Annotated in this window: 107 protein-coding genes, 2 tRNA genes and 5 pseudogenes (1 of these 114 cut by a window edge); 35 read left to right on the top strand and 79 right to left on the bottom strand. The window is 59.4% G+C overall.

The window, feature by feature from the left end:
* The 10 genes from H3L94_RS09065 to terL all read right to left on the bottom strand — a co-directional run.
* Positions 1-101, bottom strand: partial view of a DUF1834 family protein gene (locus H3L94_RS09065; RefSeq protein WP_182121753.1) — the 5' portion only. Its footprint begins 547 nt before the window's first position; 101 of the gene's 648 nt are visible here — the first part of the coding sequence; the start codon lies at positions 99-101; its stop codon lies off the left edge, out of view.
* Positions 85-504 carry a gp436 family protein gene (locus tag H3L94_RS09060; protein ID WP_182121752.1) on the bottom strand — a complete coding sequence of 140 codons (420 nt, stop codon included), beginning with the start codon at positions 502-504 and terminating at the stop codon, positions 85-87. The genes H3L94_RS09065 and H3L94_RS09060 overlap by 17 nt, the downstream gene beginning before the upstream one ends.
* Positions 501-950: a hypothetical protein gene (locus H3L94_RS09055; protein ID WP_182121751.1), complete on the bottom strand. Its 450-nt coding sequence runs from the start codon at positions 948-950 to the stop codon at positions 501-503. The genes H3L94_RS09060 and H3L94_RS09055 overlap by 4 nt, the downstream gene beginning before the upstream one ends.
* A gap of 61 nt (positions 951-1,011) precedes the next feature.
* Positions 1,012-1,914 carry a Mu-like prophage major head subunit gpT family protein gene (locus tag H3L94_RS09050; RefSeq protein WP_182121750.1) on the bottom strand — a complete coding sequence of 301 codons (903 nt, stop codon included), beginning with the start codon at positions 1,912-1,914 and terminating at the stop codon, positions 1,012-1,014.
* Positions 1,911-3,059, bottom strand: a complete 1,149-nt coding sequence (locus tag H3L94_RS09045; RefSeq protein ID WP_182121749.1) for a phage protease — start codon at positions 3,057-3,059, stop codon at positions 1,911-1,913. Before H3L94_RS09045 ends, H3L94_RS09050 begins: the two co-directional genes overlap by 4 nt.
* Positions 3,060-3,287: 228 nt before the next feature.
* Positions 3,288-3,842, bottom strand: coding sequence for a phage virion morphogenesis protein (locus tag H3L94_RS09040; protein WP_182121748.1), 555 nt, complete (start codon positions 3,840-3,842; stop codon positions 3,288-3,290).
* A gap of 105 nt (positions 3,843-3,947) precedes the next feature.
* Positions 3,948-5,297, bottom strand: coding sequence for a phage head morphogenesis protein (locus H3L94_RS09035; protein WP_182121747.1), 1,350 nt, complete (start codon positions 5,295-5,297; stop codon positions 3,948-3,950).
* Positions 5,287-6,882, bottom strand: coding sequence for a DUF935 domain-containing protein (locus tag H3L94_RS09030; RefSeq protein ID WP_182121746.1), 1,596 nt, complete (start codon positions 6,880-6,882; stop codon positions 5,287-5,289). The genes H3L94_RS09035 and H3L94_RS09030 overlap by 11 nt, the downstream gene beginning before the upstream one ends.
* A 77-nt stretch (positions 6,883-6,959) precedes the next feature.
* Positions 6,960-7,166 (bottom strand): hypothetical protein, encoded by a 207-nt coding sequence (locus tag H3L94_RS09025; protein WP_182121745.1) that lies wholly within the window; start codon positions 7,164-7,166, stop codon positions 6,960-6,962.
* Positions 7,166-8,797 (bottom strand): phage terminase large subunit, encoded by a 1,632-nt coding sequence (gene terL / locus H3L94_RS09020; protein ID WP_182121744.1) that lies wholly within the window; start codon positions 8,795-8,797, stop codon positions 7,166-7,168. The genes H3L94_RS09025 and terL overlap by 1 nt, the downstream gene beginning before the upstream one ends.
* An 18-nt stretch (positions 8,798-8,815) precedes the next feature.
* Between terL and H3L94_RS09015 the strand changes: the two genes are divergently transcribed.
* Positions 8,816-9,163 (top strand): hypothetical protein, encoded by a 348-nt coding sequence (locus tag H3L94_RS09015; protein WP_182121743.1) that lies wholly within the window; start codon positions 8,816-8,818, stop codon positions 9,161-9,163.
* 6 nt (positions 9,164-9,169) lie between these two features.
* On the opposite strand, the gene H3L94_RS09010 is transcribed toward H3L94_RS09015, so the two are convergent.
* From H3L94_RS09010 to H3L94_RS08885, 26 genes are all read right to left on the bottom strand, one after another.
* Positions 9,170-9,670: a DUF1804 family protein gene (locus tag H3L94_RS09010; protein WP_182121742.1), complete on the bottom strand. Its 501-nt coding sequence runs from the start codon at positions 9,668-9,670 to the stop codon at positions 9,170-9,172.
* Position 9,671: 1 nt separating this feature from the next.
* Positions 9,672-9,902, bottom strand: coding sequence for a hypothetical protein (locus H3L94_RS09005; RefSeq protein WP_425325917.1), 231 nt, complete (start codon positions 9,900-9,902; stop codon positions 9,672-9,674).
* Between the two features lies 1 nt (position 9,903).
* A complete protein-coding gene (locus H3L94_RS09000) occupies positions 9,904-10,173 on the bottom strand; it encodes a hypothetical protein (RefSeq protein WP_182121741.1) in 270 nt (89 codons plus the stop codon).
* Positions 10,173-10,379 (bottom strand): TraR/DksA family transcriptional regulator, encoded by a 207-nt coding sequence (locus H3L94_RS08995; protein WP_182121740.1) that lies wholly within the window; start codon positions 10,377-10,379, stop codon positions 10,173-10,175. The genes H3L94_RS09000 and H3L94_RS08995 overlap by 1 nt, the downstream gene beginning before the upstream one ends.
* Positions 10,379-10,645 carry a hypothetical protein gene (locus H3L94_RS08990; protein WP_425325916.1) on the bottom strand — a complete coding sequence of 89 codons (267 nt, stop codon included), beginning with the start codon at positions 10,643-10,645 and terminating at the stop codon, positions 10,379-10,381. The genes H3L94_RS08995 and H3L94_RS08990 overlap by 1 nt, the downstream gene beginning before the upstream one ends.
* Positions 10,587-10,991: a hypothetical protein gene (locus tag H3L94_RS08985; protein ID WP_182121738.1), complete on the bottom strand. Its 405-nt coding sequence runs from the start codon at positions 10,989-10,991 to the stop codon at positions 10,587-10,589. The genes H3L94_RS08990 and H3L94_RS08985 overlap by 59 nt, the downstream gene beginning before the upstream one ends.
* Positions 10,978-11,229 (bottom strand): hypothetical protein, encoded by a 252-nt coding sequence (locus H3L94_RS08980; protein ID WP_182121737.1) that lies wholly within the window; start codon positions 11,227-11,229, stop codon positions 10,978-10,980. The genes H3L94_RS08985 and H3L94_RS08980 overlap by 14 nt, the downstream gene beginning before the upstream one ends.
* Positions 11,226-11,735: a TIGR02594 family protein gene (locus tag H3L94_RS08975; RefSeq protein WP_182121736.1), complete on the bottom strand. Its 510-nt coding sequence runs from the start codon at positions 11,733-11,735 to the stop codon at positions 11,226-11,228. Before H3L94_RS08975 ends, H3L94_RS08980 begins: the two co-directional genes overlap by 4 nt.
* A 79-nt stretch (positions 11,736-11,814) precedes the next feature.
* Positions 11,815-12,285 carry a Mor transcription activator family protein gene (locus H3L94_RS08970; protein ID WP_182121735.1) on the bottom strand — a complete coding sequence of 157 codons (471 nt, stop codon included), beginning with the start codon at positions 12,283-12,285 and terminating at the stop codon, positions 11,815-11,817.
* The gene (locus tag H3L94_RS08965) at positions 12,272-12,694 is read right to left on the bottom strand and encodes a gp16 family protein (protein WP_182123147.1); all 423 of its coding nucleotides are present in this window, start codon (positions 12,692-12,694) and stop codon (positions 12,272-12,274) included. The genes H3L94_RS08970 and H3L94_RS08965 overlap by 14 nt, the downstream gene beginning before the upstream one ends.
* Before the next feature lie 170 nt (positions 12,695-12,864).
* On the bottom strand, positions 12,865-13,140 hold the full coding sequence (locus H3L94_RS08960) for an HU family DNA-binding protein (RefSeq protein ID WP_182121734.1): 276 nt from the start codon (positions 13,138-13,140) through the stop codon (positions 12,865-12,867).
* A gap of 54 nt (positions 13,141-13,194) precedes the next feature.
* A complete protein-coding gene (locus tag H3L94_RS08955; protein ID WP_182121733.1) occupies positions 13,195-13,374 on the bottom strand; it encodes a hypothetical protein in 180 nt (59 codons plus the stop codon).
* A gap of 2 nt (positions 13,375-13,376) precedes the next feature.
* Positions 13,377-14,267, bottom strand: a complete 891-nt coding sequence (locus H3L94_RS08950; protein ID WP_182121732.1) for a recombination-associated protein RdgC — start codon at positions 14,265-14,267, stop codon at positions 13,377-13,379.
* The gene (locus H3L94_RS08945; RefSeq protein WP_182121731.1) at positions 14,257-14,565 is read right to left on the bottom strand and encodes a hypothetical protein; all 309 of its coding nucleotides are present in this window, start codon (positions 14,563-14,565) and stop codon (positions 14,257-14,259) included. The genes H3L94_RS08950 and H3L94_RS08945 overlap by 11 nt, the downstream gene beginning before the upstream one ends.
* A 15-nt stretch (positions 14,566-14,580) precedes the next feature.
* Positions 14,581-15,120: a host-nuclease inhibitor Gam family protein gene (locus tag H3L94_RS08940; protein WP_182121730.1), complete on the bottom strand. Its 540-nt coding sequence runs from the start codon at positions 15,118-15,120 to the stop codon at positions 14,581-14,583.
* Positions 15,121-15,122: 2 nt separating this feature from the next.
* Positions 15,123-15,515: a hypothetical protein gene (locus H3L94_RS08935; protein WP_182121729.1), complete on the bottom strand. Its 393-nt coding sequence runs from the start codon at positions 15,513-15,515 to the stop codon at positions 15,123-15,125.
* A complete protein-coding gene (locus H3L94_RS08930) occupies positions 15,499-16,008 on the bottom strand; it encodes a hypothetical protein (RefSeq protein WP_182121728.1) in 510 nt (169 codons plus the stop codon). The genes H3L94_RS08935 and H3L94_RS08930 overlap by 17 nt, the downstream gene beginning before the upstream one ends.
* The gene (locus H3L94_RS08925; RefSeq protein ID WP_182121727.1) at positions 16,005-16,187 is read right to left on the bottom strand and encodes a hypothetical protein; all 183 of its coding nucleotides are present in this window, start codon (positions 16,185-16,187) and stop codon (positions 16,005-16,007) included. Before H3L94_RS08925 ends, H3L94_RS08930 begins: the two co-directional genes overlap by 4 nt.
* A complete protein-coding gene (locus tag H3L94_RS08920; RefSeq protein ID WP_182121726.1) occupies positions 16,184-16,630 on the bottom strand; it encodes a class I SAM-dependent methyltransferase in 447 nt (148 codons plus the stop codon). Before H3L94_RS08920 ends, H3L94_RS08925 begins: the two co-directional genes overlap by 4 nt.
* 37 nt (positions 16,631-16,667) lie before the next feature.
* Positions 16,668-17,354, bottom strand: coding sequence for a DUF2786 domain-containing protein (locus tag H3L94_RS08915; protein ID WP_182121725.1), 687 nt, complete (start codon positions 17,352-17,354; stop codon positions 16,668-16,670).
* Between the two features lies 1 nt (position 17,355).
* Positions 17,356-18,075, bottom strand: a complete 720-nt coding sequence (locus H3L94_RS08910) for a hypothetical protein (RefSeq protein ID WP_182121724.1) — start codon at positions 18,073-18,075, stop codon at positions 17,356-17,358.
* Positions 18,076-18,129: 54 nt separating this feature from the next.
* Positions 18,130-18,285, bottom strand: a complete 156-nt coding sequence (locus tag H3L94_RS08905; RefSeq protein WP_182121723.1) for a hypothetical protein — start codon at positions 18,283-18,285, stop codon at positions 18,130-18,132.
* Positions 18,282-18,533: a hypothetical protein gene (locus H3L94_RS08900; protein WP_182121722.1), complete on the bottom strand. Its 252-nt coding sequence runs from the start codon at positions 18,531-18,533 to the stop codon at positions 18,282-18,284. The genes H3L94_RS08905 and H3L94_RS08900 overlap by 4 nt, the downstream gene beginning before the upstream one ends.
* 9 nt (positions 18,534-18,542) lie before the next feature.
* On the bottom strand, positions 18,543-18,863 hold the full coding sequence (locus tag H3L94_RS08895; protein ID WP_244958741.1) for an XRE family transcriptional regulator: 321 nt from the start codon (positions 18,861-18,863) through the stop codon (positions 18,543-18,545).
* On the bottom strand, positions 18,853-19,422 hold the full coding sequence (locus tag H3L94_RS08890; protein ID WP_182121721.1) for a hypothetical protein: 570 nt from the start codon (positions 19,420-19,422) through the stop codon (positions 18,853-18,855). The genes H3L94_RS08895 and H3L94_RS08890 overlap by 11 nt, the downstream gene beginning before the upstream one ends.
* Positions 19,419-20,147 carry an AAA family ATPase gene (locus tag H3L94_RS08885; protein WP_182121720.1) on the bottom strand — a complete coding sequence of 243 codons (729 nt, stop codon included), beginning with the start codon at positions 20,145-20,147 and terminating at the stop codon, positions 19,419-19,421. Before H3L94_RS08885 ends, H3L94_RS08890 begins: the two co-directional genes overlap by 4 nt.
* Positions 20,148-20,237: 90 nt before the next feature.
* Here H3L94_RS08885 and H3L94_RS08880 point away from each other — a divergent pair, with 90 nt between their 5' ends.
* Positions 20,238-20,501, top strand: a complete 264-nt coding sequence (locus H3L94_RS08880; protein ID WP_182121719.1) for a hypothetical protein — start codon at positions 20,238-20,240, stop codon at positions 20,499-20,501.
* 104 nt (positions 20,502-20,605) lie between these two features.
* Here H3L94_RS08880 and H3L94_RS08875 read toward each other — a convergent pair whose 3' ends face one another.
* Positions 20,606-22,765, bottom strand: a complete 2,160-nt coding sequence (locus tag H3L94_RS08875; protein WP_182121718.1) for a Mu transposase C-terminal domain-containing protein — start codon at positions 22,763-22,765, stop codon at positions 20,606-20,608.
* Complete coding sequence (locus H3L94_RS08870; protein ID WP_182121717.1) at positions 22,762-23,010, bottom strand: helix-turn-helix domain-containing protein; 249 nt, start codon at positions 23,008-23,010, stop codon at positions 22,762-22,764. Before H3L94_RS08870 ends, H3L94_RS08875 begins: the two co-directional genes overlap by 4 nt.
* 659 nt (positions 23,011-23,669) lie before the next feature.
* Here H3L94_RS08870 and H3L94_RS12615 point away from each other — a divergent pair.
* Together H3L94_RS12615 and H3L94_RS12610 are read left to right on the top strand one after the other, a co-directional pair.
* Positions 23,670-24,155: a S24 family peptidase gene (locus H3L94_RS12615; protein WP_244958739.1), complete on the top strand. Its 486-nt coding sequence runs from the start codon at positions 23,670-23,672 to the stop codon at positions 24,153-24,155.
* Between the two features lie 151 nt (positions 24,156-24,306).
* Positions 24,307-24,459: a lipoprotein signal peptidase gene (locus H3L94_RS12610; RefSeq protein ID WP_244958893.1), complete on the top strand. Its 153-nt coding sequence runs from the start codon at positions 24,307-24,309 to the stop codon at positions 24,457-24,459.
* Positions 24,460-24,538: 79 nt separating this feature from the next.
* Here the strand turns inward: H3L94_RS12610 and H3L94_RS08860 are convergent, their stop codons facing one another.
* Positions 24,539-25,654 carry an aminotransferase class I/II-fold pyridoxal phosphate-dependent enzyme gene (locus H3L94_RS08860; RefSeq protein WP_182121715.1) on the bottom strand — a complete coding sequence of 372 codons (1,116 nt, stop codon included), beginning with the start codon at positions 25,652-25,654 and terminating at the stop codon, positions 24,539-24,541.
* A gap of 34 nt (positions 25,655-25,688) precedes the next feature.
* Between H3L94_RS08860 and H3L94_RS12605 the strand changes: the two genes are divergently transcribed.
* On the top strand, positions 25,689-25,844 hold the full coding sequence (locus H3L94_RS12605; RefSeq protein ID WP_244958891.1) for a lipoprotein signal peptidase: 156 nt from the start codon (positions 25,689-25,691) through the stop codon (positions 25,842-25,844).
* Between the two features lie 200 nt (positions 25,845-26,044).
* On the opposite strand, the gene H3L94_RS08855 is transcribed toward H3L94_RS12605, so the two are convergent.
* Positions 26,045-26,740, bottom strand: a complete 696-nt coding sequence (locus H3L94_RS08855) for a YggS family pyridoxal phosphate-dependent enzyme (protein ID WP_182121714.1) — start codon at positions 26,738-26,740, stop codon at positions 26,045-26,047.
* A 171-nt stretch (positions 26,741-26,911) separates the two neighbouring features.
* On the opposite strand from H3L94_RS08855, the gene H3L94_RS08850 reads away from it, so the two are divergent.
* The 11 genes from H3L94_RS08850 (at position 26,912) to H3L94_RS12600 (ending at position 35,484) form a co-directional block, all read left to right on the top strand.
* Positions 26,912-27,952: a type IV pilus twitching motility protein PilT gene (locus tag H3L94_RS08850; RefSeq protein WP_156786995.1), complete on the top strand. Its 1,041-nt coding sequence runs from the start codon at positions 26,912-26,914 to the stop codon at positions 27,950-27,952.
* 351 nt (positions 27,953-28,303) lie between these two features.
* Entirely contained in the window at positions 28,304-29,644 is a 1,341-nt protein-coding gene (locus tag H3L94_RS08845) for a PilT/PilU family type 4a pilus ATPase (RefSeq protein WP_425325941.1), read from the top strand.
* A 255-nt stretch (positions 29,645-29,899) separates the two neighbouring features.
* Complete coding sequence (gene rarD, locus H3L94_RS08840; protein WP_182121712.1) at positions 29,900-30,802, top strand: EamA family transporter RarD; 903 nt, start codon at positions 29,900-29,902, stop codon at positions 30,800-30,802.
* 96 nt (positions 30,803-30,898) lie between these two features.
* Entirely contained in the window at positions 30,899-31,591 is a 693-nt protein-coding gene (gene murU, locus H3L94_RS08835) for an N-acetylmuramate alpha-1-phosphate uridylyltransferase MurU (RefSeq protein ID WP_182121711.1), read from the top strand.
* Between the two features lie 49 nt (positions 31,592-31,640).
* Positions 31,641-32,447: a pyrroline-5-carboxylate reductase gene (proC, locus tag H3L94_RS08830; protein ID WP_182121710.1), complete on the top strand. Its 807-nt coding sequence runs from the start codon at positions 31,641-31,643 to the stop codon at positions 32,445-32,447.
* A complete protein-coding gene (locus H3L94_RS08825) occupies positions 32,444-33,013 on the top strand; it encodes a YggT family protein (RefSeq protein WP_009118813.1) in 570 nt (189 codons plus the stop codon). Before proC ends, H3L94_RS08825 begins: the two co-directional genes overlap by 4 nt.
* 69 nt (positions 33,014-33,082) lie before the next feature.
* Positions 33,083-33,499 (top strand): RNA polymerase-binding protein DksA, encoded by a 417-nt coding sequence (gene dksA / locus H3L94_RS08820; RefSeq protein ID WP_182121709.1) that lies wholly within the window; start codon positions 33,083-33,085, stop codon positions 33,497-33,499.
* 312 nt (positions 33,500-33,811) lie between these two features.
* Positions 33,812-33,888 (top strand) — tRNA-Met (locus tag H3L94_RS08815).
* 7 nt (positions 33,889-33,895) lie between these two features.
* A tRNA-Ala gene (locus H3L94_RS08810) sits at positions 33,896-33,971 on the top strand.
* Between the two features lie 120 nt (positions 33,972-34,091).
* Positions 34,092-35,294 carry an acetate kinase gene (locus H3L94_RS08805; protein ID WP_182121708.1) on the top strand — a complete coding sequence of 401 codons (1,203 nt, stop codon included), beginning with the start codon at positions 34,092-34,094 and terminating at the stop codon, positions 35,292-35,294.
* A 43-nt stretch (positions 35,295-35,337) separates the two neighbouring features.
* Entirely contained in the window at positions 35,338-35,484 is a 147-nt protein-coding gene (locus H3L94_RS12600) for a lipoprotein signal peptidase (RefSeq protein WP_342355408.1), read from the top strand.
* 49 nt (positions 35,485-35,533) lie between these two features.
* On the opposite strand, the gene hemN is transcribed toward H3L94_RS12600, so the two are convergent.
* Entirely contained in the window at positions 35,534-36,922 is a 1,389-nt protein-coding gene (gene hemN, locus H3L94_RS08800; RefSeq protein ID WP_182121707.1) for an oxygen-independent coproporphyrinogen III oxidase, read from the bottom strand.
* A 230-nt stretch (positions 36,923-37,152) separates the two neighbouring features.
* Between hemN and fnr the strand changes: the two genes are divergently transcribed.
* Positions 37,153-37,887 carry a fumarate/nitrate reduction transcriptional regulator Fnr gene (gene fnr / locus H3L94_RS08795; protein WP_009118808.1) on the top strand — a complete coding sequence of 245 codons (735 nt, stop codon included), beginning with the start codon at positions 37,153-37,155 and terminating at the stop codon, positions 37,885-37,887.
* A 143-nt stretch (positions 37,888-38,030) separates the two neighbouring features.
* Here fnr and H3L94_RS13065 read toward each other — a convergent pair.
* Positions 38,031-38,970, bottom strand: a protein-coding gene (locus H3L94_RS13065; protein ID WP_182121706.1) for an IS630 family transposase whose coding sequence is annotated in 2 segments (ribosomal slippage) — positions 38,031-38,636 and positions 38,638-38,970 — 939 coding nt in all. Because the reading frame shifts where the segments join, the coding sequence is not laid out codon by codon here.
* A 386-nt stretch (positions 38,971-39,356) separates the two neighbouring features.
* Between H3L94_RS13065 and bfr (H3L94_RS08785) the strand changes: the two genes are divergently transcribed.
* From bfr (H3L94_RS08785) to H3L94_RS08770, 4 genes are all read left to right on the top strand, one after another.
* Positions 39,357-39,821 carry a bacterioferritin gene (gene bfr, locus H3L94_RS08785; RefSeq protein ID WP_182121705.1) on the top strand — a complete coding sequence of 155 codons (465 nt, stop codon included), beginning with the start codon at positions 39,357-39,359 and terminating at the stop codon, positions 39,819-39,821.
* Between the two features lie 25 nt (positions 39,822-39,846).
* Complete coding sequence (bfr, locus tag H3L94_RS08780) at positions 39,847-40,320, top strand: bacterioferritin (protein ID WP_182121704.1); 474 nt, start codon at positions 39,847-39,849, stop codon at positions 40,318-40,320.
* Positions 40,321-40,463: 143 nt separating this feature from the next.
* The gene (locus H3L94_RS08775) at positions 40,464-41,165 is read left to right on the top strand and encodes an AzlC family ABC transporter permease (RefSeq protein WP_182121703.1); all 702 of its coding nucleotides are present in this window, start codon (positions 40,464-40,466) and stop codon (positions 41,163-41,165) included.
* Positions 41,162-41,500, top strand: a complete 339-nt coding sequence (locus H3L94_RS08770; protein WP_182121702.1) for an AzlD domain-containing protein — start codon at positions 41,162-41,164, stop codon at positions 41,498-41,500. Before H3L94_RS08775 ends, H3L94_RS08770 begins: the two co-directional genes overlap by 4 nt.
* A gap of 91 nt (positions 41,501-41,591) precedes the next feature.
* On the opposite strand, the gene H3L94_RS08765 is transcribed toward H3L94_RS08770, so the two are convergent.
* A complete protein-coding gene (locus tag H3L94_RS08765) occupies positions 41,592-41,810 on the bottom strand; it encodes a hypothetical protein (protein ID WP_040660326.1) in 219 nt (72 codons plus the stop codon).
* A gap of 218 nt (positions 41,811-42,028) precedes the next feature.
* Between H3L94_RS08765 and hisH the strand changes: the two genes are divergently transcribed.
* From hisH to H3L94_RS08740, 5 genes are all read left to right on the top strand, one after another.
* Positions 42,029-42,679 (top strand): imidazole glycerol phosphate synthase subunit HisH, encoded by a 651-nt coding sequence (gene hisH / locus H3L94_RS08760; RefSeq protein WP_182123145.1) that lies wholly within the window; start codon positions 42,029-42,031, stop codon positions 42,677-42,679.
* A gap of 148 nt (positions 42,680-42,827) precedes the next feature.
* Positions 42,828-43,568, top strand: a complete 741-nt coding sequence (gene hisA / locus H3L94_RS08755) for a 1-(5-phosphoribosyl)-5-[(5-phosphoribosylamino)methylideneamino]imidazole-4-carboxamide isomerase (protein ID WP_182121701.1) — start codon at positions 42,828-42,830, stop codon at positions 43,566-43,568.
* 39 nt (positions 43,569-43,607) lie between these two features.
* Entirely contained in the window at positions 43,608-43,976 is a 369-nt protein-coding gene (locus H3L94_RS08750; RefSeq protein ID WP_182121700.1) for a diacylglyceryl transferase, read from the top strand.
* Between the two features lie 126 nt (positions 43,977-44,102).
* Positions 44,103-44,870, top strand: a complete 768-nt coding sequence (gene hisF, locus H3L94_RS08745) for an imidazole glycerol phosphate synthase subunit HisF (RefSeq protein WP_182121699.1) — start codon at positions 44,103-44,105, stop codon at positions 44,868-44,870.
* A gap of 147 nt (positions 44,871-45,017) precedes the next feature.
* The gene (locus H3L94_RS08740; protein WP_182121698.1) at positions 45,018-45,962 is read left to right on the top strand and encodes an alpha/beta hydrolase; all 945 of its coding nucleotides are present in this window, start codon (positions 45,018-45,020) and stop codon (positions 45,960-45,962) included.
* A gap of 237 nt (positions 45,963-46,199) precedes the next feature.
* Here H3L94_RS08740 and H3L94_RS12040 read toward each other — a convergent pair whose 3' ends face one another.
* From H3L94_RS12040 to rpmH, 8 genes are all read right to left on the bottom strand, one after another.
* Positions 46,200-48,512, bottom strand: a complete 2,313-nt coding sequence (locus H3L94_RS12040) for a family 20 glycosylhydrolase (RefSeq protein ID WP_220457298.1) — start codon at positions 48,510-48,512, stop codon at positions 46,200-46,202.
* 49 nt (positions 48,513-48,561) lie between these two features.
* The gene (locus H3L94_RS08730) at positions 48,562-53,412 is read right to left on the bottom strand and encodes a right-handed parallel beta-helix repeat-containing protein (RefSeq protein ID WP_182121697.1); all 4,851 of its coding nucleotides are present in this window, start codon (positions 53,410-53,412) and stop codon (positions 48,562-48,564) included.
* A gap of 446 nt (positions 53,413-53,858) precedes the next feature.
* A protein-coding gene (locus H3L94_RS13060; protein WP_182121696.1) for an IS630 family transposase occupies positions 53,859-54,798 on the bottom strand; the annotation gives its coding sequence in 2 pieces (ribosomal slippage) (positions 53,859-54,464 and positions 54,466-54,798; 939 coding nt in all).
* 315 nt (positions 54,799-55,113) lie between these two features.
* Complete coding sequence (ppk2, locus tag H3L94_RS08720) at positions 55,114-56,040, bottom strand: polyphosphate kinase 2 (protein WP_182121695.1); 927 nt, start codon at positions 56,038-56,040, stop codon at positions 55,114-55,116.
* Between the two features lie 232 nt (positions 56,041-56,272).
* Positions 56,273-57,907: a membrane protein insertase YidC gene (gene yidC / locus H3L94_RS08715; protein WP_182123143.1), complete on the bottom strand. Its 1,635-nt coding sequence runs from the start codon at positions 57,905-57,907 to the stop codon at positions 56,273-56,275.
* 174 nt (positions 57,908-58,081) lie between these two features.
* On the bottom strand, positions 58,082-58,291 hold the full coding sequence (gene yidD, locus H3L94_RS08710; protein ID WP_425325915.1) for a membrane protein insertion efficiency factor YidD: 210 nt from the start codon (positions 58,289-58,291) through the stop codon (positions 58,082-58,084).
* Positions 58,284-58,628, bottom strand: a complete 345-nt coding sequence (gene rnpA / locus H3L94_RS08705; RefSeq protein ID WP_182121694.1) for a ribonuclease P protein component — start codon at positions 58,626-58,628, stop codon at positions 58,284-58,286. Before rnpA ends, yidD begins: the two co-directional genes overlap by 8 nt.
* A 2-nt stretch (positions 58,629-58,630) precedes the next feature.
* Entirely contained in the window at positions 58,631-58,765 is a 135-nt protein-coding gene (rpmH, locus tag H3L94_RS08700; protein ID WP_002214728.1) for a 50S ribosomal protein L34, read from the bottom strand.
* A gap of 191 nt (positions 58,766-58,956) precedes the next feature.
* Here rpmH and dnaA point away from each other — a divergent pair, with 191 nt between their 5' ends.
* The 3 genes from dnaA (at position 58,957) to H3L94_RS13055 (ending at position 62,034) form a co-directional block, all read left to right on the top strand.
* Entirely contained in the window at positions 58,957-60,564 is a 1,608-nt protein-coding gene (gene dnaA / locus H3L94_RS08695; protein WP_182123141.1) for a chromosomal replication initiator protein DnaA, read from the top strand.
* A gap of 16 nt (positions 60,565-60,580) precedes the next feature.
* A complete protein-coding gene (gene dnaN, locus H3L94_RS08690; RefSeq protein ID WP_182121693.1) occupies positions 60,581-61,684 on the top strand; it encodes a DNA polymerase III subunit beta in 1,104 nt (367 codons plus the stop codon).
* 167 nt (positions 61,685-61,851) lie between these two features.
* Positions 61,852-62,034, top strand: a complete 183-nt coding sequence (locus H3L94_RS13055) for an ATP-dependent exonuclease (RefSeq protein WP_425325914.1) — start codon at positions 61,852-61,854, stop codon at positions 62,032-62,034.
* Positions 62,035-62,248: 214 nt separating this feature from the next.
* Here H3L94_RS13055 and H3L94_RS08685 read toward each other — a convergent pair whose 3' ends face one another.
* Both H3L94_RS08685 and H3L94_RS08680 read right to left on the bottom strand, forming a co-directional pair.
* The gene (locus H3L94_RS08685; protein WP_182121692.1) at positions 62,249-68,359 is read right to left on the bottom strand and encodes a right-handed parallel beta-helix repeat-containing protein; all 6,111 of its coding nucleotides are present in this window, start codon (positions 68,357-68,359) and stop codon (positions 62,249-62,251) included.
* 372 nt (positions 68,360-68,731) lie between these two features.
* The gene (locus H3L94_RS08680; protein WP_182121691.1) at positions 68,732-73,594 is read right to left on the bottom strand and encodes an Ig-like domain-containing protein; all 4,863 of its coding nucleotides are present in this window, start codon (positions 73,592-73,594) and stop codon (positions 68,732-68,734) included.
* Between the two features lie 404 nt (positions 73,595-73,998).
* Here H3L94_RS08680 and H3L94_RS08675 point away from each other — a divergent pair, with 404 nt between their 5' ends.
* Complete coding sequence (locus tag H3L94_RS08675; RefSeq protein WP_182121690.1) at positions 73,999-74,544, top strand: hypothetical protein; 546 nt, start codon at positions 73,999-74,001, stop codon at positions 74,542-74,544.
* A gap of 66 nt (positions 74,545-74,610) precedes the next feature.
* Here the strand turns inward: H3L94_RS08675 and H3L94_RS08670 are convergent, their stop codons facing one another.
* From H3L94_RS08670 to H3L94_RS08655, 4 genes are all read right to left on the bottom strand, one after another.
* Entirely contained in the window at positions 74,611-75,141 is a 531-nt protein-coding gene (locus H3L94_RS08670; protein ID WP_182121689.1) for a DUF411 domain-containing protein, read from the bottom strand.
* Positions 75,142-75,194: 53 nt separating this feature from the next.
* Entirely contained in the window at positions 75,195-76,694 is a 1,500-nt protein-coding gene (locus H3L94_RS08665; RefSeq protein ID WP_220457297.1) for a multicopper oxidase family protein, read from the bottom strand.
* 444 nt (positions 76,695-77,138) lie between these two features.
* Complete coding sequence (locus H3L94_RS08660; protein ID WP_182121688.1) at positions 77,139-77,390, bottom strand: hypothetical protein; 252 nt, start codon at positions 77,388-77,390, stop codon at positions 77,139-77,141.
* 277 nt (positions 77,391-77,667) lie between these two features.
* Complete coding sequence (locus H3L94_RS08655) at positions 77,668-83,934, bottom strand: Ig-like domain-containing protein (RefSeq protein WP_182121687.1); 6,267 nt, start codon at positions 83,932-83,934, stop codon at positions 77,668-77,670.
* A gap of 224 nt (positions 83,935-84,158) precedes the next feature.
* Between H3L94_RS08655 and H3L94_RS12595 the strand changes: the two genes are divergently transcribed.
* From H3L94_RS12595 to H3L94_RS13050, 3 genes and pseudogenes are all read left to right on the top strand, one after another.
* On the top strand, positions 84,159-84,305 hold the full coding sequence (locus H3L94_RS12595; protein ID WP_425325913.1) for a lipoprotein signal peptidase: 147 nt from the start codon (positions 84,159-84,161) through the stop codon (positions 84,303-84,305).
* 280 nt (positions 84,306-84,585) lie between these two features.
* Positions 84,586-85,476 (top strand): annotated as a pseudogene (locus H3L94_RS08650) (IS256 family transposase, variant Zn-binding type); the annotation flags it as partial.
* Positions 85,477-85,575: 99 nt separating this feature from the next.
* Positions 85,576-86,515, top strand: a protein-coding gene (locus H3L94_RS13050; RefSeq protein ID WP_182121696.1) for an IS630 family transposase whose coding sequence is annotated in 2 segments (ribosomal slippage) — positions 85,576-85,908 and positions 85,910-86,515 — 939 coding nt in all. Because the reading frame shifts where the segments join, the coding sequence is not laid out codon by codon here.
* Between the two features lie 204 nt (positions 86,516-86,719).
* Here H3L94_RS13050 and H3L94_RS08640 read toward each other — a convergent pair.
* The 17 genes and pseudogenes from H3L94_RS08640 to H3L94_RS08560 all read right to left on the bottom strand — a co-directional run bounded on the left by H3L94_RS08640 (position 86,720) and on the right by H3L94_RS08560 (position 104,216).
* Positions 86,720-87,961, bottom strand: a complete 1,242-nt coding sequence (locus H3L94_RS08640; RefSeq protein ID WP_182121685.1) for a heme biosynthesis HemY N-terminal domain-containing protein — start codon at positions 87,959-87,961, stop codon at positions 86,720-86,722.
* Positions 87,958-89,244, bottom strand: a complete 1,287-nt coding sequence (locus H3L94_RS08635; protein ID WP_182121684.1) for a uroporphyrinogen-III C-methyltransferase — start codon at positions 89,242-89,244, stop codon at positions 87,958-87,960. The genes H3L94_RS08640 and H3L94_RS08635 overlap by 4 nt, the downstream gene beginning before the upstream one ends.
* Positions 89,241-90,059, bottom strand: coding sequence for a uroporphyrinogen-III synthase (locus H3L94_RS08630; protein WP_182121683.1), 819 nt, complete (start codon positions 90,057-90,059; stop codon positions 89,241-89,243). Before H3L94_RS08630 ends, H3L94_RS08635 begins: the two co-directional genes overlap by 4 nt.
* A 101-nt stretch (positions 90,060-90,160) precedes the next feature.
* Positions 90,161-91,363: a multidrug effflux MFS transporter gene (locus tag H3L94_RS08625; RefSeq protein WP_182121682.1), complete on the bottom strand. Its 1,203-nt coding sequence runs from the start codon at positions 91,361-91,363 to the stop codon at positions 90,161-90,163.
* Positions 91,364-91,472: 109 nt separating this feature from the next.
* A complete protein-coding gene (gene msrB / locus H3L94_RS08620; RefSeq protein WP_342355406.1) occupies positions 91,473-92,129 on the bottom strand; it encodes a peptide-methionine (R)-S-oxide reductase MsrB in 657 nt (218 codons plus the stop codon).
* Positions 92,062-92,834, bottom strand: a pseudogene (locus tag H3L94_RS08615) (IS5 family transposase). The gene msrB and the pseudogene H3L94_RS08615 overlap by 68 nt, the downstream one beginning before the upstream one ends.
* 40 nt (positions 92,835-92,874) lie before the next feature.
* A pseudogene (gene msrA, locus H3L94_RS08610) lies at positions 92,875-93,246 on the bottom strand (peptide-methionine (S)-S-oxide reductase MsrA); the annotation flags it as partial.
* A 125-nt stretch (positions 93,247-93,371) separates the two neighbouring features.
* Positions 93,372-94,025, bottom strand: a complete 654-nt coding sequence (locus H3L94_RS08605; RefSeq protein WP_182121681.1) for an XAC2610-related protein — start codon at positions 94,023-94,025, stop codon at positions 93,372-93,374.
* A 41-nt stretch (positions 94,026-94,066) separates the two neighbouring features.
* A pseudogene (locus H3L94_RS08600) lies at positions 94,067-94,393 on the bottom strand (XAC2610-related protein); the annotation flags it as partial.
* A 15-nt stretch (positions 94,394-94,408) separates the two neighbouring features.
* A complete protein-coding gene (locus H3L94_RS08595) occupies positions 94,409-94,708 on the bottom strand; it encodes a hypothetical protein (protein WP_182121679.1) in 300 nt (99 codons plus the stop codon).
* A gap of 168 nt (positions 94,709-94,876) precedes the next feature.
* Positions 94,877-95,464: a ricin-type beta-trefoil lectin domain protein gene (locus H3L94_RS08590; RefSeq protein WP_182121678.1), complete on the bottom strand. Its 588-nt coding sequence runs from the start codon at positions 95,462-95,464 to the stop codon at positions 94,877-94,879.
* 41 nt (positions 95,465-95,505) lie between these two features.
* On the bottom strand, positions 95,506-96,000 hold the full coding sequence (locus tag H3L94_RS08585) for a GNAT family N-acetyltransferase (RefSeq protein ID WP_009118846.1): 495 nt from the start codon (positions 95,998-96,000) through the stop codon (positions 95,506-95,508).
* Between the two features lie 145 nt (positions 96,001-96,145).
* On the bottom strand, positions 96,146-97,438 hold the full coding sequence (gene waaA, locus H3L94_RS08580) for a lipid IV(A) 3-deoxy-D-manno-octulosonic acid transferase (RefSeq protein WP_182121677.1): 1,293 nt from the start codon (positions 97,436-97,438) through the stop codon (positions 96,146-96,148).
* A 79-nt stretch (positions 97,439-97,517) separates the two neighbouring features.
* Positions 97,518-101,402 carry a translocation/assembly module TamB domain-containing protein gene (locus H3L94_RS08575; protein WP_182121676.1) on the bottom strand — a complete coding sequence of 1,295 codons (3,885 nt, stop codon included), beginning with the start codon at positions 101,400-101,402 and terminating at the stop codon, positions 97,518-97,520.
* Between the two features lie 83 nt (positions 101,403-101,485).
* Positions 101,486-102,043, bottom strand: coding sequence for a hypothetical protein (locus H3L94_RS08570; protein ID WP_182121675.1), 558 nt, complete (start codon positions 102,041-102,043; stop codon positions 101,486-101,488).
* Entirely contained in the window at positions 102,027-102,245 is a 219-nt protein-coding gene (locus tag H3L94_RS08565) for a helix-turn-helix transcriptional regulator (protein ID WP_182121674.1), read from the bottom strand. The genes H3L94_RS08570 and H3L94_RS08565 overlap by 17 nt, the downstream gene beginning before the upstream one ends.
* 138 nt (positions 102,246-102,383) lie before the next feature.
* Positions 102,384-104,216 (bottom strand): autotransporter assembly complex protein TamA, encoded by a 1,833-nt coding sequence (locus H3L94_RS08560; RefSeq protein ID WP_182121673.1) that lies wholly within the window; start codon positions 104,214-104,216, stop codon positions 102,384-102,386.
* A 290-nt stretch (positions 104,217-104,506) separates the two neighbouring features.
* Here H3L94_RS08560 and H3L94_RS12790 point away from each other — a divergent pair, with 290 nt between their 5' ends.
* Together H3L94_RS12790 and sstT are read left to right on the top strand one after the other, a co-directional pair.
* Positions 104,507-104,641, top strand: coding sequence for a hypothetical protein (locus H3L94_RS12790; RefSeq protein WP_280525468.1), 135 nt, complete (start codon positions 104,507-104,509; stop codon positions 104,639-104,641).
* On the top strand, positions 104,631-105,902 hold the full coding sequence (gene sstT / locus H3L94_RS08555; protein WP_182121672.1) for a serine/threonine transporter SstT: 1,272 nt from the start codon (positions 104,631-104,633) through the stop codon (positions 105,900-105,902). The genes H3L94_RS12790 and sstT overlap by 11 nt, the downstream gene beginning before the upstream one ends.
* A gap of 86 nt (positions 105,903-105,988) precedes the next feature.
* Here sstT and H3L94_RS12875 read toward each other — a convergent pair.
* The 5 genes and pseudogenes from H3L94_RS12875 to H3L94_RS08535 all read right to left on the bottom strand — a co-directional run.
* Positions 105,989-106,185, bottom strand: a pseudogene (locus tag H3L94_RS12875) (hypothetical protein); the annotation flags it as partial.
* Between the two features lie 51 nt (positions 106,186-106,236).
* Positions 106,237-107,934 carry an ABC transporter ATP-binding protein gene (locus H3L94_RS08550; protein WP_182121671.1) on the bottom strand — a complete coding sequence of 566 codons (1,698 nt, stop codon included), beginning with the start codon at positions 107,932-107,934 and terminating at the stop codon, positions 106,237-106,239.
* On the bottom strand, positions 107,927-109,675 hold the full coding sequence (locus H3L94_RS08545) for an ABC transporter ATP-binding protein/permease (protein ID WP_182121670.1): 1,749 nt from the start codon (positions 109,673-109,675) through the stop codon (positions 107,927-107,929). Before H3L94_RS08545 ends, H3L94_RS08550 begins: the two co-directional genes overlap by 8 nt.
* A gap of 166 nt (positions 109,676-109,841) precedes the next feature.
* Entirely contained in the window at positions 109,842-111,320 is a 1,479-nt protein-coding gene (locus tag H3L94_RS08540) for a surface lipoprotein assembly modifier (RefSeq protein ID WP_182121669.1), read from the bottom strand.
* 102 nt (positions 111,321-111,422) lie between these two features.
* Positions 111,423-112,265, bottom strand: coding sequence for a Slam-dependent surface lipoprotein (locus H3L94_RS08535; RefSeq protein ID WP_182121668.1), 843 nt, complete (start codon positions 112,263-112,265; stop codon positions 111,423-111,425).
* Positions 112,266-112,332: the final 67 nt, after the last annotated feature.

The raw sequence follows: 112,332 nt of genomic DNA, 5'->3' as shown, positions 1-112,332 counted from the left end.
TCGTCGTCCAGCTCGCCGCCGTAGCTGTGCACGCCGGTCACCAGCTGGCCCATGCCTTGGCGCAGGCGCTTGATGATGGCGGCCTCAATAGACGCTATCACGGCCAAACACCTTGTCGGACGGGCTGACAAACAGCACCGTGTTGTCGGTGGCCGGCGCCGCATCGGCAGGCAGGCCGCTTAGGCCGGCTTGGCCCTTGGCCACCATTTTCAGGTAGCCTGTGGCGGCCTCGTAGCGGCTTTGCACGTCATTGGTGAGCTGACGCATGCCGGTGGCCAAGCGGTAGCGGGCGATGTCGCAGCAATACACCGTGAGGATGCGCGGCACCTCGGCAAACGGGCGGGTGTAGCGGTTGAGGTAGCCGTCTATCTCCGCCGTGGCGTCGTCCAAGGCAGTCTGCGCGGCGGCATGGTCGATCCGGCCGCTGCGCACCAAGTCGGTGAGCTGCACCATCACGCCCTCGCCAAAGCGGGTCACCATATCCTGTACGGTGGCGTAGCTCATGAGGCGGGCTCCTCTGCCGTCAGCACCACGCCTTGTGCCACCAAGTGCGGCTCGGCCAGCAGGCGCTGCCAGTTGGGCTCGCTCAAGTCTTTGCGCTCCACCAAGCGCCACGCGCGGCCAAACTCCAAGCCGCAGCGGTAAAAACGCTCGGCGGTGCGGGTTTTGACGTAGGCGGCTTCGGCGTCCTCTGTGGGCGGCTCGCCGCTGGGTTGAGGTACCAAGGGTCGGGCTTCCGGCGGCGGTGCGGCCTTGTCGGCGTCGCCCGGGGCAATATCGGGTGGGATTAGGGTGTCAGACACGGCTTGCGCCTGATCCGCATCGCCTGACGGCGGCGTTGCGGTTTGTCCTGCCGGTGTGTCGGGTTTGCTTGCCTGCGCGCTTGGTTTATTGGCGGCCTTGTCTTTGGATTCGCCGGTTTGGGTTTTGTCGTCTTTTTGACGGGCCATATTTGCTCCTTATAAGGCATAAGGCGGCTTTAAACGCTGTTTAAGGCCGCCTGAAACGGGGTTACAGCAGCCAAGGCGATACCAGCACTTTAGCCTTGCCTTTGTGCACATTGGTCTTGCCGGCGTCGGTGCGCTCTGCCTCCAAAATGGCTTTGGCGGCGTCCTCCAAGGTGGGCGGCACCAAGAGCACGGTCGGGCGGATGGCCAGCGGACGGCCGCCGTCGGCTTTTTGGGCCAGCATGCCGGTATAGACCTTGGCAAAGTTTTCCGGGGTCAAATCCTCGCTGGATTTGGCCGCCATCTGCCAAAAGCCCACGCCCACGTTGTAGCGCCCGTCCACGCCGTAGCGGTACTCATTGCGCATAAACACGTTTTCGTCGGTGTCGGCGGTCATGGCGGTAAATTTGGCGGCCTTACGCTCCTGGAAAATAAACGGCTTCAGGGCGCGCGAGGTGTCGAGCAGATACCAAGCGGTGCCGCTGCCGGCGTAGAGGTTGCTGGCGGTGGTTTTGCTGCCGGTACCGTCCACTTTTTCGGCGACCGGGTGGTCGGTATCAAAAAAGTTTTGGCCGTCGTAGCACAAGGTGTCGTGGGCGTTTTTGATCAGGCCGAATACCAGCTCGTCGGGATGCACTGCGGTGGCGCGGCCCATCTCGGTAAACAGCGGCGCATAAATGCCGAGGTTGTCGTCCTCGATGTCGTTGCGGTTGACCTTGATGGAGCTTTCGTAGTGCTTGTTGGCAATCGCATACGCATGCGCCTGCATATCGTTAAACACACGGTCGCCCACCCACTCGCGGAAGCCCGGCCATTGGCCCAGCCAGCCGTAGGTATTGCTGGCGGTGGACGACGGCACCACGGTGGCGAGGTCGCGAAACTGGCTCTCAGCCATCGCCAAGCCGTCCTGAAAGTTTTTGGCAAAGCCCGTCTTCAGGGCTTGCAGGGATTGCGGGGTGATAATCATGCGTTTGCCTCCTTGGCTTTGGCGTAGTCATCGGGGGAGATATTGAGCGCGGCTGCAACGGCTGCCTCTTCCGCGCTCAAGCCGGCCTTGCCGGCGGCGGTCGGGATGCCGCCGCTTTGCATGCTGCTCAAGGCAGCCAGCGGCTGGGCGGTGGCCAAAAAGTCGGCCAGTGCCTGCGGATGGGTTTTGCCGAGGTTTTCCGCCCACGCCTTTTGGGCGGGCAGCAGGCGGCCGTCGGAGAGGGCGGCGGTAATCAGCGCCGTGGTTTTGTCGGCCTCCTGTTGTGCCAGCTGCTGGCTCAGAGCCGCCACTTGCTGCTGCAGGCCTTTGAGCACATCCAAAGGCACGGTTTGTGCCGATGCCGCGGCGGTATTGGGGGCGGTACCCGGATCTGCCGGCGGGGCGGCAGGCGGGGCGGGATCGGCTTGGCCCTCGCCTTTGTCGCCGTCTTTTTTGTCGGCGGCCTTATCAGCCGCCTTATCGGCCAACAGCTCGGCCAAGGGCTTGCCGCCGGTGGCGGCTTTGAGCTGCTCCACGGCCGCCAGCTGCTCCGCCTCGGTGGCGGTTTCGGGCAGATTGAGCAGTGCGAGCATCTGCTTTAACGCTTCATTCATGGGGTCTTCCTTTGGGGGGTTGGTTGCGGGGGTCACAAACAGCTTGGAGGCGGCGGCCAGCGCCACCGGGTCGAGCTCGTCCAGCGCGGGGGTGTTGGTCAGGGCCGGCGGCAGCAGTGTGGTGATATCGCCGGAGGGAAGATAATGAAACATCGGAGAAATGTAGCGATACTCGCCCTCGGCAATCCGCTTTTTGGCGGCGGCCGTCCACTCCACCTCCGCAAACAGACCCTTGCCCTCTACCCACTCCAGCTTGCCCAACCAACCGGAGGCCGGGTTGGGCTGTCCGTTGCTGGCGGCGTAGAGCGTCTGGTGCTCGTAGTCCACCATCAGGCGCACCGCCCGGTTGTTGAGGGCAGCCACAATCGGCGCGGCCAGCTCGGCCGTCATACGCCAGCACGGCGCATCGGCCGGGCGGCCGTCGTTGCCTCTAAACTCGCCAGCCGGAAACAGTTGGATGCGGTTGGCCGCGCCGTTAAGCTCTACGGCACAGGCGGCAACCAGCGGAGGATGGGGGGTCTGTCTGCTCATGGCCGCATTGTCGCGGCGGCGGCCGGATGCAGCCGGTTGAGCGGTCTCACCCGGCAGCGGAGCCGATACGCGGGCGCGGGATGATTAAGGATGCGTGTTTAGACGGTGTTTAGATTGGCCTAGGATTGCGATTGGCCGCCCGTCTGGTATCTCGGCATGGGCGGCAACAAAAAACGCCCGTTTAGGGCGTTTTTGGGGCGGGCGACGGAATCAGATAGGCGGCCGGTCTCAAATGGTGGCCAGATAATCGCTGACGGTCTCCACCAAATCGGCCTCATCCTCGGGCGTGAGCACCATAAACGGGCGGGCGGGGATTTTGCTGCCGGGGTGGTTGACCTTTTTAACGGGATACATACCGGTCGCCCATGCCAGGGCTTTTTTGTTGCGCGGGTAAATCACATGGGCTGCCGTCTGGCCGCCGAAATTGTGGATGGCAGCATAAACCACATTGGTGCCCACCACCGCGCTGTCGTTGTCGCTCTGCTCGGTGATGCTGTTGCGCAGGCGGCCGGTGTTTTGCAGTATTTTGCCGCCAATCACCTTTTTGTTGTATCGCGCTTGTGAGACGCGCCCGCGTTTGGTAAGTGCTCCCGCGCGTGACAACCAGCTGCCGGTTTTCAGGCCGGCCCATTCCGGGCGGCCCTGTGCATTGAAATTATCATCCACCGCACGGTGCAGGCGGGCGGCCACCGAGCGCATCAGCGGTGCACGGTGGGTCAGCTTGTCGGCAGCGTCGTCAAGCGCCTGCTGCACGGCGGCTGTGTTGATTTGTATCTCAATCATAATATATACTTAAGCCAAAGAGTGATGCACCCGGGTTACCAAATGGAAAGGGAGCGGGAGCGTTAAGCTCCCGCGTGATCCTGTTCGAATCAGGCAAAGGGTGTATCACTTTTTCCAGATCAAATCATACTGGCTCAAGTTTTGGACTTGTTGGCCAGTCACAACAGAGCCGGTGTTAACCATATTGGTGGTTACCCGCTCTTTTTTATTGCTTACCGGGTGGCGTATCTTGAGCTCATAATCCAGCGTGACTACCAATTTGCCGGGCTGACCCGGTAAGTCGTAAATAAACAACAGGCCGTCCTGCTGCCCCGGATTATTGGACTTTGCCAAACGTATTTCATCGGGGGCGGCCAAGTGCTCGGGCAGCCGCTCCCAAAAATCCATCGGCAAAGGCTGTTGCTTTTGCCCGCGCCAAGCGTGCCACAGCCGCTCATCGCTGGCCGAAATAACCGCCGTCTGCGGCATCAACTGCCGCGCCGCCAGCGCGTCCAACACCGGCAAAGGCAGTACGCCCACATGCATAAACTGGCCGCTGGCATAGCCGTCGGCCTGCGCCTTGGCCACCATCTGTGTCATCTGCGCCACCAGTGCGCGCATGGTTGCCGGCTGCTTGAGCGTCTCACTCACCGCCATGCTGGCAATCCTCGGCGGCAAATCCACCGCCCGCTGCAATTGCAGCTGCCCCAGCTGCGCCAGATGGCGGCGGCCCACATTGCCGTCAAAGCCTTTATCGGCGGTAAAACGGCTGCCGTCCGGCAGGCGCAGCGCCTTGGCCGGCACGCTGTCGCCCCGCTTGTTGATGATGATGTGGGTGTCCTCAATCTGCCCGCGGCTGTCATTGGCCGCAAGGCCGCGCTTGTCCAGATCGCGCCGGCTGTAGGCGGTTACCGTGCAGCGGCAGTTGTAGCCGTTGGGCGGGTAAAACGCATCCCAAAACGCATCGTCTATGTGATAGACCAAACCGTGCAGGGCGCGGTGGCGCGGGCGGGTGCGGCTGTCCATCACGGCGGTGTATTGCAGATAAGGCATATGGGCTTTGTTGTCCTGCAGCTCCTGCCAGCGGCCCGCCATAAAGGCGCTCTGCATATTGGTGCGGTACACGGTTTCCAAGCGGGCGCGGGTCAGCCCTGTGCCCGCCACCTCGCCGCTGGCGGTGTCCACCAAGTCGCCCGCCTGGTCGAGCTGCAGCCCCTTGGTGCCAAACCGCGCGGCCACATCATCGCGCCAAGCGGCAAACGGCTTGCCTTGGCGGGCGGCATCCGCCATCGCCTGATGCAGCTCGCCCACCAAATCCTGCCGGTAGAGGCCGGCCACCGTCTGCGCCTTGGCGGCCGCCTCCCGCGCCCGCTGCGGCCAATCGGCCGGCACCGTGTAGCCCAGCGTCTCAAAATAACGCACCGCCCGCTCGGGCGTGAGCGTAAACGCATAGCCCAAATCCGCCTTATTGCCCACCCATCTGCCCCCATAGGTCGGCCACAAACAACACGCGGCCCAAAGCCTCTTGCAGCTGCGCGGTATCCAACAGCGGCCACGCCGCCTCCAGGGCGCGGGCAGCCTTCTCGTAGCTTTGGCCCTGCGCCACCGCCTGCCCCAGCGACTTAATCAGCGGCTCCAGCTGGGCGGGCAAATCCGCCGCCGCCAAATAGCGGTCCGTGCCCGCATCCAAGGCGGCCTGATCCGGGTAGATGATCTCGCCGTGGCGGCTCAAGGCTACCTGACGGTAGCGGGCGGATGCCGCCGCAGTATTGCCCTTGCCGCGCACCTCGGGCGGCAAGGCCATATCCGGGCGCGGCAGGCTCAACACCGGCTCGCCCTCGGCCGCCTGCGGAATCGCCAGCTTGTCGTGCGCCCACTCCAAGGGGATCTGCATGCCCAAGCCCACCAGCTCCGGCAGGCTCTCGGCATACATCGCCATGTCCTCCGGCTCGCGTGAGTCAAACTCAAAATAAGGGATACGGGCGGGATCAACAGCGCCCTTATTGATTTGCAGCAAAGGCCAAATCAGCTGGCGCGTGATGGTGGCGGCCAACTGCTTGGCGTCGGACACCAAGAGATCGTGCCGCACTTCGTTGTGCACATTGCCCAGCGCATTGGTGCTGGTTTTGCCGTCGGCTTGGCTGGTGAGCGTGCCGCCCAAAATCACTTTAGACTGCGTGCGCTCGCACCAGTCCGTCATCGCCATAAAGGTGTCGCCGCTGCCGTTGGCCGCGTTGAGCATCTCCAGCAGCATGGTTTCGGGGATGATGCCGGCGGCGTTGTGGCCAATGCCGGCCAAGGCGCGCAGCAGGGTGCGCTTGTCCTCCTCGCTGGCGCCGGCCGGATATTTGCCCAGCCGCACCGGCAGGCCGTAAATCTCTAAAAACTCGGCCAAATCGCGGACGGAATAATTTTTGAACAAATACGGCCAAGCCAGCGTACGCATCAGACCGCCGCGCGCCAAAAAGCCGCTGCGCGCCTGATGGCGGTGCACAATCCAGCCCAGCGGCCACAAATCCTGCGGCGGCTGGCCGTCCACGCCGAGCAAGCGCACGGTATCGTCTTTGAGCGTAAACCAGCCCTGCGGGCGGTGGACAAACTTTTCAGGTAGCCACAGGCCGCCGATTTGCCGCCAGCCGATCTCCACCGCCGCAAAGCCGTGGCCGAGCGCGTCGAGCAGGTCAAACATCAGCGCCTCAAAATCATCCAAGCCGGCCAGCCACTCGCCCACTTCTTCGGCCAGCGCCTTTTCGGCGGCCGAGGCGTTTTTGGGTGCCACCACTCGCCAGTCCAAACCAATCAGCGCCCGCTTGCGCTTGCTCATCTCGGCAAAAATATGGCCGTCTTTTTCTTCCATGTCCGCAAATAGGGCCGACTGGGCGGCGATGTCGCCCTCTTCGGCGGCCTGCAAAATCTGGTGCAGTTTCAGCGGCGTCAGCCCCTTGCTGGGGTGCTCGGCAAAGGTGCCGTGGCGCGCCATCAGCGCGGCGGCTTGGCTGCCGCTTTTGGGGGCGTGTTGTTTGCCGCCTTTTGCGGCATTTTTGTCATTTTTTGAGGCCATAAAAAATCAGGGCAAGATGCGGTTAATCTTGCCCTGAATTATCTTTTGCGCCGTGGCGGCCAGCCGTTTGAGCCGCTTCAGCGGGTGCGCGGACGGAGCGGCAGCCGCCAGCACATCCGCCGCTCGTCAAACAGCAGCTCGCCATCGGCACGCATCCGGTGCAGCTCCTGCCACACCGCCAACCAAGACGGCCGCGGCTGCAAGCGCCCCAAGCCGTCCTGCCAAATCACCGAGGCGGTACACCAGTCGCGGTACACCAAAAAATGCCGTATCCGCTCGCGCATCACCACGCCCCGCCGCCAAAAGACAATACGCCGTCGCCACCGCCTTCCCGGCGCGGCACCGGAATATAGTCCACCGCGCCGAAGCCGCTGGTGGCCAGCATCCACAGCATGTGCAGCGCGTCCGGCCCGTCGTCGTGATCGGCCATCGGAAAATGCCGCAGCTGCTCAATCAGCGTGCTTTGGCTGGAGTGCAGGCGGATTAAGCCGTTGGCCATATGCGGTTGCAGGCTCTCAATCCGCAGCAGTTTGTCGCTCACCGGCTTGATGCCGCGCGCCGGCACCGGCACGCCCGCCGCCGCCCCGCGCTTAACCAGCTCGGTTTTTAAAAACTCCTGAAACTGCACCGTCTCAATGCCCCACAGCAGGCAGCGGAACACTTTTTGCAGGGCGATCACGTCCTCAATAATGCGGTCGGGCAGGCGTTTGTGGATGCGCGCCTCCACCACGTCGAGTACGCCGGTCTGGCGGTTAAAGCCGCCCACCAAGATGGCGGATGGGTCGCGGCTGGCGCCGGCCTTGCCCAAGCTGGGGTCGCAAGCCCCGTAAAACACCCACTTATCATCGCGCTGCACCCAAAAGCACAGGCTCTCGGCAAACGGTGCGGCATCGCCGGACACCGGATCGTTTTGATACTCGCTGTCAAAGGTGGCGTGGCCGTCGCGGGCGCGGATTTTCATCAGCGCCAACACACCGCGCGCCGCCCAAGAGGTCTGCGCGCCGACCTCCATCTCGGCCTGATGGGCTTGGTAGTAGGCATCGGCCACCGCCTCGCCGTCGTTGCGGTAGAGCTCCTCCCAACGGTCCCACAAATCCATGCGGTCGGGCCAAGAGAGCATCGCTTTAAATTTAACCGTCGTCCAAAACGGGTTTTTGAGGGTGCGCGCCAGCACGCTGTCGTAGTGCAAAATGGTGCCGATATACACCACATCATACTTTTGGCCGACGCCGCCCAAAGGCAGCACGGTCTTGGTCAGCCAAGCGTTGAGCTTGTCGCGCTGCTCCGGGCTGCGCACCTGCTCGTCGTTTTCGATGTCGTCCAAAATCGTGAGGTCGGGCCGGTAGGGGCCGTGGCGCAGGCCGCGCAGTTTTTTGCCGCTGCCCGCCACCTGCACCTTGATGTCGCCGGCAGTCACAATCGTGCCCGCCTGCCACACCCGCCCTTGGCCCACCGCCTCGCCAAAATCGGTACGCAAACGCGGGTTAAACTCCAGCTCGGCCTTGATGGCCTCCAGCATCGGATACGCCTGATCAATACTGTCCATCACAATCACGATATAGTGCTTGCGCCCGGTGACAATGCACCACAGGCTAAACAGCTGCGTCACCAGCGTGGATTTACCCTCGCCACGCGGCGCACCGATGGCGTCCGGCTCGCCCTTTTCAGAGCGCAGCATTTCAGGTAGCCTGCGAAACAGGTAGCGGTGCAAATCCGACTTTTCGGCCGCCCGCACATAATGCGGGAAATAGGTATTAACGAAATACTCGTAGCCGTGCACCGGGTCAAACACCTTGGCGCGCCGCTCGGCAATCGCTGCCGGTGAGGGGTTGAAACCGACCACCTCTGCCTCAATAATTTGGCGCAGCTGGTCGGAGAGGGCGGTCAGCGATTTTAGAAACTCTTTATTTTTCATATTTAGAAAGGAAATCGAATGCCAACTAATATATTTTTAGACTCCTACCAAGACCACTTAACAGTGACAGAAAAACAGCATATGTCGTTACGTCCTAAACTATCAGAACAAGATGACAGGATTTTTCTAAAAACTCTTGGTCAAAATGAAATGGATGCAACAGAGATTGCTCAATTTGTAAATATTCCATCTGTTGATGATGTTATCGGCTCAATCTCAAGGTTGCATCAGAATCATTTAATCCCTAATCCTTTGCCTAAACCTCTAACAAAGGATCATAAAATCCACTTCTATCGTAGTTGCTCGGAAATAAAAGATGCAATTGGATCAAAATACTGCAATTATTTGAAATCATCAGATAGCTAATTTGGTTTAACCAAACCGCTTTTCGACTTCCGCCCCAAACGGCTCCAGCACGTCCACCAGTGCCGCCAAATGTTTGGGGTGTTTTTGCGCCATATACTCGGCCAGCATCTCCAACACCTGCAGCGCCGTCGCCAGCTGGCTGGTTTCCGGCAGGATTTTGGTGTTGGCGGCCACGGTCTTGTTAAACGCATCGGCCAGGCTGGATAAGAGCTTGACCTTTTCGACGGGCGAGAGCTCGGCATCCACCTGCAACAGCTCCATCGTGTGGTTGTACTGCTGCAAAAAGCCCGCCATCATCGCGCGGCCAAGGTCTTCGATCTTGCCGCCGGCCAGCGTGTAGGCAGCGCGCAGCTTGTCCCAATCGTCGCCACGGGCCTTGGCCTGCTCGCGCCAGCGCCGCGCCGTGGCTTGGGTGATGCCGCACATCAGCGCGGCGGTCTCCAAGCTCTGGTTGCCGCTCACATAGAGCTGGCGCAGCTTGTCGCGGGTCTCTTGCGGGTGCGCCATATCACAATCCAAACTTGGCCTTAATCATCAGGATGCCGGTGGTGACAATGCCGCCCATCACGCCGCCGCTGGCCGCGCCGGCCACCATCGCCGTGCGGCGGCAGTCGGCGTGGATTTGCTGCAACTGGCCGTCCATGCGCTCCTGATTTTTGATGGTTTGGTCCTGCTTTTCGCGGATTTCCAGCAGCAGGGCCATCACCGGGTCTTGCCGGGGCATATCGTGTTTTTGCATCTTATTTGTCCGCCTTTCTGTCCAACTTTTCATACACTTTTGCCACGTCGGTTTTGATCTCTTTTAGCAGAGCCAACACCTCGCCTTTGTGGTCGCGGGCATCGCCCTTGGTTTGGTAGTCTTTTTCCACCGCGTGCAGGCGCTCGCGCAAGGCGCGGCGCTCGTTTTCGGCCTCTTTAAATCGGTCGGCCAAGGCGCGGATGTAATACCACAGCAGCGCCATCAAAAAGCTCATCGCGCCGCCGAATACGGTCTCAATCGTCAGGGGCATTACGGCCAGCCCTCCTCAAAATAGGTTTGACACAACACGCAGCGCGTACAGCCCGGCACCGCTTCCTGCCGCTCGGGCGGGATGGGCGCGCCGCAATCCTCGCAATGGCTGCGGCGGTAACAGCCGCCCAGCTGCCCGCGCGTATGCTGCAGGGCGGCTTCGCGGTGGCCGGCCTCTGCTTCGGCCGCCAAATCCATCTGGTCCATCAGCGCCCCTCCTGCCCCTCGCCATACCAGCGCTGCCAGCCGTCGAGCTGTGCCTCCAGCTTGCCCACATACGCGCCAAACTCGGCGGCATGCGAGAGCAGGTCGGCCGGGCTGCCCGATGCCGGCGGCAGCGGCCGCAGGGGCGACACCAACAGCGCCGCCGGTGCCGGCGGCATCACCGGCATCTCCACCGTGCGCACCGGCGCATCAGTAGCCGAGGGCGCGCCGGTAGAGGCGCAGGCTGTCAGGGCCGAGGCCGCCAACACAAGCGCCAGCTGCTGCATCCGATTGCACAACATCCGCTATCTCCTGTTTCATTCGGCCCGCTTGGCCATCCAAACGGGCATAGGTATGCGCCAGCTTTTGGCTTTGCACTTGGGCAAAGTCATGCCAGCGCTGCTTTTCGGCGGCGGCGGCCGCCAATTGGGCGCGGTAGGCCAGCTCCGCAGCCAGCTGCTTTTGCCGCCACTCCGCCTTAACCGCCGCCATCTCGGCCTCGGCCGCCGTGTCGCGCTTCAGGTAGCCCGCACGGTAGGCCAAGCCCGCCGCCAGCAACACCACCCACAGCGGCCACAAACGGCGCAGCCAAAACCAAACACTACTCCACGGCATCACGCTCTCCCTGTTTGATGGCCGCCACCTGCGGCACTGCGGCAATGCCGCGCTTAATCAGGGCGTATCCGCCCACCATCGCGCCGTATGCCCACCATGCCCACTCCGGCGTGTCGGGCATCACGGCAAATTTGTAGGTCATCACGCCGGCCGCCACATTGGCCCACAGCTTGGTGTGGCTGATTTGGCCGGTAGCCGGATTGCTGATGAGTCCCGCCAGCCACTTAAGCATGCTCATGCCTCATTGCGGCTGTAGCCGCCCTGATGCGCCAACACCGGCAAGTTGTAGCGGCTTTTGTGCGGCATGCCGCCGCCGTTGGGATACACCGGCCACACAAACGCCACCGCCCGCGCCCGCTCAAATTTGGCAATGCTGACCTTATTGCCTTGGTTGCCGCCCAAAATCAGCAGATTGCCTGCGCGGTCGCGGCCGACCACAAAGCCCACATGCCCGCCGCCTTTGCGGCCGAATACCGCAATACAGCCGTAGGCCGGCGCCTTGAGGCGCACGCCGGCATCCACCCACGCCAGGGCGCGATACCAGTGCTTGGGCAGGGCACGCCCGGCATGGCGGCAGCAATGCGCCACAAACGTGCCGCACCAAGGGGTCTCATCATCCCGCCACCACGCCTTGAGCGTGTTGAGCCAGTGGGTGATGGTCGGATTGTGGTTTTTGCCCGGCACCTCGGCCAAGCCCTCGTATCGTCTCGCCTCGATAATCCAAGGCAAATCTGTAAAAACCATAAAAAAATCCCAAGTCGTCAAACTTGGGATGATTATTGAGTAAGCCGCCGCCGACAGCCGTTTGAGCCGCCTCACCCGGTCAAAACAGGCTGTCCTGCACGTCTGCCGTTTGGGTCTGATCGGTGCGGTTGAGGATGTCCCACACCGTGCGGTCGGTCAGGCGGTGGCTGGCGGCCAGATTTTGTACCGCCCAAAACGCCGTCATGCCGTCTTTGCCGGTGAGCTCGTCAAACTGGCGGCGGATTTTGCGGTCGCGCAGCTCGCGCACCGCCCGCTCGCACTTGGGCAGCCACAGCTTTTCACGGTCGCCGAACTGCTCGCACAGCTTGTCCGCCGCCCGCTCGCCCACCACCTCGGCCAGCGCCGCATGGGTGGCCCGCCCCAATTTGCGCACATTTTTGGAGACCGGGAAGGTGGTGCCGCCGTAGGCGCGCAGCAGCGCAAGCGTCGGCTCCGCCCCAATCAGCGTCACCATCTCCAGCACGCTGCCCGGCAGCAGGTGGCGCACCGCCGCAAAGTCCTGCTCGTCGTACTCGTCAAACGCCGCCATGCCGCACCTCCCGTTTGCGGTTGGCGTGGATTTGCAGCGCCGCCACCAGCTTGTGCAACTTGTCGTCCGGCAGCCAGTGCACCTGATCCACGCCAAACATACGTTTGGCCATGCCGTGGGCGTAGGCCCAAGTCAGCCCGTTATCGAGCAGCAGCGCCTCCACCTTGCGGATCATCGCATCCGCCGAGCCGCGCGGGCTGGGGCGGCGGCCGAGATTGGGCCGCGCCGGCTGAAAACCCTGCCGCCCCATTGCTGTCAGCACTTTTTCCAGCTCGCGCAGCCCCATCTGGGCACACGAGTTTTTGCCGGTCTCGCGCAGCAACAGCGCGCGGTAGGTGTCGTCGTCCAAGCCAAGCTGTGCCTTGGCCACATGGATTTTGGCCTTGAGGCCGTTTAAATTTTGTCGCATCATCGCCCCCGATTCTGTTAAAATACAATTCTCTGTTTTGTTTTCCGTGGCCGCTGATGCTTGTGCGTTGGCGGCGTTTTTTTTGCAAACCGCAAACTGGAGCGGGCTGGGTGCAACCCGCTCGGATTTGCGTTTTTTAACAAATTACACTTTTACACCATTGGTAACAGTCATCTATTGACCTTATTTTTCAGCGCACCGGCGGCTTTAAACTTGACCGCGCGGCCTGCCGGGATGGTGATGGCCTCGCCCGTGGCCGGGTTGCGGCCCTGGCGTTCCGCTCGCACCGCCACCGAAAAACTGCCAAAACCGGGAACACTCACATCTAGGCCGTTGGCCAGCGCGGTGCTAATGACATCCGTTACCGACGCCAACGCCCGCTCCGCCTCGGCTTTGCTGGTATTGCCGTGTGCCGCAATGGCAGCAATTAGCTCTGATTTAGTCATGGTTTAATCTCCTGTTTAAAGGGTTTGTAACAGCGGCAAACCGTGCCGCGCGGGTTAATGTTTTTTGGGTGGCGGGCTGGCCAGCAACTGTGCTGCCATCACCGCCTTACTCAACAAAACGGCCGTGTGTTGAGCGGCGGTTAAATTGCGGGCACCTTGTTCCGGCAGGTCGCCCTCAAAATCCACAGCCGCACCGTCCGGTTTGTCCTCAATAATGATGGTAATTTTTGCCATTTTTAATCCTCCCAACCGCCTAAATACCCGGCCAGCTCCTCAATCATGGCCGTCAGATTCCGCGCCGCAATCAGCTGGCTGGCATCGGCCAATTCTGCGGCACCTGCCCCGCCTTGCTCCTGCGACGCCTCAATCAGCACGTCCAGATACCGGATGCGCTTAAGGGCAAAGTCTTGGGTGAGGGTAAAAGCCACCTGTTCGCGCCACACCAAGCCCAGCTCGATCACGGTTTTGCCGCTCTTGGCCAGCTGCACCACCTCTTCGGCGGTCAGGTCTTGGCGGCGCACCTTAATCTCGGGCGCCACATCGCCGTGGCCGCGCAACACCGCCTCGGCGTCCAGCTCAAAACCGCCCTCGGCCTCGCCGCGCAGCAACCATTCGGTCATCAGGGCGCGGGTGGTGGCACGGGTGCGCGGCCGGTGGGCTTCCAGCCCGCCCAGCGCCTCGCGCAGCTTGGTGAGCAGCTTTTCCGCTTTGGAGGCGGCGGCGCTGTCCACCAGCATCAGGCCGTTGCACAACAGGGCGTATTGGCGGCTGCTGCGGGTAAAGGCACGCGGCAGCAGGTCGTCGGTGATTTGCTCTTTGAGTTCCTGCTTTTCTTTGCGGCCTATGTTGCGCCCTTCGGCCGCTTCGATTTCCGCCACCTTGTCGGCCAGCACATCGCGCACCACGCCGGACGGCAACACCTTGTCCTCGCGCTTGAGCGACAGCAGCAGGGTATCGGCCACCGCGTGCACCATCTCCGGCCCAAAGGCCGAGGGCGGGGTAAAGCCCTCGCTGTACCAGTCCAGCCCTTGGCAGGGCGCGAAGCGGGCATTGTCCAGCGCGTCTTCCAATTCGGCAGCGGCCGGGGTTTCAGGTAGCCTGAAAATGCTGCATTGCTTAATCCACATGACAAGACTCCTTGTCGGACAAAACTTTCTCGCCGTTAATCCAGCCGTCGTCAAAATCACATTCCGCCGGTCGCACCCGTACCGCATGCCCTTTGACATCGTCCCAGTCCATATTGTTGGCCGCCCAATCCTCCACTTCGTAGTCGTGGGCAAACAGGGCTTCGGTTTTCGCCTCCGCCTCGTGGCGATGCAGACCTAGATGACGCACTAAATAGGTGATGCGGCTCTCGGCGATGATTTTGGTCGGCACCCGCCATACCGATTGGTCGGGCATGGTAACAAACAGATATTGCTTCATTTTTGCTCCTTCATCTCACACCCCCGCCAAATCCGGGTCGGTGGGCTCCACCACAAAATCCTCCACCCCGCTCACAATGCGGATGCCGGGCACTTGCCCATCGGCAAACAGCTCCGCCTCGTTCAGGATGGCGTCCTTATTGATTTCCTCTTTGGTGCGCACAAAGCGCGCCAGATTGGTTTTTTCTTTCAGGTAGCCCAACACCGCCGCCACGCCGGTTACCTTGACGCTGGGCGGCGCCACCCGCCATTTGACCAGGCCGGTGACAAAATCCACCGTCTTGCTTTTGCCGTTTTGGGTCAGCTCGCCACGGTTGGCCTCGCAAAATGCCTGCACGCTGGCGGTGAGCTCTTGGATCTCGGCCTCATGCGGCGCGGCCAAGTCGCGGTAGTGCTGCTCCAGCTCGGCTTTTTTGTCGCCCATCTCGGCCGACAAACGCTTGACCTCGCGCGAGAGGTCGCCGATGCGGCGGATGTGCGCCGCTGCTTCCGCTTTGTCTTGGGCCGCCACAATCAGGGCGGCGGTTTTGACGCGGGTTTTAGTCGTTTTAGCCATGTTTACAATCCTTTCCATATGCTTTTTTGGATGATTTGATAGAGTTTTTTCAGGTTTTCCCGCCCCCTGGCCTCCTGCTCCGGGGTGGCGTGGTATTGGTAAGTGAGCAGCTTGGGCTCGGGTCTTGGCGGCAGGCGCTCAATCAGCATTTTCGGTGGCGGCCAGCGTTCGGCGTCTAAGGCCAGCTGCGCAAAGGCGGCGGTGATGCGCCCGGCATCTTGCTGCCTGTCCCAGCCGATGCGCAGGGTGGCGATAGCCTCCAGCCACACTGCAGCAGTCAGCTTGATGCCTTCTTCCGGCGGTGCGCCTTGCAGGCGCAAAGCCACCAGCTTTTGCAGGCCGCGCAGCACCTCGTGCTGGACAAACGGTGGTAAGGGCTTAGGTGTTGGGGTCATGGATTTCAATCACCATTTCTTCCAGCGCCGCCATTGCGCCCACGGTTTTGCTGGCCGGTGTGACAGCGGGTCTATCTGCCGCCGGCGCGCTGGCCGGCATCGGCACCGCCTCGCCTTGTCCCTGCCACTTGCTGATCACCTCCAGCAGGTAGCCGTGGGACTTGAGCGGGGTGACCAAGTTGCCGTTGTCACGGCCGGCCAACACCTCGCCAAAGGCATAAGCCCAGGCGGCGGGCGGTGCGGGATAGGTTTTGCCGTTGCGCTGGATGTGACCGGCCTGCATCATCGGCAGCAGCTCCGCCATCAGCGTGGCCATGCGTGATTGCGACAGCGCCGACGATGCGGGTCTAAACAGGCCGAGGTAGCGCACCAGCCCGGTGCTCATCGGCCCGCCGATTTGCGCCACCGCCCACAAAGACTGCCGTGCCTCCTCATGGGCAATCAGCGCGTCTAGGGAGTTTTCGGCACCGCAACAGGGGCAACGGGTTTTCATGCTTTTGCCTCCTTGGCTGCCATACTGTCGATTGATTTATCATGATGTATTTCAAACATTTGTTTGCATTGAGGGCAGTCGCCGTAGCCCACATCCAGCCCCATACGGTGGAAAATACTGGGCTGACAGCCTAATGCCGCCCGGCAATAAGGGCACTCAATGTCGTAATGCGTTTTCATGCTTTTTCTTCTTTCAAAAATGCAAACCAATGGGTGCGGCCATGACGGCCAGTAGGGTGTCCAAACAAAGGTTTATGCGGGGTCAGCGCTAAAATCTGCGATACTTTGACTTGGTCTTCGTTCCACTTAAAAATCAACACACCACCGGGTTTCAGTACTCTGAAACATTCGACAAACGCACGGCGCAGGTCGTTTTGCCAATCCCCGCCAAGAGTGCCGTATTTTTTAGCTAACCATGATTGTTTGCCCGCGCTCACCAGATGAGGAGGATCAAGTACCACCACCCGGAACTGGCTATCGGCGAAGGGCAACGCAGTAAAATCAAGCTGTACATCCGGACTGATTTCCAAGTAGCGCAGGTTGCCACGGTCTTTCAGATTGTGTGTTTCGATTCTGATGTCTCCAAACAAGCAGCGTGGGTCTTGTTTATCAAACCACATCATCCGGCTGCCGCAGCAAGGGTCTAGGACTGTTGGCATTTCAGGTAGCCCCCAATCTCTTCAGGTCTTCGCCGCCCATCGCATGATGCAGTTGGGCGTGCTTACCTTTTTCATGTCCCAAAAAGCGGTCAAGATTGCCCGCCTGCTTGGCGTGGCCGCCGGGCGTGCTCTCGCGGGTTTTCGTTTGGTTTAATCCCAAGTTATCGCCAAACTGCTGCAACAGCGCCTGCTCGCGCTCGCCGTTGGCAAATTTGCCCACTTTGCGTTGCACCCCCAAAATCCAGCCCTTGCAAAACTCGTCCGCCCTGTAGGTTTTGTTTTTGGCCAACCGCACCCGCTTGAGCACGGTGGCCATATAGTCTTTGCGCGCCGCCTTAACTTGGCGCAGCAGCACATCGTAGGCATACGCCGCCAGCTCGGCCTTGTTGTCTACGCCGTAGTAGCGGATGCGCGGCTCTCGCCAATCCCCGCCCAAATACCACCCACAGCCAAACGCCCCGGCCACCGTATTGGCCAGCATCGCCTGCCAGCCTGGCATCTTGGCTGCCGTGCGGCCGGCGCAGCTGTGCTCGCGGATGTCCGACAACGCCACCTCCGCATCGCTGATGCCGTGCTGCCGCATCAATGCCTGCGCCTGCTTCAGCGCCTGTGCCGCTTCGTGCTCGTTGGCTGATTGAGACAAAGCCAAACACTTCTTGATTTTCTCCAGCGCCTTTTCTTTGTCCATCTCACGCCTCCATCGCCAAAAACTGATTCACAAACCCCACCACCCGCAGCATCTGCGCGCGGCTTAAGGTCATTTCGGTGCGGCCGCCGGCCTTGCGGATCACAAACGAGCCGTCCAAAAATCCGCCCACATTGATTTCCTCCGCCCAGTAGGGCTTCTCGTTGGCATTGGCCTGCAGCGGCAACATCGGCACCGCTACGGTTTCTTCCTGCTGCTGCACCGCCGCCGGCTTGGGTTCGGGCTTTGGTTTCCGGGCTTCTTCCGCCGGCTCGGTGCCGGCCAATACCCAGTGTCCGCGCCCTAGATTGACCAGCACGCCGGCTTTTTTCAGGTCGGTCAGCACATCGCCCATATTGCTGATGTGCGGCATGGCCTCTTTCAAATCCTTGGGCGACAGTTGTCGGCCGGGGCGGTTTCGGAAATAAGCGGCCACCTGTTCACGCTGAGTAGGCTGGGCAGGTTCTTGATCCGCCGCCTCGGGTTTGGGTGTTACCTGCTCCGCCGCCCGCCGCTGCGCCCACCATTCGCGTGACCAGTACAGGGTGCTGCCGGCAACGGTTTCGCTGTCGATAATGCCCAGCTCTTCCATTTTCACCACCGCATCGGTGAGCAATTCACCGCTGATGCCGCTGGACGTGGCAATGGCTTCCAGCGACATATTGCCGCCGTGCCGCATCGCTTCGCTAATGCGGCCGATGGCCTGCTTTATCTTGTCTTCCATTTTTACGTTTCCTTTTATTTCAATGCCTTGTAAAAATCACAAGGCAAAAATTTTTTACTCGCCCGTTTTTTTAACGGTCGATTGCTTGCGTGCTGCGGCCATCTCTCTAATCTGCTGCTGTCGCTGCATCTGCCGTATCCGCTGCCGCGCCCGGTAGGCCGCAATTTCTGCGCCGCTAAAACAGCGCCCTCGGTTTGGGTTGTATTTCATTTTTCTGCCTCCTGTTCGTCGGCCGGCTCATACACCACGCCGGCCATGCGCTCTAAATCATCCATTTGGGCATACACCGCCCGCAGCTTCGATATTTCGGTTTCCCACGGCTCCGGCAGTGATATTTTTTCCACTTCCATCGGCACCGGCTCCGGCCCGCAGGCGGTCGGGATCACACTTAAGCCCAGCCCAATCAACAGCGCACCCACCGGGCGTGCCACCCACAGTCTTAATGTTTCCGCTCTCATGTTTTGCTCTCAATTCTCCGGCCGTTTCGGACATTTCTGGCAGGCGCGCCATTGCGCCATCTTGCCGGGGTTGTGCGTCGGCGCCTTGCCAAACGCCGTCTGTTTGCAGATTTCCAGCGTGATTTCCGCTGCCCGGTGCGGGCAGTGGGTTACTGCATACACCTCGAGCACCCGCGCCGCGATGCGGTCGGTTTTGCCCTTGTATTTGCCGGACAGCACCAAGCTTACCGCCGTCTGGCTGTAACCCAGCTTTTCCGCCACCGAGCGCGTGCTGGCCGCCGCCGTCACCTGTTGCAACAGGCTCATCCAATCCGCTTGCTCACTCATCATCCGGCACCTCTCTCATTACAATCTCATCCAAATTCGGGTCGTACAATTCGCGGGCCAAATACAGTCTCGGTGCCCGTCCGCCCGTGTTTTTCAGCAGCACAAACTTTTTGCCGCCTGTATCTTTCAGGTAGCCCGCCCGCGCCAGCGTGCGGATATACTCTTTAACCGTTTTTTCGCGCGCCTCGTGCGTCATGCCCACATGCGCCGCCAATTCGGCCGCCGTAAAGCGGTGCAGGATTTTGATCGTGCGCCACAGCGTCTCTTGCAGCGGCTCGCGCGCCGGCGTGCCGTCTGCTTTGAGGCGCGGCGCATCGCGGCCCACGTCTTTGTGCAGGCGGTAGGCTTTGCGCGGCCGCGTGTAGCCCGGTATCTGCAAATCCCGCTCCGCCACCAGCCCGGCCAACACCAAGGCCCGCAGATAGATATGTGCCGCCTGCCGCGTTACCCCGGCCGTTTCCGCCAGCTCCTCCACATACCAGTCTTTGTCGCGCCGCTCGCGCAATGCCTGCCAAATCAGCCGGCGCGGCTGGCGCGGCTTGCTCAATCCGATGCCGCTCATACCCGCACCCCGCGCTTGGGCGACTCGCCCTGATAAAACTCAAACGCCGCCGCCTGCTGGGCATCCGCCAGCGAGAGGCGGTCAAAGCCTTGGCTGTCGGCCAAATCCGCCAAATTAACCAGATTGACCGTTACCCGCCGCACCGAGCCGTGCGCAATCTGCACCAAGTGGCGGATTAAATCCGGCTCAATCTGCACCTGCGGCGCATATACCTTGGCCAGCAGCACCGCGTCCGCCTCGCTCACCGCCTGCGCCGGCACCCATGTCAAAACGCGGCCGTGGAAGCGCTCAAAACGCTTGAGCTTATTGGGCAGCATCTCTTCGCCCACCAGCATCACCGGCGCTTGGCTGCCCTCATAGATGTCGCGCACCAGCTCCACCATGCCGGCCTTAGTCACCAAATGGTCGGCCTCGTCGATAATCAGCGGCCGTTGGCTGGCCGCCAGCTGCTCGCAAATCACATCCAAACAGCCCGCCGTAGTGCGCGCCGCCGGCACGCCCATTTCAAAGCAGACCTTTTCGAGCAGCGTTTTTTTGCTCCACACGCTGCGCAGTTGCAGATAATAGGCGTGGGTCTGATTGGCCACCGCCACCGTTGCCGTGGTCTTGCCAAAGCCCGATGGGCCGTAGAGCACTCCCAAGCCCGGCAGGCCGTCTTGGCGGTTAACCAGCTTATCCATCGCCACCGTTACCAGCGACAGGTTGTTAATATTGGCAATTGTCATTACAATAATCTCCGTTTAATTTCCGTTTAAACATCTTGCGAAACGGCATGGCGGCAATCCGTGCCGTTTCGCTCATTCAAGGTGATCAATATGTCCGGCAATCCAAATTTAAGCGCCACCGAAGCCCTGCAAATCAGGGTAGAGGTACTGGAGCAAACCAATGAAATGTTCCAAGACCTGCTTGTATGGGTCATCTGCGAAAGCATCAAAGCAGGCAACTCACGCCCGGAAGGTTTTAATAACTTCATTGAGGAGCTGCGCCGCCGTCATCCTGACTCCGAGGCAGAGCTTGGCTATCTGTCTGATGTGGTAAATGGCACGCTTGCCCACCACGGCTACCGCTTAGGCGGTTGAACCTCTCTTGTGCCGCCTGTTTCCTGTTGAGAGCCGCTGCCTGTCTGGCTTCTTCAGGCAAATAAACTTCAGTTTGTTTCATACATATCTCCTAAATATAAAAATTACCCGCCCGCCGCCCTGCGGCTCAACGCGCGGTACTCCTGACTGCTCGGATAACGGCGCACCCACACTTCCGCGCGCCCCGTCAAACCCGGCCGGTCTTTCATCTGCTCATACAGCCGCAGCCTTTCTTCCGGGGTGGCCGGCGGTGTCCATGCCGCCTCGGCGTCTTCCGCTGCCGGCAATGCCGCCGCTTCCGTTTCCGCCCCCGCCTGCAAAGCCGCCAAGGCTTCCTCGCCGCGCTGCGCCAAATCCGCCATATTCAGCACCATGCCGCCGATATTCAGGCTGCTTTCCTGATGCGTGATGGCGCGCACCGGTCGGGCAGATTCCAGCGTGTCCGCCCTTTTGCCCAGCAACTTGAGCTGCGCATCCACCCGCTTGTCTTTGGCTTGGTCCACCACCGACACCGGCACATAATCCACCCGGTTGCCGTTCCATTCGGCCGTGCACACCGGGCGGCCGCAGTCGTCGTAAATCCACACCTTTTCGGCGCAATGGATGTCGTAAGCCACCCGCACCAAATCGCCGTGATACTCTTCCAATCGGGCGCTGTAGTATTGGTTGTTGCGAAAATGCACCATGCCGCGCCGTACCGTGCGCAACACCTGCGGCATAAACAGCAAGTGCTTGTCTTCCGGCTTCAGCGGCACGATTTCCGCCCCTTCCTCCACCTTCAGCGCCCACATCTCGTTGGGCGTCATATGCCGTTTGATGCCCGCCACATCTAGGATTTTGGGCAGGCTGCGGTGCGGCCGGTTGTTGTAGCGCTCGACGTGCCAGTTGCAAAACGCCTCAAACTCCGCCCAAGTCGGCAGCAGATGCGGATTGAGCGATTGGATATTGGCCAGCGCCGGCACGCCCTTCAGGCTCACGCCCTGCCGCACCAAAGCACGGCTGGTTTTGTGCACCTGCTGTTTGGCCTCCGCGTCCATATCCTTGCCCATATACGATTGCAGGCTTTTGGCCGCCTCCACCCATACGGTCTGATGCAGCCGCTCGATCACGCCGCGTGCCTGCGAGCTGTAAGGCAGCGAGTGCATCATCGTCATGCCCAAGCGCCCCATTAAGCCCGTGGCTTCATCGGTCATCATCGCGTTTTTGTAGCCCTTGCCGTTGTCCACATACAAAACCGCCCCGATGCCGTTGCTTTCGCAGGCGTGGCTCAAGGCCATCAGCACCGCCATCCCGCTCTCCGCCAAATCCACGCTCCAGCCCACAATCTTGCGGGTGGCCACGTCGGCAATCGTGGTAATCTCCGGCCGAAACGGCTTGCCGCTGTCCGGGTGCAGCACCTCGGCATCAAACGTATGGCCGTCCGCCGTGTAGATGTCGGTGGGCGCCAAATGCAAAAACTCGCGCACCACATAGGGCTTGATGTTTTTGATTTCTCGGCTGCCCATCCGCCCCTTTTGGCGGCTCACATTGCCCAATTTGTCCAAAAAGCGCCGCACCTGATGCACGCTCGGCAGCTTGGCCAGCGGCTCTTCAGCCAGATGCGCCATGCAAAACCGCTCGTAGGCCGCCTGCACGCTGGGTTTCTGCGGCTGCTGGTAAAAATGCAAAAACAGCCCCGCCCATGCCGGCATCGCCTGACTGGCCTGCTTCACTTTCGGCACCAGCGACTGCGTTTCCTCCCGCCGTTGAAACCAGCGTTTCACCGTGCGGCTGGTGGGCAGCCTGCCTGCCGATGCCCCGCGCTCGTCGCGCGCCAGCTCAAACATCCGTGCCAAATGCTCAAAGCCCGGCATCTGCGCCTGCGTCAGCACCGTTTGGATGGCTTGCTCCATCTTCACGCCGCTTTGCTGCATCACATCTTCCACCGCCTTCAACACCCCTTGCCGCGCCCCGTCCACCAGCCGCTGTTTCTCGGTGGTGGCGGGCATTTCCGCCACCACCGCCGGCAGCACCGGATCGGCCAAGGCCGGCAGCGGTGCCGGCGCCGAGGCGGCCAGTAGATCGGCCACCTTTTTTTCCTGTATCTGTTTCATCACCTCGGGCGGCGGGGCGTACTCTTTGCGTTTGCCGCCTTTGCCGCCTTGGCATTCGGTTTCGATGTAAGGCCAGTTTTCTTTGGTGGCTTTGTATCCCAGCCCTTGTACCGACTTGGGCAAATCCAACCCCATTCCCACGAGCTCAGACAGCGCGTAGTGCGTTTTCATGCTGCGCCCTCCTCATATAGATAACGGTAACGAGGACGGATACGTTTGCCGTCTTTTGTCCATCGGTCTGGCCATAATTCATGCAGCGGCTTGCCCATAACTTTTGCGATTGCCCGCTCACCAGACAAACTGGGCTGTCGTAGAGCCAAACGTACCGCTCCGGCGCCCACCTTTTCTTGCCGCGCCACATCAGCCAGCGTATAGCCCGCCATCCGCAGCCGCGCTTTAATCATTTCTGGATGCATTTCCTTACTCCCCAAAAAATCACTTAATCGGCTGTCCGGTCGCGCCGGGCAGCCTGTTAAGCAATCTCCTTCCTGCGGGACAAACAACCCGCATTTCTCGGCTTTTTTCCAAGTTGTTAAAGAGCAGTAGCAAATCAGGTACAATCTTTTTTAAAGTTTATGTTTGCTATGTCTAAACATTATAGCTTTAAAGTAATCTTTTTCAAGCTTTAAAGATAAATAAATGCCTTATTTTTAATAAATATTTGATTTTTAACTGATTAAACTTTTTAAAGCTTTTTCTAAAGCTTTCCAGTTTAGCTTTAAAGAAGGGTTAGGAAATGAATCACCCCATAGAAAGGAGTGTCTCGGAGATTCGGGACATCGTAAAAAGAGCCGAAGAGCAGTCTGTACTATTGAAAATCCCCGGTACGGCGGCCGGCATTGATTACAGAGCAAAAAAAGAAGAATGGTTGTTTCGCGAAGTGCCGACACAGGGCGGTAAAAGCGGTGTGAAGCGCGTATATACTTTGCCAAGCTATATAATTGATGAGTTAAGAGAAAATGGATTACTTCATCTGCTTGACCCATCTGGGCTACCTGAAAAAACCGAGCCCGCAGAGGCAGGCACGGAGCGCCGGGAGCCATTGGCGGCCGACAGCGACAACGTACCCTACGTCATGCGCCCGCACGTCAAAACCTATGATGCTTGGGCGGAGCGGCAGGACAAAGAGCGCATCGTCCCCGTGCGCTACCACGTCAATGTTTTCGGCAGCGCCGGCAACGGCTACGAGCTATTCAGCGACGTGGAGACCGAGGCCATGTGGTTCCGCGCCTCTTTCTTTGATTACTTGGGCGTCTCGCCCGATAAGTGCTTCTGTACCCGCGTCAAAGGCGACAGCATGCACCCAACCTTGCTCGACCGTGGCACCGTGCTCTGGCAAATGGCCAACCGCTACACCAGCGAGGGCATCTACCTGTTCCGCCAAGTCAACGAGCTGCGCATCAAGCGCCTGCAAATGGTCAACCGCCACACCGTGCAAATCGTCAGCGACAGCAGCGACAAAGACATCTACCCCACCACGCTGCTGGATTTGTCCGAGCTCCAAGACCACGAGTTCGAGATTTACGGCCGTTATTTATGGGATTGCGGCATCGCCCACTAACTTTGGATCATTCCGCAAACATTTTGCGGACAAAAAAAGCGCAAAATTGATTATTTCCCAATCAATTTTGCGCGCATTTTTCGCAATTCCAGTTTTTGCCTATTTTTCGCCTTGTTTTTTGATTCCCTTAGATTTTTACCCGTTTTTTGTGCTGTCCTGTCATGGACAAAACAATCACCCCCCCACAGCGTTGTGCGCTGCTCGCTCGCTTGCCTATCTATATGATATGTCTTCGCTCGCTGCGCTGCTACGCCTTGAACTGCATCCACATCTGGGGGTTTTGCAAAGGTCTCAGGCTACCTGAAACAAAAAGCCGAGGGCCGTTTCGCAAACCAAGAAAAAAAGCAGGTTGGGCAACCTGCTTTTTTTGTTGGCCGGCGGGCTCAGCGTTCGGCCAGCCAGCGGCGGATGCGTTCCACGCCTTCCTGCATATGGGCGGTTTCGCGGGTGTAGGCAAAGCGCAGGTAGTGGCCGGTGCGGTGGCGGCCGAAGTCGATGCCAGGGGTGCAGGCTACCTGAATATCGGCCAGCATCTGTTTGGCGAAGGCGTAGCTGTCGTCGGTGTAGCGGGAAACGTCGGCCCACAGGTAAAACGCGCCCTGCGGTTTGGCGTCAATGGGAAACAGGGGGTTGAGCGCCTGATAGAGGAAGTCGCGGCGGGCTTTGAACTGCTCGCGGATGCCGTTCAGGTAGCCTTCATCGAAGGCGGCTAGGGCGCCGTATTGGCTGAGGGTGGGCGCGCAGATAAACAGGTTTTGCGCCACGACTTCGGCGGCGCGTACTTTGTGTTCGGGCACGATGACCCAGCCCAAGCGGGCGCCGGGCATACAGAAGTATTTGGAAAAGCCGTTGATGACGTAGGCGTCGGGGTTGAACTGCAGGGCGGTGGCGGCTTGGCCGTCGTACACCAGGCCGTGGTAGAGCTCGTCGGAAATAAAGGCGGTGCCGTGCGTGCGGCAGTGTTCGTTTAGGGCCTGCAGCCGTTCGGGGGTGTAGAGGTTGCCGGTGGGGTTGGCGGGCGAGGAAATCTGCAGGGCGGCCAGTCGGCGGCCGTGCAGTTGGTCGGGATGGAGTTGGTAGTGGTCTTCGGCGCCGACGGGGAAAAACTCGGGTGTCACGTCGAGCAGGTGGGCGAAGTTTTGGTAGCAGGGGTAGGAGGGGTCGGTGAGGCCGAGGCGGCTGTCGGGCGGCAGGGTGAGGGCGTAGGCGATGAGGAAGGCGCCGCTGGTGCCGGGGGTGAGCAGGATGCGCTCGGGGGCAACATGTACGCCGTATTCGTTTTGGTAGTGGGCGCTGATTTTTTCGCGCAGCTCGGGCAGGCCGAGGCTTTCGGTGTAGCTGAAGCGGTTGTCGGCCACGGCCTGCTGCAGGGCGGCTTTGACGGCGGGGGCGGGCGGCAGGTCGGGCTGGCCGATTTCGAAGTGGACGGCGTGGGGATAACGGGCGGCTTCGCGCACGATGTCCATTACGATAAAGGCGTTCATTTTTTGGTCGCGCATAGGGGGCTTTCGGACGGGGTAATCATATTGAAGGCTGAGACCTTTGCAAAATCCCCATCTGCGGCGCATTTCTGCGTTGTGCGCTGCTCGCTCGCTTGCCTATCTATATGATATGTCTGCGCTCGCTGCGCTGCTACGCCTTGAACTGCATCCACATCTGGGGATTTTGCAAAGGTCTCATATCATCTAGATAGGCAAGTGAGCAAGCAGTACCCATAGGGCATAAACGCACAACGCAGAAATGCGCCGCAGATGGGGATTTTGCAAAGGTTTCAGCCTGAGATTTTGGCCAGACCTTATCTGTCGTGCCTTTCCGCTTAGGGTATTGGTGCTTTCTCCAGTTTTGCAAAGTCTAGGCCAGTTTGGAGCCGGCAGTTTTGTCTGTGCTTGTCAGACTGCCGTGTGGCGTTGTCCGAAAATCGCGCTGCCGATACGCACGTGGGTGGCGCCGCAGGCCACGGCGCAGTCCAAATCGGCGGACATGCCCATCGACAACACGTCCAACGCCAAACCGCGTTGCTGCAACATGGACAGCAGCTCGCCCATGCGGGAGAACTGTTGTGTTAACTCTTCCGGCCCGCTGCCGGTGCGTGCTACGCACATCAGGCCGCGCAATTGCAGGCGCGGCAGTGAGGCTACCTGAAAGGCCAGTGCGGCCAGTCTATCCTCATCCGGGGCAATGCCGTGTTTGCCGGCTTCCCCGCCGATGTTCACTTCAATCAATACCTGCAAAGGCGGCAGATGCGCCGGCCGCTGTTCGCTCAGGCGGCGGGCGATTTTTTCGCGGTCCACCGTGTGGACCCAAGCCGCATATTCGGCCGCAATCCGGCTTTTGTTCGACTGGATGTGGCCGATGATGTGCCATTGCAGATCGTGCAGGTCGGCCAATTCCTTTACCTTGCCTTCAAATTCTTGCAGATAGTTTTCGCCGAAGTGGCGTTGGCCGGCCGCATAAAGGACACGGATATCGGTAGCGGGAAATGTTTTGCTCACCGCCACCAACTCGGGCAATGGGCGTTGCTTGGCGGCAGCGGTTTCGGCCAACTGGCGGCGCACCGCCGTAAGGCGTTCGCAGAGCGTGTTCATGGCTTTGTCTTTCGCGTGAATCGGCTGTAAACGACACCTTACTGAAAAATTTTCCGGAAAACAAACTTTTTCCTTTATCAAACCGAGTCGATGTATTTACAATAAACGAGCATACGAAATACTACATATTTTTACCATAATGATTTTCATCAAAAAGGGAGCTTGAGCAAGATGCAGATTACCGACCTGCTGGCTTTCAGCGTAAAAAACAAAGCCTCAGACTTACACCTTTCCGCCGGCCTGCCGCCCATGATCCGCGTGCATGGCGACGTGCGCCGCATTAACCTGCCGGAAATGAATGCCGAAGAGGTGGGCAATATGATTGCTTCCATCATGAATGACCACCAGCGCAAAAATTACCAGCAAAATCTGGAAACCGACTTCTCCTTCGAGCTGCCCAATGTTTCGCGTTTCCGTGTCAATGCCTTCAACACCGAGCGCGGTCCGGCAGCCGTTTTCCGTACCATTCCCAGCCGCGTGCTCACGCTGGAAGAGCTGAACGCGCCTTCCGTGTTCAAAAAGATTTCCGATACCCCGCGCGGTTTGGTGCTGGTAACCGGCCCCACCGGTTCGGGCAAATCCACCACGCTGGCGGCGATGATCGACTACGTCAACAGCAATCAGGCCAGCCACATCCTGACCATCGAAGATCCGATCGAGTTTGTGCACGTCAGCAAAAAATCGTTGGTCAACCAGCGCGAACTGCACCAACACACCCACAGCTTCGCCAATGCCTTGCGCTCCGCCCTGCGTGAAGACCCGGACATCATTCTGGTGGGTGAGATGCGCGACCCGGAAACCATCGGCCTGGCGCTGACCGCTGCCGAAACGGGCCACTTGGTATTCGGCACCCTGCACACCACCGGTGCGGCCAAAACCGTTGACCGTATCATCGACGTTTTCCCGGCCGGAGAGAAAGAAATGGTACGCTCCATGTTGTCGGAATCCCTGCGGGCGGTGATTTCGCAAACCCTGCTCAAAACCCGTGACGGCAAAGGCCGGGTGGCGGCCCATGAAATTCTGATTTCCACCCCGGCGGTGCGCAATCTGATTCGCGAAAACAAAATCGCCCAGATCGGCTCCACATTGCAAACCGGCCAGTCGCACGGCATGCAGACCTTGGATCAAGCTTTGCAAAGCTTGGTCAAACGCGGCACCATCAGCTTGGAAACCGCCCGCAGCAAGGCGCAAAACCCCGACCAGCTCTCTTAATCCGCCAATTCAACAAGGGAAAATATCATGTCGAACGAACAACAAAACGAACGGGATGTGGCCAGCTTGCTGTCGGATATGGTCAGCCGTTATCAGGGAGAGGCGCCGCCCGAGCCGCAGCCGGTTGCTTCCAGCGAAGTGTCTTTCGATTTCCATGACGATGACGGCATCACTTTCGAAGTTGTGGAAACCCCTGCATGGGAGGCTTCTTTGGCGGAGAGGCAAGCCGTTCCCGACATCCCGCCGCTGCCTGAAGCCGCTGCTGCGCTGACGGTGCCGGACTTGCCGGTAATCGAAACGCAGACGCCTGCCGAGCCTGTTCCGGTTGCGCCCGCCGCCGTTCAACACACCATGACGTCCGAGGCGGTGACCGTGGTGCTGGATGAACATTCCGAACCGCCGCCTGTCAAAGCCGCCGAAACTGTTGTATCTGCCGCGGTGCCGGCAGCCGCAGCGGTGGCGGCTGCGGCCGGTGGGCAGCAAAAAGTTGCGGTGGCGCCGGCCAAGCCGCAGGCTGCCGCACCCAAAGCTGCACTTAAGGTGGAAGGTTTGCTGCGCGAACGCGCCCAATTGCACCCGCTGTTGGAAAAAATGGCCGAAGAATCTTTAAAACGCAATGCTTCGGATATTTTCATCAGCAGCAACTTCCCGCCGTCCTTCAAAATCGACGGCACCCTGATTCCGGTACCGCTCAAGCCGCTGACGGAAGACGAAGCCGCCCAGATTGTGTATTCCACTTTTAACGATGAGCAAAAAGAAGCGTTTCCGAAAGAGCTGGAATTGAACTATTCCCTGCAGTCGAAAAGCGGCATCCGCTTCCGTGTCAACGCTTATCATGAGCAGGGCCGCATCGGTTTGGTGATGCGTCGCATCACCACCGATATTTTGACCATCGACGATCTGCAGCTGCCGCAATCTCTGAAAACGCTGGCCATGCGCAAACGCGGCCTGATTATTTTGGCTGGTGCCACCGGTTCGGGTAAATCCACTTCCCAGGCGGCGATGCTGGACTGGCGCAACAAGCATTCCGCCGGCCACATCGTGACCATCGAAGACCCGATCGAGTACATCCACAGCCCGATTAAAAGCATCATCACCCAGCGCGAAGTCGGCCTCGATACCCACAGCTGGGGCGCGGCGGTGCAGAGCGCGATGCGTCAGGCGCCCGACGTGGTGGTGGTGGGCGAGGTGCGCAACGAGATGTCGATGGAGTATGCCCTGCAGCTGGCGCAAACCGGCCACCTGTGCTTCTTCACCATCCACGCCACCAATGCCAGCCAAACCGTTGAGCGGATCATGAACCTCTATCCCGAAGAGCGTCATCCGCAGATTCTGATGGACTTGGCATTGAATTTGGTGGGCATCATCGGCCAGCGTTTGGTGTTGAAAAAGGGCGGCAAAGGCCGTACCGCAATCGTGGACTTGCTGATCAACACCCCCGCCATGCAGGACCACATTTTCAAAAACCAGCTCATGGAAGCCCGCGACCTGATGGAGCGTGCGGAAGACGACGGCATGCAAACCTTCGACCAAGATTTGTTCCGCCTGTATATCAACGGCGAAATCGATTACGACGAAGCGCTGCGTCAGGCCGAATCCGCCAACGACCTGCGCCTGCGCATCAAGCTTTACGAAGAAGGTCGCGCCAGCGAGCACATCTTCGAGCGGGTGGGCGATTTGAACCTGATGTAGGCCGTATAGTGTCCGGCATCTGTGCATGTTGTCTCAACAAATCGCTGCACAAGCTTGTTTGACTGCACGCCCTAAAGCCGCCGCACAACAGGCTACCTGAAACCGCTTTCGGGTTTTCAGGTAGCCTGTTTCGATTGGTATGCTGGCGGCGGCCGTGGTTCGGTTCGTCTGCGCACGAATCACACATCAAGCAGGCAGCCGCATCTGCCATCCGCCTCGGGCGGTTATTTTTACCACCACACCCACCTCACACACATGGACAAGGAATACCGCAAAGGCCTGATTTACGCCTGCGTCTGCTATCTGATTTGGGGCCTGTTTCCCATCTATTGGATTCCCCTGCTGCAACAACCCATCGGTGCCGACCAGCTGCTGGCGCAGCGGATTGTGTGGGCCACGGTGTTGGCGGTGCTGGCCGTACTGCTTTGGCGCAAAGGGCGCGAATTGCGCACCGCCTGCGCCCGGCCGCAAACCTTGGCCGCATTTGCCGCCTGCGCCCTTATTCTCGGCTTCAACTGGCTGCTGTATCTGTATGCGATTACCCGCCATCAGGTGTTGCAGGCCAGCTTGGGCTATTTTATTTCCCCGCTGATCAGCGTGCTGCTCGGCCGCCTGTTTCTGGGCGAAACCCTCAAGTGCAGCCAGCAGCTGGCCATTGTCTGCGCCGCCGTCGGCGTGGTGTGGCTGGCCACATTGGGCGGTCAAATGCCTTGGCTGGCTTTGGGTTTGGCGGTCAGTTTCGGCTGCTACGGCCTGATCCGCAAACTCTCGCCTTTGCCGGCGCTGACGGGGTTTGCGCTGGAAAGCCTGATGCTGTTCCCGTTTGCCCTGCTGTATCTGCTGTGGCAGCACCAACAGGGCGGTTTGGTGTTCGCCCAACTGCCTGCGCTGCCGTTGGCGCTGGTGGTGGGCAGTGGTGCCGTGACCATGGGGCCGCTGTTGCTGTTTGCCGCCGGCGCGCGCCGCATCCGCTTGTCCACGCTGGGCATGGTGCAGTATATTGCGCCCACTCTGCAGTTTATCGTGGGGCTGACGCTGTTTGACGAAGTCTTCGATCTGCACCGCTTTGCCGGCTATGTGTGGGTATGGGTGGGCGTGGGCCTGTTTATCTGGGGCAGCCGTCCGCAACGCGCCGTCCGCAGCGGGGCGGCGGCATAAACACGGCGGCTGCTTTTCAGGTAGCCTGCTGGGCATACACAATAGGCTACCTGAAAGGATTCGGGCAGCCTGTTCAATATTGGAAACGGATAATTCATGAAAGTCATGATTCTGGCGGCCGGCCGCGGCGAACGGATGCGCCCGCTCACCGACACCTTGCCCAAACCCATGCTGCCTTGCGGCCGCGAGCCACTGATCGGCTGGCATCTGCGCCGTTTGGCGGAGGCGGGTTTGCGCGATATTGTGATCAACCATGCCTGGCTCGGCCACGAAATCGAGGCCGGCTTGGGTGACGGCAGCCGCTACGGCGTGCGCATTGCCTATTCGCCGGAAGGCGAGCAGGGCCTGGAAACCGCCGGCGGCATCGCCACCGCTTTGCCTTTGTTGGGCGACGCCCCGTTTCTGGTGATCAACGGCGATGTGCTGACCGATTTGGATTTCCACGCCGTGCGCGCCAAAGCCGGTTTGCCGGCCGGCTGCCTGGCCCATTTGTGGCTGGTGCCCAATCCTGCCCACAATCCGCAGGGCGATTTTTTTCTGCACGCCAACGGCCGTGTCGGCAGCGAGGCCGATGCGGACGCCGAAGCGCTGACCTTCAGCGGCGCCGGCATCTACCACCCGGCCTTGTTTGCGCAAACGCCGCCCAAGCAGGCGGCCAAACTGGCGCCTCTGCTGCGGCAGGCCATGCGCCAGGGACAGGTGCGCGGCGAGCGGCACAACGGTTTGTGGCTGGATGTCGGCACCCCCGAGCGTTTGCAGCAGGCGGCAGCCATCACAGCGGCGTGGTAGCCTTTTGCCGCCCGGCAGGCTACCTGAACACCCTCAAGGAGGAATTTTGATGAGCATTTATTTTCTGGGCGCCGGCAATATGGCCGCCGCCATCATCGCCGGTTTGTGCCGCCGCGGCGGTTTCGACATTCGCGCGGTGGACCATAACAGCGCCAAACTGGCCGATTTGGCCGCCCGCTACGGTATCCGCACCGATACGGCCTTGCCGGCCTTGGGCAGCGAAGACGTGTTGGTGCTGGCGGTGAAGCCGCAAGACATGCGGTCGGCGGTGGCCGGGCTGGCGGTGGGCGGCGCTTTGGTGTTGTCGGTGGCGGCCGGTTTGAGTTGCGACACCTTGAGCGCTTGGCTGGGCGGCACCCGCCGTTTGGTGCGGGTGATGCCGAATACGCCGGCACAAGTGGGGCAGGGCGTGTCCGGCCTGTTTGCCGATGAAGATGCGTCGGCGGAAGACCGTGCTTTGGCCGAAAGCATCATGGCGGCCAGCGGACAGACGGTTTGGCTGCCCGACGAAGACGGCCTGCACCGCATCACCGGCATCAGCGGCAGCGGCCCGGCTTATGTGTTCTATTTGATGAATGCTTTGGCCCAAGCCGCTCAGGGGCAAGGGTTTTCGGCTGCAGAGGCGCGCAGCCTGAGTTTGGCGACGTTTAAAGGCGCGGTGGCCTTGGCGGAGGAGAGCGGCGAGGAGTTTGCTGTGTTGCAGCAGAAGGTAACCTCCAAAGGCGGCACCACTTATGAAGCCTTGAGCACCTTCGAGCGGCTTCAGGTAGCCTCGGCCATTCAGGCCGGCGTGGAAGCCTGTGTGGCGCGTTCCGAAGAATTGGGCCGGCAATTGGCTGTTAAGGAGCCGCTGTGAGAACATTGTTGAGCGTGGTGTTGCTGTGGGTGGCCGATGCGTTGGCCATGCTGTTGTTGGCCCGCTGTTTGCTGCAATATGGCCGGCTGCATTTTTTGCATCCTTTGGCGCAGTTTTGCAGCCGCAGCACCGACTGGCTGGTGCGGCCGCTGCGCAAAATCCTGCCGCCGCTGGGCCGTTGGGACACGGCCTGCCTGTTCGGCGCTTGGCTGGTCTATCTGGCCGCCTATGGCTTGATAGCCGTGTCGGCACTGCCTGAGGTGCCGCTCAGTCCGCGGTTGCTGGCGGCCCATCTGTTGTTCAGCGTGTTGGCGTGGAGCAAAGCGGCGGCTTATGTGCTGTTGGGCGGTTTGGTGTGGCGCATGGTGTTGTCGCTGGCCAATCCGTATTCGCCCCTGATGGCGGTGTTGCAGCAGATTTATTTGCCGCTGTGCCGTCCGTTTGCCTTTTTGCGCATCGGCCGTTGGGATTTTTCCGCCAGCGTGCTGGTGTTGGTGCTGTGGTGGTGGGTGGTGTGGTGGCTGCCGCAGATGATGACGCGGCTAAGCTTGTTGCTCTTGCAATAATCGCTCCGTCTGCTATATTCCCGCTTTCGCAAAATAAGCCAATCCCCTTTACGACAGGAGAGAAAACCAATGGCGAAACTGACCGAACAGGACATCCTCAACTGGAACGGCCCGGAAGACGACTACATGAACGCCGATCACCTCGCATTTTTCCGTGATCTGCTGGTGCAGCTGCAAGAGGAGTTGATTCAGAAAGCAGCCGATACCACCGGCCATCTGCAAGACCATGAGGCGGCGCCCGATCCTGCCGACCGCGCCACGCAGGAAGAAGAGTATGCGCTGGAGCTGCGCACCCGCGACCGTGAACGCAAGCTGTTGAACAAAATTCAAGCTTCCCTGCGCCAGATTGATGAGGGCGATTACGGTTTCTGCCAAGACACCGGCGAGCCCATCGGCCTCAAGCGGCTGCTGGCCCGGCCGACCGCCACCTTGTCGGTGGAGGCGCAAGAGCGGCGCGAGCAGATGAAAAAACAGTTTGCCGATTGATGGGTTTTCGTTCCGGCCTGTTTGCAAACCGCAGACAGGCCGGAATGCTTTGTATGCTGTGGCGTGATGGCGGTTTCAGGTAGCCCGAGACCTTTGCCCAATTCCCGTCTGCGTCGTATTTCTGTGTCGGGCGCTGCTATGCTTTGAACCGCATCCGCATCTGAAGATTTGGCCAAGGTCTCAACCATGTTGGTTGATTCGGTAGGCGAACGGGGTTTTATTGTTATACAAATCAACGCACAAAAAATAAATGGCTTGTCGGGGTTTGACAGGTTTTTAAAAACCCGTATAATTCGCGGCTTCAAACAGAGCGGCGAATTAGCTCAGTCGGTTAGAGCAGAGGAATCATAATCCTTGTGTCCGGGGTTCGAGTCCCTGATTCGCCACCAAAATTTAGGGGGTATAGCTCAGTTGGTAGAGCGCTTGCATGGCATGCAAGAGGTCAGCGGTTCGATCCCGCTTACCTCCACCAGAATAAAGAAAAAACCGGCTGCTTCAACAGCCGGTTTTTTTTATTCCCATTGTTTGGGGCGGAGAGGGCCTGCGTTCTGCCGCTTCATCAGAAATTCATGGATGTAACGAAGGGAGTGTCATGTCTCAACAACTGATTTTGGTTTTAAACTGCGGCAGCTCTTCAGTGAAGGGCGCCGTGTTGGACAACCATAATGGCGAGGTGTTGCTCAGCTGTTTGGCCGAGAAAATCAACCTGCCGGATGCGGTCATCACATTCAAGGCAGACGGCGGCAAGCGCAGCGTCAGCCTGGCTGGCGATCCCACGCACACCGGGGCTGTGGCAGCCCTGATGGCCGAATTAAAAGATCGCGGTTTGGACGGCCGCATCGGCGCGGTGGGGCACCGGGTGGTGCACGGCGGCGAGCGCTTTAAAGCTTCTTGTTTGATTGACGATGAAGTGATTGCCGGCATTGAGGCCTGCATTATGTTGGCGCCGCTGCACAACCCCGCCCACCTGCTGGGTATCCGCGCCGCGCAAAGCATTTTCAATCAAGTGCCGCATGTGGCGGTATTCGATACCGCCTTCCATCAAAGCATGCCCGAGCATGCCTACACCTATGCCGTGCCGCGGGCGCTGTACCGCGATTACGGTTTGCGCCGTTATGGCGCGCACGGCACCAGCTACCGCTTTGTGGCAGCAGAGGCGGCCCGCCAACTGGGCCGCAGCGAGCAGGGTTTGCGCCTGGTGATCGCCCACCTGGGCAACGGCGCGTCGATTGCCGCCGTGCGCGACGGCTGCTCCTGCGATACCAGTATGGGTCTCACGCCTTTAGAAGGTTTGGTCATGGGCACGCGTAGCGGCGATATCGATCCTTCTGTGTTTCTGTTCTTAAACGAAAATGCGGGCATGGACATGGCGGCGGTTACCGATTTGCTGAACAAAAAAAGCGGCCTGCTCGGTATTTCCGAATTGTCCAACGACTGCCGCACGCTGGAAGAAGAGGCGGCGAAAGGGCATGAAGGCGCCAAACTGGCTTTGGAAATTTTCGCCTACCGCTTGGCCAAATATGTGGCCGGCATGAGCGTGGCGGCAGGCGGTTTGGACGCTTTGGTGTTTACCGGCGGGATTGGCGAAAACTCCGACCAAATCCGTGCGAAAGTGATCGGCTATTTGGGCTTTATGGGCTTGACGGTGGATGAAAAGGCGAATTTGGCGGCCCGCTTCGGCCAGAGCGGCATCATCAGCCAAAGCGGCTCCGCGCCGCTGGCGATGGTGGTGCCGACCAATGAAGAATTGATGATTGCGCAGGATACCGCGCAGCTGGCCGGCATTGCGGTTTGAGTGAACAGCATTAACAATTAGAAGATGAAACAGGCTGAGACCTTTGCAAAACCCCCATCTGCGGCGCATTTCTGCGTTGTGCGCTGCTCGCTCGCTTGTCTATCTATATGATATGTCTGCACTCACTGCGCTGCTACGCCTTGAACTGCATCCACATCTGGGGGTTTTGCAAAGGTCTCAGGCTACCTGAACAGTTTTCAGGTAGCCTGTTTGCATGAGAGCGGGCGGCAGAAGAAAGTTTATACCGTTTGCGAATAACGGGCGGCGGTGGTGCGGTGGCGCAGGTGGTGGTCGAACACCATGGCGATGTTGCGGATGAGGAAGCGGCCTTTGGCGCTCACGCGCAGGCCTTCGGCATCCAGCTCCAGCAGGCCTTTGGCCGCCATCCCGGTCAATTCGGGCATTTCGGCGGCGAAGTAGTCGGCAAACGGCCGGCCGCATTCGGCGGTGTAGTCGGCAAACTCGAGACCGAAACGGCACATCAGGTCTTGGATCAGGCGGCGGCGCAGCAGGTCGTCATCGGTTAAAACATAGCCGCGCATGATTGGCAGGCGGCCGGCATCGAGGGCGGCATAGTAGGCTTCCAGTTCGCGTTCGTTTTGGCTGTAAGTACGGCCGATTTTGCCGATGGCCGACACGCCGACGGCCACCAGGTCGCAATCGGCATGGGTGGAATAACCTTGGAAGTTGCGTTGCAGGCGGCCTTCGCGCAAGGCCACGGCCAACTCGTCGCCGGGTTTGGCAAAATGATCCATGCCGATGAAGACGTAGCCGGCCTGATCGAGCCGCTGTACGATTTGCTGCAACATGTCGAGCTTGGTGTTGCTGTCGGGCACGGCGTCGGTGTCGATGCGGCGCTGGGGTTTGAAGAGATGGGGCAGGTGGGCGTAGTGATAGACCGCCAGGCGGTCCGGATCAAGCGCCAGCACTTTATCCAGGGTCTGCTGCATGGAGGCGGGGCTTTGGTGCGGTAGGCCGTAAATCAGGTCAACGCTGACCGAGCGGAATCCGGCTTCGCGGGCGGCTTCGATGACGGTGCGGGTTTCTGCTTCGCTTTGGATGCGGTTGACGGCCTGCTGCACCTGCGGGTCGAAATCCTGAATGCCTACGCTCATGCGGTTGAAGCCGAGCCGGCCGAGAAACAGAACGGTTTCGCGGCTCACTTTGCGCGGGTCGATTTCAATCGAGTATTCGCCTTCGGGCAGCAGGGTGAAGTGTTGGCGGATGAGGTCGAACACGAAGGCAAGCTGGTTTTCGTTGAGGAAGGTGGGGGTGCCGCCGCCGAAGTGCAGCTGGGCCAGCGGCGGTTTGCCGGTCCAGTTTTGCGCCTGAAGGGCAAATTCTTGTTTCAGGTAGCCTAAATAGCGGTCGGCGCGGGCGGTGTCTTTGGTGATGACTTTGTTGCAGCCGCAGTAGTAGCAGATGGTGTTGCAAAACGGGATGTGAAGATAAAGTGAGAGCGGGTCGTCGCTGCGTTGGCGGAGGGCTTGGCGGTAATCCTGTTCGCCAAACTCGGTGTGAAAGCGATCTGCGGTGGGGTAGGAAGTGTAACGGGGACCGCTGGCGGGCAGGGAGGCGATCAGTTCGCGGTCGAAAACGAGGGTTTGGCTGGTGTTGCTGTGTTTCATGATGTTAAGCGGCGTCGGATTGCGTTGCCTCCTAAGGAGCAGGAGGGGAGGGATAAACGGAATCAATGGTAGGATTTGTGTTTAAAAATGGTTAGAATAGACAAAATTTCCAACCGGGTGCACATTGCACAAAAAGTTCTTACTATAAACGGCCTGCCGGCAGGGGCATTGATATCGGTCAAGCCTTCTGCATCCGGTGGGATAGATTTACATAAGGCCGCACACACACGATGACTTATACCAAAAATGTTTGCTCCAAATGTTCGCTCAAGGAGCTCTGCCTGCCGGTGGGGCTGATGGCGGAGGAAATGCGCCAGTTGGATTCGGTGTTGCGCCAAAGCCGCCGTTTGAAGAAAGGCGAATATCTGTTCCGCAGCGGCGATGAGTTCCATTCGCTGTATGCCGTGCGCACCGGTTTTATGAAAACCACCATCGCCAGTTTTGACGGGCGCGATCAGGTTACCGGTTTTTTCATGTCCGGTGAGTTGGTGGGTTTGGACGGTATTTATCATAAGCAACATACTTGCGATGCGATGGCCTTGGAAGACAGTGAAGTGTGCGAGCTGCCGTTCGAGCGCATGGAGGAGCTGGGCGTGGCAGTGCCCTCGCTGCAATCGCATTTTTACCGCTTGATCAGCCGTGAAATCCTGCGCGACCAAGGCGTGATGATGCTGTTGGGCAATATGCGTGCAGAAGAGCGGCTGGCGGCGTTTCTGCTGAATTTATCGCAGCGGTTGCAGCAGCGCGGTTTTGCCGCCAACGATTTTATTTTGCGTATGTCGCGCGAGGAAATCGGCAGTTATTTGGGGCTGAAGTTGGAAACGGTCAGCCGCACCCTATCGCGCTTTAATCAGGAAGGTTGGATTTCGGTGGAGCACAAGCACATTTGCCTGCTGCAGCCGGAGAGTTTGCGCAAACTGGTGGGCGGCTGTAAGCAACAAAAAGAAGCGGAAGAAGCAGAGTAAACCCGGTTGTGCCGCATGCATGGATTGGCGAAAGCATATGTTTCACAGAAAGGCTACCTGAAACGGATTTCAGGTAGCCTGAATTTATGGTAGGCGAGACAGCTGATGGCTGCTTGAAAATGTCTGCTTAGAGCAATTTCGATTTAATTCATTACATACCCAGCTGATTTGAAGTAATTGGCACACTCTTGAGCCGAGAACAAATCAACCAGCTGCCCCATGCGCTGCCACAGCGCACCCACCGTGCGCTCGCCCGCCCTGCGCAGCAGCGCCTTGAACTTGGCAAACAGCTTCTCGATGGGGTTCAAATCCGGCGAGTACGGCGGCAGATAGCGAATGCTGGCGCCCACGCCTTCGATGGCTTCTCGCACGCCCGCCACTTTGTGGCTGGAGAGGTTGTCGGCAATGACGATGTCGCTAGGGCGAAGTGTCGGGCACAGAAAGGTTTTGACCCACGCCAGAAACACGGCGCCATTGATGGGGCCATCGGTCACCATGGGGGCCGTCAGTGCATCACAGCGCAAGGCGGCAATGAAGGTGCTGGTCTTCCAGTGCCCATGCGGGGCGCTGGCCACGCAGCGTTGACCGCGCGGGGCGCGCCCGCGCAGCGGCGTCATGCAGGTGCTGCTCCAGGTCTCGTCCAGAAATACCAGGCGCCTGGCATCGAGCCGGGCCTGCTGCTGTATCCAGCTCGCCCGTGCCTGCTGCACGTCTTCACGTTCCTGCTCGCTGGCGTGCAGCGTTTTTTTTGAAGCTCAGCCGCCATTTGTTGAGCTGGTGCCACAAGGCCGAGGGTTTGATGCTGATGCCATGCTCGCCCAAACGCTCGCACATTTGCACCAAGGTCAGATCGGGATCGGCCTTGATCCAGTCGCGGATCATGCCCTCTACTGGCGCCAGTCGGGAGATGCGCTTGCCGCCTTGCTGCCTGCTGCTGCGCTCGCCTTCTTTTTCGAAGCGATCACGCACCCGATATACCCACATGCGGCTGACTTCATAACGACGGGCAATGGCGCTGGGGCGCTCTCCGCGCTCCAGCGCTCCCAGTACTCGATCTCGCAGGTCTTGCGAATAGGCGCGCATCTCATGCTCCGGCTGCCAGAAAAAACCTATTATGTAACGTTTTTAGTCGAAGTTGCTCTAGAGCAGGAACGCCAATGGTTATCATCTGCAAGTTAATGTTTTTCGTCACTTTTTCGTCTTTTTGAAGTAAAGCTGTGTAAATATTCAGGCAGATGGTAATCATTGTTATATTTAATTGAAAACCAGTATCAGATTAAGCCTTTATATTTTATAAGGATTTTATTTTAACCTATATGGGAAAGGTGGTTGTTTTATAAAAGAATTATTCGCATTAAAAAGCGGAGATGAGAATTTTCTCAATAAGCCGCGTATAATGCGCAGCCATCAACAGCGGGCCGCCGTAAGGGCGTTGCTCTGCGACCTCACATCACTTAAGGAGCAAAACCATGCAAGGCAATAAAGCAGTTATCGATTATATGAACGAGATGTTGGCCGGCGAATTGGCCGCCCGCGACCAATACTTCATCCATTCCCGTATGTACGCCGAATGGGGCTACACCAAGCTGTTCGAGCGCATCGGCCACGAAATGGAAGACGAAACCCTGCACGCCGAAAACTTTATCCGCCGCATTCTGATGTTGGGCGGCACCCCCGTGTGCGTACCCAGCGCCATCCGCGTAGGTAAAGATGTGGCCGAGATGCTGCAGTTTGATTTGGAAACCGAATACGAAGTGCGCGACAACCTGAAAAAAGGCATCAAGCTGTGCGAAGAGCAGCAAGACTACGTGACCCGCGAGATGCTGGTGAACCAATTGAAAGACACCGAGGAAGACCACGCACATTGGTTGGAGCAGCAGTTGCGTCTGATCAAGCTGGTGGGCGAGCAAAACTACCTGCAAAGCCAGCTGTAAGCCAACTATTTGAAGGAGTATTGCCATGAAAGGCGACCGCGACGTTATCCGCCAGCTCAACCGCAACCTCGGCCTGCTGTTGGTGACCATCAACCAATATTTCCTGCATGCGCGCATTCTGAAAAACTGGGGTTTTGAGGAGCTGGGCGGCTATTTCTACAAACAGTCGATTACCGAGATGAAGGCGGCGGACGATCTGATCGAGCGCATTCTGCTCTTGGAAGGCCTGCCCAATCTGCAAGAGCTGGGCAAGCTGCTGATCGGTGAGAATGTGGAAGAAATCATCCGCTGCGATTTGCAAAAAGAGCAGGAAAAGCACACTGCGCTGGTGGAAGCCATCGCCGAGTGCGAAGCGAAGCAGGACTATGTTTCCCGCCAGCTATTGCAGGCGCAAAAGCATGAAAACGAAGAACGCATTGATTGGCTGGAAACCCAGCAGGAGCTGATTGCTTCCGTGGGCTTGGTCAATTATCTGCAAACCGGGGCGCAAGAGGACTAAAACCACAACCACTGCCAAAACCTCCGATTCCGGTATCAGGCTACCTGAAAGTATTTCGCTTTCAGGTAGCCTTTCTGCTGCTTGCCGAATGCACCGCGCCTGCTTACAATCGCCGCCTTTTGTTGATTCCCTTTGGTGAAGCGATGAGCGATTCGGAGCATTTGTCGGGCGCCCGCAAATGGCGGCTGGCGCTGCATTATTCCTATCCGATTGCCTTGGGCTATGTCCCCGCGGCAGTGGCCTTCGGCGTGCTGATGAGCGCCGCCGGTTTGCCGGCTTGGTTGTCGGCGGCTTCCAGCCTGATTGTGTATTCCGGTGCCGCGCAATATGCCTCGGTGGCCATGTTTGCCGGCGGGGCCGGTGTGTTGGCGATGACGCTCAATACTTTCATCATCAATCTGCGGCATGTGTTTTACGCCATGCCGCTGTTAGACGATCTGCCCGAGCGCAAATGGGTGCGTTGGTACAGTCTGTTTGCGCTGACCGATGAAAGTTTTTCGGTGCTGACCACCTTGCCGCCCCCTTTGCGCCGGCCGTTGATGGGGCGGATTGTGTTTTGCAACCAGATGTATTGGGTGCTCGGCACCCTGGCCGGCGTCGGCGTGGGTGGCGGCTTGGGCGAGTGGATCCCGAATTTGGGCTTTGCGTTGAACTGCCTGTTTGTGATTTTGGCTTACGAGCAATACCGCAACCGCCGCGAATGGTGGCCCTGCTTGTTGGCCGCCGTCGCTTTTTGGGCGGCAGGCGCCTTCACGCAGCAATATCTGCTGCTGTTGGCCGTGGCTTTGAGTGTGGTGTTTATCGTGTGCCGCTCGGCGGTGTGGACAGGGAGGGCCGGTGAATGACGGCACAAGCTTGGCAATGGTGGCTGACGGTGTTGCTGATGGGCGGCGTGACGTTTGCCTTGCGCGCCGCGCCTTTGATGCTGCCGAAAAGCTGGTTGAAAGCCAAATTGCTGCAAGACGTGAATGCCGCCCTGCCGTTGGTGGTGTTGGTGTTGCTGATTTTGAGCGGCCTGAGCCGGCCCGATGGCGGGCAGGGCGGGCTGCGCTTGGCGGCCGAACTGGCCGCTTTGCTGGCCGTGCTCGGCATACACGTCTGGCGGCGCAATATGCTGCTCAGTTTGGCCGCCGGCATCGGCGTGCTCAACGGCATTCTGTGGTGGGCCGGTCTGCTTTAGCCGCGGTCAGCAAAAAACGCCAGCAGCCCGTGGCAGGCCGATGGCGCTTGGTGTCAGGAGCACAAGAGGCTACCTGAACGCTGCCGGCGGTTTATTCTTCGCCCTCATCGTGTACGGCGGCGCGGGCTGCCTGCTGCCGGCCTAGTTGCCACAAGATGCCGCCCACAATAATCAGGCCGATTTTGATGCCCCAAGCCGGGCCTTCGCCCCACTGGTAAATCCAGACCAATAATTTGGGCACGAAATTGAAGAAGTTCAAAATGATGGCGAACACGCCCAAATACACCAAAGCACGGCCAAAACTCTGCATCGTCCAACTCCTTATCTGTGGGTAAAGAAAACTGCCCCGCCGCCTGTTTCAGGCAGCTTGAGCGGCTGGAAGGCCGCGCATCCGCAGCAGAAGATGCGCGACATTCTACACGGCGTACCGCAGTGCCGAAACCCTGCCTGCCGATTGTTTCCTGCAGCGGCGGCGGGTACAATCGCCTGCCCGCGCGGTTGCGGGCGTTTTGCGATAAGGGATGTATGATGAAAGTGGCGATTGTCGATTACGGTATGGGCAACCTGCATTCTGTGTATAAATCGGTGGAAGCGGCCCGCCACTTGGCCGGCGTCGATGCCGAAATCGGGCTTACCGACTGCCCCGATGCGGTGGCGGCAGCCGATAAAATCGTGTTTCCCGGCCAAGGCGCCATGCCCGACTGCATGGCCGCGCTGCAAAACAGCGGCCTGGGCGAGGCTTTACAGGATGCGCTCAAGCACAAGCCTTTTTTCGGCATTTGCGTGGGCGCACAGCTGCTGTTCGAGCACAGCGAAGAAGGCGATACCGCCGGCTTAGGCTGGTTTGCCGGCGAGGTAAAACGCTTTGCGCCGGACTTGCACGATGCAGCCGGTGAGCGTCTGAAAGTGCCGCACATGGGTTGGAACAGCGTACGCCAAACTCGTCCGCATCCGCTGTTTCGCGGCCTGGCCGACGAGACCCGCTTTTATTTTGTGCACAGCTATTATTTTGCGCCTGCCGATCCAGCGCTGGTATTGGGCGAAAGCGATTATCCCAGCCCCTTTGCCTGTATTGTCGGCCGCGACAATGTGTTCGCCACCCAGTTTCACACCGAAAAAAGCCACGACGGCGGCCTTTTGCTGTTGCGCAATTTTCTGAATTGGGACGGCCAGGCCTAAAGGCCGGTCTGTGCCGCGCCTTCTGAATCCTTCAGAAGCAACAGCCGATGCGCTTTGAAATGTAAGAATTTGTCGGTTTCTAATAAATTCAGTAAAATAGCCGCCTTTCAGGTAGCCTGTTTCTTTTGTTTACCCACGGAATATCCCCATGCAGCTGATCCCCGCCATCGATTTGAAAAACGGCCAATGTGTGCGCCTGCGCCAAGGCCTGATGGAAGACGCCACCGTTTTTTCCGACCGTCCGGCCGAAATGGCGGCGCATTGGTTCAAACAAGGCGCGCGCCGTCTGCATTTGGTGGATTTGGACGGCGCTTTTGCCGGCGAGCCGAAAAACTTTCCCGCCATCAGCGAGATTTTGGAAGCCGTCGGCAGCCACATTCCCGTGCAGTTGGGCGGCGGCATCCGCGATCTGGCCACCATCGAACGCTACCTGAAACTCGGTCTGCACGATGTGATCATCGGCACCGCGGCGGTGAAAAACCCAGACTTCGTGCACGAAGCCTGCCGCGAGTTTGCCGGCCACATCATCGTGGGCCTCGATGCCAAAGACGGCAGAGTGGCGATTGACGGCTGGGCCACGGTCACCGAGCATCATGTGATTGATTTGAGCCGACGTTTTGAAGACGACGGCGTCAACAGCATCATCTACACCGACATCGGCCGCGACGGCATGATGAGCGGCGTCAATATCGAAGCCACGGTCAAGCTGGCCGAAGCGGTACGCATTCCGGTGATTGCTTCCGGCGGATTGACCAATCTGGACGACATCCGCGCCCTGTGTGCGGTGGCGGACAAAGGCGTGGCCGGCGCCATCACTGGACGGGCGATTTACGAAGGCAGCATAGACTTTGCCGAGGCACAGCGTCTGGCAGACAGCCTCATTCAATAATCCGATTGTTTTGTTTGTTTTTTGACAAGGGAGCGTATCATGTTGGCCGCATTTGTATTGGGCTTTTGGTGTATCTGGCTGGGCGACCGGGAGCCTAAGATTTTGTTTGAAGGCTTGTTTTTCGCCATCCTCGCCATCGTCATCAACGGTTTCATGAATTGGCAGATACCGAACCCCGACACCGTGTGGATGGTGCATTGGGGCGTGGTGGCGGCTTGGGCGGCGCTGATGCTGTTTTTGTCCGACACCTTCGGCGGCAACCTCGGCCTGCGTCTGGTGATTGCCTTGGTGGCCGGCGGCGGCTATTTCTGGCTGGAGCAAAACGGCTGCGGCATGGCGGCCGGCTGGCTGGGCGAAAGCGCGCAGCAGTGTATTTCCGGCACGCCCGCACCGCAGCCCAATTCTTGATGATCGGCATACCATCAGGCTACCTGAAACGCCTGGCTGCGTTTTCAGGTAGCCTGCCTGTTTTCTTCCCCTTCCCTATCGGCATACGGCGCGGACCATGCCGTTGTTTTTCTTGAGGAGCCCCAGATGGCATTGGCCAAACGCATTATTCCCTGTTTGGATGTGGACAACGGCCGCGTGGTCAAAGGCGTGAACTTTGTCGGCCTGCGCGATGCGGGCAATCCGGTGGACGTGGCCAAGCGCTACAACGACGAAGGCGCCGACGAGCTGACTTTTCTCGACATCACCGCTTCATCCGACAACCGCGACACCATTTTGCACGTGATCGAAGAAGTGGCCTCGCAAGTGTTTATTCCGCTTACCGTTGGCGGCGGCGTGCGTTCGGTGGCCGATGTGCGCCGACTGCTGAATGCCGGTGCCGACAAAGCCAGCATCAACACCGCCGCCGTCACCCACCCCGATCTGGTGAATGAAGCGAGCAGTTTTTTCGGTTCGCAGGCGATTGTGGTGGCGATTGATGCCAAAGCGGTCAATCCCGAAAACACGCGCTGGGAAGTGTTTACCCACGGCGGCCGCAAAGCCACCGGCATCGATGCGGTGGAGTGGGCGAAAAACATGCAGGCGCGCGGGGCGGGCGAGATCCTGCTCACCAGCATGGATCGTGACGGCACCAAAATCGGTTTCAACCTGCCGCTCACTCGCGCCATCAGCGAGGCGGTGAGCATTCCGGTGATTGCATCCGGAGGCGTGGGCAATGTGCAGCATCTGATTGACGGCGTACAGGAAGGCAAAGCCGATGCGGTGTTGGCGGCCAGTATTTTCCATTTCGGCGAAGTCAGCATCCGCGAGGCCAAACTGGCGATGCAGGCGGCGGGCATTGAGGTGCGCTTGTAAAAACACTGAGCACGAAGACAAAAAAGGCGGATGGCGGCATCCGCCTTTTTTGTCGGCGCTTTAACGGCGAATCGCTGGCTTCCGCCGGCGCTTTCAGGTAGCCTTCAGCCTTGGATTTTCGTTTGAGTCTACCTGAAAGGATGTGTGATGACGCTGCTGCCGGCCGTGCGCCAATTTCTCGATGTGGTCAACCATCAGCTCTTGCCCGCCGCACAAGCGCGGGGCTTCCGGCCCAATGTGATCAATGTCCGCGAGGCTTTGGCCGGACTGACCTTCCGCTATGTCAGCCGGGCGCAGGAGGTGGCGGCGGTGTGGGACGACACCGTGCCTTCACCTGCGGCTTATGCCGTGCCGGTGCGGATTTACCATCCCGCACCCGAGCAGGCCTTGCCGGTGTTGGTGTATTTTCACGGCGGCGGCGGGGTGGCGGGCAGCGTGAGCGTGTACGACCAGATTTTGCGCCGCGTGGCGGTGCAAACCCGACATGTAGTGGTGGCGCCCGAATACCGTTTGGCACCGGAAAACCCTTATCCGGCGGCGCAGGAGGATGCGCTGACGGTGTTGCGCGGCGTCCGCGCCTTGCTGACCGGGCGCGGCATCCGCTTTGCCGACCGCATCAGCGTGGGCGGTGACAGCGCCGGCGGTTCGATTTGCGCCAATCTGTTTTGCTGCACCGATGCGGCCGAGGTGCGGATTGCCGGCCAGGTGTTGGTGTATCCGAGCGTGGATTTCACCATGAGCCAGCCTTCGGTGGCCGAATTTGCCGAGGGTTATCTGCTGACGGCGGAGCGGATGCGCTGGTATTTCGACCGTTATTTCCTTGACGGCGCAGACCGCCGTGCCGCTTCGCCCCTGCACCGTGCGGTGCTCAGCCCGATTCCGCCTACCTTGGTGCTCACTGCCGAGGCTGATCCGCTGCGTGATGAAGGCCGCGCCTATGCAGCCAAATTGCAGGCCGCCGGTGTGTCGTGCCGCCATGTGGAGATGGCGGGGGTGATCCACGCGTTTTTGAATTTGGAGGATTTGAATCCCGAGGTGTGCGCGCAGGCATACGCCGAGATGGCGGCGTTTTTGAACGGTTTGGCGGAGTAGGGCGCTTGTCTGTGTGTGTTTGCGTTTTCAGGTAGCCTTTGCTTCGGTGTACGGGCTGAACGGTTGGGGCGAATGGTGTTTATTGAAACTGCTGTGTGAAGTGGAAGCAGGCGCGGTGCTTTTCCACAGCGGCAGGCTACCTGAAAGGCTATGCTCAACGGATTTGGCGGCAAACAAAACGGCAGTATGTGGCGAGCATGCTGCCGTTTTGCCGTGTGCAGAGGGGGTTTACGGTCATCAAATCCAAGTGATCACGATGTCGTCATCCAGCCACAGTTTGTTGCCGCGGTATTCGTAGGCGGTGTAGTTTTCTTGCTCCCAGCCGCTGCCACGGCTGTCGGTTTGTGCGGTTTTCTGCCAGTGGCGGTTGAGCACCACGCCGTCGCCGCGGGTGTCGTGGCGGGTGTCGGCGCGAACCCAGATATCGAGGGCGCTGTGGTCGCTGAGCAACTCTTCTTGCAGCAGATGCAGGGTTTGTTTGCCGTTGTAGCGCAAGTCCACCACTGCGTTGTCGGCAATGTGGCCGAAGTCGAGGTAGGCCTCTTGGTTAAGCTGATAAAAGCCGTTGGCGGATTCGGCGGCGATGGTGTCGGCCAGCTGGCTGTCGGCGGCGGCATTGGTCTTGCGGATGACGGCATCCAGATGGCCGGCAGTATAGCGGAAGACGGTTTCATCGCTGAGGGTGCCGGCGTGCTCGCCCCAAATGGCGAGGGCGGCGCCGGCGATTTTGCTGCTGTCGGTCATGGCGTTGGCGTGGTTGTTGCTGTCCCAAACCCCCAGATGCCAGTTTTTTAAGATGTCGCGTTCGGCGAAGTTGCCCGGCTCCGAGGTGGCGCCGTTGCCGCTGTCGGGCGTGGCGTAGAGGTAGTAGGAATTGTAGTTGAGTACGTCGAATCCGGCCTCTGCCAACTCGGGCATATCGGCGCGTACGGCGCGGCGCGCGGCGATTTGGGCGGGATCGGCGCTGGCGTTGTCCATGAAGCCGTCGTAATCCCAATAGGTAATTTGGATACTGGAATCAAATTGGGGCAAGGCGGATTTGATGACGCCGTCGTTCCACATACGCGGGGTCAGCCCCAGGGTTTTCAGGTAGCCTGAGAGTTGGTTGGCGTAGGCCACGAATTCGTGGTGGTTGGCCACGCTGTAGCCGAATTCGTCGCCACCGATGTGGAAATGCCGGCTGCTGTCGCCGAAGCGGCCGGCCACTTCGCCGATCAGGGACTGGATGAAGGCGATGGCGCGCGGCTCGGTATAGTGGATTTGGTTGGCGATAACCGGCGATTGGATGATCTGCACTTGGTCGGGCGGCAGCAGGGCGAAGATGCCGCCCATGTGCGCGGGGCTGTCGATTTCGGGAATCAGCTCCACGCCTTGCGCTTTGGCGTGCTGTACGATGTCTTGCAGCTGGGCAAAGCTGAGGAAAGGTTGGCCGGTTTTGGGATTGGTGTAGATGCCGTTGCTGTCGCGCACGGCATCGGCGGCGCGCTGGTTGAGCACCAGGCTTTCCAGGGCGTAGTTTTCGTTGCCCGATAGGTGCAGGTGCAGGAAGGTACCGCCGGCTTTGGCAATGGTGTCGATGTATTGTTTGATGACTTTGGGCGAATAGAAATGGCGGGCGATGTCGAGCATCAGGCCGCTTTCTTTGGCCGCGAGCACGGTGCCGGCGGGAGTGCTGTGCGGTTGCTCGGCCGTGCCTGCGTGATCGGTATAGCCGGCTTGGACGGTGATGTTTTTGCCTTGTTCTGCCCGGGTCAGGGTGTGGGTTGGGCCGGTGGCGCCCGGGATGGCCCGGCCGTCGGCGAACCATTGGTAGCCGGGGTTACCTGAAAAACCGTCGGGCTCGTGCAGTACGGCGGTCAGGGTGTGGCCGACTTTGGCTGTTCCGCTGATGCTGATGTCGGCGTTGGGTGCCGGAGCGGGTGCCGGAGCGGGTGCCGGAGCGGGTGCCGGAGCGGGTGCCGGAGCGGGTGTCGGAGCGGGTGTCGGAGCGGGTGCCGGAGCGGGTGCCGGAGCGGGTGCCGGAGCGGGTGTCGGAGCGGGTGCCGGAGCGGGTGTCGGAGCGGGTGTCGGAGCGGGTGTCGGAGCGGGTGTCGGAGCGGGTGTCGGAGCGGGAGCTGCTTCCGAATGGCTGCCGCCACTGCCGCCGCCGCCCGCAGCTGCGGCGAGGCCGCCCAAGGCCAAGGTGCCGATGCCGATCATGCCGGGAGTGGATAGGCCTGAGCTTTCGGAGGTGGTGACGGTTTCGGCCAAGACATCAGGAGCGGCCCATGGTTGTCCGTCGATGGGCACCCATTTGCCGCCTGCCAAACGGTAAGCCTGTTCGGGGGTGTTGAGAAACAAGTTGCTTTGTTGTTTGGCGTGCAGCAGCAGGCCTTCTTCGTCGCCGAGCAGTACTTGAAGATGATCGCCTTGTACTTGAATGGCGGGCAAGCGGTCTGCATGGTATTCCAGTACGAAGGCGGTATCGTCTTGTTGAGGCAGAATGTGTTGGCCGTCAATCTTTTGCCGATTGGTGATGGTTTTGTTTTTTACAGTCAGTAATTGGGTCATCGATATTCTCTGAAATCAATCCAATTTGTATTGGATATAGAAGAAGTTGTTAAATGATCTGGATATGTTGCGCTTCCAGCTCCAGCGCGGGATCGAGGCGGGCGATAACGGTGGAGGCTGCCGCACCGCTGCCGTCAGGGTCGTAGGCGAGTTCGCCAGTGTTGGCGTTATAAATCACGCGGTGCTCGGCGCTCCCGGCTTTGCCGCCGACGGTGAAGGCGCTTTCAGCGAGTGTGCCTTTGTCGAGTGCGGTAAAGGCATCGCTCTCGAGTTGCAATAGGTCGCCTCCTTGCCCGTTAAAACCGCTGAGGGTTTTCACGCCCTGCCCGTCAATCACAAAGCCCTCTTGTCCCTCTGTACCGCGTTCAAGATTGTTCAAATCCAGTTCGGGTTCGCTTTGGATTTTCAGCATTTTGGCGCTGCCGCTTGGTTTGCCGTCGTCCACGATGTTGAGAGTGAAGCTTTCTTTGTGGCTCGCGCCTGCGATGTCTTTGGCGGTGATGGAGAGGCCGATGCTTTTGCCTTGGTCGTGGTCGAGTTGTTGACCGTTTTTGAGTTTCAGGTAGCCGTTTTCGATTTCAAAGCGGCCGTCGCTGAAGTTGAAGGTGTGGCGGTCGCCAATATCGGGATCGGCGACGTGCACTTTGCCGATGATGGCGCCTGGATTTTTTTCGGCAACACTCGCGTGTTCGAGCGTGATGCCAGTGGGGGCGTGGTTGGCAGGCGCTTGGTAGGCGGGGTCGGCGGTGATGTTGAGGTTGAATTCGCGCACGATGCTTTCGCCGCTTTGGTCGGTGACTTCGATGCTGAGGTAAATTTTGCCGTCGCTTTCGCGGTGGCGGTACACGCTTTCGCCTGGTTTCAGGCGCAGTTCGCCGTCTTTGACTTCAAAGCGCGGGTCGCTCACGCGGTAGCTGTGGCGGTCGCCGTGGTCGGGGTCGTCGATGGGGGTGATTTTGCCGACGACGGCGCCGCTGCGGTTTTCGGCGATGGTGCTGCCTTGCAGGTAGAAGAAGGCAGGCGGGTGGTTGGGCGCGAGGCTGCCGACGGGTGCGGTGGGCAGGCTGTCGGCGGTTTCGTGATGTTGCGCGTTGTCGGTGAAGGTAACGCGCACGCTGATGGCTTTGCCGCTGTCTTCGGGGCGCACGGTGTAGCGTTCGCTTTGTGCGCCTGCGATGGCTTTGCCGTCGGCCAGCCATTGGTAGTCCAATTTGGTTTTGTCGTAGCCGTCGCCGTCCATGACATGTGCAGTCAGTATTTCGCCGGTTTCAGCCTGACCGCGAATGTAGGCGGCGGCTTTGTAGGTGTTTTCGCTGACGGTGTTGTTGGTGCCGTGGTTGGCGATGGCGCTGCCGCCGTGCAGGATGTTGTTTTCAACCACAACGCTGCTGCTTTTCGCATCCAGGCGGATTTCGCGGCTGCCACCGGTGACGCCATGGGTGATGTCGGGCTGGTAGATGGTGTTGCCTGCGATACGGCCGCCTTGCAGGCCGAGCACCCAAATGCCGTCGCGGTTGTGGTACATCTGGTTGTCTTCGACGATGACGTTGCGGATGGAGGTGCCTTCGTATTGGCTGCCGGAAATGACGATGCCGAAGCCTTGGTTGTGCTTGAAGGTGTTGCCGCGAATTTCCACGTCGCTGACATGGTTGTCGCCTTTGTTGGGCTCGATGTTGATGCCCGATTGTGGCATATGACCGTGGGTGTTCAAAAATTCGGAGTCGAGAATTTTGACGTGATGGCCGCCGTTTAAGGAAATGCCTTGGCGGCGGTTGTTGTCGGCGGTAACGTGATAAAAGGTGATATGTTCGCTGGCCGGATCTTGGCTTGAGTTTTTATTGACGTAGAAGCCCAGCCCCCAGAAGTTTTTCGCGGCGACGTTTTCCACCACAACGTTTTGCGAAGACAGGATATTCACGCCGTTGCCCCACAGGCCGACGATGTCCTGATGCTCGTCGCGATCGCCGAGCAAGGTGCCGCCGATGATATGGGCGTTTTGCACCTTGTAGAGGGTGAAGATGGTGTAGTAAGCGCTGTCGTTGGGGATGGCTTTAAGCACGGTATCGTCCGCCATTTTCACGGTAACATTGCTCTTTAACATCAAGCCATTGCCGGTGGTAATGATGCCGTATGCCCCTTCATGGGCCAAGGGGTTGATCATATACGTGCCGGCGGGAATTTCCACCACGCCGCCGCCTTTTTCTGCCACCGCATCAATGGCTTTTTGGATCGCGGCAGTGTCGTCGGTCTGGCCGTCGCCTTTGGCGCCGTAAGCGGCGTCTTTGACATTGGCGATGAAGTCGGTGGTCGGCTTGGGGACGTGGACGCCGAGTTTGCCGTCATTCGCGGGCGGATTGGGCGTGCCTGCAATGGGCAGGGTCGGCACTTCGTATTCGGTGGTTTCGCGTGCGCCGCCGTCTTTGTCGAAGCTTGCTTCCACGCTGATGCGTTTGCCCGCGTCTTCGGGGCGCACGGTGTAGGTCGCGGCGGTCGCGCCATTGATAGGCTTGCCGTCGGCGAGCCATTGATAGCCCAAGTTGCGCGGCGCGCCGTCGTCGTTGTGCACTTCGGCGGTAAGCGTCGCCCCTACTTTGTTTTCTCCGCGCACAAAGGCTACGGATTCAAAGGTGTTGCCCGAAACACTGTTGTTTTGCCCGGCATCGATGATGCTGCCGGTTTTTACGGTGTTACCGGTCACGGTGTTGTCATGGCTGTTCGCGTTCAGCGCCAGCGAATGCTGGCTGCCGTAGTACCAGCCTTTGCCGATGTCGCTGATGTGGTTGTTGGTGATGGTGTGGCCGCCGGTGTTGTTGACCACGATGCCCGCGCCGCCGGTTTTGATGGTGTTGCCGTCGATGACGATGTTGCGGATGTCGGCGTTTTCAACGTCCGCCCGCTCCAGCAAGGCGATGCCGTAGCCGGTGTTGTTGTCGAATGTCGAGTTTTTGATGGTGACGTTGCTCACCTGTTGCTGGCTTTCCGGCTCAATGTCGATACCGGCCATCGGCGGCGTGCCGCCCTGTCCGCCGGTGTTTTTGAAGGCGGAATCCTCAATCAGCACTTTGTCGGCAGAGGTGATCGAAATGCCCTGGCGGCGGTTGCCGTCGGCAGTGAGTTGGTAGACGGTAACGTTTTCGCTGGGCGTGCGCGGCAGGCTGCCGCTGTCGCTGATGTGCACGGCATCGCCCCAAAATTCGCGCGCGATGACCTTCTCAATGACCACGTTTTTGGCGCTGGCAATCTTGATGCCCGAGCCCCATTCGCCTTGGGCATTCAAATGGCTGTGGCGGTCGCCCCGTAAAGTACCGCCCATGATGGCGACGTTTTCGGCGTTGTAAATATTGAAAATATCGTAGTGCTTCTCCCCATTGGGGATGACTTGCATCACCGTGTCGCCCGCCATGCGGATGATGACGTTGCTTTTCACTTGCAAACCGGAAGTGCGAGGCACATCGCCCGGCCCGAGCACGCTGGTCGCCGCGCCGTTAATCATATAGGTGCCCGCTGGAATCTCGACAATGCCGCCACCTTTGGCAGCCACGGCATCAATGGCTTTTTGGATCGCGGCGGTGTCGTCGCTTTGCCCGTCGCCTTTGGCGCCGTAAGCGGCGTCTTTGACATTGGCGATAAAGTCGGTCGCAGGTTTAGGGACGTAGACGCCGAGTTTACCGCCATTGGGCGGTGTGGGAGGATTGGGTGCGGGGTAGTTGGGGTCGTCCTGCACGTTGATGGTGAAGGTTTCGCTGTATTTATCACCGGCTTTATCGGTGGTGGTGATTTCCAAGGATATGGTTTTTTCTTGCGCGAATTCGACTTTGATGCCGTCTTTGAGCTTGAGGTTGCCCTGGACATCGACTTCAAAGCGCTGGTCGTTCACGGTGTAGGTATGGCTGTCGTTGGCGTCGGCATCGGTGGTGCTGAGCTTGCCCACCACAGCGCCGACCTGGTTTTCAGGTAGCCTGTTGGCGGAAAGCGCGATGTCCGTCGGGGCTTGGTTGGCGGGCGGCGTGGGCGTGTCTTCGGTAACTTGGGCGGTGGCGGCGCTGGTCGGGTTTTCGGCGGTGTTTTTGGTATCTGTGTAAGTGGCCTGGACGCTGATGGTTTTGCCTTTTTCATTGGCGGTCAAGGTGTAGGTGGACTGGGTCGCATTGGCAATCGCTTGGCCGTCAGCGAGCCATTGGTATTGCGGGCTACCTGAAACGCCGTCGGCGTCGCTGATTTTGGCAATCAGCGTTTGCCCGACTTTGGCGTCGCCTTCGATGGTGATGCTGCCGTTGGGCTTGGGCGGTTGCGGGGGCGGATTGGTATTGCCGCCACCGGAAGGCGGAGGCGTGGTGTTGCCACCGCCGGAGGGCGGAGGTGTAGTGTTGCCACCACCGGAAGGTGGCGGTGTGGTGTTGCCATTATCTGCAGGCGGCGGTGCGGGTTGATTGGATTGGTCGTTGTTTTCATTGCTGCTTTGTGCGGCGAGTGCCAAGCCGCCGAGCGCCAGAGTGCCTATGCCGAAAGCAGTCAGCGCAGAAACAGATGCGCCTTCGCTAGCGGCCATCCCCACCACTTCTTCCGCCAACACGTGTTCCACCGGCAGCACGCTTGGCGCTTCGACTATGCCGTAAGCCACATATTGGCCGTTGCCATTCATGCCGAGCAGCGGATTCTTCAATCCACTTTCGTCGAGCAGGAAATAGTCTTCAATCCGCAAAGCCTGCTGGCCGTCGATATGAACCAGCAGGTCGTTGCCCGTCCTGGCCGCTTCGACATTGGCTGGTGCCATTCCGCCCTCGCCCGCCAATTGATATTGCACCTGATCCTGGGCGCGAATCGCGAGCGGTGTATTGCCCAGGCGGTGGGCTGCCAAAGTTTGTCCGTGTTGGTTGACGATGGTGAGGGTGGCGGCCATGGCAAATCCTTTGTTGATGGCGACTTGTTGGTCAATTTCTCATCCATAATTGCTTATGCTGAGAATATTTTCGATACAAGCATTTAATATTTATAGGAAAGATATGAAGTTAAGTGTTTCTTACTTCTACTGCCGCAGATAACGAATGCAATATTTTTGTATAGCAATTTCCACGCCAGTTTGGTTTCAGGTAGCCTTGTGAGTTCTGTTTTGGGTACGACAAAAAACGCCGGGAGAGCGGCTTCAAGTAGTCAATTTATGATGGGGGGTTGTTCTGTTTGCCTCGGTTGCGCAAGTGCGGTGCTTTTCTGTACCACATAAGGGTTTGTGTAACACCGATTTGTTCATCATCCCCAAATCCATTAAGACCTTTGCAAAACCTCCAAATATGGAGGCAGTTCAAGGCGTATCTGAGCCGCGAATGTGAACGCTAGAGCAATTTCGATTTAATTCATTACATACCCAGCTGATTTGAAGTAATTGGCACACTCTTGAGCCGAGAACAAATCAACCAGCTGCCCCATGCGCTGCCACAGCGCACCCACCGTGCGCTCGCCCGCCCTGCGCAGCAGCGCCTTGAACTTGGCAAACAGCTTCTCGATGGGGTTCAAATCCGGCGAGTACGGCGGCAGATAGCGAATGCTGGCGCCCACGCCTTCGATGGCTTCTCGCACGCCCGCCACTTTGTGGCTGGAGAGGTTGTCGGCAATGACGATGTCGCCAGGGCGAAGTGTCGGGCACCGAAAGGTTTTGACCCACGCCAGAAACACGGCGCCATTGATGGGGCCATCGGTCACCATGGGGGCCGTCAGTGCATCACAGCGCAAGGCGGCAATGAAGGTGCTGGTCTTCCAGTGCCCATGCGGGGCGCTGGCCACGCAGCGTTGACCGCGCGGGGCGCGCCCGCGCAGCGGCGTCATGCAGGTGCTGCTCCAGGTCTCGTCCAGAAATACCAGGCGCCTGGCATCGAGCCGGGCCTGCTGCTGTATCCAGCTCGCCCGTGCCTGCTGCACGTCTTCACGTTCCTGCTCGCTGGCGTGCAGCGTTTTTTTTGAAGCTCAGCCGCCATTTGTTGAGCTGGTGCCACAAGGCCGAGGGTTTGATGCTGATGCCATGCCCGGCCAAACGCTCGCACATTTGCACCAAGGTCAGATCGGGATCGGCCTTGATCCAGTCGCGGATCATGCCCTCTACTGGCGCCAGCCGGGAGATGCGCTTGCCGCCTTGCTGCCTGCTGCTGCGCTCGCCTTCTTTTTCGAAGCGATCACGCACCCGATATACCCACATGCGGCTGACTTCATAACGACGGGCAATGGCGCTGGGGCGCTCTCCGCGCTCCAGCGCTCCCAGTACTCGATCTCGCAGGTCTTGCGAATAGGCGCGCATCTCATGCTCCGGCTGCCAGAAAAAACCTATTATGTAACGTTTTTAGTCGAAGTTGCTCTAGGAATCCCAGTGGGCAGACATATCACACGTTGGGCAAAAGAGTGGGCTGCACCCCAGGGTGTCAACGCGCAATGCAGAAATGTACCGCAGATGGGAATTTTGCAAAGGCTTCAAGCGCTTTTTCAGCGGAAGCGGGCTCAAAAAATGCCGCCCGGATAAAGGCGGCATAGTGGCAAAGATGAAGATATTTGCTGTACAGGCTACCTGAAAGTAGGCGAGGCTTGCTTTCAGGTAGCCTGTATGGTGTTGGAGGGCTTAGTCGGCAATCAAGTCGAAATTGTCTTTAAACTGTGCGTTAGGCACTTGTACAATCAGCGGGTCCACCTGACCGATGGCTTGTTCGTCCTTACCCGGGTAATCCAGCGAATGCAGGAAATAGCGGATGCAGTTCAAGCGGGCGCGTTTTTTATCGTCCGATTTGATGATGGTCCACGGCGCGTCGCCGGTGTGGGTATGGAAGAACATGGCATTTTTGGCTTCGGTGTAGTCGTCCCAACGGTCGAGCGATTCGATGTCCACCGGTGACAGCTTCCAATGTTTCAAAGGGTCGTCGCGGCGGGAGAGGAAGCGGCGCAGCTGTTCTTCACGCGATACGGAAAACCAGAATTTGAACAGATGGATGCCGCTGTTGACGAACATACGCTCCAATTCGGGTGCCTGGCGCATAAACTGCAGATATTCGTGCGGCTCGCAGAAGCCCATCACGCGTTCCACGCCGGCGCGGTTGTACCAAGAGCGGTCGAAGAACACCATTTCGCCGGCGGTGGGCAAGCGTTCGATGTAGCGTTGGAAATACCATTGACCGCGCTCGCGTTCGCTGGGTTTTTCCAGTGCCACCACGCGGGCGCCGCGCGGATTGAGGTGTTCCATAAAGCGTTTGATGGTGCCGCCTTTGCCGGCGGCATCGCGGCCTTCGAAAACGGAAACGATTTTCTGGCCGCTGTCTTTCACCCAGCTTTGTACTTTCAACAGCTCGATTTGCAGAATGCGTTTTTCTTTTTCGTATACACGGCGGCTGATGCGGGTGCGGTAGGGATAGCTTTCCGGCAGCGGGGCACTGGAAGAGTTTTCGCAGGAAGTTTTGCCTTCATGCTTCAAGACTTTTTCCTCAAACACGCTGAGCTGGTCTTTTTTATCGCCGAGATCGACGGCTTCGAAAGGTTTGAGTTGTTTTTCTGCCATAGGGTGTTCCTTTTGTGGATGGGTGGATGGAAAAATGACACGGTAAAACAATAACTGTCTGCTGCTGCCGGGGCCGCTTTGCCGGCGCCGATCAAGTGCCTCGAGCCAAAACTTTATCCGACCGTATTCTACTCCCAAGCGCAGGGAAAAACACGGTTTGGCGCCAAAATTTCTCCGGGCGGCGCCATCGGCAAAACAGGCTACCTGAAAGCTTTCAGGTAGCCTGTTGTCCTTATGCTGAAGCGGGGTATTTTTTACTGTAGCGTTTATTGATAAACCACTGTTGGGCAATCGTCAGCAAGTTGTTTACCACGTAGTAGAGCACCAAGCCAGCGGGGAAGAAGAAGAACATCACGGAGAACATTAAGGGCATGATCTTCATCATTTTCGCCTGCATCGGGTCGGTGGGCGGCGGATTGAGCAGGGTTTGCACATACATGGTCACCGTCATCAGCACCGGCAGCACGAAAATCGGGTCGGGCCGGGCCAAGTCGTTGATCCAGCCCCAGGGGGCCTGACGCAGCTCCACCGAAGCAAACAATACCCAATACAGGCCGATGAACACCGGAATCTGCAACAGCATGGGCAGACAGCCGCCGAGCGGATTGATTTTTTCGTCGCGATACATCTTCATCATGGCCTGCTGCAAAGCCATGCGGTCGTCGCCATGCTGCTTTTTCAGCATCTCCAGCTTAGGCGCCACGGCACGCATTTTGGCCATCGAACGGTAGGAGGCGTTGGTCAGCGGCAGCAAGGCGGCTTTCACGATCACGGTAAGCAGCACAATGGCCCAACCCCAGTTGCCGACTAGGCTGTGCAACCAATTCAGCAGCCAAAACAGCGGCGAGGCGAACAAATGGGTTTTGCCGTAATCTTTGATCAGCTCCAAATTGTCGGCCACTTGGATCATGCCGGAATATTCCTGCGGGCCGGCATACAGGCCGATGGGGAAGCTGAGTTTTTGGCCCGGCGCGATTTCCGGCAGCGGCACGCGCACGCCGGCAGAATACAGATTGTCGCTGCGGCGTTTCACGTCCAAGAGGCAGTGACCGTTTTGGCAGATGCTCTGTCCGTCTTTGGGCTGCAGCACCCAAACAGAGGAGAAGTAGTGTTGGGTAAAGCCTACCCAGCCGGAGGTGGCGGTGCGTTCGTAATCGGCCTGGTCTTTGCGCGATTCGTAATCGCTGTCCAAATCGTCAAACGCCACTTTCTGAAATTTGCCTTCGGGGGTGTAAACCACGGGGCCGGTGTAGGTTTGGTCGAAGAAGCCGGCGCCTTCCGGCTCGCTGTTGTCGCGCAGCAGACGGTAAACGCTGTCGAGCTTAAGCGGCTTGTCGGAAGCGTTGGTGATGTCGAAACGCACATCGATCAAATAGCTGCCTTGGCGGAAGGTGTAGATTTTGTCCACCTGCACGCCGTTGGTTTCCGGCGCACTCAGGCGCACTTCGGTGGTCTGGCCTTCGGTTTTCTGGCTGGCTTGGAAGGGAACGTCTTTGAGCAGGTATTGGCCGTCGGCATCCAGCAGCATCGACTGGGCAACATATTTGTGCCGTTCGCTGTTGGTCAGCAGGGTGAAGGGTTGCTCGGCATCGCCGGTGGCATTGTGGCGCTGCAGCACCAATTCGCGCAGATCGCTGCTGTTCTCGTCGATGATTGCTTGGAAGGTGTCGGTCTGAACCGCTACCGGCGTGGTTTTGCCCAAATCGGCACCGATGGCGGGCGCTTGTGCGGCCGCAGTTTGCTGCTGGGCGGCAGGCTGTTCGGGTTGCGGTTTGGGGAAAAAGTATTCCCACGTCAGCATCACGGCCATGGCGATGGCAACAAACACCAGCATGCGTTTGAAATCGGAGGGTTTGGTTTCGTCCATTATGTGCGTTCCGTATTGGTATCGGGACAGGCTACCTGAATGGCTTTCAGGTAGCCTTAGCTTAAGTAAGGCGGCGGCTGCCGTGTCTGTTTCGAGCACGGCAAGCTGCGGTGTGGTGTGTTTTGATGCGGCGGCTGGACAGACGTTTCATTTGAGTCTGTTCAAAGGGCGGGGTTAAGGCACCGGATCATGCCCGCTGCCGCCCAAAGGGTGACAGCGGCAGATGCGCTTACAAGCCAGCCAGCAACCTTTTAAGGCGCCGTATTTCTGTACAGCCTCCAGTGCATACTGCGAACAGGTAGGCGTGTAACGGCAGCGCGGCGGCAACATCGGGCTGAGGGCGTAGCGGTAAAAACGGATCAGCCCGAGTAAAATTTTATCCATGGTGTTTATGCTCGACGGCTTGATCAAGCTGCCGCCAAACTTCGGCACGGCCTGCTGCATTGAAAGGCTGGCGTACCCTGACCACAATGTCGTTGGCGGCCAAGCGGTGGCGGTTGAGGCGGAACCACTCCCGCACGGCCCGCTTCATGTAGTTGCGGCGGTTGGCGCGTTTGGCGGTTTTCTTGGGCACCGCCAAGCCCAAACGGGGATGCGGCAAACCGTTGGGCATTTGCCAAACCTGCACCGCTGTTTTGCTGTTTAGCCTGCGCAAAGCAAAAACGGAAGAAAACTCTTCCGTTTTTAATAGGCGGTACCGTTTGCCGAAACCCCGGTCCACAGTTATACGGCCAGGCGCTTGCGGCCTTTGGCGCGGCGGGCGGCCAAGACGGCGCGGCCGCCGCGGGTTTTGGAGCGCACCAAAAAGCCGTGGGTGCGTTTGCGTTTGGTCACAGAAGGTTGGTAAGTGCGTTTCATGTGGGTGCTTCCTAACAGATGATTCGAAATCTAAAGCTGCGGATTACACCCGATTTCGGCTGGATTGTCAATCTAGAAACAAGTAAAAAGCGCGCCGCACCGCCATAGCGGGCAGGCTGCATTTTCGGTATAATCCGCCGACCTTTCAGCCCCCGCCGCCTGCGGCCTTGACCCTCCCGAATCTGCATCCGATGACGCTCGAACAATTTTGGCCCCGCTGCCTGCATCATTTACACAACACGCTGCCGGAGAAGCAATACCAAACTTGGATTGCTCCCTTGAGCGTGGGCGAATCCGATGCCGGGGAGTGGGTGGTTTATGCCCCCAGCGTGTTCGTATTGAATATGCTGCGCCAAACTTATGCACCGCAAATCCGCAGCCTGATGCAGCAATGGCTACCTGAAAACCCGCCCACCCTGCTGCTGCAAAAGGGCCGGGGCCGTCAGTACGAGCGCGCGGCTGGCGAAACGGATGCCGTTAACACCAATGCCGCCATCGCCGGGATGCGGCCGGCCTTCGATGCTATGGAAGGCCGAGTTGAAGAAAAAAACGAACAAGCCATTGCCTCGGCTGCGGCTCCTGCCGAATTAAAAGACCAGCGCAGCGCTGTCGACATTGTGGCCGCCCGTCTACATCAAATTTTGGCCAACGAAACCGGCGGCGAAAAGAACAGCGCCGGTAAGGCGGAAACCCCGTCGCCAGCCAAACCGGCCGCCGCCAAAAAAAGCAGCAAGCCCAAAACCGCAGCCGAAGAAGAGCAGCAGCAATGGTATGAACAGAGTAATCTGTCGCCCGACTATACCTTTGAAAGCTTGGTGGAGGGCAAAGGCAACCGCTTGGCCGTGGCCGCCGGACAGTCGATTGCCGAATCGCTGGGCAAAAGCCAATACAATCCGTTTTTCCTCTACGGCAGCACGGGCTTGGGCAAAACTCACTTGGTGCAGGCCATCGGCAACCGCGTGCTCGCCCTCAATCCGCGCGCCAAAGTGCGCTACATGCACTCCGACGACTATCTGCGCAATATGATGTCGTCCTTCCGCAACAATGCCTACGAAGCCTTCAAGCAGCAATACAAACAATACGATCTGCTGATTATTGACGACATCCAGTTCATCAAAGGCAAAGAGCGCACCATGGAAGAGTTCTTCCATCTCTACAACCATTTCCACAGCCACAAAAAGCAGATCATTCTCACCTGCGACGTATTGCCCACCCTGATTGAAGAGTTGGACGAGCGCCTCAAATCCCGTTTTTCTTGGGGGCTGACCCTGGAGCTGGAGCCGCCCGAATTGGAAATGCGGGTGCAGATTCTGCAGAAGAAAGCCGCCCTTTCCGGGGCGGATTTGAGCGAAGAAGCCGCCTTTTTTATTGCCAAACACATCCGTTCCAACGTGCGTGAGCTGGAAGGTGCGTTTAACCGCGTGCTGGCCCGCAGCCAGTTTACCGGCAAGCCCATCGACCAAGCACTGGCCGCGGATGCGTTAAAAGACATCGTTGCCAGCAAGCATAAGCTGATTACGCCGGAACTGATCATCGCCACCGTGGGCAAATACTACGGTGTCAAAGACAGCGACCTCATCGGCAAAAAACGCAATCAAAACATTGTGCGCCCGCGCCAAATCGCGATGAATTTGTGCAAAGACCTGACCGACCTGAGCCTCTCGGCCATCGGTGAGGCCTTCGGCAAACGCGACCACAGCACCGTCATCAACGCAGTGGAAAAAGCCGGCCAACTGCGCGAGAAACAGCCCGAGCTGGCCAAAGATTACGAAAAACTCCTGATCTTAATCAAAAATTAATCCGAAGGGATTTACCATGTTGATTTTACAAGCCGAACGCGACACTCTGCTCAAACCGCTGCAAGCCGTGACCGGCATTGTCGAACGCAAACACACCCTGCCGATTCTGTCCAATGTGCTGATCGAGCGCAGCAACGGCCAAACCAACATTCTCGCCACCGATTTGGAAATCCAAATCCACACCCACGGCCCGCACACCGATGCCGAAGATTTCCGCATCACCACCAATGCCAAAAAGCTGCAAGACATCCTGCGTGCTCTGCCCGAAGGCGCCATCGTGGCCTTGGATTGGGCGCAAAACCGCCTTACCCTTAAAGCCGGCAAATCCCGCTTTGCCTTACAAACCCTGCCGGCAGAAGACTTTCCTCTGATGAGCGTGGGCGAAGAAGTGGTCTCTGCCTTCACCCTGCCGCAGGAAACCTTCAAAAACATGCTCTCCCAAGTGCAGTACGCCATGGCCGTACAAGACATCCGCTACTACCTCAACGGCCTGTTGATGCAGGTAGAAGGCGACAGCCTGCGCTTGGTGGCCACCGACGGCCACCGCTTGGCCTACTCCGCCGCTGTGATTGATGCCAACCTGCCCAAGGCCGAAGTGATCCTGCCGCGCAAAACCGTGCTCGAGCTGTTTAAACTGCTCAACCGCCCCGCCGAGCCGGTTACCGTGGAACTGCTCAACAACCAAGTGCGCTTTCGTTGCAACGACACCGTTGTCGTCAGCAAAGTGGTGGACGGCAAATTCCCCGATTTCAACCGCGTGATCCCGCAAGACAACGACAAAATCTTCCAGCTTAACCGAACCGACCTGCTCGGCGCACTCGAGCGCGCCGCCATTTTGGCCAACGAAAAATTCCGCGGTGCCCGCCTGCAGCTGCGCCCCGGCCTGCTCAGCGTCTTGTGCAGCAACAACGAGCAGGAAGAAGCGCGCGAAGAATTGGAAATCGCCTATCAGGGCGGCGAATTGGAAGTCGGCTTTAACATCGGCTATCTGATGGACGTGTTGCGCAACGTGCACTCCGACGACATCCAGCTGGCCTTCGGCGACGCCAACCGCTCCACCCTGTTCACCATCCCCGACAATCCTGATTTCAAATACATCGTGATGCCGATGCGGATTTAATGCCCATCTCATTGTGTCAACAGGCTACCTGAAAACGTAAACCGTTCAGGTAGCCTGTTTTCATTGGCAAAACCGCATCCTCATCTTTCGCCGCAGCATATTCCACAATGTTTCGGCTGATTTTTCCTGCAAGTAAGTCAGGGCGTATTTAAGATTGCCTGAGACCTTTGCAAAATTCCCATCTGCGGCGCATTTCTGCGTTGTGCGCTGCTCGCTTACTTGCCTATCTATGTGATATGTCTGTCCCACGGGGATTCCTGGCGTTCACGCTCACTGCGCTGCTACGCCTTGAACTGCATCCACATCTGGAGGTTTTGCAAAGGTCTCTGCCTGATTTTCCGCCAAGCTGACTGTTTCTGAGGCTTTCCCCTTTGACAGCCAAATTTTTACTACAAAATTTGGCTGTTTCCCATGCTAATACCCTCCGATATTGGGCATCTCTGCCGGTGCATAGAGGGCTTGCTGGCAGCCCTTAGATGGGCTTGTACCAGCTAAATTAGGCTGATTCAGTAAAAATTTGCCATGATAAGTGCTTAATATGAAGATTTTTTTATCACCCCTTAATCAGATAATCAGAATATGCTGCGCCTCCAGTTCGAGGTTGGGGTCGAGGCGGGCGATGCTTGTTGCCGCTGCCGCGCCGTTGCCGTCGGGGTCGTAGGCGAGTTCGCCGGTTTGTGCGTTGTAGATGACGCGCTGCTCGGCGCTGGTCGCTTCATGCCCGATGGTGAAGGCGCTCTCTGCCAGTGTTCCTTTTTCCAGTGCGCTGAAGGCATCGCTCTCGAGCTGCAACAGATCGCCGTGGCTGACGTTGAAGCCGACGATGGTTTTGACGCCGTCGCCGTCCACAACGAAGGTGTCTTGGCCGTCGGTGCCGTATTCGGCGACGGTGAGGTTGAGTTCGCGCACGAAGCCGGCGCCGCCGCTGTCGGTGATTTCGATGGCCAGCGATACGCTTTTTTCGTTGGCGTCGTCGATGCTGACGCCGTTTTTGAGCTTGAGCTGGTCGGCGACGATTTCGAAGCGTTCGTCGTTGATGCGGTAGCTGAAGGTTTCGCCGGGGTCGGCGTCGTGCACGCCCATTTTGCCGATAACATGGCCGGGCGTTTCGTCGGCGATGTATTGGCCGACGACGTAGGCCCATTGCGGGGCGTGGTTGGGCTGCGGGCTGCCGACGGGGTTGGTTTCGGCGCTGGTGGCGCTCTCTTTTTCGCCTGCGCCGTCGGTGAATTCGACGTGCACGCTGATGCGCTTGCCGTTATCGGCATCGGTGAGGCGGTAGCTGCGGTTTGTGGCGCCGTCGATGGCTTTGCCGTCGGCCCGCCATTGGTAGCGCACGTCGGCGGAGACGATGTCGCCGTCGTAAACGTGGGCGGTGAGGGTTTCGCCGCTTTTGACCAGGCCGCGGATAAAGACGTCGGCTTTGTAGTCGTTATTGCGAACGATGTTGTTTTGACCGAGGTTTTCGATGCCGCCGCCTTCGATGCGCTTGCCGTGTTCGGTATAACCGCGCGGATAGCCGCCGCCGTAGATGGTGTTGTTTTCGACGACGATGTCGCGGCTCATGTCGTCCAGACGCAGTTTGCGGATGCCGCCGGTGGGCGCGGTCGTGACGTTGGCGTAGTGGATGGTGTTGCCCGCCACGCGCCCGCCTGCCAAACCGCCGATCCAGATGCCGTCGTTATTGCCGGTGAAAGTGTTGTTTTCGATATTGATGTTTTTGGTGACGGTGTCGGCATACCGTCCGCCGGGGTCGTGTTTGCCGTTGAACTGCTCGCCCGAGACGACGACGCCGAAGCCGGTGTTGCCTTCGAAGCGGTTGCCGCGAATGTCGATGTCGGTGGTGCTGCGTCCGGGGTTGGGCTCGACGTCGATGCCGGATTGCGGCATATGCCCGCTGGTGTTTTTAAACACGGAATCCAGCACTTTCACGCCTTTGGCATCGGTGATTGAGAGGCCTTGGCGGCGGTTGTTGTCGGCCACGACGTTGTAGAAAGTGACGTTCTGGCTTTGCGGATCGGCGCCGCTGTTGATGCCGACGTAGAAGCCGTCGCCCCAGAAGTCTTTGGCGGTCACTTTTTCGATCACCACGTCTTTGGAGGAGATGACGCGCACGCCGTAGCCGTATTGCCCGGTGAGACCCTGATGCTGGTCGCGTTCGCCGATCAGCGTGCCGCCGATGAGATGGGCGTTGTCGGCTTTGTAGAAGGTGATGAGGTTGTAGCGCTCCTGATCGGTGGGAATGGCTTTGAGCACGGTATCGTCGGCAAGCTTCAAGATGACGTTGGGCTTCATCATCAGCCCGCTCGGGTAGTTGCGCGACAGGCTGTGCGGCCCTTGTTGCGCGGTGGCGTCAATCATATAGGTGCCGCCCGGCATTTCCACCACGCCGCCGCCCTTCTCGGCCACGGCATCGATGGCTTTCTGAACGGCGAGGGTATCATCGGCCTTGCCGTCGCCTTTGGCGCCGTAAGCGGCGTCTTTGACATTGGCGACGAAATCCGTGGTCGGCTTGGGCACATGCACGCCAAGTTTGCCGCCGTTGGCGGGTGGTTTGGGCGCAGGCGCGGTGTAATTGGGATCGTCTTTAACGGCGATGGTAAAGGGTTTGCTCAATTCGTTGCCCGCACGGTCAATGGCGGTGACGTTCACCTTGATGCTTTGCGTTTGGGCGTAGTCGAGCTTTTGATCGGGTTTCAAACGGATAAGGCCGTAGGCGTCGATGTCGAAGCGCTCGTCGCTGATGCGGTAGCTCAAATCGTCGCCGCGGTCGCCGTCGATGCCGCGCACGCGCCCGGCAACAGCGCCGTTTTTGCCTTCGATGACTTCAAGCGCTTTGCCTGCCAACTCCAGCGCGGTGGGTGCGGCGTTGTTTTTGAAGCTGTCGATGGGCGGCGTGGGTTTGCTGACGGCGGTTTTGGTTTGTTTGCTGCCGTCGGGGAATTCGACGCGCACGCTCAAAGATTTGCCGCTGTCTTCGGGGCGGATGGTGTATTCGCGTGCGGTGGCGCCGGCTATGTCTTTGCCGTTGATTTGCCATTGATATTTAATGAATTTGGGCAGAGGAACGCCGTTACCGTCTTCGGGCTGCGCAAAGACGGTGGCACCGGTTTTCAGCGCGCCTTTGATAAAGACGGCGGCTTTGGTGTGGTTGCCGCTGACTTGGTGGCCGCTGCCTTCCAGGCTGCCCGCTTCATAGGTGCGCAGTTTGCCGCCGTAGAGGGTGTTGTCTTTAACGATGATGTTTTGCGAGTTGTTGTACACATCAATGTCGAAATAAGGAATGGTGTGGCCGTTATCCAACATGATGTTGCCGCTGATTTCGCCGCCAATCACATGGTTGAAGCGGATGGCGTTTAAGTTGTCATCCATGCGGTTGTTGATGACGCGCACATTTTCCACCACGGCATCCTCATCAGCGGAGGCGATGACGCCGAATCCGGCATTGTTTTCAAATACGGAATCGATGATCTCCACATTGGTGACTTTGTTGGGCACTTTGGTCTTGCCATCCGGTAACTCCAAGGGCGAATCTTTGCTGGGATTCGGCTCGATGTCGATGCCGGATTCGGGATTGGCGCCGTAGGTGTTTTTGAAGACGGATTTGATGACTTTGATATTGTCGCCGCCGGTGATGGAGAGCCCTTGGCGGGTGTTGTTATCGGCGGTGACGTTGTAGAACACCACATTGTCGGGCTGCGGCTGGTCATATTTATTGCGACCCAGATAGAAGCCATCGGTGAGGAAGTTTTGCGCGGTCACGTTTTCAATCACCACATTGCGCGCGGAATACATCGAAACGCCGAAGCCGCCGCCTTGATTGGCATCACGACCGCCGTCCAAGGTGCCGCCGATAATGTGGGCATTGTCCACATTGATCATGCGCAGCACAGCGGATTGGTCGGTCGGCAATTCATTGGGCATGGCTTTGAGCACGGTATCCTCGCTCATGCGCAAAATCACATTGCTTTTCATCGCAATGCCGCCCACGCCACGGTTGGAGTTGGCGCTCACCATATACGTTCCGGCCGGAATATCCACCACGCCGCCGCCTTTGGCCGCCACATCGTCAATGGCTTTTTGAATGGCGGCGCGGTCATCGGTTTTGCCGTCGCCTTGGGCGCCGAAGTCTTTGGCATTCACCACCACATCGGTCATAGGTTTGGGAACGTATACGCCCAATTTGCCGCCATTGGGGGCGGGATGGTTAGGGTCGTCCTGTACGTGCAGGGTGAAGCTTTCTGTGTACTTGGCACCGGCTATGTCGGTGGTGGTGACGGCCAGCTTGATTTGCGGTTCTTGGGCGAAATCCACCTTTTCACCGGCTTTCAGTTTCAGTTCGCCGTTTACGACTTCAAAGCGCTTATCGCTGACGGTGTAAGTGTGCGTATCGCCGGCATCGGGATCGATAGTGGCGAGCTTGCCTACCACCACACCTGCCTTGTTTTCAGGCAGCCTGTTGGCAGACAGGGTGATATCGGTCGGCGCTTGGTTGGGCGTAGGCTGCGGTGCGGGATGGTTGGGGTCGTCCTGCACGTGCAGGGTGAAGTTTTCTGTGTACTTGGCACCGGCTTTGTCGGTGGTGGTGATGGCCAGCTTGATTTGCGGCTCTTGGGCGAAATCCACTTTTTCACCGGCTTTCAGTTTGAGTTCGCCGTTCACCACTTCAAAACGCTTGTCGCTGACGGTGTAAGTGTGCGTATCGCCGGCATCGGGATCGATAGTGGCGAGCTTGCCTACCACCGCACCCGCTTGGTTTTCAGGCAGCCTGTTGGCAGACAGGGTGATATCGGTCGGCGCTTGGTTGGGCGTAGGCTGCGGTGCGGGATGGTTGGGGTCGTCCTGCACGTGCAGGGTGAAGTTTTCTGTGTACTTGGCACCGGCTTTGTCGGTGGTGGTGATGGCCAGCTTGATTTGCGGCTCTTGGGCGAAATCCACTTTTTCACCGGCTTTCAGTTTGAGTTCGCCGTTCACCACTTCAAAACGCTTGTCGCTGACGGTATAGCTGTGGCTATCGCCTTGGTCGGGGTCGGTAGTGGTGAGTTTGCCGACAACCGCACCGGCTTTGTTTTCAGGCAGCGTATTGGCAGACAGGGTGATATCGGTCGGCGCTTGGTTGGGCGTGGGCTGCGGTGCGGGATGGTTGGGGTCGTCCTGCACTTGCAGGGTGAAGTTTTCTGTGTACTTGGCACCGGCTTTGTCGGTGGTGGTGATGGCCAGCTTGATTTGCGGCTCTTGGGCGAAATCCACTTTTTCACCGGCTTTCAGTTTGAGTTCGCCGTTCACCACTTCAAAACGCTTGTCGCTGACGGTATAGCTGTGGCTATCGCCTTGGTCGGGGTCGGTAGTGGTGAGTTTGCCGACAACCGCACCGGCTTTGTTTTCAGGTAGCCTGTCGGCAGACAGCGTGATGTCGGTGGGCGCTTGGTTGGGCGCAGCGCCGATGACGAGTTCGAGATTGGCAAGTTCGTTGGGATTGTTGGCCAAATCAACAAAAGCATCGTCGGCCACGGTCACGCTGGCTTTGCCTGCTGCGCCTGCGGTGAAGGTGGCGGTAAAGGTGGTGTCATCCACTTGGCGGAAGTTGGAGAGCGTGCCGCCTTGGACGATGACGTCATCAGCAGCAAAGCCTTTGACGGGTTCGCTGGCTTTGAAAGTGAGCTGGGTGCTGCCGCCGGGCGTCAGCGTGGACGGCGTGGCGCTGATGGCAAGCGTCGGCGCGGTGGTGTCGGTTGCGGGTGGCGGCGCGGGGGTATCTTCGATAACGGGCGCAGTAGCTGTGCTGCTCGGTTTTTCGGCGGTGTTTTTACCGTCGGTGTAAGTGGCTTGGACGCTGATGGCTTTGCCTTTTTCATTGGCGGTCAAAGTGTAAGTGCTTTGCGTGGCGCCTTGGATGGGTTGACCGTCGGCGAGCCATTGATAATGCGGGCTACCTGAAACGCCATCGGCGTCGCTGATTTTGGCCGTCAGCGTCTGTCCAACCTTGGCTTCACCTTCAATGGTCACGCTGCCGTTGGGCTTGGGTTGCTGCGGGGGCGGAGTGGTATTGCCGCCACCGGAGGGAGGAGGATTAGTGTTACCGCCGCCAGAGGGTGGAGGTGTGGTATTGCCACCGCCGGCAGGCGGAGGGGTGGTATTGCCACCACCAGAAGGCGGTGGATTGGTATTGCCGTTATCCGCAGGCGGCGGTGCGGGTTGGTTGGATTGGTCGTTGTTTTCGCTGCCACTTTGTGCGGCGAGTGCCAAGCCGCCGAGTGCCAAAGTGCCGATCCCGAAGGCGGTGAGCGCAGAAACAGATGCGCCTTCACCAGCCGCCACACCCACGCCCGCTACTTCTTCCGCCAACACGTGCTCGACCGGCAACACGCTTGGCGCTTCGACTATGCCGTAAGCCACATATTGGCCGTTACCATTCATGCCGAGCAGCGGATTCTTCAATCCACTTTCGTCGAGCAGGAAATAGTCTTCAATCCGCAAAGCCTGCTGCCCGTCGATATGGACCAGCAAATCATTGCCCGCTCTCGCGGCTTCCACATTGGCCGGCGCCAAGCCGCCCTCGCCCGCCAGTTGGTATTGCACTTGATCCTGGGCGCGAATCGAAAGCGGCGTATTGCCCAAGCGGTGGGCTGCCAAAGTTTGTCCGTGTTGGTTGACGATAGTGAGGGTGGTGGCCATGGCAAATCCTTTTGTCGATAACAGTTCGCGTGAGAAATTTCCTAACTAAAAAGCGCTTATAGTGAGAAAAACCATCGCAATAATCGCTTATCTATGGAAAAAATACCTATTTCAAAAGTCTTTACTTCTATGAATCATGAACGGAATATTGCTATATAGCAATTTCCGCGCCAGTCCGGCGCTTTTGCTCTATCGGGGAAATGTGGCCGGTCTATGACCGCTTCCCCAAAAATCCTGTGCCAATTTTGCGGAAGCGGTCATAGGATTCCTAGCCTCCTCTGTAAACGTTTGTTTTTTATTAAAAACGCTTTTTTAGTAAAAAATCACCATACAAAGCGCTTCGCATGGTGATTTTTTACCGCTCTTATCCCGTTAAATAATCTGGATATGCTGCGCTTCCAGCTCCAGCGCGGGGTCGAGGCGGGCGATGATGGTGGCTGCCGCGGCGCCGCTGCCGTCGGGGTCGTAAGCGAGTTCGCCGGTGCTGGCGTTATAAATCACGCGGTGCTCGGCGTTCCCGGCTTTGTCGCCGACAACGAAGGCAGTTTCGGCGAGTGTGCCTTTGTCGAGTGCGGTGAATACGCTGCTTTCCAGTTGCAGCAGGTCGCCGTGGCCGGGGTTGAAGCCGGTGATGGCGGTGATGCAGCCGCTGTCGAGCAGGCATTCGCTGTCGATGACGAAGGTGTCTTGCCCTTCGCTGCCGTGCTGGATGCTGCCGAGGTTGTCGAGGTCGAGCAGGTTTTCTTCGCCGATGAGGGCTTTGTCGGCAGCAAAGAGGCGCGCGCCTTGCGGTTTGGCGCTTGCGGCGGGGCTGATGCCGCCGTTGGCGTTCACGCGCACGCTGTTGAGGCTTTCGTAGGGTTCGCCGTAGGTGTTGTCGGCGGCCCAGGCGATGATTTCGCTGCCGGTTTTGAAGGCGCTGACGGGGATTTCAGTACGGCCGGTTTTGGGGTCGAAGCTGCTGCCCGGAGGGAAGCTGGAGTAGTCGGACCATTCGCCTTCCCAGGCGCCGAAGTCGAAGAATTTGTCTTCGCCGGCGGGGCTGGTGTAGTAGATGCGCATTTTGGTGGCGTTTTTGTCGGGCTGGAAAACGAGTTTGCCGCTGGCGGTGCTGATGTCGACAGGTGCGGGCATGGTGCCGGCTTGCGTGGGGTCGGTGTTGTCTTCGATGCGGGTGGTGACGCTGCTGTCGGCGCCGAGGCGGACATTGCTGCTGAAGCCGGCGATTTCGACGCGGTAGCTTTCCGCGCTTTCATCTGCGCTGTCGCGCAGCGGACGCAGGAAGACGCCGAGGTCGGTTTGGCCTGCTTCGATGGTGACGCTCCAGGGTTGGTCGCTGAGGAAGTCTTTGCGGTCGGTGTCGATGTGGACAAGGCGCAGTTCCACTTCTATCGGCTCGTCCAGGGCTTTGCTGAGGTGGAGGTTGTAAGCGGTTTGTTTGCCTTCGAGAATGCTGTTTTCAAGGCTTTGCAGGGTGAGCACGGGGCGGTTGTCGGCGGCGACGGGCTGGCTCGGGCTGCTCTCCACGCTTTCCGCATGGTCGTGGCCGTCGGTGTAGCTGGCGGTGACGGTGAGGGTTTTGCCGATGTCGGCCGCCTTGGGCACATAGGTGGCGCCGCGCCCCACTTCCTGGCCGCCGGCTTTCCAGATGTAGGTGATGTCGCCGAGGCCGTCGGGGTCTTGCAGGGTGTGCGAGGCGCTCAAGGTTTGCCCTTCCAGCACGTCGCCGTTGATGCGCACTTCGCCGGTCGGACGCTGGTTGAGTGCGGGATAGGCGGGATCATCCTGCACGTTGATGGTGAAGGTTTCGCTGTATTTTCCACCGGCTTTATCGGTGGTGGTGATTTCCAGGGCGATGGTTTTTTCCTGCGCAAATTCGACTTTGACGCCGTCTTTGAGCTTGAGATTGCCCTGGGCATCGACTTCAAAGCGGTTGTCGTTTACCGCGTAAGTGTGGCTGTCGCCTGCATCGGGATCGACGGTGGCGAGTTTGCCGATCACCGCACCGGCCTGATTTTCAGGTAGCCTGTCGGCGGACAAAGTGATGTCTGTGGGCGCTTGGTTGGCAGGCGGTGTGGGCGCGGGGTAGTTGGGATCGTCTTGAACTTGTAGCGTGAAGGTTTCGCTGTATTTTTCACCGCCTTTATCGGTGGTGGTGATTTCCAGGGCGATGGTTTTTTCTTGCGCGAATTCCACTTTGACGCCGTCTTTGAGCTTGAGGTTACCTTGGGCATCGACTTCAAAGCGCTGGTCGTTTATTACGTAAGTGTGGCTGTCGCCTGCATCGGGATCGACGGTGGCGAGTTTGCCGACAATCGCGCCCGATTTGTTTTCAGGTAGCCCGTTGGCGGACAAAGTGATGTCGGTGGGCGCTTGATTGCTGACGTTCTCCACTGCCGGTGTGGCGTCGCTTTCGGCGCTTTCCGTTTGCCCCGCGTTGTCGGTAAAGCTCACTTTCACGGTGAGGGTTTTGCCGCGGTCGGCGCCACTCGGCGTATAACGCGCCGCCGTTGCGCCGTCGATGGGCACGCCGTTGGCCAGCCATTGATATTGCAGGTTGGTGGCTTTGCTGGTGCCGTCGCCGTCATAAAACTGCGCGGTGAGTTCTTCGCCGTTTTGCGCGTTGCCGCGGATAAAGACGGCGGCTTTGAATTGGTTGTCGGCAATGGTGTTGCCACTGGTGTCGCGCGGCATGATGGTGCCGCCGTAGAGGGTGTTGCCGGTGATCTCCACGTCGCGGGTGGGGCGCGGATCGGGGTTTTTCACGGCATGATAATCGCCGTTGTAAAGGCGGATGCCGCCGGAGTCATGATGATGGGCGTCGGGGTCGATGTGGATGGTGTTGCCTTTGATGCTGCCGCCCTCCAGTCCGCGCAAGATGATGGCGTCGCGCGGGTTGCCGCTTAATGTATTGTTTTCAAATACGACATTTTGCACGCGACTGCCCGCCGAGTTGTTCGCCACCAAAAAGCCAATGTGGTTGTCGAGGAACTGGTTGCCGCGGATTTCCACGTTGCTGACGTCCTGCCCTGCATTGGGTTCAAGATCAATGCCCGCGCGCGGGTCGGTGCCATCGGTGTTTTGGAAGATGGAGTTTAGAATTTTGATATTTTTTCCGTGGGTCACGCTCAGTCCTTGGCGGCGGTTGTGATCCGAGGTGACTTGATAGACGGTAACGTTTTCGTTTTGCGTGGGGTGGGTGCTGTCTTTGCCGAGATATATGCCGTCGCCCCACATGTTTTTGACGGTAACGTTTTCAATGGTGATATTGGTGGCGGCCATCAAGCGAATGCCGTGTCCAGCTTCGCCGTCGGTGCCAGTGTGTGTCTCGCGATCGCCTTCCAGCGTACCGCCGATGATGTGGGCGTTGTCCACATTGCGGAAACGGATGAGATCGTAATGGGTTTCGCCGTTGGTGATGGCTTTCAGTACGGTATCGTCTGCCAGACGCAAAATCACATGGCTTTTCATATGCAAGCGATTATTGACGGCGTCCACCATATAAGTGCCGGCCGGAATCTCGACGATACCGCCACCTTTGGCAGCCACGGCATCAATGGCTTTCTGAATCGCGGCGGTGTCGTCGGTTTTGCCGTCGCCTTTGGCGCCGTAAGCGGCGTCTTTGACATTGGCGATAAAGTCGGTGGCGGGTTTGGGGACATAGACGCCGAGTTTGCCGTCGTTGGGCGGTGTGGGCGGTGTGGGTGCAGGATAATTGGGGTCGTCTTGGACTTGTAAAGTAAAGGTTTCGCTGTATTTTCCCCCTGCTTTATCGGTGGTGGTGATTTCCAGGGCGATGGTTTTTTCCTGCGCAAATTCCACTTTGATGCTGTCTTTGAGCTTGAGGTTGCCCTGGGTATCGACTTCAAAGCGCTGGTCGTTTACCGCGTAAGTGTGGCTGTCGTTTGCATCGGGATCGACGGTGGCAAGTTTGCCGATCACCGCGCCGGCTTGGTTTTCAGGTAGCCTGTCGGCGGACAGCGTGATATCGCTGGGGGCATGGTTTTGCGGCATGGGCGGCGTGGGCGCAGCGCCGATGACGAGTTCGAGGTTGGTAAGTTCGTTGGGGTTGTCGGCAAGATCGACAAAAGCATCGTCGGCCACGGTCACGCTGGCTTTGCCTGCTGTGTCTGCGGTGAAGGTGGCGGTAGAGGTGGTGTCATCCACTTGGCGGAAGTTGGAGAGCGTGCCGCCTTGGACGATGACGTCATCAGCGGTGAAGCCTTTGACGGGTTCGCTGGCTTTGAAAGTAAGCTGGGTACTGCCGCCGGGCGTCAGTGTGGACGGCGTGGCGCTGATGGCAAGCGTCGGCGCGGTGGTGTCGGTTGCGGGTGGCGGCGGTGCGGGCGTATCTTCAATCACTTGAGCAGTAGCAGCGCTGCTCGGTTTTTCGGGGGTATTTTGTCCGTCGGTGTAAGTGGCCTGGACGCTGATGGCTTTGCCTTTTTCATTGGCGGTCAGCGTATAAGTGGATTGAGTCGCACCTTGAATGGGTTGGCCGTCGGCGAGCCATTGATACTGCGGGCTACCTGAAACGCCGTCGGCATCGCTGATTTTGGCGGTCAGCGTTTGCCCGACCTTGGCTTCGCCTTCAATAGCGATACTACCGTTGGGCTTGGGCGGTTGCGGCGGCGGATTGGTATTGCCGCCGCCGGAAGGCGGAGGTGTAGTGTTACCACCGCCGGAAGGCGGAGGCGTAGTGTTGCCACCACCGGAGGGTGGAGGTGTGGTGTTGCCATTATCTGCAGGCGGCGGTGCGGGTTGATTGGATTTGTCGTTGTTTTCATTGCTGTTTTGTGCGGCGAGTGCCAAGCCGCCGAGCGCCAGAGTGCCGATGCCGAAAGCGGTGAGCGCAGAAACAGATGCGCCTTCGCTAGCGGCCACGCCTGCCACTTCTTCCGCCAATACGTGCTCCACCGGCAACACGTTTGGCGCTTCGACTATGCCGTAAGCCACATATTGGCCGTTACCATTCATGCCGAGCAAAGGATTTTTGAGGCCGCTGTCATCGAGCAGGAAATAGTCTTCAATCCGCAAAGCCTGCTGGCCGTCGATATGGACCAGCAAATCGTTGCCCGCCCGTGCTGCTTCCACATTGGCCGGCGCCAAGCCGCCCTCGCCCGCCAGCTGGTATTGCACTTGATCCTGGGCGCGAATCGAAAGCGGCGTATTGCCCAGGCGGTGAGCTGCCAAAGTTTGTCCGTGTTGGTTGACGATGGTGAGGGTGGCGGCCATGGCAAATCCTTTTTTATAAAAGATAAAGTGGTAATTTTTCTCACGCAGAAGCGCTTATGTTGAGAATTTTTCTCACTATAAGCGCTTGATGATGAGAAAAAATATCTATTCCGGAGGTTTTGATTTGATGCATCATGAACGGAATATTACTGTCTAGCAATTTCCGCGCCAGTCTCGCGCTTCTGCTCTATCGGAGTGTTGCTTGCCACGATAAGGCCATGGCGGGATTGCCATTCTTGCGAGCAACTGCATCTGCCGCTTGCGGAGTATCAGGACAACGCTTTTAAGCGGTATGGTTTGGATGTCGGCCTGTTTACTACGCCTTGAACCGCATCCACATCCGGGGGTTTTCCAAAGGTCCCGGCTTATGGCAAAGTATCCGGCCGATTGATAAGGAGACCGATATGCGATTTTCCCCCGTTGCCAAAAAAACCGCATGGTGGTTGTTGTTTGCCGTTACGACGGCGGTGTATGTGACCATGCTGACCGTGACGTTGCCGAAGTTGCAGGCATTTTCGGGCGGCTTGTCCGTGCCGGATATGATGGCTTCGGGCTACGATGCCGCTTATCTGAACATGTTGTTCGACCGCTTGGGCGAGGTCGGGCGGCATTTTTATCTGCGGCGGCAGTTGGCGCTGGATATGCTGTATCCCATTTTGTTTGCCGCCGCCTATGGCGTTTTGCTGGCGTATTTGCCCGCCAAGGCGGATTTAAGCCGCGCATGGGCGAAGCGGCTGCCGCTGCTGCCTGTGCTGGCTGGCGGGTTTGATTATCTGGAAAACGGTATGTTGGCGCTTATGCTGCACCGCTATCCCGATATTTCCGCCGTGCAGGCGGTATCGGCATCGGCGTTTACCGCGGCCAAGTCTTTGTTCGGCGCTTTGACGTTGCTGGCGGTAGCCGTATTGCTTGCGCTATGGGGAATCAGGCGGCGCAAGGCGGTTTGCTGACCTGAAAAAGACCGTCCGGAAACCTGTTGGGGTTTCCGGACGGCCTTTTTCATGATGCCGAAAATCTTACCGGTAAGACTGATAGACGCTGCTGCTGCCGTTTTTCGCTACCAGTAAAACATCATAAGGATGTTTTCTGTTTTGATACATGTCGCCGTCCATGCCCGGCGAGCCGAGCGGCATACCCGGCGTTGCCAGGCCCAGGGCGTCGGGTTTTTCCGCCAGCAGGCGGCGGATGTCGGCGGCGGGGGTGTGGCCTTCGATCACATAGCCGCCCACTTTGGCGGTGTGGCAGGAGGCGTACTGTTGCGGCATGCCGAATTGCTCGCGGACTTCGCGGTTGCCGGTATTGTGTACGACGACTTTAAAGCCTTCGCCTTCCATGCGCTTCGCCCATTCGGTGCAGCAGCCGCAATTGGGGTCTTTCCAGACTTCGATTTGATGGGGGGCGGCATGTCCGCCGGCTGCGGCGGTATGCTCCGCCTGCGGTGCGCCGTTCTGTCCGGGCAGCCATGCGAATACCGCTGCGGCGGATGCGAAAGCCAGTGCGCCCAAAGCCCACGCTGTTTTTCGGGTAAAGAATGTTTTCTGTTGCATATCGTATTCCAAACTGAATTCACGGGTTGGGAAATGGTCGGAAGCAGGGCGGTTTATTCCACCCGCAATTGCCCCATCATGCCCAAGTTTTCGTGTTCGAGAATGTGGCAGTGGAACATCCGTATGCCTTTGTCAAGCTGTACCGTGCGGAATTTGAGCGATTCGTAAGGCCGGAGGTTGACCGTATCTTTCAAGGCTTTGGCGACTTGTTCCGTCCTGCCGTCCAGGGTGCGCTCGGTTACGATGAACTGTGTGCCGTGCAGGTGGAACGGGTGGTCCATGTGGGAGTCGTTGATGACGGTCCATTCTTCGGTTTCGTTGACCCGGCTGGTCAAATCGATGCGGTTCATGTCGTAGCTTTTGCCGTTGATCAGGAACATATTGTTCATTCCCCGCCCCATCCGTTCGCTCAGGACGACTTGTTTGAACGATGTCGGTTCGCCCAGGTCGGCAATCGGGCGCAATGTTGCGGGCAGTTGCACGGCGGCGGCGTTTTTCAGCGAAATGCTGCCGAGGTTGCGGGTTTCGGCTTGGAAAGGCTGCATCATTTTTTTGCGGTCATACGGTATGTCTTGCAGTTCGGACGTTCCGTCCGCCCCCCGAACCACGACTTCGTAACGTTCACCCGGGGCGATCAGCAAGGAAGATACCGGTTCGGCAGGCCGCTCCAGCAATCCCCCGTCCGTGCCGACGACAATCCATTGCGCGCCGGGAACCGCCAAATGGAGATAGCGGGCGTTGCAGGCGTTCCAGATGCGGATCCGCTGCGTGCCGCTGATTTCGATGGCGGGGCGGAATTGTCCGTTGATCAGGGTAAATTGCCCTTCGCGTCCGTTCATCCAATCCATCATGGTGTTTTCGGGCAGCCTGCCTTCGCTGTCCAAACGCAGGTCGGAAAACAGCCAGTGCTGTTCGGGCAGGTTTTTGAGCGGATCGTCCGCCGAACGCACGATAAGCGCGCCCGCCAAGCCTTTGTAAGCCTGGCTGGAAACCAAATCGTGGGCGTGGGTGTGATACCAGTAAGTGCCCGCCGAACCTTCGGGCAGGGTAAAGGTATAGAGGCGGCGCTCTCCGGGCTTGACCGGATCATTGGGGTTGCCGTCCTGATCGGGCGGTACGGGCAATCCGTGCCAATGCACCGTGGTTTCTTCGTTCAAGCGGTTGACAAATTCGATACTGACCGTATCGCCCTCCGTCAACTCGATCAGTTGTCCGGGCAAGTGGCCGTTGTAAGTGAAGAAAGCGGTCGGTTTGCCCGGAAGCAGCTCGATTCGGTGCTCCGCCGCCGTGATGTTTGCCCGAAAGTGTTTTCCGTTCCTGCCGGGCAGCAACGGCAGGGGTTTCAACGGCCCGCCTTGGGGCAAGGCATCCGGCGGCAGCAGTGCCGCCTGCCCTTCCGCCATCATGCCGCCGTGCATTGCGCCCATCGGACCGTGATGCCCTCCGCCCGTGCCGTGTTCGCCCGCCCGGAGATAACCGGAACGCAGCAATGCCGCCCCTGCGGCGGCAGAGATGCCCAAAGTTAAAAATTGCCGTCTGTCGATGGGTTTCACAATACTTCCTTTCGTTGATGGAACAAGTCATGCATTCGCAGCACGGCACGGGCTTCAGCCCGTTCCGGGCGGCAGGCAAAGGCTACCTGAAAGCGGCACACGGTGTAAATCCGCCGTCGGTACGCCCCTCCCCCGCCGATATAGGCATCTGCACGAATATGAGCCCAAACAGGGCTGCAAGGTATTGAAATTACGGAATACCGTTCCTTCCCCCGCTGCGGGGAGGGTGTATTTAATTTAACCTATTATTTATAAAAAAGAAGGCGTACAGATACCTATGCCCCGCCGGCGGGGGAGGGTTTGTTCGGTTGGTCGCCGTTCGGTTGTGTCGGGGTTCGTCTGAGGCTCACCGCCGGGCTCATGAACGACGGCTGTTTGTTTATGGGGAAACCTGCCCGGCCTGCGTATCTTTCAGGTAGCCTTTTCCCTGCGCGGACGGTGTTGTTACCGCCACAGCGTCCACACTATCAGCGGCGAAGTGAGTACCGCGAACCAGGCGTCGCCCGTGCGTTCTCGGCAGTACAGTTGCCGGCTGAGGAAGATGCCGAGATAGCACAGCCACCACAATGCCATGGCGCGCATGCCGATCGCCGGCCACGACCATGTCCGCCCATGCATGGCGGCTTGGTAAAGGCAATAGCCGAGCAGCGGCCATTGTCCCAGCCAGCAGCAGATAAAGGGAAGGTGTTTGTTCATGGGCGGATGGGAGGTGGTATGATGGTAATTTTTCTCATTTATAAGCGCTTACTATGAGAAATATTCTCATAGTAAGCGCTTTTTGATGGTAAAAAATGACTATTTTTAAGGAAAATATGTTTTTCGAACATTGACCTGTGCGGGAATGGGAGATGGCAAACTTGTCGGGCAAAAAGTGCCCGGCCTACATATCTGCGCATTCTGCGTGGTTTGCCGGCCACCCCCACCCCGGCCCTCCCCCGCTTGCGGGGGAAGGTTGGTTCGATCAGCTAGCCGCTTAGAGGATGTGCAGGTTGCTCAGGATGTCGTCTTCCATCAGGCGCAGGCCGTTATGGCTGTCGATGCGGATGTGGTGTTCTTGGCTGCCTCCCTCACCGCTGCTGTGGTAGCTCAGCGTTTGGCTGGCGGTGTCGAAGCGCACGCTGTCGGCCTCGATGTTGCGGCTGCCGCCGATGAGGCGGATGAGGTCTTCGCCGGCGTGGAAGTCGAGGATGTGGTCGGCTTTGAGGCTGGCGTGGGCGTCGGCGAGGAAGACGAAGCTGTCCGCGCCCGCACCACCTTCGAGGCGGTCGGCACCGTTGAGGCTGATGAGGGTGTCGTCGCCGGCGCTGCCGTCGAGGTGGTGGCGGGCGTCGGGGTCGCTTTGCGCGAGGAGACGCGGGGCTTCCTGGTCGAGCCAGTCGGGCAGTTGGTCGGGGTGGACGCTGCCGAGGAGGCCGGCGAGCTGTTTTTCGGCGCCGGGGGCGATGAGGATGTCGTCGCGTTCCAGATGGGGGTTGTCGGCGCTGCGCAGCTGGATGTGGCCCTGGGCGTCGAGGTGGGCGATGGTTTGCGCTTCGTAGCGGCCGTCGTCGTGGTGGTGGACGGCGACGACGACGAGGTCGCTGCCTTTTTTGAGGAGGTCGGCCGGGAGGGTGAGCTGGCCGTTGGTGCCAACCTGGATGTTGTCGGGCGCCCAGTCGTCCCATTTGCCGCCGTATTGGCCGAGAACGAAGCTTGTGGTTTCGCCGTCGGCTTTGGTGTAGTAGAGGTTGAGCGCGTTGGTTTTGGCGGCGGGGGTGACGGTGATGCCGGCGGCGCTCATGGCGATGGCGGCGGGGTCGGGGGCACGGGCGGCGTCTTGCGGGGTGCTGACGTCGGTGATTTGGGTGGTGACGGCGGTTTGCGCGCCGATAACGGCGTTGCCGCCGACGGAGACGATGTCGATGCGGTAGCTTTCGCCGCCGTCGGCCACGGTGTCGCGCAGGGCGTTGAGGTAGAAGCTTTGTGCGCGGTTGCCGGCGCGGATGGTTTCGGTCCAGGTTTCGCCGAAGAGGACGAAGTCTTTGCGCTCGCTGCCGCCGAGGTAGCTGACTTTGAGCACGACGTCGATGGGGTCTTCGCTGGGGCGGTCGAGTTCGAGGGTGTAGGTGCCGCTTTTGCCTTCTTCGACGCTGGCGCTGCCGCTCAGGCTGACGGCGGCGGGCGGGAAGGCGTATTTGAGGTGGATGGGGGTGCGTTCGCTGAGGTTGCCGTTGTTATCGGCCACGGTGTAGTACACGGGGCTGGGCGAGTATTCGGGGGTGTCGTTTTTTGGGGTGTAGCGCACTTTGCCATCGACGATTTCCCAGACGCCGTCGTAGGTTTCGATGCGGTTGCCGCTGCCCTGGTAGCTGTGCAGGGTGAGGCTGGCGCGGTCGAGGGTGGCGTTGCCTTGCGGGTCGGTGTCGTTGGCGAGCACGTCGATGTCGATGCTTTGGCCGATGGCAAGGGGGTGGTGGTCGGCCTGGGCGTTGGGGTGCTCGGCGGGGTCGTAGCGGTCGTAGCCGGCTTTTTGGCTGGTTTCGTCGCTGCTTAAATTGCCAAGATGGCTGCGCGCACGGACGTCGCTACCGTCGCGCACGCCTTGTGCGCCGATATTGAGGGCGAAGCTGCCGTAGTCGTCGCCGACTTGGACGTGCTCGGGCAGGCTGCCTGCCGCCGTCCATTCGCCGTCGGCGTTTTTGCTGAAGCTAAGGCGCTGCTCCTGCCCTTTTTCGTCGGTGTAGCGCACGCTGAGGCCGTCGGCGTTCCAGGCCGGGGTGATGCGCACGCTGCCCGGTTCGATGCCCTGGAAGATATTGGGCGCGGAAGGCGGCGTCGGCGTGGTGTCGCTCACCTGGGTGCTGACACCGGCGTCAAAGCCGAGCGCCGCGCCTTGCGGGTTGGCAAGGGCTACCTGAAAATTGCCGCGGCTGCCGCTTTTGCCGTCGTCGGCCACGGCGACGTTGAAGCTGGCCGTGGTTTCGCCGGCGGCGATGGTGATGCGCTGCTGGCTGACGCTGAATAGCCCTTCTTCGCCGGCGGGAGCGAGGATTTTCACGTCCACGCTCACGTCGGTGGCCGCCGCTTTGCTCAAGCGCACGGTGTATTCGCCGCTTTCCCCTTCACTCACGCGCTCGGCGCCGCTGAGCGAGAGGAGCGCGGGCGGGGTGGCGCTGTCTTGTCCGGCGGTAAAGGGTTCGGCGGCAGCGGGATAGTCTTTCCAGTTTGCGCCGATGGCTTGGGCGTTGACGGCGCTGCCGTCGCGCACGGCATCGGGCGAGAGGGTCAAGACGCCGCTTTGGCGGTCGATATAGACGCCGCCTGTGCCGTTGGGCAGAGCCGTGCCATAGCTGCTTTCGGCAAAGACCCAGCCGTCGAGGTAGGAGGAATAGGTGTAAAGGGTTTTTTGTGCGCCGTTTTCGTCGGTATAGCGCACGACCATTTCCACGGTGGCTTGTGCGCCGTCCATATCGGGGGTGATGACCACGCTGCCTTCGAGGCTACCTGAAGCGAGCTTGGGCGGATTGGGCAGGCTCACGGCGGCGCCCGAATAGTCGTAGGCGGCGGTGGTGTACGGGGTGTGGCTGTTGCCGGAAACGGTATTGAGCTGGCTGTAGTCTTTGAGGGCGGCGGCGCTGAAGGTGAGCGCGCCGGTTTGCGCGTTCAGCGCGATGGTGGTCGGCAAGGTGCTTTGCGCTTGCCAGGTGTCGCCGTGTTTCTCGATGATGAGGGTTTGGCGGCCGTCGTTTTCGCTGTCGTAGCTGACGCTGAGGCGGTCGGTATCCGTGCCGGGGGTGACGCGCATCGCGCCGTGCTCGGTCAGACCGGCGTTGGCGGGATCGCCTTTTTCAAATAGGGGTTTGCCGGGGGCGTCGTGCGGGATGGTGTGGGTGCTGGTGTGGCTCACGCCGCTGACGCGGTTGTGCGATACGGCGGTTAAGGTGCTGCCGTCGGCTAATACCCGCGGCTCGAATTGCAGGGTGCCGGTTTCGCTGTTGAAGATGATGCCGGAATCGGTGGTGACTTCCGGCTCCAGCGTCCAGCGGATGCGGTAGAGATCGCGGGTGACGGTGAGGGTTTTCTCGGCGCCGCTTTCGTCTTGGTAGCGCAGGGTGAGCACTTCAGTGTTCTGGCCGGGTTTGACGATAAGTCCGCCGATATCGCTGCCGTAGTCGCTGTGGTAGCCGCCGGGGAGGATGACCGGCTCGTGCGGCACCTGGTTGCCGACGGCGTCGATATAGGGATAAAAGCGCACGCCGGCGCTTTCCGCGCCGCCGATGGTGTTGGCGGCGAAGCCGTGCTGGAGGTCTTTAGCCAATTCGCCGGGCACGAAGAATGCGCCGGTGTTGCTGTCGAGCGTGGTGCCTTCAGGTAGCGTACCTTCGGCCTGCCATACGCCGTTTTGCTTGTGCCAGCGCACGGTATGCTCGACGTCTTGTTCGTCGGTATAGCGCACCCAGGCGCTTTCGGCGTCGGGCTGGGGAATGACGGTGAAGCTGCCGCGCAGTTCGTAGTTGCCGTGTTCGATCAGCGGCTGCGCCACGGCGTCGGCGACGATGGCGCGGATGGTGGCGGTGCTGCCGCGATGTTCGTGGAAGCCTTTGAGGTCGGTATATTTGACGATGACGCTGAAGGCGGAATCGAGGTCGCTTTCGCGGATGAGATAGGTGGGGTCGTTGGCGCCGGGGATGTCTTCAAACTGCTGGCCGTCTTTGCGCAGCGCGCGCCATTGGTATTGCACTTCGTTTTGCGGCGGCACGCCGTCGGCGTCGGTAATCAGCGCGGAGAGGGTTTTGCCCACTTGCACTTCGCCGCGGATGGCGACGCTGCCCAGATGATGCTCGCGCCCGGCATATTGGATATGCGGCGTGATGGCGGCGTGGCTTTCGGGGTAACCGGCGTTGTCGGCGTATTGGACGACGACGCTGATTTTGTGGTTGATGTCTTTGTTTTCCAAGGTGTAGCGCGAGGTGGTGGCGCCGTCGATTTTGTCGTTGCTGCGGTACCACTGGTAACGCACGCCGCTCGCGGGCACGCCGTTGTCGTCGCTGATCACGGCGGTGAGCGTTGCGCCCGAGTGCGGCTCGCCTTCGATGCGCACGCTACCGGGGCGATTGCTATCGGGCGGCGCGGGGTAATTGGGGTCGTCGCCCACCTCCAGAATGAAGGTTTTCGTGAGCTTGCCGCCGTGGCTGTCGTCGCTGGTGACTTTCAGGGTAATTTGCTGTTCTTGCGCGTATTCCACGCGTTCGCCCGCTTTGAGCTTGAGCGTGCCGTCGGCGGAGATTTCAAAGCGCGGGTCATCGACGGTGTAGCTGTGGCTGTCGCCCTGATCGGGATCGCTGGTGGTGAAGCGGCCGATAATGGCGCTGGCCTGGTTTTCAGGTAGCTTGTTGCTGGTGAGCGCAATATCGGTGGGCGCCTGGTTGCCCGTGGGCGGCAACGGCGCGGCATCGGCCACCGGCGCGGTTTCGGCGCTTAGCGGCGATTCGTCCTGGTCGGCGCGGTCGGTGTAGCTGGCGCGCACAGTAATGGGGAGGTCTTTTTCCGCGGCGGTGAGCTGATAAGTTTGCGCTACGGCATTGGGAATGGGGATGCCGTCCGCGTACCACTGGTATTCGATGGCGGCAGCATCCACGCCGTCGGCATCTTCCACTTGCGCGGTCAGCGTTTGCCCGACGCGCGCTTCGCCGTTGATCACGACTTTGCCGTTGGGCGCAGAAGGCGGTGCGGGCGTATCTTCGATGACGGGCGCGGTGGCGGCGCTGGTCGGGTTTTCGGCGGTGTTTTGGCCGTCGGTGTAGGTGGCCTGAACGCTGATGGCTTTGCCTTTTTCATTGGCGGTTAGCGTGTAAGTGCTTTGCGTGGCGTTGGCAATCGGTTTTCCATCGGCTAGCCATTGATACTGCGGGCTACCTGAAACGCCATCGTTGTCCGTGATTTTGGCGGTCAGCGTTTGCCCGACCTTGGCGTCGCCTTCAATGGTGATGCTGCCGTTGGGTGTGGGTGTTGGCGGCGGTGCGGGCGTGTCTTCGATGACTTGTGAAGTAGCAGCGCTGGTGGGGCTTTCGGCGGTGTTTTTGCCATCGGTATAGGTGGCTTGTACGCTGATGGCTTTGCCTTTTTCATTGGCGGTCAAGGTGTACGTGGATTGCATAGCGCCTTGAATGGGTTGACCGTCGGCCAGCCATTGGTATTGCGGGCTAGCTGAAACGCCGTCGCTGTCCGTGATTTTGGCGGTCAGCGTTTGCCCGACTTTTGCTTCGCCTTCAATGGTGATACTGCCGTTGGGCGTGTGTGTTGGTGGGGGTGCGGGTGTGCCTTCAATCACTTGTGCGGTGGCGGCGCTGGTAGGGCTTTCAGCGGTGTTTTTGCTGTCGGTATAAATGGCCTGCACGCTGATGGCTTTGCCTTTTTCATTAGCGGTCAGCGTATAAGTGCTTTGCGTCGCACCTTGGATGGGCTGACCATCGGCGAGCCATTGGTATTTCGGGCTACCTGAAACGCCGTCGGCATCGCTGATTTTGGCGGTCAGCGTTTGTCCGACCTTGGCGTCGCCCTCAATGGTGATGCTGCCGTTGGGCTTGGGCGGTTGCGGAGGCGGAGTGGTGCCGCCGCCGGAGGGCGGAGGATTAGTGCCACCCGAAGGCGGAGGATTGGTGCTGCCGCCGCCGGAGGGTGGAGGATTCATGCCGCCGGAAGGAGGAGGTGTGATGTTGCCGTTATCCGCAGGCGGTGGTGCGGGTTGGTTGGGGTCGAGCGGAGTTTGCGGTTGGTTTTTATCTGGATTTGTGGCGTTGTTTTCGCCGCCGTTGGAGGCAGCAAGTGCCAAGCCGCCGAGCGCCAGAGTGCCGATGCCAAAAGCAGTCAGCGCAGAAACGGATGCGCCTTCACCAGCCGCCACACCCACGCCCGCCACTTCTTCCGCCAACACATGCTCCACCGGCAGCACGCTTGGCGCTTCGACTATGCCATAAGCCACATATTGGCCGTTGCCGTTCATACCGAGCAAGGGATTTTTGAGGCCGCTGTCATCGAGCAGGAAATAGTCTTTGATGGTCAACGCCGCTTCGCCGTCAATCCGCACCAGCAAGTCATTGCCCGCCCGCGCGGCTTCCACATTGGCCGGCGCCAAACCGCCCTCGCCCGCCAATTGATATTGCACCTGATCCTGGGCACGAATCGAAAGCGGTGTATTGCCCAGACGGTGGGCTGCCAAAGTTTGTCCGTGTTGGTTGACGATAGTGAGCGTGGCGGCCATGGCAAACTCCTTTTGTCGATAATGAGTTAAATAAAGAAAAATTTCTTATGAATTTTGATTATGATGAGAAATAAAATAAATCAAACTTGTTTTCTGATAAAAATAAATATTGTTCGATAAATTTGTTTTTCGTTACTGAAGATGAGAAGCGCAATATGGCTGTGTAGCAATTTTTGCGCCAGTTTCAGATATTGTTGATTTTTTGCTCTATCAGGATGAGACCTTTGCAAAACCCCCATCTGCGGCGCATTTCTGCGTTGTGCGCTGCTCGTTCGCTTGCCTATCTATATGATATGTCTGCACTCACTGCGCTGCTACGCCTTGAACTGCATCCACATCTGGGGGTTTTGCAAAGGTCTCATATCATATAGATAGGCAAGCGAACGAGCAGCGCACAACGCAGAAATGCGCCGCAGATGGGGGTTTTGCAAAGGTCTCAGGATGAGTGACGCATACCGAGACTTGTGAAACCTATCTGGTATAGAACGCTTGGCATGATTGTTATGGTGGAGAAAATTGAAAATTCTTATCGGGAATAAGGTATTTGAAAAGAAGGCTTAATGGACATTTGGGTTGGTAAAAACCGCTGTAATCCTTAGCATACAAGGCTTTCAGCGGTTTTTTGCCAATGTTTGTTAAAAATGCCCGTTTTGCCATCAAAACACCCTTATCAAATACGGAAGAAAAAACGGTAGGCAAAGATATAAATGTTCTGCCTGCAACAAATTTCTCCCGGTCTCAAAGACACTCGACAATGACTGTCTTTTGTATGAGTACATCCACCTCAAACAAACTTATGCCCAACTGGCCCATCGGCACCGTTGCAGCTTAAAAACCATACAGCGCCGCCTCAAACAAGCCAGCCTGCATCGGCCGCCGCCGCCCCATCCGGTTGCCAACATCATCATGGACACAACCTACTTCGGCAGAGCTTTCGGCGTCATGGTGTTTATGAACAGCCTCAACGGCCAAGTGCTGCACAAGCAGTATGTGGCAAAAGAAAGTACCGTACTCTATGAACAAGGGTTAAAGGCTATTCTCAATAAAGGCATTGCCATTCAAAGCATCACTGCCGACGGCTTCAAAGGATTGAGCACACTGTATCCCGACATTCCTTTCCAACTCTGTCAATTTCACCAACAGCAAACCGTCCGCCGCTATCTGACCCGCCGTCCAAAGTCGGACGCAGGCAGAGAGCCGAAAGAGTTGGCTGACAGTTTGTTTGGCTACAGCAAAGCCGACTTTGAGAGTGAGCTGTTTTTATGGCATGCAAGACATCGCGACTATTTGAACGAACTCAGCTACAGCATAGACGGACACCAAAAGTGGTACACCCACAAAAGATTGAGAAGTGCTTACCACAGTCTGAGGCGCAACCTGAGCTATTTATTCACGTATCAACAAAATCAAAAACTGATGATACCGAACACCACCAACCGCTTAGAAGGGAAATTTGGCGAATTGAAGACCAAAATACGCTGCCATGCCGGGATGAGTATGGAATCTAAAAGACTGTTTATAGATAATTTCTTTGGAGTTTAGGAAGCAAAAAAGAGCTCAAAAACCAACCTAAATGTCCATTAGAGCAACTTCGACTAAAAACGTTACATAATAGGTTTTTTCTGGCAGCCGGAGCATGAGATGCGAGCCTATTCGCAAGACCTGCGAGATCGAGTACTGGGAGCGCTGGAGCGCGGAGAGCGACCCAGCGCCATTGCCCGTCGTTATGAAGTCAGCCGCATGTGGGTATATCGGGTGCGTGATCGCTTCGAAAAAGAAGGCGAGCGCAGCAGCAGGCAGCAAGGCGGCAAGCGCATCTCCCGGCTGGCGCCAGTAGAGGGCATGATCCGCGACTGGATCAAGGCCGATCCCGATCTGACCTTGGTGCAAATGTGCGAGCGTTTGGCCGGGCATGGCATCAGCATCAAACCCTCGGCCTTGTGGCACCAGCTCAACAAATGGCGGCTGAGCTTCAAAAAAAACGCTGCACGCCAGCGAGCAGGAACGTGAAGACGTGCAGCAGGCACGGGCGAGCTGGATACAGCAGCAGGCCCGGCTCGATGCCAGGCGCCTGGTATTTCTGGACGAGACCTGGAGCAGCACCTGCATGACGCCGCTGCGCGGGCGCGCCCCGCGCGGTCAACGCTGCGTGGCCAGCGCCCCGCATGGGCACTGGAAGACCAGCACCTTCATTGCCGCCTTGCGCTGTGATGCACTGACGGCCCCCATGGTGACCGATGGCCCCATCAATGGCGCCGTGTTTCTGGCGTGGGTCAAAACCTTTCGGTGCCCGACACTTCGCCCTGGCGACATCGTCATTGCCGACAACCTCTCCAGCCACAAAGTGGCGGGCGTGCGAGAAGCCATCGAAGGCGTGGGCGCCAGCATTCGCTATCTGCCGCCGTACTCGCCGGATTTGAACCCCATCGAGAAGCTGTTTGCCAAGTTCAAGGCGCTGCTGCGCAGGGCGGGCGAGCGCACGGTGGGTGCGCTGTGGCAGCGCATGGGGCAGCTGGTTGATTTGTTCTCGGCTCAAGAGTGTGCCAATTACTTCAAATCAGCTGGGTATGTAATGAATTAAATCGAAATTGCTCTAGAAGCTAAGTTCTCTAAAAACCAACCCAAATGTCCATTAAGCCGAAAAGAAAAATACGGTGCACGATGAGCATAATTTAGGCTACCTGAACGGATATTTCAGGTAGCCTGCAGGAAAAGGAAAAACAGTTATGCGCGTTGCAATGGTTGTTGAACCAGGGCTAGTGGTCGATGAGTATCGGGTTGCCGGCTAAATGGCAACGCGCTCTGGAGCGGCTGTGGCGGTTTCGTCTTCGTCCGGTGTGATTTCGGCCAAAACGAGTTTGCGTTGTGCCTCCGCTTGTTGGGGCTGACCCATTTCGTCGAACACTTTGGCCAACACCAAACGCGCCTGCGGGGTGGCTTGGGCATTGAGGCTGGCCTCCAGATAGCTTTGTGCTTTGCCCCACAGTTTTTTGGCATAGGCCATTTGGCCGAGATTAAACAGCAGATGGGCGTTATCCGGGGTTTGGGTGAGCCAGGATTCGGCGGTATCCATCACTTTTTGCTGCTCTTTTTCGCTTAAATAGCGGGCCGCTTCAATCATATGCGGAAGCAGTTGGCTATTGTGGGTTTCGGGGTAATGGTGTTTGACCCATTTGACGGCACGGGGGTATTGGCCGGTTTGTACGAATTTGGCGGCAATGTCGGCACACAAGTCGCCACGCTTGAGGTCTTCGGGGATGCGGGCCAGACAGGCTTTCATGGCGGGGTAGTCTTGTGCCAGAGCCAACAGTTCGCGGTAGGCCCATTCGCGGTATTGGGCGGCTTCGGCGCTGTTGAGGGCAGCGGCTTTTTCCAGTTTGGCCACTCGGTCGAGCACTTCCAGCGGATTGTTTTGTTCGAACATGTAGCGCAGTTGCAGACGTACCAAGCGGGTCAGTTTGGGGTTGACGGCCGCAGCGGCGTTTAAGGCGGCTTCGGCGGCGGGGTAGTCGCGGCGGTTGAGTGCGGATTCGGCCAACAGCAGATGACGCGAGAGTTGGTTTTTGTCGGGCAGCCCGGCAATGTCTTTCAGGTAGCCTTCGCGTTTCTCTTCGTCGCCGGCCTGATCGGCACTGTGGGCGGCCAGCATCAAGGCCAGTACGCGGTTGTCGCCGGCTTGTTTGTTGTCGAGCACTTTGGCCGCTTCGCGTTCAGCTTGTTGGAATTTGCCTTCGAAAAAGGCCAAGCCGGCTTTGTTCAGCGACTCGGCGGCATGGCGGGCGCTGCGCTTGCTGCCGAAGCGGCGCAGGCGGCCGGGTACGGCGGTGACGCCGTCAATCAGGCGCAGCAGCAGATAGAGCACGGCAACGGAAACAATCAGGGCGCCGACAAACAGATGCAGCGACATGGCGACCATGGTTTGGGTTTGGTCAATCACCAGATACACATTGCCGCTATAGGTTTGCGCCGCCAAAACCAAGCCGACGGCCGCAGCGAACAGCACGATGATCCAAATCAGGCCTTTCATGATTTCACCCCTCCCTGAACGGCGGAAGCGGCATCAGCAGGCGCGGCGGCCGGTGTTTGCGGTGCGGTATTGGGCGTGGTTTCAGTGGCAGCCGGCGCCGAAGCGGCGGCCGGTGCCGAAGCCGTTGATGCGGCAGTATCGGAGGCGGCGGCTTCAGGCAGTTCGGGCAACGCCAAACCCTCGCTGCCGCGTTGCTTGCGGTAGTCGTCTACCGCTTTTAGGCTGGCGGCCAGCAGATTGGCCGAATTGCCGCTGCCGGTTTGCAGGGTTTTCAGGCCTTCGATTTCACGCAGCCAAGCCTGCACGGCGGGAGCGGAAACGTCGAAGTATTGCTTAACGGCTTGTTCGGCGGCCGCCAAGTCGCTTTGATAGGTTTCGCTTTGGTGCTGCATGAGGGAGACGCGTGCGCTCAAGAGGCGCAGACGCAAATTCTCACGCACGTAGAAAACCTGCTCCGGGGACATCAGCATCACATCGGGGTTGTCGAGATGGCGCACTTCCACCATGCTTTTGAGGCCGTCCACGGTGCGTGTCCAGGCATTCTGCCACCAAGAGGCGTTGCTGTCGGCCGCGGTTTGCGGGGCGGCTTGGGGCGGACGCAGCGTGCTGTCGAGCATCAGCGGCAGGCCGCCGACGGCGGCTTCCAAGCGGTTTAGGCGCAATGCGCCACTGGAAACATCCAGATAAGGGCGCTGTTTCAAGGCGGCCAGGTCGGCGCTGACGGCTTGCTTCAAAGAGAGCAGCTGCGGCTGCTCGAAGCGGGCCAAACGGCTGTCGATGCTTTCCAAGGCGGCAACGGCGGCCGGCACGTTGTCGGCAATCGCCAGCTGTTGGGCGGCCAAATTCAGGCTGAATTCGGCTTCGTCCACCAGCCAGTCGCTGCGGCTTTTCAGCAGCTCTTGTAACACACGGCCGTTGCGTTCGGCATCGCCCTGTTGGCGACGCAGCTCCGCTTGCAGCTGCATCAGGGCGCTGTCGCTGCTGTGCTGTTTGCGCACGGCATCGGCCAAGAGGGCGGCGTTTTTGGATTCGCCCAACGCGGCTTCGCCGATTTTTTGTTCGAACTGCATCTGTTGGCGGGCCAAAACGTCTTGGCCCTGCACAAACAGAAAGCCGACAGCACCCAGGCCGAGGAGGGAGAGCAGCAGGGCCAACGCGGCCATGCCTTTGCCGCCGGATTGTTTGACCACTACCGGCGCAGCTTGCGGGGCAGGCGCAGTGGCGGCCGGCGGCAGGGCCGGTTGGGGGGTGGGCTGCACGGTTTCGTTTTCAGGCTGGCTCATGCGGTTCCTTTCTCAATATTCTGACGGGCGCAGGCGGGGGCTTCCATTTGTTGTTCGGAAAGAGCGGCCAAGGCGGCGCTGAGTTCCGAGGGAGAAGCCAATAATTGTATGCGTTGTGCGCCGTGTTGGCGCAGCGCGGCTGCGATGCGCGGATGATGGGTGAAGTATAACAAGGTTTTCAACGCCTGGGCGAGATTCGGCGGGGCTTGGCCGAACAGCAGGCCGACCAGTTCGGCTGAGGTGACCCACGCCGCATCGGGCGGATTGTCGGCAGAAAACGGCCACGGCGGAGCAGCGGGCAGACGGCGGTAGATGTCGGCACAGGCTACCTGAAAACCCCGGGCGGTGAGTTGTTGGCGCAACCAGTCGCGTCCGCCGCTGCCGCGCACCAGCAGGATCTTGGCCTGTGGCGGCAGCTGTCGCCACAGGGGCAGGGCGAGCACGGCTTCGCTGTCATTGCCTTGCGGCGGGGCGGCAATGCCGCTGAGGCCGGCGCGGGTCAAAGCGGCGGCGGTGCCGGCGCCGACCGCTACGTGGAGTGCGCGGCCGGGTGTGGGCAGGGTACCGGCGGCGGTTTCTACGGCGGTGGGGCTGACCCAGAACACGGCGTCGGCATCGGCGATGCGTGCCGGTAAAGCAGTCAGTGCGACGGCATCGGCTTCGATGCGGATCAGCGGCAGCGGCAGCGGCTGCCAGCCGGCGTCAAGGCACGCCGCGGCATCTTCGCGCAGGCGGTTTTCGGGGCGGACAATCAATAAGGCAGGCATGGAGAAGGGTGACAAAAAGTTTTCAGGTAGCCCGAGAGACCTTGGCAAGCTGTTATCTGTGGCGTATTTCTGCGCTCGCTGCGCGGCTATCTTTGAGCTGCATCATCGCAAGGCGGTGAAGGTCTCCGCTTTGTCAGCATGGCCTCAGGCTACCTGAAAGCCTGTTTGGAGAAGCCGAACAACAACACCATGCCGCATAAGGTGGCCGATAACATCATCAGCGGCATGGTCTCGGCGCTGCCGTCGTGCAGGCGGGTGGTGATGAAGCCCACGCTGGCGGCGATGAGGGCTTGGCTGGAAAGCAGGACGCCGTTGGCGCTGCCGCCTTCCTGTTGGAAGTGCTGCATAAAGCAGGCCTGAGTATTGGCGGTGACCAAGCCTTGCGAACCTACCGATAACATCACCAAGCCCACAAAAAGCGCCACCGGAGGCAGGGCAGACAATTGGGTGAGCACCACCAAGGCGGTGTTGGCCGCAAACTGCACCCCGATGCCGATGAGCAAAATCCGCGCCGGCTCGCTGCCGCGGCGCAGACGCAAGGCAGTCAGGCGGTTGAAGGCGGTCATGGTGATGATGTTGAGGGCGAAAACCAGCGCATAAATGCCTTTTCCCATGCCGTAGAGCGTCATATACACATAGGGCGACTCGGTGAGAAACGCAAACATGGAGGAAAAGCTGAACGCTTGGAAAAACAGAAAGCCCAAGGCTTCGGGGGTGCCGAACACGCGGCGGTAGCGTCCGGCGATGACGGCGGTTGGCGAGCCGGCCGGCGGCGAGGCCGGCTTGACGGCAGGCAGGAAGCGCCATTGCAGCCACCACACCGAAGCGGCATACAGCAACAGAAAAACGAATACCGCCCGCCAGCCGCCGATTTGCAGCATCAGCCAGCCGATAATCGGCGCCAACAGCGGCGCGGCCATCATGATCACGCCGATCAGGGCAAACATTTGCGCCGCCTGCCGTCCTTCATATAGGTCGCGCACCACCGCGCCGCTGATCACCGCCACCATGCCGGCGCCGAAGGCTTGCGCCAGCCGCAACAGCAGGAATTGTTCCAAGCTGCCCAACAATGCCAAACCCAAGGAAGCGAGGCAATACAGCAAGAGGCCGCTGAGCGCCACCGTCCGCCGGCCGGACCAGTCCGACCAAGCGCCACCGATCAGCACGCCCAAGGATTGCCCGACCAGAAACAGGCTTAAATTGGTTTGGATATCGGCTTCGCCCACCGATAGGGTGGCGGCCATTTCGGTTACCGCCGGCAGGTAGGCATCGATGGAAAACGGCATGATGGCGCTCATGGCGGCCAGCAGCAGGGCCATGCGGCGGTCGGACAGTGTTTGTGTGGGTGTCATGGAACGGAAAACGGCGGGTAGGGGAAGCCGGCTGGTCAAGCAGGGCGCGGGCAGGAAGGCGGCATGGGAAACGGGGCGGCGGACGGCGCCCCGGCTGGAGGGTGGTTATTTAGTCGGAGGCGTTTGGGCCGCCGCCGACGTCAAAACAGGCTTTCAGGTAGCCCAAGCCTGCTGCTTCCAAGTCGGCAAGCGGGATGAAGCGCAGGCTGGCGCCGTTGATGCAGTAGCGCAGGCCGCCTTGTTCGGCCGGGCCGTCGGGGAAAACGTGGCCGAGGTGGGAGCCGGCTTCTCGGCTGCGCACTTCGATGCGCTGCATGCCGTGGGAGTGGTCGGGCAGTTCGTCCAGCGCGTTCTCGCCGATGGGGCGGCTGAAGCTGGGCCAACCGCAGCCGGCGTCGAATTTGTCGGTGGAAAGAAACAACGGGGTGCCGTCCACGATGTCCACATACACGCCGGGTGAAAATTCGCGTTCGTAAGGGTGGGAAAACGGTCGTTCGGTGGCGCTGTTTTGGGTGACTTCGAAAGACAAGGGGCTCAGGCTGTCGAGCAGCTCGGGCTGTTTTTCTGCGGCACTTAAGGGAACGTTGGCGGCGGCGAGATTGATGTGGCAATAGCCGTGCGGATGTTTGCCCAGGTAGTCTTGATGGTGGTCTTCGGCGGGGAAAAACTGGCGCAGCGGCTCTAGGCCGAATCGACATTCAACCCACCCACAAGGTAATTGATGCGAGATAGAGGAAAGCCAGGAAGTGAGAGGGCTTGCGGTCAAAACGAGTGGCGATGCGGCGGAACTGCTTGAGCCTGGCAAAGCAACGCTCGATGCGATTGCGTAGCCGGTAGCGTGCTTTGTCGTAGGCACGCGGCTGCTGGCAGCTGCGAGGCGGGATCACCGCCTGGGCGCCGAGCGACTGGATCAGCGCCACCAGTTGCCGGCTGTCATAGCCTTTGTCGGCCAAGACGTACTTGGGCTTGAACCCGGCCAGCAGCGCTGGGGCTTGCGTGATGTCGTTACGCTGGCCGCCAGTGAGGATGAATCGCACCGGTCGGCCCTGGCCATCTGTCGCCATGTGGATCTTCGTGCTCAGACCTCCTCGGCAACGCCCCAGAGCCGGGTGTGCCGCCCCCCTTTTCCGGTCGCCGCCTGTGCGTGCGCCCGGACAATGCTGCTGTCGATCATCAGATACTCGTTGCTTCGATCCTGAATCAGGGACTGGAACACCAGCTCCCAGATACCCTTGGCCGCCCAGCGGGTGAAGCGCTTGTGCACGCTCTTGTAGGCTCCGTAGCGCGTGGGCAGATCGCTCCAGCGCGCCCCGGAGCGCAACACCCACAGCACGCCATTGACGAAGCTGCGGTTGTCCGCTGCCGTACGCCCGGGGTCACCGGCCTTGCCTGGGAGCAGATCTTCGATCCGCTCCCATTGGGTTTGGGTTAATTCGTAGCGGCGGGGCCGCGGATGCTTGGTCTTGGTCATCCGCCAAAGATACCAGATGAATGTCGATTCGGCCTAGGGCTACCTGTAAAGACTGGCGGTAGTGCCGTTGCAGCCGTTGCAGGGCGGCTTCGGCAACAGGACGGTCGGCCTCGTCGGTGTAGTAGATGCCGGTGCGGTATTGTTCGCCGATGTCGTTGCCTTGGCGGTTGAGACTGGTGGGGTCGATCAGGCGGAAGTAGTGGGCGAGCAGGTGGGGCAGGGGCAGCCGCGTGTCGTCGTATTGCAGGCGGACGGTTTCGGCGTGGCCGCTGTTTTCGCGGCATACCTGCTCGTAGCTGGGGTGTTCGGTGCGGCCGTTGGCATAGCCGGAAACGGCGGATACGATGCCTTCGATGCGGCGGAAATAGGCTTCCACGCCCCAAAAGCAGCCGCCGGCCAGATAGATGTCTCGGATCATGATGTGTGTGGTGAGGTGGATGGGTGTTTCAGCTGGTCTGAAGCCTTTGCCGCCGCGCCTTGAACGGCATTTGTATGGAAGCGTTTGGCCAAGGTTTCAGGTTTTGTTTGTTTTAATGATCAGGGTTTGCGCACGTAGCGGGAGCTGTCTTCCCAACGGCCTTTGACCAGTTTTTCTTCGGTAACCAAGATGGTGTATTCAGAGCGGAAGCCGTCCCACGTGCTGCGGCCGACTTCCTGCCAGCCTTCGTCGGGGAAGATTTTCCATTCTTCGAAGGTGCGGAAGCAGCAGCCGGTTTGGGCGGTGGTGATCAAAATCTGGCGGCGGGTGTCCACTTCAAACAGGCCCACGCCGTACAGCGCCAGTTCGCTGAGGTCTTCGTCGAAAGTGAAATGGCCGCCCGGCCGCTGGGTGTAGATGTCGTAGCTGGCGCTGCGGTTGAGGCTGTTGTTGCCGTTGCGCACGGCGGCATCGACTTGGCCGTCGAAGTTGAAGTCTTTCATCACCAGCAGCGATTGGCTGTTTTCGGCGCTCAGGGCGGTACCGGCCGCCGGCAGGTTGTCGGTATTGAGCAGCAGGTGTTTGGAGTCGATGCGTTGGCGGAAGCCGTCTTTATGCAGAATGATGTGGCCGTTGCCTCTGCAGACTCTTTGGTCGCAGCGGTCGATGGTGACACTGGCCTTCCAGCCGGTAGGCAGGCCGGAGAGCTCGAAACTGCGGCCGTAGGCTTGGAGGGTGAGGAAAAAAGAGGCGATCAGGATCAGTGTTTTCATGGCGGTTTCACACAAGTTTGCAGACTGGAAAAGTAAGTGTGTTACTTATTTTGTTGTGGTTTTTGTAGGGTGCGGGTTTGCCAGCGGCCGTTTTCCCATATTTCTTCGGTGATTTCAAGTTGGCCCGGCGTGGTGGTGTCGTGCGTGGTGCGGCGGATATTGTGCAGTTTGCCGTCGGGCAAAACCGCCCATTCTTCCTGCAGATGCACGCAGCAGCCGATGCGGGCGGTGGTGGTCAGCACTTTGCGCGCGGCATCGGTTTGGAACAGTCCCATGCCGAGCAGGGTTAAATCGCTGAAGTCTTGGCTGAACAAAAAGCGCTTGGCGGTGTTTTGCAGGTACACGTCGTAGCCGGGGCTGAGGTAGAGCCCCTGATTGCCGTTTTACACCGCCACGTCGGCAAGGCCGTCGAAATTGAAATCGCCGATGGCCAGCGGGCTGTGCAGATAGGGCAGGCGGCTGCCGTCTGCCGGCGGGACAAAGCCGGCATCCGCAGACTCGAACTGCTGCCGGAAACCGTTGCCGCTTAAGCGGATGACGGCCGGGCCGTTGCAGGCTGTTGCGGTGCAGTTTTTAACGCTTATTTCGGCCCGCCAACCGTGCGGCAGATCGGCCACGACAAACTCCTTGCCGTAGCTGGCTGCGGATAAGGCGAGCAGGGAAACAAACAGTCGGGTTTTCATGTCGGCATCCGGAAACAGGCCGCTAGGAAGCGGATTTAAACATATTTTGCAACGATTTACAAAGCATCTGTGGCCGGGCGGCGGCCGGACAGGGGGCGGATAAGGGGAGGGCGGCGCAAACTGCCGCGGATAGGGCGTTTCTGTTGCCTGCGGCTGGGGCAAAGATTGTTAATACGGGTGGCGGCCGAAGACAAACCGTTGGCTGTGGCTGCCGTTGCAGGGCGATAAGACCAGCGGGCCGCCGGGCTGGAGGTTGTCGAGACAGAGCGGTGCGGCGCGGCTGCGGATGCTGTGGCCGTCGCTGTGCCATTGTTGGCTTGGGCTGTGGCGGCAGGGTGAGGTAACGGCGCGGATGCCGGTTTGCAGCAGGCCGTGTTCGGTATCCACGCACAGGCCGGCGGCGTTGCGCAGGAGGAAGCCGTCGAAGGTGAAACGCTGGCTGTGGCGGCCGTGGCAGGGCGCGGTGTTCAGGTAGCCCGGATGGGCGGCGTCGAGGCAGCCGCTGTCGGCGGCGCTGCGCAGGGTGGTATGGCTGGGGAGGGGGTGCGGATAGGCGGCATCGGGATAGAGGCCGCGCTCGCCGTAGATGACGGTGGTGCCGGGCGGGGCGTGGATGTGGACGGTTTTGTGTACGGTGTGGCGCGATTCCACCGGCAGATTAAGGTTGAGATAGCGTCCGTCCGGGGTGTCGAGATAGGTGCAGCCGGCAGTGAGCAGCAGTAAGCAGGCGGCGGGGAAGGAGGGGCGGAGGTTCATGGCAGGCTACCTGAAAACGGGATGCCGGCGCAGCGCCGGGTTTATAAACAGTCGGCCAGGAATTTACGCATCAGGCGGCATTCGATGCCGACTTCGGGGTTGAGCGGCAGCACGGCTTCGCCCAATACGCTGTAGCCGTTGAGCAGATAAAAGGGCTCGGAATTGAGCGAGGCGTAGAGCTTGAGCATGCCCAAGCCGGCTTCGTGGGCCAGCGATTCGGCGCGGCCGAGCAGGGCGGTGCCCAAGCCTTGGTTGTGCACGAAGGGGTGCACATAGAGAGCGTCGAGCTGGGCTTCTTGCAGGTTGAGCTGGAAAAAGCCCTGGATATGGCCTTTGTATTCGATCACCCACAGGGTTTTCCATTGGTCGTGCAGGGTGTCGAGGTAGCTGTCGGGAGAGAGCAGTTGCAGCCAAGCCTGCAGCACGGTGTCGTCATAGGCGCGGGCGCAGGTGTAGCGCACGGCGTATTGGTGTGCGTTGTAGATGTGTTCGCAATCTTGCGCTTGGGCGGGGCGCAGAAGGGTAATTAGGCTCATGGCGGCGGGGCGGAGTGGGGAAAGGCCTTGATTTTACTGAATCGGCAAGGGCGGCGCAAACCCAGCCGCCGGATGGCCGGAGGCTACCTGAACAGGAGACGCTGTCCGGCCAGGAATGCCTGCATGAGGGGATATGGTTTCCCTTTCAGGTAGCCTGACGGTTAGCGGCACAGGCGGGCAGGGCGGCGGCGATGGCTTCGGCCATGCGGCGGCTGGCGCCTTGGTGGGCTTGGATGAAACCGGCGGCTTGGGCGGCATAGCGCTGCCGTTCGGCAGGATCGGCCAGCCAGCGGCAGACGGCGGCATACCAGTCGGCCGGGGTGGCGACTTGAAGGGCGGCGCCGGCGGCCACTGCGCCGGAGCAGGCGGCGGCAAAGTTGTAGGTGGAGTAGCCGAACAGGGCGGGTTTGCCACAGGCAATCGGCTCGATGATGTTTTGGCAGCCGGTGTCCACCAAGCTGCCGCCGACAAACGCCATATCGGCGGCCAGATAATAGGCGAACAGTTCGCCCATGCTGTCGCCGATCCAGACTTGGGTGTCTGCCGCCACGGCGGTTTCGTCGCTGCGTTTTTGGGCGCGCAGGCCCAAGGCTTGCGCGGTGTCGAAGGCGTTTTGGAAACGCTCGGGGTGGCGCGGCACGATCACCAGCAGGGCGTCGCCCCGATAGGCGCGCCATTGTTGCAGCAGCAGCTCGGCTTCGTCCTGGCCTTGGTGTTCGCGGGTGCTGGCGCACACCACCACCGGCCGCCGGCCGATGCGCTGGCGGAATTGCGCGGCCAAAGCGTGCATGGCTGCGGGCGGAGCGATGTCGTATTTGCTGTTGCCGCACACTAGGGGCGTGGCGGCGCCGATCTCGGCCAAACGGCGGGCATCGGCTTCGCTTTGCGCCAGCACGCGGCAAAAGCCCTGCATGGCGGGGCGGAACAGGCCGGGCCAGCGCCGGTAGCCGCGGGCGGACCGCTCCGACAGGCGGGCGTTGGCCAAGAACAGCGGCAGGCCGGCTTGGCGGCAGGCATGGATGAGGTTGGGCCAGATTTCGGTTTCCATCAGGATGCCGAAGCGCGGACGGTGCTGGGCCAGAAAGGCGGCGGTCCACTCGGGGTGGTCGTAGGGCAGATAACGGCATTGCGCCTGCGGGAACAGTTGTTCGGCGGTGGCGCGGCCGGTGGGGGTCATTTGGGTGAGCAGCAGCGGAGCATCGGGGAATTGCCGTAGCAGTTCGGCTACCAAGGGCTGGGCGGCGCGGGTTTCGCCCACGGAAACGGCGTGAATCCAAATGGCGTTTTGCAGCGGTTCGTCCACTGGCTCGCCGAAGCGTTCGCCTTGATGGCGCAGGTAGTCGGGCGAGCGGCGGCTGCGCTTGTTCAGCAGGTGGCGGGCCAGCGGGGCGCCGAGGCGGCGGGTGAGGAAGCGGTAGAGGCGGAACGGCAGGGTCATAGTTTCAACTAGCTTGTTGGGGCGGCATTCAGGTAGCCTGCTGTGGCCTTGTGCCGCCAATAGGCTACCTGAAAAGCGATCAATCGAAGCGGATGGTGTAGCGCGCTTCGCCGCCGACGGAATCGGTGCCGACGCGGGCGATGGCCTGCAGCGAAGCGTTGATCTGCCAGATCAGCTTCACGGCCTGGTTGGCGCTGGTGACGCTGTATTCGTAGCCCAAATACAGCTCGTTGGTGAGCCGCTTGCCGAAGGTGATGATTTGCTCGGCCGGGTTGAGCTCGCCGGTTTGCGTGTTGCGCGTGCGGCGGGTGGTCATGCCGAAGTCGTCCACCAGGCCAAGTTTGTCGTTCACATTGCCGGCCAAGAAGGCGCCGGCGGCGGCGGCCACGGCGGCTTCGTCGCTTTCGTTGCCGCTGCTGGCGCGGCCGAGAATCAGCCAGGTGAGTTTGTCTTTGTCGCTCATCGGTTCGTTGGCAATCAGGCTCACGCGCGGATTGCTCAGGTTGCCGAGCACTTCCACGCCGGCGCCCACGGGCGAGAGTTTGCGCACCGCACGTAGGTTGAGGTTGGGGTCGGACAGCGGGCCGACAAAGGAAATGGTGCCTTTTTCGATCACCAGATCCTGGCCGTAGGCCTTGTATTGGCCGCGCACGATGTTGACGCTGCCGACGGCGCGCAGGTCTTCCCGCGGCTGGGCGGTGACGGTGAGCTTGCCGCCCAGCATCACGTCCAGCCCTTCGCCGCTGAAACGGAAGTTGTCGTTCAGGTCGAGCTCCAAATTGAGCGCAATGGGTGTGGGGGCGGCGGCCTGTTCGGGTTTGTCTTCGCCCAATACCACCACGTCGTCGTCCAAACCGGGCATGCCGGATTTTTGGAAACCGAAGTGGCCGCTGTCGGCTTTCAGGGTGCCGCTCAGGGCGATGCCGCGCTGCGGGGTGTAGAGCAGGGCGGCGTCGCCGCTGAGGGTGAGCTTGCGGTTGGGGGTGTCGAGAATCTGGTAGCGGTTGAACAGGGCGGTAACGTCCACATCGGGCGTGGTGCCGGTGAGGTTGACGCGGCCTTTGAGTTCGACGCTGCCGTCTTTGCGTTTGAAGGCCAGCGAGTCGATCAGCCAGTCGCGCCCTTGGAAGCGCGAGTTCAGGCTGCCGTTGTCGAGAATGACGCCGGTGTTGCGGTCGCGGTAGTAGAGGTTGCTGCCTTTGGCGGTGCCGTTGAGGCGCGGCTCGCCCACGGTGCCGCTGACGGTGGTGTCGATGTTGAGGCGGCCTTTGGCGCTCATGCCGGCGGGCATCAGGTAGCGCAGGTTGTCGAGATCGGGCACGTCGATTTTCAGGTAGCCGCTGATGGGGGCGGCCACGATGCTGCTGCCGAAGGTTTGGCTGATGGCCACGGCGGCATCCACATTGCCGTAGCGGGTTTGCCCGGTGAGACGGTTGTCGATGCGGCCGCTGTGGAAGCGGGTGTCGAGCACGATGTTTTGCAGGCCGAGCGCTTGCTGGCGGTAGGCGATGACGGCGTCGCCCGACTGCTGGCGCAGTTTCAGGTAGCCGGTGGCGTTTTGGCCGTAGTTGATGTCCCAGTCGCCGCCGATGACCAGATTTTGTTTGAAGGCGGGCGGCTGTTGGCTGTTGTTGGCGGTTTGCAGCAGGTTGTCGAGTTCTTCCAGATGTAAGCCGCTGGCGCTGCCTTTGGTGGTGATGCCGCGGCGGGCTTCCCAGACGAAGTTTTGCAGGTTGAGGCTGCCGCGCATGGCGGCCCAGCGGGCGTTGGTCATCTGCACGCGCTCGGCGCCGGCTTCGAGCTGGATGGGGTTGAGCAGCTTGAGGTTGAAGGCGCCGCCGATATCGAGCTGGCCGACGCGGCCGCGCCATTGGTGCTGGTCGTTCAGGCCGCCGGCGGCGGCGAGGTTGAGGCGGTAGGGTTTGCCGTCGAGCAGCAGGCTGGCGTTGCCGCCGAGAGTGTGTTGGCGGCCGGTGCCGTCGGCTTTGAGATCGACGAGGTCGATTTGGGTGCTGCCGATTTGGATTTGGCGGCCGTCGAGTTGGATGTTGAGCGGTTTGGCCAGATCAGGCGAGCCTTTGAGGTTGAAGTCGAGGCGGCGGATGCGCACGGCGTCGCGCACGGCCAGGCCGTCGGCGTGGCCGCGCAGGTCGGCGGTGAGCTGGCTGGGTTCGCCGGCCAGTATGCCTTGTGCTTTCAGGTAGCCTGCCAGGCCGAAGCCGAACAGGTCGAGATTGGGGGCGTCGATGTCGAGGTTGAGTTTGTCGCCGGCTTTGCCGAAGCTGCCTTTGGTTTGGATGCGGTTGCGGCCGAGGGTGAGGTTGATGTCGGCTTGGGGCAGGTGGCCGTCGCGGTAGGCCAGCTCGGCTTTGCCGCCCAGCGCGGCGCCGGAGAGGCGGCTGTCTCGCCAAACCATGTTGAGTTTGAGGTCGCTGCCGTCGGCCAGGGTGCCGCTTAAGTCGATGCTGCCGTTCACGCTGCCGGCGGGCAGGTCGGCCATCACGGCGGCGGGGTTGAAGGCGCGCGAGGCTACCTGAAGCATGATCGGCTGTTGTTGGAACAGGCCGATATCGGCTTCGGCGGTGAGTTCGCCGCCGTTGGCCGGGGCGATGCGCACGTTTTCGAAGCGCAGCGAGCGCTGGCGGTTTTCGCGGTCGGTGAGCAGGCGGAACAGGCCGCTGGTGGCGGTTTGGCGGTCGCGCAGTTCCCAGCGGGCTTCGGGGTTGTCGAAGCTGCCGCGGGCGGTGATGGTGCCGTCGATGAGGAAGGGCAGCTGCTGCTGCACCACGTCGTGCACTTTGAACTGCTCCACAGCGGCGGTGAGGTTGAGGGCGTCGTTTTCGGCGGCGGTATCCAGGGTGCCGTTGAGGATGAGGCGGCCTTTGGCGGCCAGCAGGGCGGCTACGTTGTGCAGCTGCAGTTTGCCGTCGGTGCCGATGTGGAGGTCGCCGTTGAGGCTTTCTACAGGAATGCCGTTTTGGTCGAAACCGGCCGGGCTGTGGTTGCGGAATTCGATGACGCCGCTGAGGGTGTCGGCTTGGACGGCCGGTTCGACGGCCAGATTGAACACCAGCTCGGCTTCGGGCAGGCCGTCGTCGAAATCGGCGGGGTTGAGGTGGCGGCCTTCGAGGTTGAGGCTGACGATTTTGCGGTTCAGCTGCGGTTCGAAGGGGCGCAGGCCGCCGCGCAGCACGAAGTGGGCGGCGCTGTCGCCGCTGCCGTTAAGTTGCACGTGTACATCGGGCTCGGCCAGGCTGCCGCTCAGGGAGGCGGCGCTGGTGGCGGCTTCGCCCTGTAAGTCGCCCTGGCCTTCGATGCTGGCTTCTAAAGCGAAGGGAGAGGCGGTGGCGATGGCGGCCTGGCCTTTGAATTCGTGCCACGGTGTGCGCAAAGCCTCGATGTTCAGGCGGTGCTCTTGGTGGTCGTAGCGGTAGCTGAGGACGGAGGGCAGCAGCACGGTGTTGTCTGGGGTGCCGCTGCTGATGCGGCCCACTTCCAGCGCGTCAATTTGTACGCCGAGGGGCAGGCTGATGCTTTGCGGCAGTTGCGGCGGCGGGCTTTCTTCGCGCGGGGGTACCGGTTTGCCGGCAATGTGGATGTCGCCGGCGGCCAATTTGCGGATGTGCAGCTGCCGCTGCCAGAGCGCTTGCGGCTGCCAGTCTAGGCTGAGGCGGCTGATGTCCACATCGGCGCCTTCGGTGGCTACCTGAATCCCCTGGCCTTCAAAGCCGCGCCACAAGGTGCCTTGCAGCTGCTGGATGCGGATGTCCACGCCGAACCATGAGGGAATGCGGGTGAGGCCGAAGCGCAGGCCGGATTCGGTGCCGCCCAGCCAGACCAGCAGGCCGGCGGTCAGCATCAACAGCAGCAGGACGGCGGCGGCCAGTCGTTTCCACCACGAACGGCGTTTCGGGGCGGGCGGCGGGGTTGGGGTGTCGGCGGTGAGGACGGCGGTATCGGACATGGTGCGGTGTGTGGTGGGTTCGGGTGGGTTTCAGGTAGCCTGCATCTTTGCTGAAGCATGGAAAACGGTGCAGGCGGTTTGATTTAGGCGTGTTCTTCGGCTTCGGCTTGGCGGCGGTATGCTTCCGCACGCTGCATATTGGCTGCGATGTCTTTTTTTTCGCTGTCGTACAAGCCGGCATAAATGGCCCAAGCGGCAATGGTGGCGAGAATCAGTAAAAAAGTGAGCGGTACAAAGCCGTCATGCAGCATGTAAAGCGCCAGCAGGCCGATAGCGGGCATCGCCAGCGCCGAGAGCAGGGCGGATTGGCGGGCTGTAGCCAGATGTTGCGGCAGTTTCTCCGCCGTCCACGCATCGGGGTCGAACAGCGCTTCATTCACCGGTGTGCGCCACATAAACCAAGTAATGTAATAAAACAGGGCGGGAACAACCATACTGGTTGAGAAATCGGTGAAGGCCTGCCAACCCAAGAGGTTGCCAATTACATAGACGGGCATGAAGAGCAGAATAAAGCCGAACAGATGCGACAGACAGCGGGCGGCCTGTTCGTGCAAGAGCTGGCGTTGGCGTTCGTCTAGGCCGTCTCCGTTATAGAGGCGGAACAGCTTAAACAAGCGGGAGGATTCAGTTTGCCTTTGCATCGGGAGTGTCTCCGTTGTCGGGCCAAAACAGGGCGTTCAGGTCGGTATCCAGCACCTGTGCCAGGCGGATGCACAGCGACAGGCTGGGGTTGTAGCCTTGGTTTTCCACCATATTCACGGTTTGCCGCGAAACGCCGACGGCGTGGGCCAACGCTTGTTGGGATAAGCCTTTGGCCCGGCGGTATTGCTTGACTCTGTTCACGGGTTTGGCGCCGGGGTTGTCAAATATAGGCGACATTTTGCGGAGGTATTGGGATATTGTCAAATATAGATGACATTTCTGTTGCGTTTTCAGGTAGCCCGACGACGGTGCGCCAGGCTACCTGAACAGGCCGGTGGTTTAAAAACGGGTGCCTAGGCTGATGTGCCAGCGCAGTTTGCGGTCGTGGTGGCCGTAGGCGATGTCGAAGGAGAAGGGGGCGATGGGGCTGAACCAGCGCACTCCCAGGCCGCTGCCGTGCCGCCAGTTGAGGTGGGCGAAGTCGTGGTTGACGGCGCCCATGTCGTGGAACACGGCCAGCGAGAAGTTTTTGCTGATCGGGCGTTGGTATTCCAAGCTCACCACGCCCAATACGCGGTCGGGCAGCACCGAGCCGTTGGGGCCGTTGAGGCCGATGCTGTCGAGTTCGTAACCGCGCACGCTGGTGGCGCCGCCGGTGCGGTACATCAGCACGGAGGGCACGGATTTGTCTTGGCCGGAGCGGGTGTAGCCCAATTCGCCGCGGGCGATGAAGGTGCCGATGTTTTTGTTTTCCGGAGTGAAATAGTAGCCGGCGCGGCCGTAAACGCGTTGGGTGCTGGCGGAAGAGAGCAGGGTGCCCAAGGTGGTGCCGACTTTGCCTTCGAGATAGTAGCCGTTTTCGGGCCGCAGCAGGGTTTCGATGTTTTGGCGGCGCCAGGAAGCGGTGAGCATCAGGGCGTTGCTGCGGCCGAAATCTTGCCCGCCCGTGATGCGGCGGGATTCGGTAATGTATTCGAGGCCGATGCGCGATTCGATGCCGTTGCGGTCGCGCACGCGCCAAATGCCGGCTTGGGCGGTTTCTTTATCCAGCTTTTGGGTGGTGGAGCTGTCGTAGTTGAGGCTGGCGGTCCAGTAGTGGCCGTTGCTGTTGCGCGGTTGGCTCAGGCCGATGCCGGCGGTTTTTTCGTAACGGCCGATGTCGGCGGCGGCGGAAAACACATAGCCGCGGGTAAACACATTGTAGTGTTCGTAACCCAGGCGGATGCCGGGGCCGTCGGCCGAGTCGTAGCGCAGGCCGAGGTCAACCTTCTGGCGCGGTACTTCGGTGACCGACACCACCAGCGGCACGCGGTTTTCCACCATTTTGGCAAAGTCCACTTCCACTTGGGCGCGGCTGTAATGGCTGTCTTGTTCCAAGGCCTGCTGGTAGTCGAGCACTTTGTCGAAGTCGTAGGGCTCGCCTGCTTTGAATTGGGCCAGGCCGGTGATGACGGATTCGGGATAGCGCTCGTTGCCTTGGATGTGAATGTCGCCGAAATACACCGGCTGTTTGCTGTCCACGCTTACCGACAGCACGGCTTTGCTGGTTTCGGGGTTGATGGTGGCGCGGCTTTCGCTGAGGGTGGCCAGCGGGTATTTGTGGCGGCGCACCGCGGAGAGCACGGCGTCTTTGCTGCTGCTCCATTCGCTGTTGACGAAGGGGTCGTCGATGGGCAGCGACCAGTTGGCCATGGCGCGTTTGTAGTAGGCGGCCAGATCGCTTTCCTGCAACACGCCGCCGACGATGGAGACTTCCACGTCGTCAATGGTGGTGCGCGGACCGGGGCGTACGCTCACCAGCCAGCCGCTGCTTTTGGGGGCTACCTGAATCTCGGCGCGGAAATAGCCTTGTGAGCGCACCATCTGTTTCACTTCGTCGGGCGCTTCTTCGGCCAAAAACTGCATCTGCTCGCGGTCGATGTCGGCTTCCGGCTCGGTTTGGCGGGTAATCAGCGACAGGTGTTCGCGCAGCATGGCGGCGATATCCTCGGGGGCGTCGATTTCGATGGGAAAGGGCAGCCGCTCGGCCGGGGTGTCGGGTGAGGGAATGTCGGCCGCCGCTTGAGCGGCGGCTTCGGCGGGCGCATCGCCGGCGGGTGTCGGCTCGGCATGGGCGGCCAGGCCGGCCAGCAGGACGGAGAGAACGGCGGCGTGAAGCGGGCGGATCTTCATGAATTCGGTGTGGGCGGGCAAGATAAAGATTAGGGTGGCTCAGGGGCGACGGGCGGCCGGGCATACCGGCGGATTCGGTGCGGGCCAAAGGGCGCGAATATTAGCATTTTCAGGCGTTGTTTTGAAGGTTTCGGCGTCTTGCATCCGGCAGGGAAACGGCGGTTTTACATAAACTTGCTTCTCGGCGGGCGGGTGGGCAAAGCCGGTTTTCAGGTAGCCTGCCGCCTCATATAACGGTGGCTTCTATCGACAGCGCAAAACGGTATTTTGAACCGGCGGCGGCGGTGTTTATGATGCCGCCCCTGCCCGTGTTTGCCGAAAGATATTCGAAAAAGGGCCGTTTGGCGTGCCGCGATGCGCACATGCCGGGCGGCCGCGGTGCCGGCGGGCAGGATAACGCTTGGATAAGGAGTGATGATGACTGATTTCAGATGGGGCCGTTTGGGCCAGCGATTGGGGCTGGGCGGCCAAGTGGCTTTGGCCTTGCTGGCCGCAGTGGTGTTGGCTTTGCCTGCGCGCGGAGCGGCTTGGGGGGCGCATTTGTCGGTGGCGGGCGATTTGCTCGGCATGCTGTTTGTGGGTGCGCTCAAGGCGGTGGCGCCGGTGTTGGTGTTTGTGTTGGTGGCGGCGGCTTTGGCCCGCCACCGCACGGGCAGCGGCAGCGGTATCCGTCCGGTGTTGGTGCTGTATGTGGCGGGCATGCTGTTGGCCGCTTTGGTGGCGGTGAGCGCCAGCTTTCTGTTTCCGTCTTTTGTGCCCCTAAGCGGGGTGGAAGCCGCCAGCCGGCCGGTGCCTTCCGGTGTGGGCGAGGTGTTGCGCAATTTGGCGGGCAAACTGGCGGTCAATCCGGTGCAGGCGCTGGCGGAAGCGAATTATGTGGGCATTTTGTTGTGGGCGGTGTTGATCGGCTTGGCTTTGCGCCATGCCGGCGAAGCCACCCGCAATATGCTGGCCGATGCGGCGGAGGCGGTGTCGCGCGTGGTGCGCTGGATCATCCGCTTGGCACCGCTGGGCATCTTCGGTTTGGTGCTGACCACGGTATTGAACACCGGTTTGGAGAGCCTGGGGGCGTATCTGCATGTTTTGGCGGTGATTGTGGGAGCGATGGTGTTTACCGCTTTGGTGGTGAATCCGCTGATTGTGTGGGTGAAAATCCGCCGCAATCCTTATCCTTTGGTGTGGACCTGCCTGAAAGAAAGCGGCTTGATTGCCTTTTTTGTGCGCAGTTCGGTGGCCAATATTCCGGTGAATCTGGCTTTGTGCAAAAAGCTGGGCTTGGATGAGGAGACCTATTCGGTGTCGATTCCGCTGGGGGCGACCATGAATATGGAAGGCGCGTCGATTACGATTACCGTCCTCACGCTGGCGGCGGTGCACACATTGGGCATTCCGGTGGACTTTCTGACCGCCTTCCTGCTGGTGTTGGTGGCGGTGGTGGGTGCCTGCGGGGCATCCGGCGTACCGGGCGGCGCGCTCCCGCTGGTGCCGATGGCGTGCAGCCTGTTCAATATCGATCACGATGTGGCCATGCAGATGGTGGCGGTGGGCCTGATCATTATGGTGGTGCAAGATCCGTGCGGCACGATGTTGAACTCCTCCACCGATGTGGTGTTTACCGCGGCGGCCGACCCGTCTTACCAACAGCGTCCGCAGCTGGCCGCCGAGCCGGTGCAACAGGTTTTATAACCGGCGTAAGGGAAACGGCCGATGGGGCAGGAAGGGCTGGGCAGCCGTTTCCTGCCCTGTTTTTTGCCTGTTCCCGGCGGGCGGGCAGACCGAGACCTTTGCAAAACCTCCAGGTGTGGGTGCAGTTCAAGGCGTAGCAGTGCAGTGAACGTGAACGCCAGGAATCCCTGGACAGACATATCATACAGACAGGCAAGTGAACGAGCAGTACCTCTAGGGCATAAACGCACAACGCAGAAATGCGCCGCAGATGGCGGTTTGCAAAGGTTTCAGCCTGATTTATCTACACATCTGTTTTCTGTAAGCCATTGCTTGCGATTCATTGATCTTCAGTTTATTGGCACCCTTTATCCGCTTGACGGGGAGAGATATGCCCTTGCTGCAAATGCAGCACCCGGTCGCAAATGCCCAAAGTGGACAGGCGGTGGCTGACCAAAATCACGATTTTGTCGGCCTTCAAGCGCAGCAGGGTTTGCAGTATCAGCGCTTCGTTGAGGCTGTCCAGATTGCTGGTGGGTTCGTCCAGCAGCCATACCGAAGCATCGTGCAAAAAGGCGCGCGCCAGGCTGAGACGTTGTTTTTCGCCGTCGGAAAACAAGCCGCCGTGTTCCGGCACCATCGTATCGTAGCCTTGCGGCAGGGCCATAATCCGCTCGTGGATATTGGCCATTTTTGCTGCCGCCTCCACCTCGTCGCGACTGGCGCCGCGCCGGGCCATCACAATGTTTTCGTATACCGAGCAATGGAACAAATAGGTGTGCTGGCTCAGATACACCATATGTTGGCGCAGGCTGTTGGTATTGATGTGGCGCAAATCGCAGCCGTTGAGGCGGATGCTGCCGTTATGCGGATCAAACGCACGAAGCAGCAGCTGCAACAGCGTGGACTTGCCGCTGCCGCTGGCGCCGTGTATGCCGATGATTTCGCCTCGATGCGCATGAAAGCTGACATCGTGCAACACCGCTTGGCGTTCATAATCAAAGCCCACCCCGTTCGCTTCCAATGTTTTTACTTCGCTTAAATCGGTTTGGTTGCGCACCTCCTCCACCGCCGCCGGTTCGGCCAGCAGCGCCAACACCCGTTCGGCGGCGGCCAGGGTTTGCGGCAGACCGGCAGACAGATTGCTCAAGGCCACAAACGGGCCGTAACTGGCCAATAGGGTAATCACCGCCGCCAGTGCGCCGCCAAAGCCAATTTTCCCAACGGCCAACAAATACAGCGCCAGCGCCAGCATCAGCAGATTGCCTCCGGCCAGCAGTGCTTCGGTATAACCGCGCACCGCCGCCTCATGCCCTTTGGCGCGGCGGAAAGAAGCGTCCAGTTGCCGGCTGTGTTGCTCCAGCGCCTGCAAACGCGTGTCGCGCAGGCCGAATACCACCACCTCGCGCATGCCGCGCACGGTATCGAGGAAAAACGCCGACAGCGCCCCCATTTGTGCACGATATTCGCGGCTGAGCGCCTGCTTGCCCCGTGCCAGCCGCCGTGGCAGCCAATAGGCCAAGGCGGTGTACACCAGCAGGGCCAGCACAGCCAGCGGCCAGGCGATTTGCGCCAGAAACACGCTAAAGGTTAGCGCCGAGAGCAGTGCAATCAGAATCGGTGCGATGGTGTGGGCGTAAAACACCTCGATCAGCTCCACATCGGTGGTGATCACGCTCACCAACTGGCCGGCATCGTGGCGGTTGAGTTTTTGGAAAGCCTGGCGGCGCAGGGCGTCGAAGATATGGTTGCGCAGCAGCGCCAACAGCTTGAAGGCCACATAATGCCCGCCCAACTGTTCGCCGTAGCGCAACACCCCGCGCAGCAACGCGCAGCCGGCCAGCAGGCCGAACACACCGGCCAGCGACGGCGACCACGGCGGCGCTTCGCCCAGCAGCAAGAGCACGCCCATACAGGCCGACAACATCAGCGCCCACAAGGCCATGAAGCCAGCCCAACCGAGCAGCACGGTCAGCAGCAAAGCCGGGGTCAGCGGCCCGACCAGACGCAGCAGGGCGCCAACCGTGCGCCAGCCCGATGCAGATTTACTCATGGTACGCTCCTTGGCGGTAAACGGCTTCCAAAGCCTGTTGTTGCCGGAACAGCTGCGCATACAAACCGTTTTGCCGCAGCAGTTCGTCATGTATGCCCTGCTCAACTAGCCGGCCGCGGTCGAACACATACACCCGGTCGGCTTGAACGGCGGCGCTGAGGCGGTGCGACACCATCACCAGCGTTTTATGCCGCTTCAGGCGGGCAAAGGTCTGCAAAATCAGCTGTTCGCTGTCGATGTCGATATTGCTGGCGGCTTCATCCAGCAAATAGGCATCGGCGTCGTAAAGCAACGCCCGCGCCAACGCCAACCTTTGCACCTGACCGCCGGAGAGATTGCGCCCCTGATCGAGCAGCATCATCTCCAAGCCGCCGTTGGCGCGCACAAAGCCGTCGAGATTCACCGAGGCCAGCGCCGCATACAGCGCCGCATCGTCGGCTTCGGGGCAGACCATCAGCAAATTGTCGCGCAGGCTACCTGAAAACACATGGCTGTGGTGGCCCACCCAACACACCCGTTGATGCACATCGTCGCGGTTCCAATCATCCAGCGGCCGGCCGTTGAGATACACCGTTTGCGGCGGTGCGGTTTGCAAACCGGCCAGCAGCGATAGCACCGTTGATTTGCCGCTGCCGCTGGGGCCCACCAGCACCGTCAGCTCGCCCGGCTGCGCGCTGATATTCACGTTTTCGAGCACCGGCGGGCCGTCGGCATAGGCAAAGTTCAAATTCTCGGTACGAAACGACAAGGGCGGCTGCAAGCGTGCAGTTGTTGTTGTTTGCGGCGCTTCCGGGCTGTCGAGCAGGCTGAAAATCTGGTCTGAGGCGCTCAAGCCGGTCATCGCCACATGGAAATACGAACCCAAGAGGCGCAGCGGCAGGAAGAACTCCACCGCCAAAATCAGAAAGGCAATCAGCGCCGCCAAACTCATCTGCCCGGCCTGAAACTGCCACAGTGCCACCCCGATGCCCGCCGCCGCGCCACCATAGGCCAGAATATCCATTAATGACACCGAATTGAGCTGCATCAGCAGCACCCGCATGGTGATTTGGCGGAAACGCTGCGCATCCTGATGCATCAGCGCCGCTTGATGGCCGTCGTCTTGAAACACCTTCAGCGTGGGCAAACCCTGCAAATTGTCGAGAAAGCGGCTGCCCAAATGGGTGTATTCGCCCCAGTAGCGGCGAAACAGCTTTTTGGCGGTGATGTTGACCGCCGCAATCGACAGCGGAATCAGCGGCACGCACAACAGCAGCGTGAGCGCCGCCGGCCAGTTGAACCACACCAAGAGCGCAAACAGCGTCAGCGGCGCCAGCAGGCTGTAATAAAACTGCGGCACATAGCGGCCGAAAAACACCTCCAGCTGCTCCACCCCCTCGGCCGCCGACTGGATGGTGGCTGCCGTAGCCGGCGGTGGTTCGCTGCGCCCGTACAGCCGAATCAGTTTGTGGTAAAGCAGCAGGCGCAGGCGGTGTTTGATTTGATGGCTGGCCAGATAGCTGTAATGCACCGCCCGCTGCCCGCTGAACGCACGCAGCAGCAGTGCGGCTATCAGACACAGTAGCAGCCAAACCGCATCGCCGGTTTGCCAGCGGCTCTGCTGTGCCGCCTGCAACAAATAGGCCGCCGCCAGCGCCGAAACCATGGCGGCCAGCAAACCCAGCCAGTTGCAGGCTACGGTCAGATAAATCCAGCGCCGGCATTCCGGCACCAGATTCAATAATCGTTTATCCAGTTTCATCAGTGGGATTCCCCCGATAAAAGTCCATCATCTATAGCCGTCGGTACAGAGACGTAGGTCGGATTCTCGAATCCGACATTTATGCATCATCACAATGATTGAACATTTCCGTGATAGTAATCATTTTGTCGGATACAAGTATCCGACCTACGTCTGCTGCCGGCAGTTAAAACGCATAGTTCAGCTTCAACATGGCCTCGTGGCTTCGGTAGTCGTTTACCCAAGAACTGCTGCGGTTGCGTGTGTGCTTGAGCGACAACACCGGGCTAAACCCCGGCCAAAGCGGCCGTGCCGGTTTGATGTCCAGCTGGTAGGTTTGCGTGGTGTCGCGGCGGCGGGTTTGCAGCCAAGCGTGCTCGGCGCGGTAGCTGCTGCGGCGCAGGCTGGCTTGCAAAGTGGTTTCCAGGTGTTGCCCCCAAGTTTTGCTCACGCCCAAGCGCAGGCCGTGGCGGCGGTAAGAATCTACCGCCTCGCGGCTGCGTTTGTCCAAATAATCGTAACCGCCAAACAGCAGCCAGTTATTGGGCAGGACGGCGGCGCCATGCAGCATGGCCAGGGTTTGCGGGCCGTTGAAATGCCGGTGTTCTTCGGCGCGATAGCGGTCGTGGCGGCGTTCGGCATATAGGCTGGCAAAGCCGTTGCGGCCGATTTCGCGCCCCCAGTTGAGTTGCAGGCCGCTGCTGCTGTGCTGCACATGTTTGCCGGCCACGGCTACCTGAAACGCCGGGCCGATGCTGAGGCTGTGTTGCCGGTTTTGATACACATAGGCCGGGCTGACGGACAGATGGTGTTCGTTGTGCTCGCTGTGACCGCGATACCAGCGGCCAAAACCGTGGGCTTGCAAACGCAGGGCATAGTGGCCGTGTAGCGACTGCTGGCGGTTCAGTGCCCATTCGTAGCCCAAGCCCTCGGCATTTACTGCTGCCGGCGTGGTGGCCGGCAGCAAGATGGTGTGGCATTGCAACTGCCCATTGGCACCCACCAGCGGCACGCCGTTGTGGTCGGTTTGGCATTGTTGTTGCGGCCGCCATACGGTGCGCTGCGAAGATTGGTTCAGATTGCTGGCATATACCGGCCCCAGTGCCAGCGAGCCATGCCAGGCATCGCGTTGGTTTAAAGCCTCGACAAACTGGCCGATTTTCTGATTGACCGCCGGCTGGCCGGGCACTTCCAAGCCCTCAAACAAGGCGCGGGCTTCGCGGTTTTGCTTATCGACAAACAGCAGCCGCGCCAAATCCAGCCGTGCGCGCGCAAACTGCGGATTGCGCGCATACAGTTGCCGGTAAAGCGCGATTGCCTGCGGCATATCGTTGGCCGCAATGGCCAGATTGGCCTCGGCAAACAGCACCATGTCGGCCTCATGGTTGGGTTGTTGCCGGTACAGCGCCAGCAGGCGGCGGATTTCGTCGGCCTGTTGCGCATTGATGGCTTGCAATAGCGCCAGCATCAACGTTTCCGGCGCGGTGGCCGCCGTGGCCAAAGGCAGCGAAACATCGCCCACGGTTTGCTGCTCGCGTTGCTGTTGTTGCGCGTTAATGCCCTGTTGTAATTGGTAAAAAGTATCATCTTGATTGGCTTGGGCGGGCAGGGCGGTTAAGAGCAGCAAAACGGCGGGCAAGCAACGCTTGAAAACAAACAAAGGCATGACACACTCTCTCGGAGAGGCCCGGCGGGCAAAATATCAGGCTGCCTGAAATTTCAGGCAGCCCGGACGCTGCGACCGGGGCCATCCGCCCCGGCCAAAGACTTATTGCTTGGCGCCGCCAAAGGCGGTATCCAGCTGGCTGTTGCCATTAAACTTGGCAATACCGGCCAGCGCCGCACCCTGGTTGCCATAGAAATGGCCTTGGGTGGTGCCGTTGATGCTGCCGTTGGCCTTGGCTGCGCCGCTAAACGAAGCATCGGCGGTATTGATGGTGGCATTATTAATGGTAATGCTTAAATCACTGCGCGACAGGGTGCCGTTAAGGCGATTATTGCCAAAGTCGGCGGTCAGCTGGCCTTGCAGCACTGCGGTATTGTGTGCCACATGGTTGTTAATGCCTTTAACCGTATAGGTGGCGGTGCCGCTGGTGGGCAGATTGGTGGTTTTGCCCACGCCGCTGTAGAACACGGTGCGGTTGCTGCCGGCGCTGCCGTTGGCCGCACCCGCCGCCACATCAGCCCATTCGCCAAACCACACATCGTTATTGCCCACTTGGGCAAACGACATGCGGCCCAGCTTGGAGTGGTCGGGCATGCCCGGAATCCAGCTGTAAAGACCGGTCATATTGTACATACGGCCCACATACACGCCTTGATTGTCTTTATGCATGATATTTTTGGAGACATACCAGCGGCCGGCCATGCTGGCCATTTTGTCCAAAGCCACCATTTTATTGTTGGCGGTATTGCCGGTTTGGGTCTTGTCAAACACCACCAAACCGGCTTTGCCGTCTGCCGTTGCGCCAACATCGATATGGCGGCCTTGCGGCAAGGGATTGGGGATGTTGGCATAGAGATCGGGCGCTCCGGCAAAACCGGGGTTGGCCAAGGCGGCACTGCTGCCAAGCAGGGCGGCTAAAGACAGGGTGATTGCTTGCACTTTCATGGCATTACTCCTTATGGAAAAGAGAAAAAAGGAAATTGCATTTACCTAGACAACGCCATTTCGACGC

The sequence above is a fragment of the Neisseria shayeganii genome, assembly GCF_014054965.1.
Taxonomy (GTDB): Bacteria; Pseudomonadota; Gammaproteobacteria; order Burkholderiales; family Neisseriaceae; genus Eikenella; species Eikenella shayeganii.
Note: the sequence above shows the minus strand (reverse complement) of the source record. Positions and strands in the feature narration are given on the sequence as shown.

Coding starts and splice junctions, on each gene's coding strand:
- H3L94_RS08980 (WP_182121737.1), bottom strand. CDS start 11,229: ATGAGCATGCTTAAGTGGCTGGCGGGACTCATCAGCAATCCGGCTACC.
- H3L94_RS08935 (WP_182121729.1), bottom strand. CDS start 15,515: ATGACCCCAACACCTAAGCCCTTACCACCGTTTGTCCAGCACGAGGTG.
- H3L94_RS08680 (WP_182121691.1), bottom strand. CDS start 73,594: ATGGCCGCCACCCTCACCATCGTCAACCAACACGGACAAACTTTGGCA.
- H3L94_RS08625 (WP_182121682.1), bottom strand. CDS start 91,363: ATGACACCCACACAAACACTGTCCGACCGCCGCATGGCCCTGCTGCTG.
- H3L94_RS08740 (WP_182121698.1), top strand. CDS start 45,018: ATGACGCTGCTGCCGGCCGTGCGCCAATTTCTCGATGTGGTCAACCAT.
- H3L94_RS08915 (WP_182121725.1), bottom strand. CDS start 17,354: ATGGACAAAGAAAAGGCGCTGGAGAAAATCAAGAAGTGTTTGGCTTTG.
- H3L94_RS08590 (WP_182121678.1), bottom strand. CDS start 95,464: ATGAACCTCCGCCCCTCCTTCCCCGCCGCCTGCTTACTGCTGCTCACT.
- ppk2 (WP_182121695.1), bottom strand. CDS start 56,040: ATGGCAGAAAAACAACTCAAACCTTTCGAAGCCGTCGATCTCGGCGAT.
- yidC (WP_182123143.1), bottom strand. CDS start 57,907: ATGGACGAAACCAAACCCTCCGATTTCAAACGCATGCTGGTGTTTGTT.
- H3L94_RS08985 (WP_182121738.1), bottom strand. CDS start 10,991: ATGCCGTGGAGTAGTGTTTGGTTTTGGCTGCGCCGTTTGTGGCCGCTG.
- bfr (WP_182121704.1), top strand. CDS start 39,847: ATGAAAGGCGACCGCGACGTTATCCGCCAGCTCAACCGCAACCTCGGC.
- H3L94_RS08585 (WP_009118846.1), bottom strand. CDS start 96,000: ATGAGCCTAATTACCCTTCTGCGCCCCGCCCAAGCGCAAGATTGCGAA.
- H3L94_RS09040 (WP_182121748.1), bottom strand. CDS start 3,842: ATGATTGAGATACAAATCAACACAGCCGCCGTGCAGCAGGCGCTTGAC.
- H3L94_RS08605 (WP_182121681.1), bottom strand. CDS start 94,025: ATGAAAACACTGATCCTGATCGCCTCTTTTTTCCTCACCCTCCAAGCC.
- H3L94_RS08995 (WP_182121740.1), bottom strand. CDS start 10,379: ATGGACCAGATGGATTTGGCGGCCGAAGCAGAGGCCGGCCACCGCGAA.
- H3L94_RS08905 (WP_182121723.1), bottom strand. CDS start 18,285: ATGAAATACAACCCAAACCGAGGGCGCTGTTTTAGCGGCGCAGAAATT.
- H3L94_RS08660 (WP_182121688.1), bottom strand. CDS start 77,390: ATGAACAAACACCTTCCCTTTATCTGCTGCTGGCTGGGACAATGGCCG.
- hisH (WP_182123145.1), top strand. CDS start 42,029: ATGAAAGTGGCGATTGTCGATTACGGTATGGGCAACCTGCATTCTGTG.
- H3L94_RS12790 (WP_280525468.1), top strand. CDS start 104,507: ATGATGCCGCCCCTGCCCGTGTTTGCCGAAAGATATTCGAAAAAGGGC.
- H3L94_RS08910 (WP_182121724.1), bottom strand. CDS start 18,075: ATGGAAGACAAGATAAAGCAGGCCATCGGCCGCATTAGCGAAGCGATG.
- H3L94_RS08750 (WP_182121700.1), top strand. CDS start 43,608: ATGTTGGCCGCATTTGTATTGGGCTTTTGGTGTATCTGGCTGGGCGAC.
- dksA (WP_182121709.1), top strand. CDS start 33,083: ATGGCGAAACTGACCGAACAGGACATCCTCAACTGGAACGGCCCGGAA.
- H3L94_RS08875 (WP_182121718.1), bottom strand. CDS start 22,765: ATGAAAACGCACTACGCGCTGTCTGAGCTCGTGGGAATGGGGTTGGAT.
- H3L94_RS08890 (WP_182121721.1), bottom strand. CDS start 19,422: ATGAGCGGCATCGGATTGAGCAAGCCGCGCCAGCCGCGCCGGCTGATT.
- H3L94_RS08775 (WP_182121703.1), top strand. CDS start 40,464: ATGAGCGATTCGGAGCATTTGTCGGGCGCCCGCAAATGGCGGCTGGCG.
- H3L94_RS08870 (WP_182121717.1), bottom strand. CDS start 23,010: ATGCATCCAGAAATGATTAAAGCGCGGCTGCGGATGGCGGGCTATACG.
- H3L94_RS08920 (WP_182121726.1), bottom strand. CDS start 16,630: ATGATGTGGTTTGATAAACAAGACCCACGCTGCTTGTTTGGAGACATC.
- H3L94_RS08925 (WP_182121727.1), bottom strand. CDS start 16,187: ATGAAAACGCATTACGACATTGAGTGCCCTTATTGCCGGGCGGCATTA.
- dnaA (WP_182123141.1), top strand. CDS start 58,957: ATGACGCTCGAACAATTTTGGCCCCGCTGCCTGCATCATTTACACAAC.
- H3L94_RS08940 (WP_182121730.1), bottom strand. CDS start 15,120: ATGGCTAAAACGACTAAAACCCGCGTCAAAACCGCCGCCCTGATTGTG.
- H3L94_RS08635 (WP_182121684.1), bottom strand. CDS start 89,244: ATGAGCCAGCCTGAAAACGAAACCGTGCAGCCCACCCCCCAACCGGCC.
- H3L94_RS08575 (WP_182121676.1), bottom strand. CDS start 101,402: ATGTCCGATACCGCCGTCCTCACCGCCGACACCCCAACCCCGCCGCCC.
- H3L94_RS08640 (WP_182121685.1), bottom strand. CDS start 87,961: ATGAAAGGCCTGATTTGGATCATCGTGCTGTTCGCTGCGGCCGTCGGC.
- hisA (WP_182121701.1), top strand. CDS start 42,828: ATGCAGCTGATCCCCGCCATCGATTTGAAAAACGGCCAATGTGTGCGC.
- rpmH (WP_002214728.1), bottom strand. CDS start 58,765: ATGAAACGCACTTACCAACCTTCTGTGACCAAACGCAAACGCACCCAC.
- H3L94_RS08675 (WP_182121690.1), top strand. CDS start 73,999: ATGCGATTTTCCCCCGTTGCCAAAAAAACCGCATGGTGGTTGTTGTTT.
- H3L94_RS08730 (WP_182121697.1), bottom strand. CDS start 53,412: ATGGCCGCCACCCTCACCATCGTCAACCAACACGGACAAACTTTGGCA.
- H3L94_RS09015 (WP_182121743.1), top strand. CDS start 8,816: ATGCCAACTAATATATTTTTAGACTCCTACCAAGACCACTTAACAGTG.
- H3L94_RS08895 (WP_244958741.1), bottom strand. CDS start 18,863: ATGATGAGTGAGCAAGCGGATTGGATGAGCCTGTTGCAACAGGTGACG.
- yidD (WP_425325915.1), bottom strand. CDS start 58,291: ATGGATAAAATTTTACTCGGGCTGATCCGTTTTTACCGCTACGCCCTC.
- H3L94_RS08595 (WP_182121679.1), bottom strand. CDS start 94,708: ATGAAAACCCGACTGTTTGTTTCCCTGCTCGCCTTATCCGCAGCCAGC.
- H3L94_RS09055 (WP_182121751.1), bottom strand. CDS start 950: ATGGCCCGTCAAAAAGACGACAAAACCCAAACCGGCGAATCCAAAGAC.
- H3L94_RS08955 (WP_182121733.1), bottom strand. CDS start 13,374: ATGGCAAAAATTACCATCATTATTGAGGACAAACCGGACGGTGCGGCT.
- H3L94_RS08885 (WP_182121720.1), bottom strand. CDS start 20,147: ATGACAATTGCCAATATTAACAACCTGTCGCTGGTAACGGTGGCGATG.
- H3L94_RS09045 (WP_182121749.1), bottom strand. CDS start 3,059: ATGAGCAGACAGACCCCCCATCCTCCGCTGGTTGCCGCCTGTGCCGTA.
- H3L94_RS08570 (WP_182121675.1), bottom strand. CDS start 102,043: ATGCAAAGGCAAACTGAATCCTCCCGCTTGTTTAAGCTGTTCCGCCTC.
- H3L94_RS09060 (WP_182121752.1), bottom strand. CDS start 504: ATGAGCTACGCCACCGTACAGGATATGGTGACCCGCTTTGGCGAGGGC.
- hemN (WP_182121707.1), bottom strand. CDS start 36,922: ATGAAACACAGCAACACCAGCCAAACCCTCGTTTTCGACCGCGAACTG.
- hisF (WP_182121699.1), top strand. CDS start 44,103: ATGGCATTGGCCAAACGCATTATTCCCTGTTTGGATGTGGACAACGGC.
- sstT (WP_182121672.1), top strand. CDS start 104,631: ATGATGACTGATTTCAGATGGGGCCGTTTGGGCCAGCGATTGGGGCTG.
- H3L94_RS08560 (WP_182121673.1), bottom strand. CDS start 104,216: ATGAAGATCCGCCCGCTTCACGCCGCCGTTCTCTCCGTCCTGCTGGCC.
- H3L94_RS12040 (WP_220457298.1), bottom strand. CDS start 48,512: ATGACCCAATTACTGACTGTAAAAAACAAAACCATCACCAATCGGCAA.
- H3L94_RS08770 (WP_182121702.1), top strand. CDS start 41,162: ATGACGGCACAAGCTTGGCAATGGTGGCTGACGGTGTTGCTGATGGGC.
- H3L94_RS08655 (WP_182121687.1), bottom strand. CDS start 83,934: ATGGCCGCCACGCTCACTATCGTCAACCAACACGGACAAACTTTGGCA.
- H3L94_RS08535 (WP_182121668.1), bottom strand. CDS start 112,265: ATGAAAGTGCAAGCAATCACCCTGTCTTTAGCCGCCCTGCTTGGCAGC.
- H3L94_RS09030 (WP_182121746.1), bottom strand. CDS start 6,882: ATGGCCTCAAAAAATGACAAAAATGCCGCAAAAGGCGGCAAACAACAC.
- H3L94_RS09005 (WP_425325917.1), bottom strand. CDS start 9,902: ATGCAAAAACACGATATGCCCCGGCAAGACCCGGTGATGGCCCTGCTG.
- murU (WP_182121711.1), top strand. CDS start 30,899: ATGAAAGTCATGATTCTGGCGGCCGGCCGCGGCGAACGGATGCGCCCG.
- H3L94_RS08930 (WP_182121728.1), bottom strand. CDS start 16,008: ATGAAAACCCGTTGCCCCTGTTGCGGTGCCGAAAACTCCCTAGACGCG.
- H3L94_RS09000 (WP_182121741.1), bottom strand. CDS start 10,173: ATGCCCCTGACGATTGAGACCGTATTCGGCGGCGCGATGAGCTTTTTG.
- H3L94_RS08950 (WP_182121732.1), bottom strand. CDS start 14,267: ATGTGGATTAAGCAATGCAGCATTTTCAGGCTACCTGAAACCCCGGCC.
- H3L94_RS08975 (WP_182121736.1), bottom strand. CDS start 11,735: ATGGTTTTTACAGATTTGCCTTGGATTATCGAGGCGAGACGATACGAG.
- waaA (WP_182121677.1), bottom strand. CDS start 97,438: ATGACCCTGCCGTTCCGCCTCTACCGCTTCCTCACCCGCCGCCTCGGC.
- H3L94_RS08970 (WP_182121735.1), bottom strand. CDS start 12,285: ATGGCGGCGTTTGACGAGTACGACGAGCAGGACTTTGCGGCGGTGCGC.
- H3L94_RS08550 (WP_182121671.1), bottom strand. CDS start 107,934: ATGAGTAAATCTGCATCGGGCTGGCGCACGGTTGGCGCCCTGCTGCGT.
- terL (WP_182121744.1), bottom strand. CDS start 8,797: ATGAAAAATAAAGAGTTTCTAAAATCGCTGACCGCCCTCTCCGACCAG.
- H3L94_RS09010 (WP_182121742.1), bottom strand. CDS start 9,670: ATGGCGCACCCGCAAGAGACCCGCGACAAGCTGCGCCAGCTCTATGTG.
- H3L94_RS08765 (WP_040660326.1), bottom strand. CDS start 41,810: ATGCAGAGTTTTGGCCGTGCTTTGGTGTATTTGGGCGTGTTCGCCATC.
- H3L94_RS08945 (WP_182121731.1), bottom strand. CDS start 14,565: ATGAAGCAATATCTGTTTGTTACCATGCCCGACCAATCGGTATGGCGG.
- H3L94_RS08855 (WP_182121714.1), bottom strand. CDS start 26,740: ATGAACACGCTCTGCGAACGCCTTACGGCGGTGCGCCGCCAGTTGGCC.
- H3L94_RS08900 (WP_182121722.1), bottom strand. CDS start 18,533: ATGAGAGCGGAAACATTAAGACTGTGGGTGGCACGCCCGGTGGGTGCG.
- H3L94_RS08860 (WP_182121715.1), bottom strand. CDS start 25,654: ATGCGCGACCAAAAAATGAACGCCTTTATCGTAATGGACATCGTGCGC.
- H3L94_RS09025 (WP_182121745.1), bottom strand. CDS start 7,166: ATGCGCGAGCGGATACGGCATTTTTTGGTGTACCGCGACTGGTGTACC.
- H3L94_RS08540 (WP_182121669.1), bottom strand. CDS start 111,320: ATGCCTTTGTTTGTTTTCAAGCGTTGCTTGCCCGCCGTTTTGCTGCTC.
- H3L94_RS08960 (WP_182121734.1), bottom strand. CDS start 13,140: ATGACTAAATCAGAGCTAATTGCTGCCATTGCGGCACACGGCAATACC.
- H3L94_RS08545 (WP_182121670.1), bottom strand. CDS start 109,675: ATGAAACTGGATAAACGATTATTGAATCTGGTGCCGGAATGCCGGCGC.
- H3L94_RS12615 (WP_244958739.1), top strand. CDS start 23,670: ATGCGCCCGCACGTCAAAACCTATGATGCTTGGGCGGAGCGGCAGGAC.
- H3L94_RS08845 (WP_425325941.1), top strand. CDS start 28,304: ATGACGTCCGAGGCGGTGACCGTGGTGCTGGATGAACATTCCGAACCG.
- H3L94_RS08880 (WP_182121719.1), top strand. CDS start 20,238: ATGTCCGGCAATCCAAATTTAAGCGCCACCGAAGCCCTGCAAATCAGG.
- H3L94_RS08805 (WP_182121708.1), top strand. CDS start 34,092: ATGTCTCAACAACTGATTTTGGTTTTAAACTGCGGCAGCTCTTCAGTG.
- dnaN (WP_182121693.1), top strand. CDS start 60,581: ATGTTGATTTTACAAGCCGAACGCGACACTCTGCTCAAACCGCTGCAA.
- H3L94_RS08670 (WP_182121689.1), bottom strand. CDS start 75,141: ATGCAACAGAAAACATTCTTTACCCGAAAAACAGCGTGGGCTTTGGGC.
- H3L94_RS08685 (WP_182121692.1), bottom strand. CDS start 68,359: ATGGCCACCACCCTCACTATCGTCAACCAACACGGACAAACTTTGGCA.
- bfr (WP_182121705.1), top strand. CDS start 39,357: ATGCAAGGCAATAAAGCAGTTATCGATTATATGAACGAGATGTTGGCC.
- proC (WP_182121710.1), top strand. CDS start 31,641: ATGAGCATTTATTTTCTGGGCGCCGGCAATATGGCCGCCGCCATCATC.
- rarD (WP_182121712.1), top strand. CDS start 29,900: ATGGACAAGGAATACCGCAAAGGCCTGATTTACGCCTGCGTCTGCTAT.
- H3L94_RS08850 (WP_156786995.1), top strand. CDS start 26,912: ATGCAGATTACCGACCTGCTGGCTTTCAGCGTAAAAAACAAAGCCTCA.
- H3L94_RS08965 (WP_182123147.1), bottom strand. CDS start 12,694: ATGCGACAAAATTTAAACGGCCTCAAGGCCAAAATCCATGTGGCCAAG.
- fnr (WP_009118808.1), top strand. CDS start 37,153: ATGACTTATACCAAAAATGTTTGCTCCAAATGTTCGCTCAAGGAGCTC.
- H3L94_RS09050 (WP_182121750.1), bottom strand. CDS start 1,914: ATGATTATCACCCCGCAATCCCTGCAAGCCCTGAAGACGGGCTTTGCC.